Genomic DNA, 94,387 nt, shown 5'->3' on the forward strand with positions numbered 1-94,387 from the left:
TTGATGTCGTCGATGATGTGATAGCCGGCGTCGACTGCGCCGTACCAGCCGTCCGGCTCAGCCGAAGCGGCGCCAGCGGCGAACAGTCCGGCCGCAGCGACACTTGCTAGAAGTTTCAGCTTCATTGTGTCCTCACAATTTCAGTTTTCCCAAGGCCGACGCTTTCACGTGACGCTCGGAAGCCGAACGGCACAAGATTGCTCAGGTTCCGTCTTAATAGTCAGGATTGCGGCGGGTGTGGCGCCGCATCAACACAAATGCCCGTTTTTCCCCTCGATCAGGCCTGCTAGGACCATTTTGAAACACAACGGAGACGCGGGATGAGCATTCGGTTCGACGGCCAGGTGGCGATCGTGACGGGCGCGGGCGGCGGTCTGGGCCGCGAACACGCCCTGGCCCTGGCGGCGCGCGGCGCCAAGGTGGTGGTCAACGACCTGGGCGGCGCCCGCGACGGCTCGGGCGGATCGGCCACGGCAGCCGAGGCCGTGGTGGCTGAAATCGAGGCCGCCGGCGGCGAGGCCATGGCCAATGCGGCCTCCGTCACCGACGCCGAAGCGGTCGAGGCCATGGTGGCCGAGGTCATGGCGCGCTGGGGCCGGATCGACATTCTGGTGAACAACGCCGGCATCCTGCGCGACAAGACTTTCGCCAAGATGGACCTGGCCGATTTCCGCCTGGTCATGGACGTCCACCTGATGGGCGCAGTCCACTGCACCAAGGCGGTGTGGGACATCATGCGGGCCCAGAACTATGGCCGCATCGTCATGACCACCTCGTCGTCGGGCCTGTTCGGCAACTTCGGCCAGGCCAACTACGGCGCGGCCAAGATGGCCCTGGTCGGCCTGATGCAGACCCTGGCCATCGAGGGGGCCAAGAACGACATCCGCGTCAACGCCCTGGCCCCGACCGCCCACACCCGCATGACCGAGGATCTCGGCGCCGCCCTGCCCCTTGAGGCTTTGGGCCCGGAGCTGGTTTCGCCCGGCCTGCTCTATCTGGTCAGCCGCGACGCCCCGACCCGCGCCATCCTGGCCGCCGGCGCCGGCGGTTTCGAACGCGCCTATGTCACCCTGACCCAAGGCGACTTCGCCATCGGCCCCGACGCCGCCGAACAGGTCGCCGCCCGCTTCGACGCCATCTCGGACCGCGAGAACGAGATCGTGCCGGACATGGGCGCGGCTCAGGGCATGATCGAACTGACCAAGGCCCAGAAGCATCATGGGTCTTGAAAGGGGGCCTAACGCGCTTCGCGCTACTTGAGGCCAGGACGCACTCGTGACCCCCCATGTTCACTTCTTGCGAAGGCGCCTTGCGTTGACCTGACGTGAGGCGCCTATCCTCTCCTTGTTAGGCAGGAAATGCGCTCATGCAGCGAGCGACCGCGTCGCGAGCGATAGCGCCCTTAAAACAAAGAAGGAGCATCGCAGATGCGTGAAGCCGTCATCGTCTCCACCGCCCGCACCCCGATCGGCCGGGCCTATCGCGGGGCCTTCAACGACACCCAGGCCCAGCAGTTGGGCGCCCACGCGGTGCGCCACGCGGTCGCCCGCGCCGGCGTCGATCCCGCCGAGATTGAAGACGTCATCATGGGCGCGGCCCTGCAACAGGGCTCGACCGGGACGAACGTAGCGCGTCAGGTGGCCCTGGCGGCGGGTCTGCCCTCCTCCGTCCCCGGCATGAGCCTGGACCGCCAGTGCGCCTCGGGCCTGATGGGCATAGCCACGGCGGCCAAGCAGGTCATCTTCGACAGCCAGAAGATGGCGGTCGGCGGCGGGCTGGAGAGCATCTCCCTGGTCCAGAACCAGCACATGAACCTGTATCGAATGAAGGACGAGGCGCTGCTGAAGCTGTCGCCCCACATCTATATGTCGATGCTGGAAACCGCCGAGGTCGTCAGCCGCCGCTACAACATCAGCCGCGACGCCCAGGACGAATACGCCCTGCAATCGCAGCAGCGCACGGCGGCGGCCCAGGCCGCCGGTCATTTCGACGCCGAGATCGTGGCCATGACCACCTCGATGCTGGTGACGGACAAGGCCACCGGCGAGACCACGTCCAAGGAAGTGACCCTGGCCAAGGACGAGGGCAATCGCCCCGACACCACCCTGGAAGGCCTGAAGGCGCTCAAACCCGTCTTCGGCGGCGGCGAGGAAATCCAGCAAGGCGAGTTCATCACCGCCGGCAACGCCTCGCAGTTGTCGGACGGGGCCTCGGCCTGCGTCATCATGGAGGCGGGCGAGGCGGTGAAACGCAACCTTCAGCCGCTCGGCGCCTATCGCGGCATGGCCGTGGCCGGCTGCGAGCCCGACGAGATGGGCATCGGCCCGGTCTTCGCCGTGCCCAAGCTGCTGAAGCGTCACGGCCTGACCATCGACGACATCGGCATCTGGGAGCTGAACGAGGCCTTCGCGACCCAGGTCCTCTATTGCCGCGACACCCTGGGCATTCCCAACGACCGGCTGAACGTCTCGGGCGGCGCCGTGTCCATCGGCCACCCCTACGGCATGTCGGGCGCGCGGATGACCGGCCACGTCCTGATCGAAGGCAAGCGGCGCGGGGCCAAGTACGGCGTCGTCACCATGTGCATCGGCGGCGGCATGGGGGCCGCCGGCCTGTTCGAAATCTACTGAGGCCCGCACTCGGCGGCCCGTCGCGCCTCCATCGCTGCGAACCAGCGCTGGCGCAGGATGGCGGGCCGACCGGGATAGCGGTCGTCCAGAAACTCCGCATCGACCACCCGGTCGGCGCGGAAGCTGCGGAAGTCCTCGCGCGTCTCGCACCAGGCGATCAGCAGACGCGCCCTTTCATGATAGCCGATCAGGCAGGGCCAGATGATCCGCGTCGTCTCGCGCCCCTGCTCGTCGGCGTAATAGAGCCGCAACTTGCGCCCGGCGTGGATCCAGGCGCGCACCCGCGCCAGGTCCACGGTTTCCATCTTCGGCTCCCAGGGCGGGGGCGTGGCCACGGCGGGCTCCAGCACCACCGGCCGCAGGCGTTCCGGCACGATGGCGGCGATCTTGGCGGTCAGGTCGCGCGCGGCCCGCGCCAGGGCAGGATCGCCCCTCGCCGCCACCCACTGCGCCCCCAGCACCGCCGCCTCGATCTCGTCCGAGGTCAGCATCAGCGGCGGCAGGTCGAACCCGCCGTCCAGCACATAGCCCAGCCCCGCCTCGCCCCGGATCGGCACCCGCTGGCCCAGCAGGGCGGCGATGTCGCGATAGATGGTCCGTTTGGACGTCTCCAGCTCGGCCGCGATGGCGTCGGCCGTCACCGGACGCGAGGCCCGGCGCAGCACCTGGATGATCTGGAACAGTCGGTCGGCGCGTCTCATGTCCCCACCCTCGCCGAAGACTGCTGACAGCATGGTGGCAGCAGGGTGGCAGTAGTCAAGTCGGACCGCCGCCGACGCTCCGTCGCGGCGTATCTGGGAGGATTATCGATGTTGACCCTGTTCCACGCCCCCTGGTCCCGTTCCTCGCGCCTGGTCTGGCTGGTCGAGGAACTGGGGGCCGATTGCCGCATCGACTATTGCGACATCCGCCGCATGGACGGCACGGGCGCCGCCGATCCGAAGAACCCCCATCCCGACGGCAAGGTCCCGGCCCTGCTGCACGACGGCGCCCTGATCACGGAATCGGCGGCGGTCGCCCTCTACCTGACCGGGTTGCATCCCGAGGCGGGCCTGGGCTTTCCGCCCGGCGCGCCGGAACGTGGGCCGCTGCTGACCTGGCTATTCTGGGGAACCGGCGAGTTCGAGCCCTCCTTGTGGAACAAGGTCACGGGTGTTGTGGACGCCGACGCCCACGCCAAGGCCCGCTACGACGCCGCTGTCACCCGCCTGCTGGAGGCCTTGTGGGAAGGCCCGTGGCTGATGGGCGACCGCTTCACCGTGGCCGACGTCCTGATCGGCAGCACAGTGGCCTGGGCGCGTGAGCACCTACCCGAAAGCCCGGTGCTGGACGCCTATGTCGAGCGGCTGGCGGCGCGGCCCGCCCACGCGCGCGCCATCGCCCGCGACGGCGCCCCGCCGCAGTATGCCCAGGCCAGCTAGGCCCGATCAGACCGCGTCGGCGACCACCTCGTCGTCGGCGCGGATCGCGACCTTCCTGAGCGCGCCGACATAGCTGTCGCGCCAGACGCCCACGTCGGTGTCGCGCACCACCTGCATCAGAGCCTCCCACTTTCGGATGCGCTCCTTCAGCGGCATGGTCAGGGCCTTCTTGATCGCTTCCGACAACTCCTCGCGGCTAAAGGGATTGACCAGCAGGGCCTCGCCCATCTGCTCGGCGGCGCCGGCGAAGCGCGACAGGATCAGCACACCCGGATCCTCGGGGTTCTGGGCCGCGACATACTCCTTGGCCACCAGGTTCATGCCGTCGCGCAGGGGCGTGACCAGTCCGACCTTGGCCGCACGATAAAGGCCCGCCAACTGGTCCCGGCGGAAGGTGCGGTTCAAATAGCGGATCGGCTGCCAGTCCATGTCGGCATAGGCGCCGTTGATGCGCCCGGCCAGGGCGTCCAGCCGCCCGCGAATGTCCTGATAGGTATCCACGTCGTCGCGAGAGATGGGCGTCACCTGCAGCAAGAAAACCTCGCCGCGCATGGCGGGGTTGTCCTCAAGGAACTGCTCGAAGCCCAGCAGCCGCTGCTCCAGACCCTTGGAGTAGTCCAGCCGATCCACGCCGACGATCATCGAGCGGAACGCCGCCGAGGCCGCCATCCGGTCATAGGTCTTGCCGCCCAGCACCGAGTCGCGCGCGGCCAGAAAGCCCTCCACGTCGATGCCGATGGGGAAGACCCCGCCCTGGACCCGGCGGCCAAAGGCCTCGATCACATGGTCGGGCGACACCCGCCCCCGCGCCTCGACCTCGACGTAACGCTCGAACAGGCCGAGCCATTCCTGGGTGTGGAAGCCGATCAGGTCGAAATAGAACATCGACTCCACCAGCCGCCGATGATGCGGCAGGGTGACCAGCAACTGCCGCGCCGGCCAGGGCGTGTGCAGGAAGAAGCCGATCTTGTTCTTCACCCCCAGACGGCGCAGGTCCCGCGCCATCGGGATCATGTGATAGTCGTGGATCCAGATGATGTCGTCGGGCTGGATCAGCGGCTGCAGCACCTCGGCGAAACGGCGATTGGTGCGCTCATAGCCCTCGCCGTAGGACCGTTCATAGGCCGTCAGATCGACCCGGTGATGGAACAGGGGCCACAGGGTCTTGTTGGCGTAGCCGTTGTAATATTCGTCGACGTCCTGCGGCTCCAGATCGACGGTGGCGACGGTGACGCCGGCTCGGTCCTCGATGTTCAACTCGCCGGTGAACTGCTCGATCGTCTCGCCGGACCAGCCGAACCACAGGCCGTCGTATTTGCGCAGCGCCGCCGACAGGGCCATGGCCAGGCCGCCGACCGATCCCGAGGCCGGGTCCTTGGGCGCCGAGACGCGGTTGGAGACAACGATCAACCGGCTCATCGGGCGTCCGTCCACGAGCGACTGAGCAGAACCGCGCAGTTGATGATCCCGACCAGGGAATAGGTCTGCGGGTAGTTGCCCCACAGCTCGCCGTCCTGAAGCGCGATGTCCTCGCTGAGCAGGCCCGCATGGGTGCGCCGGCTCAGCATCTCGTCGAAAATGACCCGCGCCTCCTCGGTCCGGCCGTTCAGATGCAGGGCCTCGATGAACCAGAAGGTGCAGAAGTTGAAGGCCGTCTCCGGTTCGCCGAAGTCGTCGGGATGGATATAGCGGAACAGATAGGGGCCGCGCTTCAGGTCGCGCTCGACGGCCTCGAAGGTCCTGACCTGACGCGGATCGCGGGCGTCGAGGAAGCCCAGGTCGGTCATCTGCAACAGAGAGGCGTCCAGCTCGGTTCCGCCGAAGCTGGCGGCGAACCGGCCCTCGTCCGGCAGATAGGCCTCGGCCTCGATCCGCGCCCGGATCAGGCGCGCCCGCTCGTCCCACAGCTCGCCGCGTTCAGCGAGCCCCAGATGCCGCGCCGCCTTGGCCAACCGGTCACAGGCGGCCCAGCACATGACCGAGGAATAGGTGTGAACCCGCGCGATGGTGCGAAACTCCCACAAACCCGCATCTGTCTGATCGTGCATGGAGAAGGCGCGGTCGCCGACCTTTTCCAGGGCGTGGAAGTCGTCAATCGTGCCGGGCCGCAGCATCCGCTCGTCGAAGAAGGCCTGGACCAGGGGGAGGACGATCTGCCCATAGACGTCGTGCTGCAGATGCTCGTGCGCCTGATTGCCGACGCGGACCGGCTTCATGCCGCGATAGCCCTCGACGCTGTCGACCACCCGCTCGCCGATGTCCGCCTCCAGCCCCACGCCATAGACGGGTTGAACATGCCCGCCCTTGGCGTCATCCACCAGATTGCGCAGGTAGCCGAGGTAGTTCTCGAGGATGTCCACCGCGCCCAGCCGGTTCAGCGCCCGCACCGTATAATAGGCGTCACGCACCCAGCAGAAACGATAGTCCCAGTTGCGCCCGCTCTCGGGGAACTCGGGCACCGAGGTGGTCATGGCGGCCACGATGGCGCCCGTCTCTTCATAGACGCAGAGCTTCAGGGTGATGGCGGCGCGGATCACCGCCTCCTGCCAGTCGAGCGGCACATAGAGGGTCCGCGTCCACAGCTTCCAGTGCTGGATGGTCTGGTCCAGGGCCGCCGAGACGCCTGCCGCAACCGACTGATCATAGCCCTCGTCCGGGCCAAGGAAGAAGGCCAACTCGCCTTCCAGCCGGAAGGTGCGCTCGTTCTGGACATGGGTGACGGGGCAGTTGGTCGTCAGGCGCAGCGTCAGGTCGGTGCACAGATAGCGGATGTGGTTGGAGCCCGAGGTCTGCTGGGCCCGGCGCGCGCCCCAGTCCGCCGAGGGCCGCAGCCGCACGGTGATGCGCGGCGCCCCCGACAGCGGCCGCACCACCCGCGCGAAGGCGATCGGGCGATAGATGCGCGAGTGCTTCAGGTGGCGCGGCGCAAAGTCGAGAATCTCGACCGAGGCCCCACGTTCGTCGGTCATCACCGTGCGCAGGACGGCGGTGTTGCGCACATAGGCCTGCTCGATCGAGACCATGTCCGTCAGTTCGATGGCCCAGAAGCCGTGTTCGGGATCATCGCCGTCCATCAAGGCGGAAAAGACCGGGTCGCCGTCCACGCGGGGCGCGCAGGCCCAGACGAAGCGGCCCGACCGGTCGATCAGGGCGCTGACCGAGCAGTTGCCGATGGGGGCGAGGTCGAGGTTGGGGCGGCTCATGCGGCGCCTCCTTCAATCTGATCCAGCCAGTCGAGAACGGCGGCGACGTTTTCCAGCCGATAGCGGGCCGCCGTCGAACGCTCGGGACCGACCAAGACGCCGAACCCGCCCAGGGCCTCGGCCGCCTCGAAACCATGCTCGTCGGTCAGGTCGTCGCCGACCATGATGGGGACCGCGCCGATGAACGGCGCCTCGGCCATGAAGGCGCTCAGGGCCGCGCCCTTGTCCGTGCCGGGGGTCTTCAGCTCCAGCACCATGGAGCCCGGCTGAAGGGCCAGTCCGGTTTCCTGCGCCAGCGCCGCCGCCAAGGCCAGGGCCTCGGCAGACACGCCGGGCGCCTGGCGGTAGTGCAGGCCGGCCGCCAGGGTCTTGTCCTCGACGATCACCCCCGGCCGGTCAGCGGCGAAAGCGTCGAAGGCGGCGACTGCGCGCCGCACGGCGGGATCGGGGGCGCGGTTGGCGAAGGTGCCGTCGCCGCGTCGTCTTTGCAGGCCGTGCACGCCCGAGGCGGCACGCGCGGCGCCGTCGCTGATCCGGTCGATTTCGCCCAGGGTCCGCCCGCTGACGATGGCGACGCGCCCGTCCAGCCGATCCGTCAGCCGCCTCAGCACCTCGGTCCGGCGTGCATCCGGCCCTACCGCGTCCGGCGTCGGCGCCAAGGGCACCAGCACACCGTCCAGATCCAGGAACAGGGCGGGCTTTTGCAGGACGGCGGGCGGTTCGGGCAGGCGTGAGGCGATCGCCCCGGATGCAGACAGCATAAGGTCCGGACTCGTTTCTTGGCTGTTGTCGAGACTGGTCTCAACGCGCAACGACCGGGATGGTTGTCGCCGCAGGTGACAATTCCGCCGCACCCTCGCCATTGTGCGAACAATCCAGATGGGGCAATTCGCGGATGCGCCACGAAGAACCGCCGCAGCGGTCCGGTGTTTCAGGAGCCTGCCCATGCCCAACACGCTTCACTCGTCGCCCGAGCAGATCGCCACGATGACGGACCGAGCGCGCGAGGTCGTGCGTCTGAACATCGAGGCCCTGGAGGCGCTGGAGCGCTCCATCGACGTCTCAATCGCCCGCGCCTGCGACATCATCCTGTCGCGCCCCGGCTATCTGGTCGTGACCGGCATGGGCAAGTCGGGCCACATCGGCGGCAAGATCGCCGCCACCCTGGCCTCGACCGGCACCAACTCCTTCTTCGTCCACCCGGCGGAGATGAGCCACGGCGACCTGGGGATGCTGCGCCCCGACACCACGCTTCTGGCGATCTCCAACTCGGGCGAGAGCCGCGAACTGCGCGATCCCCTGCTCTACTGCCAGCGCAACGACATCCCGGTCATCGGCATCACCCAGCGCGCCGGCAGCTTCCTCGGTCGCCACTCGGCCGTCAGCCTGACCATGCCCAAGGTGGCCGAGGCCTGCCCCAACGGCCTGGCGCCGACCACTTCGACCCTGATGACCCTGGCCATCGGCGACGCCCTGGCCATGGTGCTGATGGACCGTCGCGGCTTCACGCGGGAGGACTTCGGTCTGCACCACCCTGGCGGCGCTCTGGGCATGAGCCTGCAGAGCGTGCGTGAATGGATGGGCGACAACGCCGCCACCCCCGCCAGCGTGCCGATGGACGCCAGCTTCAGCGACGTGGTTTCAGCCGTCAGCGCCGGTCGCAAGGGCGCGGTCGCCGTGCTGCATGCTGATGGGTCTCTCGCCGGCATGATCACCGACGGCGACATCCGTCGGGCCTTCTCCAGCGACTTCGCCGCCCTCCGCGCCGAAGACATCATGAGCCGAACCCCCATCACCGTAGACCCGGACGCGCGGATGAGCGACGTGGTCGACCTGCTGAGCGCCAACAAGATCGCCAACCTGTTCGTGGTCGAGAACGACCGCCCGGTCGCCATCATCCACATCGCCGAGCTGATGCAGGCCGGCTACGTCTCCTGATGACCCAGGACGTCCTCTTCGACGCCAGCCGTCTGCTGAGCCGCACCGACCGCAGCGCGCCGACGGGCGTGGACCGCGTCTGCCTGGCCTATGCGGAATGGCTGGTTGATCATCCCGACTATCGCATGGTGCCAGTCCGGTCACGGCACGATCAACTGGCCATGGTCGATGACGCCTGGTTCCGCGACTGCATCGTCGACCTGCGCCGACGCTGGTCCGGCCAGTCGACCAGCCGGGCGCTGAACGAAGCCGAGCGCCGTCTGTTCGCCGCTCTTCAAGCCGATCGGCCGACGGCCTCGGTCATGAGCGAGGCGCCCGACCCCGATCAGCCGAAACGCAAGAAGGCCCGCGCCTGGAAGCAGTATTTCCGCGCCAAGCGCGTCGCCGCGCCGCCGCCCGCCCGCCTCTATTTCAATGTCGGGCACACCAGCCTGAACACCCCCGAAATCCTCGCCGGACTGGGCGCGCAGGGAATTGATCGCGTGGTCATGCTGCATGACCTGATCCCCATCACTCATCCGGAATTCTGTCGCCCCGGAGACGGGGCCAAGCATCGCAGGCGCGTCATCACGGCCCTACGACATGCCTCCCGGATCGTCGTCAATTCCCGCTACACCGCCCATGAGCTGCAGGCCTTCGCCGAACGCGAGCACCTGCCGGCGCCGCCGGTCGAGGTCGCCCACCTCGGGCTGGAACCGATCTTCCTGACACCCGAACCAACCGCCATCCGCCACCCCTACTTCGTTCATGTCGGGACGATCGAAGCGCGCAAGAATCTGGCCTTCCTGCTCACCATCTGGCGCCGGCTTCAGGAGCGCATGGGTGAACAGGCCCCTCGTCTGGTGCTGATCGGTCGCTATGGGTGGGAGAACGAGGCGGTGCTGGACCACCTGCAACGCTCGCCCAACCTCCAAGGCCTGGTGCATCAGGCGGAAAATCTGCCGGACACGGCCCTCGCCGCCCTGATGCAAGGCGCCCAGGCCGTGCTGGCGCCATCCTCGGTTGAAGGATTCGATCTTCCCGCCGTAGAGGCCTGCGCCCTGGGCGTGCCGTTGATCGCTTCAGACATTCCGGCGCACCGCGAGTTGGTGCCCCAGGCCACCCTGATCGACCCTCTGGACGGCCTCGGCTGGCTGGAAGCTCTGGAGGCGGCGACCCGGCATCGTCCAGTCGCACCGGCCTACTCCGCGCCGACCTGGCAAGGTCATTTCCGGTCCATCGAGGATCATCTGATGCTTCCACTGGCGGCGAGCGCCGTAGCCGGGTAAGCATTCAGCGATAACTGAAGCAGAGCTGCAATGACCCGTACCGCCGCCAGTCTGATGATCGTCGCTCTTCTTGCCGGCTGCTCGACGCTACCGCGCGACGGGCCGTCCGGAGCCGCGGTCGTCAAGCACGCCAGCAACCCTGAACGTCAGGGCGACTACGCCATCGTGGACCTGGATTTCGCCACGAGCGAACGTCTGAAGGCCGCGCCCGCCCAGTCGTTCAGCACCCTGGCCCTGGCGTCCAGCGAAGCGCCGACCGACATCATCGGCGTCGGCGACACCCTGGTGGTCAGCATCTTCGAACCCAGCGGCTCCTTGTTCGGCGTCAGCGGGGGCAGCAGCATGCAGGGAGGAAACCAGTCTCTTCCTCCGCTGGTGGTGGACCGCAATGGCGCCATCCCCGTGCCGTTCGCCGGATCGGTCGCTGTCCAGGGCCTGACGCCGGCCCAGGCGTCCGCCGCCGTCCGTCGCGCACTGATCGGCAAGGTCGGCAACCCCCAGGTCATCGTCACCACGGCTGGCAACACCTCCAACGCCGTCACGGTGTTGGGCGAGGTGCGCAACCCCGGTCGCCAACCCCTTTCCGCCAATCACGATCGTATTCTTGACGTCATCGCAGCGGCCGGAGGCTCATCGCGGTCCGTCTATGACGTCAATGTCCGCATCCAGCGGGGCGGACAGACCTATACCGCCCCCATGTCGATCGTGACGACCGAGTTCAACGAGAACGTCCGTCTGCAGCGTGGTGATCAGATCAATCTGGTCTATCAACCCCGCCGCTTCAGTTCCTTCGGCGCCTTCAACGCTGTGCGACGTTCCGAACTGCCGGCCGGCCCCCTGACCTTGGCCGAGGCGCTCAGCGGCGTCGGCGGCCTGGATTCCAACCTGGCCGACGCCAAGTCGGTCCTGGTTTTCCGTTTTGAGCGTCCCGAAGTGGCCCAGGCTCTCGGCATCCAGCAGACCGCCACGCCGCGCGGCGTGCCGGTGGTCTATCGCCTGAACCTCCGCGAAGGCTCGGGCTTCTTCATCGCCAGCAATTTCCAGATCGCGCCCGACGACATCATCTATGCGCCGCGCTCCGGCGCCGCCGAGGCGCGCAAGTTCTTCGAGTTCGTACAGAGCGTCACGCGCGTGATCTATGATGTCTCGGTCACCAGCGCGATCAACGTCGATTAAACCATGTTTGGCCGCTTCGGACGTCGCCGCATCGAGCTTTCCGCAGAAGCCTCGACCAGCGAGCGGCCCGAGGCGGCCGATCCAACGGACGATCTGATCTCGCTGCTCCAAACCATCGAGGCGGCGGCGGCCCAGATCTATGAACGTCACGGCCTGCCCCAACGCCCCGGCCACTACCGGCGCCCCGCCGATGGCGGCGCCTGGCAGTTGCTGGGGGACGCCCTGACCCCGGCCGAGAAATGGACTCTGGTCGGCGCAGCCGATGGCGAACGCTGGCGCTACGCCGCCTATGAGGCCTTGGGCGCGCATTCCGACATCCCCGCCGTACGTCAGGCCTCAGCGCTTCTGGCGGCCTGCCAAGGCCTGCGCCAACGCCTGGCCGACCGTGTCGTCATTTCACCCCAGGATCTGGCCGATTCCATCCGTCTGGGCGAGGCCTGGCGCCGTCTGGCCGAGGATGTCAGCTACGACCACCTCGGCCCTCTTCACTTCCTTCCGCCCGGCGAAGGCGAGCCTCAGGCCTGACCGACCGCTTGAGCCAAAAGCTCAATTGAACGCACCCGCGCCGCCGGGTCCCAGATCTGGCTGGTGACCATCAGTTCGTCGGCGCCGGTCCGGGCGATGAAGGCCTCCGTCTGAGCGCGCACGGTCTCGGGCGAACCGACAGCGGAACAGGCCAGGGCGGCGTCGATCATGCCGCGCGCGGCGCCGTCCAGACGCTCGTAATAGCCCTCGACCGGCGCCGGCAGCTTGCCTGGGTGTCCGGTTCTCAGGTTGACGAAGGCCTGCTGGACCGAGGTGAACAGCAGGCGCGCCGCCTCGTCCGTCTCAGCGGCGAAGGCGTTGTAGCCCAGCATGGCGTAGGGCTTGTCCAGATGCTCGGAGGGCCGGAAGGTCCGGCGATAGACGTCCAACGCCCGCATCATCTCGCCGGGCGCGAAATGGCTGGCGAAGGCGTAGGGCAGGCCCAGATGGGCCGCCAGTTGCGCCCCATAGGTCGAGGACCCCAGAATCCAGATCGGCACGGCCTGGCCCTCGCCGGGATTGGCGATGATGCGCTGATCGGGGCCGGCCGGTGCGAACCACTGCATCAGTTCCATCACGTCCTGCGGGAAGGCGTCCACGTCGCCTTGCAGCGTGCGGCGCAGGGCCCGCGCCGTCGCCTGATCCGAGCCGGGCGCCCGGCCCAGGCCCAGGTCGATACGGCCGGGATGCAGGGCGTTCAAGGTGCCGAACTGCTCGGCGATCACCAGGGGGGCGTGGTTGGGCAGCATGACGCCGCCCGCGCCGACGCGGATGGTCTTGGTCGCCGCCGCCACCGCGCCGATGACGACCGAGGTCGCAGCGCTGGCGATGCCCGGCATGTTGTGATGCTCGGCCAGCCAGAAGCGCTTGTAGCCCAGCCGCTCGGCGTGGCGGGCCAGGTCGAGGGTGTTTGCCAGCGACTGCGAGACATCCGAGCCTTCCGGCACCGGGGCGAGGTCGAGAATTGAAAGCGGGATCATCCGACCGATATGGGGCCGCTTTTCAGCGGCGCCATACCGGCCGAAACGATAGCGGCGTTCTCAGGTCGCCGGGCAGTCGCCGATGCGCTCGGCCGTCATGGTCATCTTGGTCTGGGCCATCTGCGGCGTGGGCGGCGGGGTCAGCTTGGTGGTCACCTCGGTGACGTAGCGGCTGTTGAAGTCCCCGGTCACGCGAATGGTCGAGTCCATCTTCATATTGCCCGGCAGGGTGCATGTTGTGGCGGCGACCATGGCGTCGCCCTGACGAGCGAAGGCCTGGGTGGTGCAGTCGGCGCCCGCCTGCTGCGTGTTCGCCGGCGGCTCCAGCTTGGCCTCGGTGACGCAGACCTCCTGCGTGGGGATGGCGGCGCCGCCGGGTGCCCCTTCCATGGCGGTCGTGACCCGCCACAGGCCGGGCCGGGGCGCGTCCAGCGCGGCCTCGACCGAAGTGGGGACGTTCTTGGCCCCCTCGCCCCCGGCCGCTTCGGTCTTGCTGTTATTGTTTCCGCAGGCCGACAGACCCAGCAGGCAGGCGACGGCGACGCCGCCGATCATGACTGAACGCATGGAGCGCTCCCCTCTCGTTGAAACCGAGGGGTCAACGCCGCTCAAGCGTTGCGGTTCACCCGCGCGCGGCGTTTAGGCTAGGTCGACGCCCGTGGTGCGCATGATCTCGGCGCGCAGTTCAGGAATGCCGAAGCCCTTTTCCGATGAGGTGACCAGCACCGCCGGATAGGCGGCTGGACGCTTGGAGATGGCCTTCAGCGTCGCCGCCTGGACCTTCTCAGCCTCGCCCTTCTTCAGCTTGTCGGCCTTGGTCAGGACGATCTGATAGCTGACGGCGGCCAGGTCCAGGGCGTCCAGAGCCTCGTCGTCGACCTTCTTGAGGCCATGACGGGCGTCGATCAGCAGATAGACCCGTTTCAGCGTCACCCGGCCGCGCAGATAGTCGCGGCCCAGGTCCTGGAACTTCTTGACCGTGGTCTTGGACGCCTTGGCCCAACCGTAGCCGGGCAGGTCGACCAGGCGCAGCCGACCGTCAAGATCGAAGAAGTTGACCTCGCGCGTGCGGCCCGGCTCGTTCGAGGCCCGCGCCAGCTTGTGCATCCCAACCAGGGCGTTGATCAGGCTGGACTTGCCGACATTCGAGCGGCCCGCGAACGAGATTTCCGGCAGGTCGGGATCGGGCAACTGCTCGATCTTGGCGCAGCCCAGGACGAAGGTCGCCGGGCGCGAAAACAGCACACGCGCCGCCTCGATCTCGGCGTCCGAATATTCTCCAACCTTGGGCTCGTCCGACGGTTGATCCAAAGGGTCAGGCCTTTTTGAAGCGAGCGAAGAAGGTGTCGATCGGGTTCTCGGCCTTGAAGCGGTGCATGATGACATACTGCTGCGCGATCGAGAGGATGTTGTTCCAGGCCCAGTAGATCAGCAGGCCGGCCGCGAACGGGGCCATGATGAAGGTGAAGATGAAGGGCAGGAAGGCGAAGATCTGACGCTGCATCGGGTCCTGGGCCGGCGGGTTCATCGACTGCTGCAGCCACATGGTCAGACCATAGACGATCGGCAGGACGCCGAGGTGCAGCGGGCCGTTCAGCAGGCTGCCGACCAGCGGCAGGGTCGCCGGGTCCCACGGAATGGCGCCGAACAGGTTCCAGATCGTCGACGGATCGCGCGCCGACAGGTCGCGAATCCAGCCGAAGAAGGGCGCGTGGCGCATTTCGATGGTGACGAACAGCACCTTGTAGAGGGCGTAGAAGACCGGAATCTGCACGACGATGGGCAGGCAGCCCGCCAGCGGATTGATCTTCTCCCGCTGATACAGGGCCATCGTCTCCTGCTGCTGCTTCTGCGGGTCGTCCTTAAATTTCTTTTTGATCTCCTCCATCTTGGGCTGGAGGGTCCGCATCTTGGACAGGCTCTCGTAGGACTTGTTGGCCAGCGGGAACATGATCAGCTTGACCACGACGGTCAGGGCCAGGATGGCCAGGCCGAAGTTGCCCAGAACGCCATAGAAGAATTCCACGATCATGAAGATCGGGCGCGTCAGGAAGAAGAGGTGGCCCCAGTCGATGGCGTAGACGAAGCGCGGCAGGTCCAGGCTCTTTTCATAGCCGGCCAGGATTTCGTTGCGCTTGGCGCCGGCGAACAGACGCTGGGTCTCTTCGATCTGGCGACCCGGCTGGATGGTGCGGGTCGCGCCCAGCATGGCGGCTTCGTGCACGTTCAGACCGTCGGGATCGCGAACGGCGAAGCGGCCCTCGATGGCTTCCTTCTGGTCCGGGATGAGGGCGGCCATCCAGTATTTGTCGGTGATGCCCAGCCAGCCGCCGGTCGACTGATTTTCAATGCGCGGCTTCTTGGCCCAGTCCTTGTACTTGACCTGTTCCGTGGTGAACTTGCCGTTGGCGCCGAAGGTGCCGATGGCGCCTTCGTGCAGGATCATCTGCTTGCCCAGATCGGTCGGCACGCCCTGGCGCTCGACGCGGCCATAGGGGGCGATAGTGATCGGCTGGCCGCTCAGGTTGGCGACGGTGTCGGTGACGGTGAAGACATACTGGGCGTCGATGGCGATGACGCGCGTGAAGCGCAGGCCGGCGCCATTGTCCCAGGTCAGCTCGACCGGGGTGGTCGGGGTCAGGCTTGCGCCCTTGGTCAGGCTCCAGACCGTGTTCGGGCCGGGAACGCCGCCGGGGACATTGGGGCCGCTCCAGCCGAACTGGGCGAAGTAGGCGTGCTCCATGCCCTGCGGACGGAACAGCTCGACCGGCGGAGAATTCTTGTCGAGCGTCTCTTTGTAGTCGGTCAGGTAGAGGTCATCGATGCGCGCGCCCTGCAGCGACAGCGAGCCCTTCAGGGTGGCGGTCTGGATCGGCACGCGGGCCGCCGTGCCCAGGGCCTGAGCGCGGTCAGAGACAAAGGCGGCCGGAGCGGCGGAGCCCGAAGTCAGACCGGCGTCGGTCGCCGTGGCGGCTTTCGCCTCGGCCGCAGCGACCTGTTGCTGGCGGCGCATCTCGGCCTGCGGGCGCATCACCATGAAGTAGTACACGCCCATGATCAGGGCCGCGCACACGAAGAAGATGATGGTGTTGCGCGAATTCTCGTTCTGCATCGGGGTCAGCGGTCCTGGCCGGAGGGGCGCGAATCGTCAGAGGCGCGGGCGGGCGATTTCGCCGCATCTCCCATATCGGGAGCCGCACGCGGGGTTGCGAGCCTTGTAAGGGCCGATTTCACATCGTCAAGCAAACGGTCCCAGTCGCGGTCCGCCGTGCCCATGCGGGCGATGAACACATAGTCGCAGCCCGGACGCCCGTGCAGGGGCGCCAGCAGGCGTGCGGCCTCGCGCAGGCGGCGTTTGCAGCGGTTGCGCACCACGGCTCCGCCCACCTTGCGGGTGGCGGTGAATCCCAGGCGGATCGCGGTCTGTCCGTCCTGACGGTCCAGTTGCTGGACCACCACGGCGCCGCGGGCCTGAGAAACACCTTTGGCGGCCGCCAGAAACTGGGGCCGCCGTGTCAGGCGATCGATTTTCATCGGATCGGTCATGCGCCCGCCCTGAAGGGTAATGGGCGCGTGACGTTAGGCCGTCAGGCGCTTGCGGCCTTTTGCGCGGCGACGCGCAACAATCTTTTGACCGTTCTTGGTGGCCATCCGCGAACGGAAGCCGTGACGGCGCTTGCGCACGAGTCGCGACGGCTGATAGGTCCGCTTCACGTTCGGCTCCAGGGCTACAGGGTTGCACAACGGACAACAGTCATCCGCTGCAGGAGGCGGGCGTATAAGCGGCGACGACGGACGAGTCAACGCCGACAAGCAATCTGAAACCCGCAAGGCCCCTGAAACCGCTAGAGAAGCGGAGCCGCGTCGGTTACGGAGCAGGGATGAACCGGGTCAAACGATTTCTGCCCCTCGCCGTCCTGCTGGCGGCGATCGCCCTGATCTTCGGCATGGGCTGGAACCGCTACCTTTCGCTGGACACCCTGCGCGAGCATGGCGCGGCGTTTCAGACCCTGGCGGACGAGCACTATATCCTGACGCTGCTGGCCCTGATGCTGGTCTTCGCCCTGCTGACCGCCAGCGTCGTGCCGGGCGTGGTCTTCATCACTGTGACGGCGGGTTATCTGTTTGGTCCCTGGGTCGGTGGCGTGGCCACGGCCTTCGCCGCCACTATCGGCGCCCTGGCCGTCTATTATGTGGGGCGCACGGCGCTGGGCGAATCCCTGCGCCGCCGCGCGGCCCAGGATACGGGCCTGCTGAAGAAGGTCTGCGAGGGGGTGGACAAAAACACCTTCTGGTATGTGCTGGTGGCGCGCCTTGTCGTGTCTGTGCCCTTCCACCTGATCAATGTGGCGGCGGGGGTCATGGCGGCCCCCCTGCGGCCCTATATGATCGCCACCTTCATCGGCCTGCTGCCGGCTCACATCATCTATTGCTGGATCGGCGCCGGGCTGAACGACATCCTGGTCGATGATCCCAATCCGAATCTGCAGAGCCTGTTCGCCGAATTCATGTGGCCGCTGCTCGGCGTGGCCTTCCTGTCGATGCTGCTGCCCCTGACGCTCAAATTAGTGCAGAAATGGCGGGCTCGGCACGGCATGGACGCCGCATGACGGAACGGAACGCCATCGACACCAGACCGCCCACACGCCCCCGCGACGCGACGGGCCTGACCGCGCGCCTGGCGGCTGTTCGTCTCCCGGATGTCTGGCGTGAGCGCTTGACGCCGCGCGCCCCCGACGGCCTGTCCAGCCGCCTGTTGCTGCTGACCGTGGCCTTCACCCTGGCGGTCGCCGCCCTGATCATCGTGCCCAGCGCCGCCTCCTTCCAGGAGCGCTGGCTGATGGACCGGCTGCAGGGCGCCGAACTGGCCTCAGTCGGGGTCGAGGCCCTGCCCTATTCCGCCGTCGAGGATTCCACTGCGGAACAGTTGCTCAGTATCGGCGGCGTCCAGTCCGTCGTCGTCGGCGAACAAGGCGTGCGCCGCCTGCTGCTGCAGGCCCCCAACCTGCCGCGCGCGCCCGAACTGATCGACCTGCGCCAGCGCAACGTCGGCGCCCGGCTGCTTGACCCGTGGAAGACCCTGTTCGGCCACCCGGATCGTTCGCTGCGGGTTCAGGCCAAGCCGCGCTATCGCTCGGGCGACTTCATCGAGATCCTGGCCCCGGCCCAGCCGCTCAAGCTCGAACTGAAAAGCTTCCTGCTGAACAGCCTGACCATGTCGCTGCTGATCGCCGTGGTCGCGGGGGCCTTGCTCTACGCCTCCCTGTCCTTCCTAGTGCTGGCGCCGTTGCGCCGGGTGACCCGCGCCATCGAGCGCTTCGCCGCCGACCCGGAAAGCCCCGGCGAGCCCCCGTCCGACCGTCACGACGAGATCGGCCGGGTCGAGCGCGAACTGGCGCGGATGCAGGAGGAGGTGCGCCAGTCCCTGCGCTCGCGCGCCCGTCTGGTGGCCCTGGGCGAGGCCGTGGCCAAGATCAACCACGACCTGCGCAACATGCTGACCTCGGCCCAGATGGCGTCCGAGCGCCTGTCCAGTTCCTCCGACCCCCTGGTGGCCAAGGCCTTGCCCCGGCTGGAGCGCGCCCTAGGCCGCGCCGCCGCCCTGGCCCGCAACGTGCTGGAATACGGCAAGTCCGAAGAGGCCGCGCCGCAACTGCAGAAGATGCTGCTGGCCCGCGTCGTCGCCATCGCCGCCGAGGACGCCGGACTGGAAGACGATGGCGTGCGCCTGATCCGCGACCTGCCCGCCCGCTTCACCGTCAACGCCGACAGCGACCAACTTCACCGGATCCTGGTCAACCTGATGCGCAACGCCCGTCAGGCCATCGAGAGCGATCCCGCGCGCGAAAAGAAGGGCCGGATCACCGTCCGCGCCGAGACCCGCGACGGCGTCGTGGCGCTGTGCATCACCGACGACGGTCCGGGCATCCCCGAGCGCCTGGCCGGACGGCTGTTCGAGCCCTTCGTCAGCGGCCGCGCCTCCGAAGGCACCGGCCTGGGCCTGACCATTTCGCGCGAGCTGGCGGCCAATCACGGCGGCGAGTTGCGCCTGCTGGGCACCGGGCCGGAGGGCACCACTTTCGAGTTGCGCCTGCCGGCCTGAGCGCCGCAGCCATTTCCCCACCCGGACGTTGTTTCGGTCTAGGCTGGAAAGGCCAAGCTTCGATCCGGCCTCATTTGTTCGCCAAGGACAGACCCATGACCCATGCCCCGCACCGCACCGTCCTGCTCGCGGTCGCCCTTAGCACCGCCCTGAGCGCCCTCCTGACGGCGCCGAGCCTGGCCCAGACCCCGAAGCCCGCCAAGCCGGCACAGGCGGCCCCTAGCGACCCGGTGGCCGACCTGCTGCGCAGCCAGGGCGAGCGCTATCGCCGCGCCCCGGATTCGGCCCAGGACCCCGACGAACTACGCCGCACGCAGGCGCTGAACGACGAAATCACGGCTCAGAACGACCTGGCCGAGAACGAGGACCGCGCCAACGCCGCCATCCACGCCAAGGCGCAAGCCCAGTATCAGGCGGAACTGGAGGCGGCCGAGATCGAACGCCAGCGTCACGAGGCGGACGTGAAGACTGCGGCCCAGGCCCAGGTCGACTACGAACGGCAAATGGCGGACTGGCGCGCCACCGTCGCCGCCTGCGAGCGGGGCGACCGCGCACGTTGCGACGCCGGTCGCCAGAACCCGAACTGAACTAGAGAGCGACCTCGGCCCGGCGCTCGGCGCTAAGCAGGCCCGCCTCCAACACCTCCATCACCGCCACGGCTTCACCGGGCGGGACAGGATTGGGCGCGCCGCCCTGGATGGCGCGGGCGACAGCGGCGTAATAGGCGGGATAGTCGCCCGGCGGTCCCGCCACAGCATCTTGCGCCCCGGTCGCACCGTCGATGACGACGCCGGGGCGAGAATCGACGCCCCAGCCCGAAGCGCCCGGCGTCAGGCCCGACTTCAGCAGATCTTCCTGAACATCCAGCCCGATCTTCAGCCAACTGGCCCGCGCTCCGTGGACGGCAAAGCGCGCGTCGGGCGCTGGCGTCGTCATGTCAGCGTGCAGGATGACCCGCTTATCGGCGTAACGCAGCACGGCGTGGGCGTAGTCGGTCGCGCGACCGCCAGGCCGCAGGATCGCCAGATCGCAGGTCACGCCCAGCGGGCGCCCGAACAGGACCAGGGCCTGATCAATCAGATGCGGCCCCAGATCATACCAGATGCCGGCGCCCGGCCCGTCGCCCTCGCGCCAACGGTCGCGCACCTCGGGCCGCCAGCGGTTGAAGCTGCTCTCGAAGCGCAGCACCGGCCCCAGCCGATCCTCGGCGATCAGGGTCTGCAAGGTCAGGAAGTCAGCGTCCCAGCGACGATTGTGGAAGACGGACAACAGCAGGCCGCGCATCTCGGCCAGGGCCGCCAGATGGCGCGCCTCGGCGGCGGTCAGGGTGAAGGGCTTGTCGACCACCACCGCCTTGCCAGCCTTCAACGCCGCCTCGGCCTGCCCGGCGTGCAGGTCGTTGGGCGTGGCCAGGACGATCAGGTCGATAGCGGGATCGGTCAGGGCCTGATCGAGCGAGGCCAGGACGCGCGCGTCCGGCCAGGCGGCAGCCACCGCCTCGACCTGACGGCTGACCACCGCCTCCAGACTCATGGCCGGGCAAGCAGCGATCAGGGGCGCATGAAAGGTCCGCCCGGCGTAGCCGAACCCGACCAGCGCCGCGCGAACCGGAGGGGCCACGCCGATCAGCCCTCGGCGGTCTCGCGACGCTTCATCATGGCGTCGAAGCTGTCCCAGACGCCGTCGGCGCCGTGCCAGGACCCTTGGGTCGCGGCCTTGGAGTATTCGGTCGCGCGGGCCTCGAAGAAGTTGGCGTGCTCGACGCCCGACAGCAGCGACTGCAGCCAGGGCAGAGGGTTTTCCGTCACGCCATAGACTTCCGGCAGTTGCAGTTGGCGCAGGCGCCAGTCGGCGATGAAGCGGATGTATTGCTTGATGTCGTCCGGCGTCATGCCGTTCACCGGGCCCATTTCGAAGGCCAGGTCGATGAACTTGTCTTCCATCTCGACCACGGTCTTGCAGCAGTCGACGATGTCGTCGGCCACGGCCTTGGTGACGGCGCCCGTCTCCTTGTTGAAGGCGTGGTAGAGCTTAATGATGCCTTCGCAGTGCAGGCTCTCGTCGCGCACCGACCAGCTGACGATCTGGCCCATGCCCTTCATCTTCGACTGACGCGGGAAGTTCATCAGCATGGCGAAGCTGGCGAACAGCTGCAGGCCTTCGGAGAAGCCGCCGAACATGGCCAGGGTGCGACAGATGTCGGCGTCGGTCTCGACCCCGAACTGACCCATGAAGTCATGCTTGTCGCGCATGGCCTCGTATTCCATGAAGGCGCCGAACTCGCTCTCGGGCATGCCGATGGTTTCGAGCAGCAGGGCGTAGGCCGCAATATGGATGGTCTCCATATTGGCGAAGGACGCCAGCATCATCTTCACTTCGGTCGGTTTGAACACCCGACCGTAGCGCTCCATGTAGTTGTCCTGAACCTCGATGTCGGCCTGGGTGAAGAAGCGGAAGATCTGCGTCAGCAGGTTGCGCTCGCTGTCGGTCAGGTTGGCGGCCCAGTCCTTGACGTCCTCGCCCAGCGGCACCTCCTCGGGCATCCAGTGGACCTGCTGCTGCTTCTTCCACATGTCGAAGGCCCACGGATAGCGGAAGGGCTTGTAAGCCGCCGAAGGCGTCAGCAGTCCGGCCGTTCCGGGGCGGATGATCGAGGAGTGGGCGTTCATCAAAATGACCTGAAGCGAATCCGGGAGAAGCGAGTTTCACCATGCGTCCGGCGAGGCGCGGCGCCAAGTCGAAACCGGCCTATCTTGCGATCAAATTTATCTATGACGCTAGATATGGTGTGAAGGTCGCAATCATGTGGGGAGAAGCCTGGGGATGAGTTTCACGATTTACGGCGCCGCTGGCTCGGGATCGGTCCCGGTTGAGGCGGCCATGACCCTGATCGGACTGGACTATCGCGTCATTGAAGCCGTGACCTGGGAGGGCGAGGCCGAGCGCGACAAGGTCGCCGTCGTCAACCCGATGCGCCAGATCCCGGCCCTGGTTCTTCCCAGCGGCGAGACGATCACCGAAAGCGCCGCCATCCTGATCTGGCTGGCTGACGCCTATCCGCAGGCGCGGCTGGCTCCGAGCATCGACGATCCCCGCCGGGCGCAGTTCCTGCGCTGGATGAGCTTCATCCCCGCCTCCATCTATTCGATGTTCTGGGTGCGGGACGTGCCGTCGCGATTGGTCGGCGACGACGCGGCGGCGCAGGCGGAACTGAAGCAGCGCACGCTTGAGCGCATCGCCGACTGCTGGCGCGTGATGGACAGCCAGATCACGCCGGGCCGCTTCCTGCTGGGCGAAGAGCTGAGCGTGCTGGACCTCTACGTCGCCGTCGCCAGTCGCTGGACGCCGCGCCGGGCGCGCTTTGCCGCCGAGGCCCCGCGCATGGCCGAGGTCGTGCGCCGGGTCGACGCCCTGCCCGCGCTGCGAGATTTCTGGGCCGAACGCTTCCCGTTCGAGGACGAGCCCTAGGCCGCCGCCCGCTCCATGCGGGTCGCCGCCGCCTGCATGGCCTGATCAATGGCGGCGTAGAGCCGGACATGGGTGATCGGCTTGGCCAGGTGACCGTCCATGCCGGCGTTGCGGCAACGGGCGGCGTCCTCGGGCATGGCGTCGGCGGTCACGGCCAGGATCGGCGCCGCCGCGACAGGCGTGTCCAGGGCGCGGATCCGCTCGGTCGCCGCCAGACCGTCCAGACGCGGCATCCGCAGGTCCATCAGGATCAGGTCGAAGTCGCCCGACTGCGCCTGTTCGACCGCCTCGACCCCGTCCGCAGCCTCCACAGTCTCGCAGTCGGCGGCGGCCAGCATCAGCCGCATCATCTCGCGATTGACCGGGTGGTCATCGACAATCAAGACGCGCAGCGCCCGGTCAACCTCGGCGGCAGGGGCGGCTTCCTGCGTCACCGTCACCGGCGCCAGGGGAAGGCTGAGGGTAAAGGTCGAGCCGCGTCCCGGCGCGCTGTCGACCACGATCCGTCCGCCCATGCGGCGCATCTGGGCCAGGGCCAGGGGCAGACCGACACCCGCGCCGATATGTTCGCGGCGCAGCGAGTCGTCGCTCTGGGCGAAGGCTTCGAACAGGCGCGGCATGAAGACAGGATCAATGCCGCAACCCGTGTCGGCAACCTCGATCATCAAGGCGTTTCCGTCATGCCGCGCCGTCACGCGAACCTCGCCCTGATCGGTGAACTTGACGGCGTTGGCGATCAAATGGTGCAGGGCCTGACGCAGACGCCGGCGGTCGCCGCTGAAACCGCCCCTGGCGCTGGCCTCGACGATCAGGGTCAGGGGCAGACCCTTGGCTTCCGCGTTCAGCCGCGACGGCGCCGCCGCCTCGTCCAGCAGGCTCGCCACGCTCAGGGGCTCCTGGGCGACGTCTTCGCCGCCGCGCGAGAACTCCAGCACGTCTTCGACCAGCATCAGCATGGCCTCGCCCGAACGACTGATGGCCTCGATCTGCGGCCGCACGTCGGCGGGCAGGTCATCCCGGCGAGACAACAGGTCGGCATAGCCGGCGATGCCGTTGAGCGGCGTGCGCATCTCATGGCTCATCAAGGCCAGGAAACGGGACTTGGCGGCGTCAGAGCGTTCGGCCCGCGCCTGGGCCTCGACCGCTGCCCGGGTCCGCACCTGCAGACGCGCGATCAGACGGTGGCGCTCGCTCATGACGGCGCTCAGCGGCAGGGCGATCACCACCAGGGCCAGAAGGAAGGTATGGTAGAAGCCCATCAGGCGCATGCGCGGCGGAACGGCCGCCAGTTCGGGCACATCGGCGACGGGCGTCAGGAGAATGGGCCCATGCCCCGTCAAGGTGCTCACGCCGCTGATCACCATGACCATGATCAAGCCCAGCGCCGTCCACGGCGGCGACAGACGAAGGGCGATCAGCATCAGCGGCGGCACCACGGCAAGCGCCAGGGCGGCGGGTTGGCGGAAGACCCAGATCGAGATCGCCCCCAGCAGCAGGAAGAGGCCAATCGTCTCTAACGGCCCGGCCGAGCGTTCCTCGCGGAAGCGATGCGCCCGCGCCAGCAACAGCAGGCTGGGCGTGACGATCAGCAGGCCCAACAATTCCATGGTGAACATGTGCTGCCAGACGAAGGCGGCCATGGGCGGGCTGTAGCCGCGCAGTTCGATCCCCATGAGGACCGCAATGCTGGTGGTCAGGAAGACCGTCGGCGCCGCCGCGAACACGACGAAGGCGAACAGACGGCGCGGTCGCCGCATGTCCAGGGCCGCGCCGCCGAAACGACGGGCCAGAAGGCCAGCGATCAGGACCTGGCCCAGGTTCAACACCACATTGGTCCAGAGGAAGGGCAGGCTGTCGCCGCGCAGAACATTGCTGCCCAGGTTCAGCGCCACACAGGTCAGCAGGACAGCGATGGCCTTGCGTCGCCGAAGCTGCAGCAGGGCCGCCAGCATGACGCCGTTGGCGGGCCAGACGATCACGGCCTGGAAGGTTTCGGCGCTCCATTGACCAAGCAGAAGACAGGCGACGAACAGAAGGACATAGGCGACAGGCGGCGGCCCCGCCTCTCGCCCTGCATCATGGCGAAACAACCGCCAGCGTCCTTCCATGCTCGAACCTCGCCCCATCCCCGAGCAGATCGTGGGGTCCAAGTGTAAAAAAATCCTGTTCTTCGGAATGCGCGGAATCGCTTAGGACCAAGGTCGAAGACCTAGATCAGGCCCAGCGTCCGAGCCTCCGCCTCAAGTCCCTCGCGGAACTGCGGCGCGGCCAGGCCGATCAGGGCGCGAGCGCGCTGGTCGGCCGTCAGACCGCGTAGATTGACCCAGCCATGCTCGGTGACAACGATCTGGGTGTCGTTGCGCGGCGTGGTCACGGGACCGTCCAGACGGGCGACAATGCGCGAGGCCGTCCCTCTGGCTGCGGTCGAATGACAGGCGATGATCGACTTTCCGCCCTCGGAGGCCGAGGCGCCGCGCACGAAGTCCAGCTGGCCTCCCGAGGCCGTATATTGGCGCCCATTCAGATACTCCGAGCAGCAGGCGCCGAAGAGGTCGATCTGCAAGGTGGCGTTGACCGAAACCATCTTATCGTTGCGCGCGATCACCGCCGGGTCGTTCACATAATCGACCGGATGGGCCTCCAACGCCGGGTTCTCGTGCAGGAAGTCATAGGTGCCATGGTCGCCCATGGCGAAGGTGAAGACGGTCTTGCCGGGGTGCAGGGTCTTTCGGGCGTTGGTCACGACCCCCGCCTGCATCAGCGCGACCAGACCCGGCGTCAGCAGCTCGGTGTGGATGCCCAGGTCGGCATGGTCGTGCAGGGCAGCGCAGACCGAATCCGGCAAGGCGCCTATGCCCATCTGCAAGGTCGAGCCGTCCTCGATCAGGCCGGCGATGAGGCCGCCGATGACCAGATCCTGCGGCTGCTGCGGGGCCTTGCCCGCCTCCAGCAGGGGCGCGGCGTGCTCGACCAGGGCCGTGACCTGGGAGACATGGATCCGGCAGTCGCCAAATACACGCGGCATATGCGGATTGACCTCCAGGATCACCCGCTGGGCCGTCTTCGAGGCCGCAAGCGCATAGTCGGTATTGGTCCCGAAGCTGAAATAACCGTCGGCGTCCATCGGCGAGACCGTGGCCAGCAGGGTGTCGACGCCGATTTCCCGCGTCAGGACCTTGGGCGTCTGCTGGAAACCGGTCGGCACGAACCAGACGGCCTGCCGCCCTTCCTCAATCCCGCGCGCCTCCAGCTTCCGTTCGATGGCCCCGTGGAACAGGCTGTGAGGGCGTAGGCGGTCGGTCAGGTCGAAACGCAGCACCGTGTCGCCGGCGATGGCCGTGGACAGCAGGTAGTAGATGTTGATGTCGCCGACCTCACGCGCCTCAGCCCGGTCGGCCAGGGCCTTGAGCAGGGCAGGCGGCTGGCCGACCCCCAAGGCCATGGCCACCTTGGCGCCCGACGGGATCAGGGCGGCGGCGGCGGCCGGCGACATTAGTCGTTCTGCATACTGGGCAGCGAAATCGGTCATGGCGCTTCCTCGAACGGCCGTTGGGCTCTGTTCGCTCCGTTATCCGGCGCCCGCCGTCTTCCAACCGCTAGACATTGGTCGAAGGTGCGTCCTGCAAGGGTGCGCCATGCAGTCGTTGGCGACGCCCCACGGCATAGGCGATCAGCCACAACAGCATGGCCCAGGCCGCGCCCACGCTCCATCCGGCGAAAACGTCCGAGGCCCAGTGCGCCCCCAGATAGATGCGGGTCAGGCCGATCAGCAGGGCGATCAGGATGGCGCAACCCAGGACATAGGCCTTCAACCGCTTGGTCGGCACGGCGCGCGTCAGCATGACCCCCAGCGTCAGATAGAAGACGGTCGACAGCAGGGCATGGCCTGAGGGGAAGCTCGCGTTCAGGGTCTCGACCGCCTGAAACTCCAGCGGCGGGCGGTCGCGCTCGAACAGGGCCTTCAAGCCTTCGCTCAGCGCCACCCCGCCGGCCAGACCAATGACCAGCAGCAGGGCCGACAGCCGCTTGCCCTGGATCAGCAGGAAGCCCAGGGCGATCAAGGCGAACAGGGTCAGGACCGAAATCCCGCCCAGGGACGTCAGGTCGGCCGCCGCCTCATGCAGCCACCACGGCCCCCAGGGCCGGCCTGGATCATCGGCGAAGGGCCGCACGGCGTGCAGCACCGCCTGGTCAAAGGCCTGACCATCGGCCTCGCGCATGTCGTCGGCCACCTCGATAAAGGTCAGGGTGCCCAGGGCCACGACCAGCAGGGCGGCGACGGCGGCGATTTCGGTGCGGGCCACGCGCAGGGCGCGGGTCAGGAAGGCGGTCGGATGCGGAGCCATGGGCCGCTAACGGCCAAGCTGAAGCTGCGTTCCCTCGCCCCCGAGATCACGCGCTTGTGATCGTGCATATCCGTCGGCTTGGCGGTTGTCTTTTCCGACTTTTCCACAGCCCCCGGCCGGTGAATCTGTGGACCCCACATCGCCCCGGCAAGATCAAGTCTTTACCTGGCATTAGCGATATGCGCCCATACATCTAGCCGAGCACGGGAACAGAGACACCATATCTAGTGTTTCAAACCGGCACGGTCTTCTTACGATTTTGATCGGGGCAAGGATCAACATGGCTGGCGGCGAAGCTCTGCAGACGACGGAATTCACGACGGTTTCTTCGCCGCCGCCTGAAGGCAAACCGCATCTGAAAGTGGTCTCCGGCCTGACCCTGGATCGCTCGCGCGACGCCGTGCTGACCGACTTCGGCAAGAAGACCCTGGAAGACCGCTACCTGCTGCCGGGCGAGAGCTATCAGGACATGTTCGCCCGCGTCTCGACGGCCTATGCCGACGACGCTGAGCACGCCCAGCGCATCTACGACTACATGTCCAAGCTGTGGTTCATGCCCGCCACGCCGGTCCTGTCGAACGGGGGCGCCGATCGCGGCCTGCCGATCAGCTGCTTCCTGAACGCCGTGGGCGACAGCCTGGACGGCATCCAGAACGTCTGGAACGAGAACGTCGCCCTGGCCTCGAACGGCGGCGGCATCGGCACCTACTGGGGCGGCGTCCGCTCCATCGGCGAGAAGGTCAAGGGCGCGGGCCAGACCAGCGGCATCATCCCCTTCATCCGCGTGATGGATTCGATGACCCTGGCGATCTCGCAAGGGTCGCTGCGTCGCGGCTCGGCCGCCGTCTATCTGGACATCCACCACCCCGAGATCGAGGAGTTCCTCGAGATCCGCAAACCCTCCGGCGACTTCAACCGCAAGTCGCTGAACCTGCACCATGGCCTCAACATCACCGACGAGTTCATGGAGGCGGTGAAGACTGGCTCCAGCTTCGACCTGAAGTCGCCCAAGGACGGCGCGGTCATGAAGACCGTCGACGCCCGCGCCCTGTGGACCAAGATCCTCGACATCCGCATGCAGACGGGCGAGCCCTATCTGATCTTCTCGGACACGGTGAACCGCCAGATGGCGCCGCACCAGCGCGACCTGGGCCTGAAGGTCAAGCAATCGAACCTGTGCGCCGAGATCATGCTGCACACCGGCCGCGACCACCTGGGCGTGGACCGCACCGCCGTCTGCTGCCTGTCGTCGGTCAACGCCGAGACCTTCTTGGAATGGCGCGAAGAGCCCAAGTTCATCGAAGACATCATGCGCTTCTTGGACAATGTCCTGGAGGACTTCATCCAGCGCGCCCCATCCTCCATGGCCGCCGCCGTCTATTCAGCCAAGCGCGAGCGCTCGGTCGGCCTGGGCCTGATGGGCTTCCACTCCTTCCTGCAGGGTCAGGGCGTGGCCTTTGAATCGGCCATGGCCAAGTCGTGGAACATGCGCCTGTTCAAGCACCTGCGCCGCGAAGCCGACAAGGCCAGCCGCACGCTGGCCGAAGAAAAGGGCGCCTGCCTGGACGCCGCCGACCAGGGCGTGATGGAGCGCTTCAGCCACAAGCTGGCCATCGCCCCGACCGCATCGATCTCGATCATCTGCGGCGGCACCTCGGCGGGCATCGAGCCGATCCCGGCCAACATCTATACGCACAAGACCCTGTCGGGCTCGTTCGCGGTCAAGAACCCCTACCTGCAGAAACTGCTGGGCGAGAAGGGCATCGACACCGAGGCTGTGTGGAACTCGATCCTCGAACACGAGGGCTCGGTCCAGCACCTGGATGCGCTGTCCGACGACGAGAAAGGGATCTTCAAGACCGCCTTCGAGCTGGACCAGCGCTGGGTGGTCGAACTGGCCGCCGACCGCGCGCCGGAAATCTGCCAAGCCCAGTCGCTGAACCTCTTCATCCCCGGCGACGTCAACAAGTGGGACCTGCACATGCTGCACTGGTCCGCCTGGGAACGCGGCGTGAAGTCGCTCTATTATCTGCGCTCCAAGTCGGTGCAGCGCGCCGCCTTCGCCGGCGCCGAGGACAAGGCCGAGGCCGAGGTCGATCCGAACCAGCCGGACCTCTTCTCCGCTGCCCCCACCGACTACGATGAGTGCCTGGCCTGCCAGTAGGACCGCTCCACCATCACAATCTGATGATCTCGCCGCCCGGAGGAACCGTCCTCCGGGCGGTTTCGTTTGAGCGGGACAGGATTGTGGCTTGAAAGAGGCCGTTGCAGTTCCCCCGCGTTAGTGCAGAGTGTGACTGTTAACGGCTTTGGGAGGGACCGTTGTGCGCGTAGAGGCTTGCCTCATTGGTGTTCTGATCGTCGTGGGCCTGCCCATGACGGCAAGCGCGCAGGCGATCGCTCCGTTCACCGGCTCCGTGGCCGCCAGGGGCGGCGAGGCGGTTCAGTTCGAGGACGCGGCCGCCCGACTGGACGCCGACATCGCCATGACCGCCGCGGACACGCCCTTCGGCGCGCCGCTCGCCTTGTCAGGATCGCCAGCCAGCCGCGAAGCCTTCGTCACCACCCGCAGCGAAGCCTGGTTCGCCGGCGACGGCTTCACCGACCGCCTGCGCGTCACCGCCAGGGGCGAGCCCCGCCGCGCCGACGGGGCGCCCGTGCCGCCGCGCGCGCTCGACGCCCGCACCTATGACGACGAAAGCTACGACGTCACCTATACGCGCGGCTGGGTCGCGGCTCAGGGCCGCACGGCCTCGGGCCTGGAAGTCTCGCTGACGCCCCACGCAGGCGTCGGCTTCGGCAGCGACGGCACGACGGCAGAGGCCGGCGCCACACTGAAGATCGGCGAGGGTCTGGATCGCCTGGCGCCCGACGGCAACGAGGCCTTTGGCGAACGGGCGCGCTGGTATGTTTACGCCGCGGGGTCCAAGCGCGCCGTCGGCTATAACTTCGCCCGCACCCGCGACGGCGACTTCGCCCGTTCCGGGATGAGCCACGACGAGGGCGCCTTCCTGGGCGACGCCTCAATCGGCGTGGCTTATCGCCGGGGCGCGCTGCAGGGATCGGTCGGCGTCGTCTATCGCGAGATCGAGGCCAATGGCATCAAGGCCTATGGCGGAATCAACACCGACGTGTCGGAAGGCCTGGTGGCCTTCCAACTGACGATCCGCCCCCGCGAATAGATCCTACTGAGATCGGGCCACGCCCTCGCGGCGGCTGTCGGCTCCGCCGTCCCAACGGCCGTTGCGCCACAGGGCGCCATGCAGGCCCGAGTTCTCCGACGTATTGGGCCGCAGCACGATGCCCCGCGCCGCCATGCCTTCCTGCAGGGCCTCGCTGAAGCCCTCGGTGTCGGCGCCGAAGCCATCGCCCTTGGCCACGATATTGGGCAGGTCGAACGCTTCCTGCACCGGCAGCCCCCACCCCAGGGCCGCGATCAAGGCCTTGGCGTTATAGGCCAGGATGGACGAGCCGCCCGGCGAGCCCATGGCTCCAACCAGATGGCCCTCGCGATCCAGGACGATGACCGGCGACATCGACGAGCGCGGACGCTTGCCCGCCGCCACGGCGTTGGCCGCCGGCGTGCCGTCGGTCGCCGTCGGGACCAGCGAGAAGTCGGTCAGTTGGTTGTTGAGGAAGAAACCGCCCGCCATCCGGCCCGAACCGAACAGGCTCTCGACCGTGGTGGTCATGCTGACCGCATCGCCCTTGGCGTCCACCACGACGAAGTGCGAGGTGCCGGCCGGTTCGCGCGTGGCGTCGGCGCCGACGCGCGCCGCCCCCGGCGGCGTCCCGAACGGGGCGGCCCCGCGCAGGGCCGGAGCCAGCTCAGCACGCTCTGCCACATAGGCCGGGTCCAGCAGACCGGCGACCGGCACGGAGACAAAGGCCGGATCGCCGAAATAGCGGTCGCGGTCGGCGTACATCAGCCGCTGCAACTGGGCGAAGGCGGCCCAGGCGGCAGGGCTCTGCGCGCCCTTGTCCAGATCCTGCGTCTGCTCGCCCATGGCCAGCAGTTGCAGGATCGACGCCCCGCTGGACGGCGGCGGCGGCACGCAGACGACATAGATCTTGTACGGCCCGCAGACGGCCTCGCGCACGATGGGCTGGTAGGCGGCGATGTCGGCGGTGGTCAGCCCGCCCGGACGCGGGCCCTCGGCCACGGCGGCGGCGATGGCCTCGGCCAGACGCCCGGTCTGCAGGCCCGCCGCGCCTTCGCGCGCCAGGGTTCGCACTGTCTCGGCATAGGCCGGGTTCTTCAGCACGTCTCCGGCGACATAGCGCGTGCCGTCCGTCTTGGTGAAATATTCGGTGGCCCAGCGGGTCTTGGCCTGGGGCGCATTGCCGTTGATCATCCCGGCCAGACGCGGGCTGACGACAAAGCCGTCCTGCGCCAGCTTCTCGGCGTCGCCGAACAGCTCGGACCAAGGCAGCGCCCCGTGCTGCTTCTGCGCCAGGGCCAGCATGGGCACGGCGCCGGGCGCGCCGGTCGAATGGCCGCTCAGCACCGCATCCACAAAGGCCAGCGGCCGCCCGTTCTCGTAAAACAGCTCCGGCGTGGCCGAGGCCGGCGCCGTCTCGCGCCCGTCATAGACGGTGATGGCTTCGCTCTCGGCGTCGTAGACCATCATGAAGGCGCCGCCGCCCAGGCCCGAGGACTGCGGCTCGACCAGACCCAGGACCGCCTGGATGGCGACGGCGGCGTCCACCGCCGACCCGCCGCGCGCCAGAACCTTCATCCCCGCCTCGACTGCCAGCGGATTGGCCGCCGACACGAAGGGGCCGCGCGCAGGCGCTTCAGCCGTCGTCGCGACCGATTCCACCGCCGTCGTCCCGGCGCTCCGCGTCGTGGCGCATCCCGCCAACATAAATGCGCCGACGGCCGCACTCGTCAGAATGAGCGAAATCTTGCGCCGACGGTTCGACGTGAGGTTGGAATAGGCGCGCACGAACAGACTCCTGCGGGGTTCGGAGAGAGGTTCATGCCTAGTGAACCAGGCCCTCGACGCCAAGCCTGCATTTTCTATCGGCATTTTCAGAAAAGCCGCTTGCCAGCCCCGGCCCCGCCCGCTAGATAGCCGCCCTGCCCGCAAGGCAGTGCGCACCCGTAGCTCAGCTGGATAGAGCACCAGACTACGAATCTGGGGGTCAGGAGTTCGAATCTCTTCGGGTGCGCCATCTTGCTTCCTCGACATTCATAGCCCGTTAGCGCCGTTTCGGACTGGCGTCTTGCGTCGACTGTCGCGACACGTCCCAGTTCCGTCTCTTGCGACTTGAGCGCGCGCTAAGCCTTGGTGTCCATTTAAGCATGAGCGTTCAGCACCGCTTAACGGAGATCAACCTATAGTTGTCACCTCAAAGAGGTGAGGCCGAACCATGAGGCGCTGCTTTTCTCTTCTGCCGTCAGGCCGCGACCGACGTGGCGTCGCCGCCATCGAGTTCGCCATGGTGGCCCCATTCCTGCTTCTCATGATGTTCGGCCTGGTGGTCTACGGCGGCTGGTTCTGGATGGCGCACTCCGTCCAGTCCCTGGCTTCGGAAGGCGCCAGGGCAGCCATCGCCGGACTGGACCCCGCCGAACGCGAAACCCTGGCGCGCGGCTTCATCGACGCCCAGGTCGGCGATCTCGGCCTGCAGGCGAAACGCGCCTCGGTCCAGGTCGAAAGCACGGCAGGGGTCATCCGTGTCAACGTCGCCTACGACGTCAGCGACCACCCCCTGATGGCGCTGTCGGCCCTGGTGCCCTCGCCGCCGCGCGTGATCCGCCGAACCGCCGTCGTCCGCCTCGGGGGCTACTAGGATGACGCCCCACCCCCGGCTAGAGGACGAACGAGGCGGGGTCGCCGTGATGGCCGCCCTCTTTGGCGGCGTACTCTGCGTTCTGGCGGCCCTGGCCATAGACCTGGGCTCCATTTCGCTGAAGGCGCGCCAGGTTCAAGGTGCAGCCGACCTGTCCGCCATGGCCGCCGCCCGCGACCTGAGCCACGCCCAGGCCGCCGCTCAGGCTACAGCCTCAGCCAACCTGCCCGAGCTCCAGACGGTGAGCGTGACCAAAGGCGGCTATGTCGCTGATCCCCGCCTGGCTCCAAAAGACCGTTTCAGCGCCGCCGCCCCGGAGCCCAATGCCGCACGGGTCGAGATCGCGGCGACGGCGCCGCTCTTCTTCGGCCGCTGGATTCTGCAGCGCGATAGCCTGGTCGTTCGCAAGAGCGCGACCGCCGCCATTCCAGGGGGCCAGCCCCAGGCCATGTTCTCGATCGGCTCTCGCCTGGCCAGCCTGGACGGAGGCCTGGCCAACGCCCTGCTGTCAGGACTGCTGGGCGGTAAGGTCTCGCTGACCATCATGGACTACCGCGCCCTGGCCGGAGCCCAGGTCAATCTGCTGCAGTTCTCGGACGCGTTGGCGACCGAGCTCGGCGTGACGGCGGGCGACTATGACGCCCTGTTGCAGCAGGAGGTGACGGCGGGACGGGCCCTCAAGGTGCTGGAAACCATCGCCGGCGCCGACTCGAAAAGCGCCCTTGGCAAGCTGACCCGTGTCCCGGTCGACGCCAAGCTGAAGCTGCAGGACCTGATCGGGGTCGAGGCGGATGCGAAACAGGGCCTGCGCGAGGCGCTGAACGCCGATGTCTCGGCTCTGGACCTGATCATGGCCTCGCTGGAGACCGCCAGCGGCGACCGCCAGGTGGCCTTGGACCTGGGCGCCCGCGCCGGCCTGGCCGACCTCGACGTCATGCTGGCCATCGGCGAGCGACCGAACCAGTCCCCGTGGCTGACCATTACCAGCAAGGGCGAGCCGATCATTCGCACCGCCCAGGCCCGCATCTACCTGAAGGCGACCACCGCCCAGACCCTGGCCGGTCTGGCCCAGGTCAAGCTGCCCATCCTGATCGAAGCGGCGTCGTCCGAGGCGAAGCTGAGCCGCATCGACTGCGCCGGCGCCCCCGTCACGACCCTGTCCGTGCGCCCCGGCCTGGCCCGCGCGCGGATCGGGACTATCGACGAATCCAGACTGAAGAATTTCAAAGCGCCCCTGACGACATCCCAGGCCACGCTCGTCTCCGCCCTGGCCGGGCTGGTGACGGTCAAGGCCAGGGCCGATGTCGACATCGCCGACACAGGTTGGAGCACCGTCGCCTTCAACGCCCAGGACATCGCCGGTCAGAAGATCAAATCCGTCCAGTCGCGCGGCTTTGTGAACGGCCTGATCGTCAGCCTGATCCAGAACCTGGAGCCGGACGTCGAGATCGCCACGCTGGGCCTGGGCCTGGGCGACCTGGTCAAGTCACTGGGACTCTTGCTGACCCCGCTGGGGCCGGTTCTGGACAGCGTGATTCAGCCCCTGCTCGACCTGCTGGGCCTAAAACTGGGCGAGGCCGACGTGCGCGTACACGGCGTCCAGTGCCCGACCCAGGGCCGAACGCCGGTGCTGGTGGGATAGAGGCAGGGGCCAAGGCCCCATCCGTCAGTCTTGGGCCATCAGCCTTCGACGGAACGCAGACCCGAGGCCGAAGCCTGTTGCACCACCGGGCGACGCTGGCCGCCGGCGGCGATGATGCGGTCGATACGGCTCTTTTCGGCACGGAAGGCGGCCAGATCGGCCCCGGCCAGAACCGTGCCTTCCTGCGTCTTGATGCCGGACGGATTGATCCGTTGGCCGTTGCGCCAGATTTCATAGTGCAGGTGCGGACCGGTCGAGGCGCCGGTCGAGCCGACATAGGCCACGACCTGTCCCTGAGACACGCGTTGACCGGCGCGAATGCCCGAACCGTAACGCGACAGATGGCCGTAGCCGCTTTCCAGACCGTTGGCGTGACGGATGCGCAGCCAGTTGCCATAGCCGCCCCAGCGACGGGCCTCGACCACCACGCCGTCGGCGGGCGCCACGACGGGCGTGCCGGTGGTGGCGGCGAAGTCCATGCCCTGGTGCATCTTGCGATAGCCCGAGATGGGGTGGGTGCGGACGCCGAAGTTCGAGCTGACGCGGCGGAAGCTGGTCAGCGGCGTGCGCATCATGGCGGTGCGCGTGTTCTTGCCGGTAGCGTCGAAATATTCCGCCGTCTTCGCGCCGGGGCGCTGATAACGGTAGAAGGCGTGCCCTTTGAGCTCGGCGTAGAGAAGGTCGCCGGTCTCTACGGTGCGGCCAGCCTCGGTCACCGAGCGGTCGAAGACCAGGGTGAACTCGTCCGAGGCGCGCACGTCGCGCTGCATGTCGAACTTGTGCGCAAACAGCTGGCTGGCGCGGCGGACGACTGCCGAGGTGGCGCCCAGTTCGCGAGCACTGGCCGAGAGCGAGCGCTGGACCTTGTCGTTGGCGACGACGGTTTCGTGCGTGACCTTTTCGTCAAGCGCACGCAGGCGCAGGGCGCCGTCGAAGCTGCGCGACACGGTCAATTGGCTGGCCGGGCCCGTGCGCATGGTCAGGCCGATCAGACGGGCGTCGCCCCGGCCGCCACGCGGCTTGGAGACGGCGGTCTCGAACTTCAGACCGGCGCGCATGTCCTTGAGGTCAAAGGCGCTGGCGATGGTCGCGGCGACGGCGCTGGCTTCTTCGGCGCCGATGCCCGTGCGACGCACGGCCTGCTCGAAGGTTTCACCGCGACGAATCTGGACCGGGATGGCCTCGGGGGCCGTCAGACCGGCCGGCGCGCCGGCGGCGGCGTAGGCCTGGGTCTCGAGATAGGCGATCTGTTCCGACGTCAGCGCCGGAACTTCCTCGGCGCGCACGGGTTCATAGGCTTGGCCCGCCACAAGGGCGATAGCCACAGCGGCAGCGGTCGTCAGGAGATGCGGCGCAAGCCGCATAGGCTGGCGGCGCGGATCGAACTGAGCCATCGGTCCCCGGCAATCGACGACGCCGTACTGGCGCCAAACCATTCGAATCATGGATCGCGCCCCGGCAGCCCCGAAAACGCGAAGCGAGCGATATAGCCCGTCCGTCTCATCTTGGGAAGCGCGCAGGTTACAATTGGTTAACTTGGCCGGATGAACGTCAAGTATTCCACCGTTTTTCCTGAATCATCGGCGGACAACCGCCCTTTTCTGGCCTTGCTTGACTGAACAGTGACCGCCGCGCCACGCATCAGTGTTCAAACAGCAACGCCTGTCTTTGCAGCACGATCTGTGGCGTTGTTACGCCTCCTTTCGCCGACGGACCGCCGAGCGCCTTGACCGACGAGACCCCCGCCCCAAAGCCCCGCCGCGCCGAGCGGTCTGTCGCCCGGACAGCGCTGATTGTGCTGCTGATCGGCCTGCTGTTGCTGGTCGTGCTGGCCGCCGCCCTCTATCTGAATCGACGCGCCGCCGCCCGCGAGCTTCTGGTCGGCTGGCTGGACCGCAAGGGCATCGACGCCAAGGTCGAGGTCGAACAACTGGAGATCGACGGCTTCGTCGGCACGATCAGCATCGGCGATCCGCGCAATCCCGATTTCAAGGTCGAGCGGGTCGAAGTCGACTATGCCCTGGGCATGCCCTGGTCGAAGGCCGGTCTGGGCGTAACGCCCAGCCGCATCCGTCTGGTCCGTCCGCTGGCGCGCGCCAGTTGGAAGGACGGCAAGCTGTCGCTCGGCTCGCTGGACCCTCTGGTGGAAGAGTTCACGGCCAAGCCGCCTCGGCCTGACAGTCGCGCGCCCCTGATCATCGTCGAGGGCGGCCGCGCCCGCATCGACACCGAATATGGCCCGGTGCAGCTCCTGGCCGACGCCCGCATCGACGACAGCAAGCTGATGCGGCTGAACGCCCGCCTGCCCGCAGCCTCCTTGAAGAGCGGCGACACGCAAGCGCGCGGCCTGAGCGCCGTCGTCGACCTGACCACCACCGGCGATCGCGTGGCGCTGAAGGTCGAGGCCGCCGCCGACAGCTTCAACGCAACGGGCGCAGGCGGGACCGCCGCCAAACTGACTCTGACCGGCGACCTGCCCTATCCCGACCTGAAGAAGCGTCGCGGCGACGGCCGGGCCGTCATCGCCGCCCACCTGACCGCCGACGCCTTGAACGCCGGCGGGATCGAAGGGCGCAAGGCCGAGGCGGCTCTGGATTTCGACGGTCAGACCCAGGGCTGGATCGAAGCCTTCCAGATCATGGGCAAGGGCCAGACGCGGATCAGGGCGCACAGCCTGGCGGGCGAAGGCATGGACGTGCGCGGCGCCGACCTCGCCTTGAACCGGGCCGAGGTCATGGTGAAACGCGGCGAGCGCGGGCTGGAGTGGCGCGTCGCCTCGCCCGCCGCCCTCCGGGTGGACAACGGCTCGGCGGCGGGAACCCGACTGACCCAGGCCGTTCTGTCGTCCAACGGCCTGACCGCAGGAGGACGGGACGCGGCCTTTGAAGTGCAGGGGCCGCTGGCCCTGAGCGCGGAACGACTGGTCTCGGGCGATCTCAGCCTGACCCAGACCCGCGGGCGGCTGGATCTGGACCTGGTGCGTGACGGCGTCACCCAAATGACAGCGACCGGCGCGCTTTCATCCGGTCGCGCCTCATGGCCCGGCCTGGGCGCACCGGCCAGGGATGATCTGCCCGAGATGGCTGAGCTGAAGCGGGCGCTGGGCGCCTTCGCCCTCGACGCTCCCGGCGTAAGACTGGCCGCCGGCAGCGCCGGCACCGAGCTGACCCTGACCCGCCCGATCACCGCTCGGCCGACGAATGGCGGGCTGCTGACGCTCACCCCCGCCCGGACGCCCCTGTTCGCCGCCGAAGCGGGCCAGTCGGGCGGCGGGGCCCTCAACATCACCGCGCAGCGGGGCGGCGGCCTGCCCGAGGCGTCGATCGCCGTGCCGTCGTGGAGTCTGACGCCCGGCGGCTTCCGCGCCGTGCTGGACGGTCGGGCGGCGCTGGACTTCGGCCCGGCGCGCAACATCGCCCTGTCGACCAAGGGCGAGCTGGCGTCCAGCGGCGGACGGCTGACCTATACGTCGAGCGACTGCATCCCTCTCAGCGTCGAAAGGCTTGAACTGGGCGAGAACGACGTGACCGACATCAACGGTCGCTTCTGTTCCGCCGATGGTCCGCTGATCACGGTGGCGAACGGAGCGTGGCGGGCGCAGGGGACGCTGGCCGATGTCAGCGCCACCGCCCCCTTCCTGGCCATGCGCTTCTCGGACGCCCAGGGTCGCCTCGTCGTGGACGGCAAGCCGGCCGGTCTGTCGATGACGGCCAGCGTGACGCGCGCCCAGGTCGCCGACACCACCGCCCCGCTGCGCTTCCTGCCGTTGACGGCGGTGGGCGAGGCCCGGCTGGCCAATGATGTGTGGAGCGGCGGCTTCGACCTCGCCCGCCTGGAATACGCCATCGGCCGCATCGACCTGCGCCATGACGGCAAGGCCGAAGCGGGCGGCGTAACCATCAGCGCGCCCAACCTGGCCTTCAGCCAGTACGGCCTGCAGCCGGACGACCTCAGCCCCCTGGCCGCCGACTACCTGAAGTCGCCGGTCGAGGGCTCGGCCGGGTTCGAGGGGCGCATCGACTGGTCGCCGACGACCGCGACCAGTTCGGGCGTCGTGACCATCCCCGAACTCGACTTCACCAGTCCCGCGGGCAAGGTGCAGGGCCTGAAGGGCCGGGTGGAGTTCACCAGCCTGACGCCCCTGATCACCGCCCCCGATCAGGTGCTGACGGTGGATCGCCTGGAAGCGGTGACGCCGCTGACCGATCTGGAACTGCGCTTCGCTCTGGACGAGAAATTCCTCAACCTGGCGGGCGGTCAGATTCAGGCGGCGGGCGGTCGCATCAGCATCGAGCCCTTCAATGTGCCGCTAACGCCGGGCGAGGCCTGGGGCGGGGTCATCGTGGTCGATCAGGTTCAACTGAACGAACTGATGAAGAGCGCCAACCTGCAGGACAAGGCGCAACTGGACTCCGTGGTGTCGGGCCGCCTGCCCTTCACCTACGCCCCCGACCTGGGCTGGCGCATCAGCGGCGGCGTCCTGAACGCAGTGCGGCCCGGTCGCCTGTCGATCCAGCCCGAAGTTTTCGATGAACTGGCCGCCGGCGAGGCCGCCGTTGACGGTCAGGCCCCGCTCCCGCCCAACACCATGCAGGACCTTGCCTATCAGGCCATGCAGGACCTGGCGATCAGCGACCTGAGCGCCGAGGTCAACAGCCTGGACAACGGGCGCCTGGGGGTTCGCTTCCATATCCACGGGCGTCACGATCCGCCTGAGCGCCAGCAACTGCGCCTGAGCTGGATCGAGGTGATCCGCCGCGACTTCCTCAAGAAGAAGCTGCCCCTGCCGTCCGACACGCCGATCGACCTGACGCTGGACACGACCTGGAACGCCAATCAGATCGTCTCGGACCTGATGGAATATGCGCGGCGCGGCGAAACGCCCAAAATCGAGCCTTGAGATACGGTCCCGCTTTGTTCAGAACCCATTCACCCGCGACGGCGTTAGATCGTCTCGACCTTAACCGCCGCCTTCGGAGACCGGCCCCATGATCAGCAAGCGTCAGATCGGCCTGCTCGGCCTCGCCGCTATCAGCGTCGCCGCGTGCACGCCGACGGTGAACATCAAATTCAGCGAGCCGCTGCAGATCAACGCCAAGCTGGACGCCGACATCCGCATCAAGCTCGACCAGGAGCTGCAAAACCTCCTGCGCGAAAATCCCAACCTGTTCTGACCGTTCAAGAAAGGGGCTGAACATGAACCATCGTAAACTCTTCATCGCTGTCGCCGCTGTCGCCGCCCTGGGCGTGGCCGCCGGCGCCGCCGTGGCCCAGACCGCCTCGCAAAAGGCCCTGGTTGATCAGGCCAAGGCCGCCGGCGCGGTCGGCGAGCAGGCCGACGGCTTCCTCGGCGTGCGCACTTCGGTTGCGCCCGACACCCAAGCCGCCGTCAGCGCCACCAATGCCGGCCGCCGTCAGGCCTATGCCCGCAGCGCCGCCGACGCCGGCACCACGGCCGAAGTGGCCGGCGCCCGGATGTTCGAAACCCAACTGATGCCGCGCATCAGTTCGGGCCAGTGGTACAAGAACGCCTCGGGCCAGTGGGTCCAACGCTGATCTGAAACGATGAAAACACCCCGGGCCGAGGGTCGTGCAGGACGCTTCCTGCTCGCGCTCGGCCTGGCGGTCGTCATCGCCGCCGTCGCCACGCTTGGCCTGGCCGGATACTGGCGACTGATCGGCGGCGGCCCCATGTCCATCCACGGCTGGATCGCCATGGGGCTGGGCGTGCTGGGAACGGTCGGTCTGGCCTGGTTGCTGATGAGCCTGGCCTTCCGTTCGGATCGCGAAGGCTGGGACGACCAGGTCGACAACCGACTGGACCCCGGCCGGGAAGAAGCCGACAACGACGATCTCGATTATTGACCTTCCCGGAGCCCGCCATGCGTCTCGCCCTGCTGCTGTCCGCCGCCTCGGCCATGGCCGCCCTGACGGCCTGCTCGCAACCGGCGGCTGAAAAGACGCCCGCCGCCCCGGCTGAGGCCCGCACCCTGGCTGGCGTCGATCTGGATCAACCGCTGCGCGTGCTGGGCACGGAGCCCTTCTGGGCTGTCGAGATCACGCCTGCCGGCCTGACCTATTCCGGTGTCGACCGCCCCGAGCAGAAGGCCGCCAACCCCGGCCCGGCGCTGCAAGGCACCGTCGCCGTCTGGACCGCCGAGACCGAGGCCAAGACGCCGCTGGTCGTCACCCTGACGGCGACCGACTGCTCTGACGGCATGAGCGACCGCACCTATCCCCTGACCGCCAAGGTCGAGATCGGAGCCGAGAGCCTGACCGGCTGCGCCGCCGCCGTCGCGGCGATCGAGAAGGCCGGTGAAAGCGGCCGGGTCGAGTAGGCCGCCCCCGTCCACCCGGCTGGCGCCGGACTTGCTGCTGAACCGACTGGCCGGTTAACGCTTCCCAAAGCGGTGCTATTTCATGGTGGCCGCATGACCCCGGTTCAGACGCCTGTCGATCTTCGTCCACTGACCGCCCTGCGGTTCATGGCGGCCCTGTGGGTCGCCTTCTACACCTTCTGGCCCAATCTGGACGTCGGCTTCCTGCCGAACCTGGCGGCCAAGGGCTATCTGGGCGTCGAGCTCTTCTTCGTCCTGTCGGGCTTCATTCTCAGCCACGTCTATCTGCACGCCTTCGCCGAGAAGCGGTTCTCCTATCGCGGCTTCCTGTGGGCGCGGATCGCGCGGGTCTATCCGCTGCACCTCTTCACCCTGCTGGGCGTCATGGCCCTGGGCCTGGCGGCGGTCGTCGTCGGCATGAGCATCGACGACAGCGTCCTGAGCTGGAAAACCCTGCCCGCCCACCTGCTGATGGTTCACGCCTGGGGTTTCGCCAGCGAAGCAGGCTGGAACCACCCCTCCTGGTCGATCTCGGCGGAATGGTTCGCCTATCTGGCCTTCCCCCTGTTCGCCCTGGCGGCCTGGCCGCTGAGGAAACGGCCGTGGATCGCTGCCGCAGGGGCGGCGGTCTTCCTGATGGGTCTCTATGCGGCCTTCGAGCGTCTGGCAGGCTTCCCCCTGACAGAAGCCACCTTCCGCTGGGGGGCGCTCAGGATCGTGCCCTGCTTCGCCTATGGCTGCGCCCTCTATCTGGTCTATCGCCGCGCGCCTCTGCCCCGCGCCGGGCTGCTGGCCCTGCTGGCCGCCGTCGTCATGATCGCCTCGGCCTCGGTCCTGGCCTGGGACGCCGTTACCGTTCTGGCCGCCGGTCTGCTGATCCTGGCCCTGGCCTCCATCCCCCACGGCAAGGCGGGCTGGCTCGGCTCCAAGCCCGCCGTCTACCTCGGCGAGATCAGCTACTCGGTCTATATGGTCTGCGCCCCGTGGCAGATTCTGGCGGTCAATCTCGCCGCCCGGGCGACCGGGGCTGAGGACAAGCGACTTCACGTTCTCGTGTGGTTGGGGATCGTTCTGGGCCTGATCGTTGCTGCCGCCGCCACCTATCACCTGATCGAACGCCCGGCCCGAAAGGCCCTGCGCGGGATGGCCCAGCGACGACGGGCGCCTGTGGATCAGACGGCGAAACAGTCGGAAACGGTTCTTCAACCTTCGGACACTATCGTCTAAGGCTTGGTCCGCGTTTTAGTCGGGAGCACGCCAGATGATGAAACGGCTCACAGCCGCCGCGGTTGCGGCGACCCTTGGGTTCTTTGCAATCGGTCCTGCGCCGGCCAAGGCTGACGACCCCTACTGGCAATGCGTGACCTTCGCCCGCATGTTCTCGGGCATCAACATCTTCGGCGACGCCTGGACCTGGTGGCGTCAGGCGGTCGATAAGTTCCGCACCGGCCGCGCCCCGGAAACGGGCTCGGTTCTGGTCTTCCAGCCCAACGGCCGCATGGACAAGGGTCACGTCGCCGTCGTTTCCGACATCCTGACCGACCGCGTCATCCGCGTCACCCACGCCAACTGGGGCGGCAGCCGCGGCAAGGTCGAGGAGAACGTCACCGTGGTCGACGTCTCGTCCGCCGGAGATTGGAGCCGGGTCAAGGTCTGGTACAACCCGATCAACGCCCTGGGCACCACCGTCTATCCGACCTACGGCTTTGTCTACAAAGGGGCGCGCGACGCCTTCGACAACGGTCGCCAGATGGCCGCCAGCGCCGCCGCCGAGCCGCGCGCCGCCAACTGATTTTTCCGTCGCCTCCGGGCTGGCCCTTGCGGCCTGATCCGGCGATAGGTGGCGGATGACCGACGCAAAGAATGACATTCGCGGCCACTCGATCGAGACCGCCAAGCACGAGCCGGCCGGCATCACCTATGCCGGCTATCTGTCGCTCGACGACCTGCTGAGCGCCCAGCACCCGCGCTCGGACCAGCATGACGAGATGCTGTTCGTCATCATCCACCAGACCAAGGAACTGTGGCTCAAGCAGATCCTGCACGAGATGGCCCTGGCCCAGAGCCTAATCCGCGCCGGCGACCTGGTCCCCGCCTACAAGAGCCTGGCCCGCGTCAGCCGCATCCAGGCCGTGATGACCCAGAGCTGGGACATCCTGGCCACCATGACCCCGTCCGACTATCTGAAGTTCCGCGGCGACCTGGGCGCCAGCTCGGGCTTCCAGAGCGACCAGTTCCGCCGCCTGGAAACCATGCTGGGCCTCAAGGACCCGCGCTTCCTGCGCTTCCACGTCGAACGGCCCGAGGCCCATGCGGCCCTGGTCGCGGCCATGGAGGCCCCCAGCCTCTATGACGACGCCCTGCGCCAACTGTCGCTGGCCGGCCTGCCCGTCCCCGCCGAGGTGCTGAACCGCGACGTCAGCCAGACCTATGAGCCGTCCGAGGGCGTCGAGGCCGCCTGGCTGGAGGTCTACCGCGACACAGAGCGCTGGTGGCCCCTGTATCAACTGGCTGAGAAGCTGGTCGATCTGGACGACGCCCTGCTGACCTGGCGCCACAAGCACGTGGTGACGGTCGAGCGCATCATCGGCCGCCGTCAGGGCACCGGCGGCACCGACGGCGTCGGCTATCTGGTCGAGACACTGAAACGCCGCTGCTTCCCCGAACTGTGGTCGCTGCGCACCAAGCTGTAGTCGGGCAACCTTCGCCGCTGGCGCGGGTTTCACCTGCGTCAGCCAAGGAGGTTTCTGGTGAGCAGCCCCAACAGTCATGACATCAAGGTTCTGAACGGTCTGGCCGAGGGCCTGATCGACAGCGCCGACGGCTATGCCGAGGCGGCGGCCGAGACATCGGACCCGCGCTATCGCGACCTGTTCGTGCGCCGCAGCGAGGAACGACGCCGCGTCGGGGCTGACCTGCAGGCAGCGGTGCGCGGCATGGGCGGCCATCCCGAGGACGAGGGCTCTATCCTGGCCAAGGCCCAGCGCGCCTTCATGGACATCAAGCACGCCCTGATGCGGGACGAGGCCTCGGTCGTCGGCTCGATCGAGAGCGGCGAAGCCCACCTGCAGGCCCGCTTCGACCGCGCCCTGTCCGACGAAGCCCTGTCAGCCACCACCCGCGAAACCATCCGCCGCGCCCACGCCGCTGTCAGAGCCGGCCACGAAGAGATGCACGTCCTGCGCCGCAGCCTTGAAGGCCAGCACGACGCAGATAATCCGCTGTATCCGCAGTAGGGCGCAGCAATCTCCCTCCCCTTCATGGGGAGGGTGGTCGCGTAGCGACCGGGTGGGGAGGGCGTGGCGATGCGGAACTCGGCGCTTGAATAGCCTGGCCGCCCCCACCCGTCTGACGCTGCGCGTCAGCCACCCTCCCCCAAGTGGGAGGGAGAAGGTCGCGCTCAAGCAGCGTGCCGCCGCGCGGCGCGCGATAGCGCCAAGAAGAATACCGCTCAAGCAGCGCGCCGCCGCTGCGGCGCGCGTTAGCGCCCTAAAATGACAAAGGCCCCGGCGTTTCCGCCGGGGCCTCGATCTTTTCAGCGCAGAGCCGAAGCTGGATTAAGCTTCGTCGCCCTTGTCGGCCGAACCGGTGACCGGAACGCTTGCGCCCTTGGCCGGACGAACCGTCTGGCGCTCGGCGATACGGGCCGACTTACCGCGGCGGTCGCGCAGGTAGTAGAGCTTGGCGCGACGGACGACGCCGCGACGCTTCACTTCGATGGAGTCGACGTTCGGCGACAGGATCGGGAAGCGACGCTCCACGCCTTCACCGAAGGAAATCTTGCGGACCGTGAAGGTCTCGTTGATGCCGCCGCTGTCGCGGGCGATGCAGACGCCTTCGAACGCCTGGATACGTTCGCGCTCGCCTTCCTTGATGCGCACGTTGACGCGCAGGGTGTCGCCCGGTTGGAAGTCGGGGATGGTCTTGCCTTCGAGCAGGCGGGCTTTTTCTTCTGCAGCGAGCTGCTGAACGATGTTCATATCTATTCTCCTCGGGCTTTAGCGCCCTTTGCCTTTGATTTGGCGGAGCCAGGCTCCGCAGTCGTCTTTGCAAGATGCGCCGCCCAGAGGTCCGGGCGCCGTTCCCGCGTCGTCTCTTCCCGCTGCGCCTCTCGCCATTGCGCGATCTTCTTGTGATCGCCCGACAGCAGCACCTCAGGAATGTCGTGCCCCTCGAACGTCCGCGGTCGCGTGTACTGCGGATGCTCCAGAAGACCGTTCTCAAAGCTTTCGGACGACAGGCTTTCAGCCGCGCCGAGAACACCGGGAACCAGTCGTACGCACGCCTCGATCGCCACCATGGCCGCCGCCTCGCCACCGGCGAGGACTGCGTTTCCGACGGAGATCTCCTCGAACCCGCGGGCGTCGAGCACCCGCTGGTCCACCCCCTCGAAACGACCGCAAAGCACGACGATTCCGTCGGCCTTGGCCCATTCCTTCACTCGCGCCTGCGTCAGGGGTCGACCGCGTGCGCTCATGTACAAAAGCGGCCGAGGCGGGCCTTCCAGACTATCTAAAGCCCGGGCCACCACGTCCGCTTTCAGCACCTGCCCAGGACCACCACCGGCAGGGGTGTCGTCCAGGAAGCCGCGCTTATCTTCGGAAAACGCCCGAATGTCCAGCGTCTGCAGATCCCACAGCCCCTTCTCGCGCCAGGCGGTGCCGATCAGCGACACGCCGAGCGGCCCAGGAAAGGCCTCGGGGAACATGGTCAGGACGGTGGCGGTAAAGGGCATGGCGGCCCTTTACCGCTCTCAGGCCCCGAAGGCGAGCCTCAGGCGACCGGCTTGCCGCCGCCCGCTGCGATCCAGGCGTTGACCTGGTCGGCCAGCACGTCCAGCGGCACCGAGCCGGAGCCCAGAACGACGGCGTGGAAGTCCTTGATGTCGAACCTGTCGCCCAGGGTCGCCTCTGCCTTGTGGCGCAGTTCCTCGATCTTCAGCTCGCCGATCTTGTAGCTGGTCGCCTGGCCGGGGTTGGTGATGTAGCGCTCGACCTCCTTGCCGATGTCGCGCTCCGACAGCAGGGAGTTCTGGCGGAAGTAGTCCATCGCCTGTTCGCGGCTCCAGCGCTTGGCGTGCAGGCCGGTGTCGGTCACCAGACGCACGGCGCGCCACAGCTCGGTCGAGAGGCGGCCGAAGTCGGAATAGGGATCCTGATAGAAGCCCATCTCCTTGCCCAGTTGCTCGGCGTACAGCCCCCAGCCCTCGGCATAGGCGCCGTAGCCGCCAAAGCGACGGAAGCGCGGCAGACCCTCGATCTCCTGGGCATAGGCGATCTGGAAGTGATGCCCCGGCGCGCCCTCGTGATAGCTGATGCCCTCGATCTGGGGCTTCAGCACCTGGGTCATGTCCGACAGGTTGACGTAGTAGATGCCCGGGCGCGAGCCGTCGGGCGCCGGCGAGTTGTAGAAGGCGATCGAGGCCGTCGCCTCGCGGAAGGGCTCGACCGCGCGCACCTCCAGCGCCGCCTTGGGCAGGGTCGAGAACCACTGGGGCGCCACCGCCATGACCTGGGCGATGAAGCCGCGGGCGTCGGTCAGATACTGCTCCTTGCCCTCCGGCGTGTTCGGATACTGGAAGCGCGGATCGGTCTTCAGGAAGACGAAGAAGTCCCGCAGCGAGCCGTCAAAGCCGACCTGGGTCTTGATGACCTCCATCTCGCGCTGGATGCGGGCCACCTCGTCCAGACCAATCTGATGGATCTGGTCGGCGGTCAGGTCCGTCGTGGTCGAGAGCTGCAGGCGGGCGTTGTAATAGGCCTCGCCGTTCGGCAGCCGCCAGACACCGGCGTCGCTGTCGGCCATCGGTTGGACCTCGGCCAAGGCTGTCAGGACCGTTTCGAAGCCCTGCTTGTAGGGGCCGGTCAGGGCGGCGCGGGCCGAGGCCAGCAGCCGGTCCTTGGTCGCCTGATCGGCCTCGAGCGCGGCGACCTTCTTCTGGAAATCGGCCCAGACCGGGTTGTCCGCGCCAGTATCGAAGGGGGCGCCGGTGATGACCGCGCGGGTGTTCTCGATCGAAGGCGCAAACACGAAGCGCGGCGAGACCACGCCCTCGGCGGCGCGCGCCTTCAGCGTCGTCGCGACCTGCCCCATGTAGCGCTCGGCCTCGGTGATGCGCGAGACATAGGCCTCGGCGTCCGAGACGCTGCTGATGCGATGGTTGTTGATGAGGAAGACCGGCAGGCTGGTGGTCGGGTTGCCGTTGGCGGCGAACTGGAAGTTCCAGTCGCGCCATTGGTTCGACAGGCGCGCCTGCTGCACGCCGTATTCGAACAGACGCCAGGACATCCTGCTCTGAGCGCTGAGCTTGGCCGGATCGAACTCGGCCTTCATCTGCGCCAGTTGCGCCTCTTGCAGGGCCAGCGAGCGCGCGGCGGCGGCGTCAGAAACGTCGTCCAGCTTGTCGTAGTCGGTCTTGATCCCCAGCGACGTCATCTGCTGCGGGCTCAGCGCGATACGCGCCTGGAAGGCCTGCTCGAAGAAGGCGTCGAGGCGGGCGTCCTCGCTTTGCGCCTGCGGCGAGATGGTGGCGGGCGCCGCAGTCTGGGCCATGGCGACAGGCGCGGCGGCACAAAGCGCCAGAACGGCGACGGACGAGATCAGAAAACGGCGCATGAAACCCCCTCGGAACTGCGAGGCGGCACTGTTCCCCCTGTCGGCGTCGGGCGCAAGCCGCCAGACGCCGCAGGGAGAGAGGCGTCAGGCCCCGCGCAGGTCGGTGATCGTGCGGCCCGGTGCGATCTGCTCGGCGTCGGTGATTAGGTGGATCAGCGCCGGACGACCGCCCGCCGCAGCGGCGCGCGCCGCCGTCAGGGCCGCCGGGAAGTCCTCGGTCGTCTCGCAACGCACGGCGAAGGCGTCAAAGGCCTCGGCGTATTTGACGAAATCGGGGTTCTTCAGCTCGGTGGCGATGACGCGGGCGGGGTATTCCCGCTCCTGGTGCATGCGGATGGTGCCGAAGGTGCCGTTGTCCACGACCACCACGATGACGCCCAGGCCGTACTGGGCGGCGGTGGCCATTTCATTGGCGCTCATCATGAAGTCGCCGTCGCCGGCGATGCAAACCACTTCGCGCGACGGATCAACCACCTTGGCCCCCAGCGCCGCCGGATAGCCATAGCCCATGGCGCCGGAGGTCGGAGCCAGTTGGGTCCGCCGGGCCTGATGGCGGTGGAAGCGGTGCAGCCAGGCGGCGAAATTGCCCGCGCCATTGGTCAGGATGGCGTCTTCCGGCAAGGCCTCAGCCAGATGGGCGATGACCTCGCTCATGTTGACCGCGCTCTTCACTTCGATCGGCGAAGAGAAGGCGACGAAGTCGGCGTGAGCGGCGGCGCCCTGATCGCTCCAGACGCGGCCCGGATCGATGGCCGACAGGGCCAGGGCGGCCAGAGAATTGTCAGAGGCCGCCGCCAGGGCGGGCGCCCAGACGCGGCCCAGTTCCTCAGCCCCCGGATGGATGTGGATCAGGGTCTCGGCGGTCTTGCTGCGGTCCAGCAGGGTGTAGCCTTGGGTCGGGTTCTCGCCCATGCGGGCGCCGATCACCAGCAACAGGTCAGCGGCCTTGACCCGCGCCACCAGCTTGGGGTTCGGGCCAAGGCCGAGGTCGCCCGCATAGCCGGGATGGTCGTTGCGGATCAGGTCCTTGCGGCGGAACGACAGGGCCAACGGCAGGCCAAGGCGTTCGGCCCAGGCGGAAATCGCGTCGGTGGCGGCGTCGCTCCAGCCCGAACCGCCGAGGATCAGCATCGGGCGTTCAGCGCGCGACAGGCGTTCGCGCACCTGCTCGACAAAGGCCGGGTCCAGCGCGGCCTTGGCGGCGACCACCGGGCGCACCGGGGCGGGGCCGCCGGCGTCATGCAGGATGTTCTCGGGCAGGGCCACGACCACCGGGCCCACGCGGCCTTGCAGGGCGGTGGCGAAGGCGCGTTCGACCACCTCGACGGTGCGTTCAGGGCTTTCGATCTCGGTCGCCCACTTGGCCAGACCGCCAAAGACCTCGCGGTAGTCGACCTCCTGGAAGGCGCCGCGGCCCCGGTCGGTCAGGGCGATCTGGCCAACGAACAGGATCATCGGCGTGGAGTCCTGATGCGCCGTATGCACGCCGATCGAGGCGTGGGTCGCGCCCGGTCCGCGCGTGACCATGCAGACGCCGGGCTTGCCCGTCAGCTTGCCATAGGCCTCGGCCATGTTGGCGGCGCCGGCCTCATGGCGGCAGACGATGACCTCGATCCGGTCGCGCACATCGGCCAGGGCGTCGAGCACGGCGAGATAGCTCTCGCCCGGCACACAGAAGACCTTGTCGACCCCGTTCATCACGAGGGTGTCGACCAGACGGCGGGCGGCGGTGTCGGGAGCTTGCGTCATGGTTTCGCCGTTAGCAGATTGAAGGATGAATTGGCCATGCAACCTTGTGGCCAAGCTTCACGTTGAAGCGCTCAATCGCCTTTTCTCGGGGAAATCTCCATGCGCAAGCTCATCGTCCTCGGCGTCATCGCCGCCGCCCTGACCACCGCCGCCTGCAACACCGTCGCCGGCGTCGGCCGCGATCTGGAAGCCGCCGGCCAGGCCGTGACGTCCAGCTCCAACTCGGCCCGCAACTAAGGGCCGCGCCGTCGGCGGGTTTGCGATCGTTTGCGATCCCGCCACAAAAGCGTAGCCTCGTTCCCTCAGACTGCCGGCTTCAACTCGGAGAACGACCATGGGACTTCTGGATAATGTGCTCGGCGGCCTCGGCGACGACGCTGCGGGCGGCCTGTCTGACCTGCTGAAGGGTCAGGGCGGCGTCGGCGGTCTGGTCGAGAAATTCGGCCAGAACGGCCTGGGCGACGTGGCGGCCTCGTGGATCGGCAAGGGCGGCAACACCGGCATCTCGGCCGAGCAGATCGCCTCGGTGCTCGGCTCCGGCCCCATCGCCGACTTCGCCGCCAAACTGGGCATTTCGCCGGAACAGGCCAGCGAGACCCTGGCCGGCCTGCTGCCGGAAGCCGTCGATCGCCTGACGCCGAACGGTTCGGCCGAGGGCGCCGACGACCTGCTCGGCGGTCTGCTGAACAACCTGCCGGGCGGCATCGGCGGCGCCCTGGGCGGCCTCTTCAAGCGCTGAGGTCAGGCCTCGGCCTCATAGGTGACGCCCGTCAAATAAAGACCGTCTGACGGCGCCACCGCGCCGCAGCGCGCGCGATCCTTGGCGGCCAGGGCGTCGGCTAGGTCGGACTCGGCCCAGCGGCCCAGCCCGACCTCGGCCAGACTGCCGGCCATCGAGCGCACCTGACGGTGCAGGAAGCTGCGCGCCTCGAACACCAGATGCACTTCCTCTCCGACGCGGCTGACGCGGGCCACGTCCAGCGTCTTGACCGGACTCGCCGACTGGCACTGGGCGTCGCGGAAGGTGGTGAAGTCGTGCAGGCCGATCAGGCTCTGCGCCGCCGCCTGCATGGCCTCGGCGTCCAGCGGCTTCTTGACGTGCCAGACCCGGCCTCGATCCAGAGCCGGGCGGCCCGGCCGGTTGAGGATGCGATACAGATACTTTCGCCCATTGGCGGTGAAGCGGGCGTGCCAGTCGTCGCTGACGGGGGCGCAGTCCAGCACCGCCACCGCCTCGTGCATCAGATGGGCGTTCAGGGCGTTCATCACCGTCCGCGCCGGCCAATCCTTGTCCAGATCGACGTGGCAGGTCTGGCCCGTGGCGTGGACGCCGGTGTCGGTGCGCCCGGCGGCGGCGATGCGCACGGTCTGGCCGGAAAAGGCCGTCACCGCCGTCTCGATGGCGCCCTGCACCGTCGGTTGGCCCCTCTGGGCCTGAAAGCCGTTGTAGGCCGAGCCGTCGTATTCGACGGTGAAGCGGTAGCGGGGCATCAGCCGAGCTGGGTTCCGGCCGGAACCGGGAAGCCCCGCAGCATCTCTTCGGCGGATTGCGCCGCCTTGCCGGGACGCTGCACGCGGCTCAGACGCACCGCGCCGGTTCCGCAGGCCACGGTCAGGGCATCGTCCAGCACCTGACCGGGCGCGCCCTGACCGTCTGCCAACGCCGACATCAGGGCCTTGATGCGCACCGGCTCGCCGTCGGCCTGAACCTCGAACCAGGCGCCGGGGAAGGGCGACAGGCCGCGAATATGGGCGTCCACCTCGGCGGCCGGGCGCGTCCAGTCGATGCGGGCCTCGGCGGGGGTGATCTTCTTGGCGTAGGTCGCTTCGCCCGTCTGCTCGGTCTCGGTGAAGCCGCCGCGCTCGATGGCCGCCAGGGCGCGGGGCCAAAGGGCGGCGCCCAAATGGGCCATGCGTTCGGTAAGCGAGGCTGCGGTGTCGTCGGCGTAGATGTCCATGACCTCGGACAGGATGATCGCGCCTTCGTCCAGGCCCTCGCTCATTCGCATGATCTGGGCGCCGGTCTGGCGGTCGCCGGCCATGATGGCGCGCTGGATCGGGGCGGCCCCGCGCCAACGCGGCAGCAGCGAACCGTGCAGGTTGAAGCAGCCCAGACGGGGCGCCTCCAGCACGTCAGGTTTCAGGATCTGGCCGTAGGCGACGACGCAGGCGGCGTCGAGTTCCAGGCTGCGGAAGGTGTCGATGGCCTCAGGGGCCTTCATGCTCTCGGGCGTGAAGACCGGCAGGCCCATGGCCTCGGCGAAGGCGTGAACCGGCGACGGCGTCAGCTTCTGCCCCCGGCCCTTGGGGCGCGGCGGTTGCGAATAGACGGCGACGATCTCGTGTCCCGAGGCGATCAGCTCGGCCAGTGACGGCACGGCGAAGTCGGGAGTTCCCATGAAGGCTAGGCGCATGGTCCCGCCTTTAGACCGTGGGGCGGATTACATCCAGCGCGTATAGACGCCGCCGCCCTCGTCCCACTCGCCGCCCGCATCCAGGGCGTCGTCGAAATCGAGCAGACGATCCAGCAGCAAGCCCGCCACCACGCCGACAGCGGCGACGGCGACGATGGTGGCCAGACTGGCGGCGCCGACCTTCTGGTTGCGGGTCAGGCGGCGACGACCGCGCGGGTCGATGATCGTGGTCTTGCGGGCCATCAGGCGGCGAGCCTTGCGTTCTTCTTGACCTTGGCCACGGCGCGTTCACGGCGCAGGCGCGACAGGTGGTCGATGAAGAGGACGCCGTTCAGGTGGTCCAGTTCGTGTTGGAAACAGACGGCGTAGAGACCCTCGATCTCTTCTTCGATCTGCTGGCCCGTGTAGTCCATATAGCGGACGCGGACGCGGGCAGGGCGCTCGACGGCGTCGAAATATTCCGGCACCGACAGGCAGCCCTCCTCATAGGAGAACATCTCGTCCGAGGCCCAGACGACCTCCGGGTTGACGAAGTAGCGTGGGTTGCGGCGCGCCAGGGCGTCTTCCTCGGTTTCCGGCTCGTCCGGCTGGCCCTCGACGACCTTGTCGCCCAGGTCCATGACCACGACGCGCTTCAGCTCGCCTATCTGGGCGGCGGCCAGGCCGATGCCCGGCGCAGCGTACATGGTCTCCAGCATGTCGTCCATGAGGGCGCGCAGCGCGTCGGTCACGCCGCCTTCGACGGGCGGGGAGACGGCCTTGAGGATCGCCAGGTCGGCGGCGTTATCGATGGTCAGGATGCGACGAATAGCCATGGCCCGCAGGTAGGGTGCAAGCGGTCAAACGTCAAGAATTACCGAGTGCGGCGCTTGGTCTTGTCCCGGCGCCGCACCCGTATGCGAAGAGGCTCAGATCGCCGGCAAGGCGCGCGGCTTGCGGTCGGAATCGATAGCCACATAGGTGAAGACGCCCTCGGTCACGCGCACCGACTGGGCCTCGGGCTGGCCGCGCGAACGCTTCCAGGCCTCGACATGAACCCGGATCGAGGTGCGGCCGGTGTGGACGACGCGAGCGTAGATCGAGACCTCGTCGCCAACCGAAACCGGCTGGTGGAAAACCATGCCGTCCAGGGCCACGGTGGCGCAGCGACCATTGGCGCGCTCAAAGGCCGGGGTCGCGCCCGCAAGGTCCATCTGGGCCAGCAGCCAGCCGCCGAAGATGTCGCCCTCGGGGTTGGTGTCGGCGGGCATGGCGATGACGCGGCCGACAGGCTGGCCTTCGGGAAGCTGAGCAGGAATCTTTTCGGCGTCGGTCATCGGGGCCTTGGAAGTCTTGGGGAGGAGAACCTTTTCCATGCGCCTGGCGAAGCGCCGCATCAAGGCTATCCGCGCGGCCGCAGCCGATCCATCAGGCCCTGAAGCCCCTGCCGCTCGGCCACCGGCGAGCGCCACAGCTCGCCCGCCCGCGCCCGTTCGCGCGCGGCGTCGAACAGGCGCTGCATCGTGGCGGTGTCAAAGCTCAGCATCCCGCCCTGATCCGGGGCGTCGGGGATGGAGGCGACGCTGATCGGCAGGCCCTGCGCCGCGCAGAAGGTCGTCGCCGTCCCCAGGGCCTGGCGATAGGAAAACCGCAACATGGCGTCGAAGCTGCGGGTGAGCACCGCCGCCACATTCGGCGCCGTGGTGCGCGGTTCCGGCTCCAGCACCGTATTGACCAGGACATGGACCCGGCCGCGATGCAGTCGTCGTCCCAGCCGGTTCCAGCGCAGCAGGCCCTCGGGCATCAGGAACAGAGGCGCAGCGACCCCGCCGTCCACGTGCATCTCCTCGAACTTGTCGCCATCAACCTCGCAGGGGATGCGACGCGGCGGGAACAGGCCCGGCAGGCTGGCGGAGGCGGCCAGAACCTCGCGAAACAGGCCCACGGCCGGCTCGCCGCCGTGCGAGGCGATAGCTCCCATGTCCCAGATGCAGGACCGCTGGCTGTCCAGATCGGTCGTCGCCACCAGAAGCCGCCGCCCCCGCGCGTGCTCGGCCCCCACGGCGTCGATCAGGGCCTCATCGACAAAGGGATGGATCAGGCCGTCCAGGGCCTCACCCTGGAACAGGCCGCCGGTAAAGGTCGAGGCCAGGCGGCGCAGGCTCAACAGGTCAGCGGCGTGTCCGCCGACATAAGCGTCGGCCAGACGCTCGTCCCAGGTCGCTCCCAGAAAGGCGAAGGGCGCGATCAGAGCGCCGGTGCTGACCCCGGTCACCAGGGCGAACTCCGGCCGCGCCCCGGCCTCGGTCAGACCGACCAGAGCACCGGCGCCGTAAGCCCCGCCCGCCGCCCCGCCGGAAATGGCCAGCATGTCGAACCGTCCCGACGACCAGCCCGAACGCGGCAGCGACAACCGATCCGCCGCGGCCTCCAACGAAGCCTCGGCCTGTTCAACGCTCAAGCGGATGTCAGAGAAGCCTTCGATGCGCCCCCGCCCGGGCGGCGGCGCGGGCAGACGGCCTTTTGGCAGGCGCCGGACGGGAAGGACTGGCTGGCTCACACGGCCTTCATCGGGCGCCGCGCCAGGGACGTCAAATGAGGTCGTCGATAATTTGTAATGTTATTTCATATCATTTACGCACAGCCGAATGACACCACCAGCCGCCCCCTCGACCGCCGCGCCCTCCATCCGCATTCAGTCCATCGACGCCCTGCGCGGCCTGGTCATGCTGCTGATGCTGGTCGATCATGCGCGTGAGTTCTTCTTCATCCACGCCCAGGTCTCGGACCCGATGGATGTCACGGCGACCGCTCCGGTCCTCTTCTTCACCCGGATGACAGCGCATCTTTGCGCGCCCATTTTCGTGGCCCTGACCGGGCTCAGCGCCTGGCTCTACGCGTCGAAAAAGGGCGGCGCCCCGGCGGCCTCGGCCTTTCTGTTCAAGCGAGGCCTGTTCCTGATCGGGCTGGAGCTGACTCTGGTCACATTCGCCTGGACCTTCTCCCTGACGCCCACCACCGTCTTTCTGCAAGTCATCTGGGTCATCGGCCTGTCGATGATCGCCTTGGCGGCCCTGGTCCATCTGCCACGCGGCGCGCTGATCACGCTCGGCCTGGTCATCATGCTGGGACACAATTTTCTCGATCCGATCACGGTAGCCGAAGGTGCCCCCGGCCACGCCGTCTGGGCCGTGCTGCATGATCGCGGCTACATTGACCTGCCATGGGGCGGGCAGGCGCGGACCTCCTATCCCCTGCTGCCATGGATCGGCGTCATCGCCCTGGGGTATGGCATCGGCCCCTGGTTTGTCGCCGACGGCGCCACGCGACGCCGCCGCCTGGTCGTTCTCGGCGTCGCCATGCTGGGACTGTTCGCCGTCCTGAGGACCATCAACCTCTATGGCGATCACCCATGGAGCGTGCAGCCCGATCTGCTGCGCACGGCCATGAGCGTGCTCAACCTGACCAAGTATCCGCCCTCAGCGGACTTCCTTCTGGTGACGCTAGGCGTCGGCGCCCTGCTGCTGGCAGGACTGGAGAGAGCCCCGCGTCGACTGGTCGGCCTTCTCGCCGTCTTCGGCGGCGCGCCTTTGTTCTTTTACCTGATCCACCTCTACGGCCTGCACCTGCTCAATCTGGGCGCGCTTGCGGTGTTCGGCCCCAACCAGGGCGAAGTCTTCAGCCTGCCAAGCGTCGGCTGGATCTGGCTGCTGGCGCTGATCGTCGCTGTCCCCAGTGCGTTCGCCTGCCGCTGGTTCGGCGAGGTCAAGCGCCGCAGTTCGCAATGGTGGATGAAGTATCTCTGAGCCCGCGCATCAACGGGCCGCGAGATGACCGGACCGGCAAGGAAGATGGCGCACCCGACAGGATTCGAACCTGTGACCTCTGCCTTCGGAGGGCAGCACTCTATCCAGCTGAGCTACGGGTGCGTCTGCGGCTCTAGAGCCGGACGGCGGTGCTTACAGCATGGGCCGGGCGGCCTCAATCCCTGAATCTCGACGGGACGCCTTCTTGGGCGCGGCTTGGCTCAAGAGCTGCAAAGGCCTAGCCTCGCGGTCGGAGAGAGGGAGTTTCCATGCGCGTTTCCAACATCGCGGCCCTGACGGCCGGCGCCCTTCTGGCCGCCTGCGCCGCCACGCCGAAACCGGCGGCGGACAGCCTGGACGCTGTGGCGCGCGACTATGTCGCCCTGACGCTGGAAATCGGCGAGCGCGAGCCGGGCTATGTCGACGCCTATTACGGCCCAGCCGAATGGGCCGAGACGGCCAAGGCCCATCCGCGCGCCCTGCCCCAGTTGGCCGAGGGCGCGACCGCCCTGACCCGGCGACTGGACGCCCTGCCGACCGCCGGTCTGGACGCCGAAAGTCGGCAACGCCGCGCCTATCTGTCGGCCCATGTTTCGGCGGCCTCGGCGCGTCTGCGGATGCTGGGCGGCGAGAAGATGAGCTTCGCCGACGAGGCCGAGGCCCTGTTCGGGGTGCGTCCGGAACTGCGTCCGCTGTCGTCCTATGATCCTGTGCTGGCGCGCATCGACGCCCTGATCCCCGGCGAGGGGCCGCTGGCCGACCGGGTCGCGGCGTTCCGCGCCCGCTACGTCATTCCCAAGGATAAGCTGGAGCCGGTGATGCGGGCCGCGATTGCCGAGTGCAAGGCGCGCACCGAGCGGCACATGACCCTGCCCGCCAACGAGACCTTCACGCTGGAGTTCGTCAACAACAAGCCGTGGTCGGGCTACAACTGGTACAAGGGCAATGCCTTCAGCCTGATCCAGGTCAACACCGACCTGCCCATCTATATCGATCGCGCCGTCGATCTGGGCTGCCATGAGGGCTATCCCGGCCACCACGTCTATAACGCCTTGCTGGAACAGACCTTTGTGGAACAAAAGGGCTGGGTCGAGATGAGCGTCTATCCCCTGTTCAGCCCCATGTCCTTTATCGCCGAGGGCAGCGCCAACTACGGCATCGACCTGGCCTTCCCCGGCCATGAGCGCACCGATTTTGAAAAACGCGTCCTCTATCCGCTGGCCGGGCTCGACCCGGCGACGGCCGAAGCCCAGACGCAGCTTCTGGCCCTGACGCGCGAACTGGGGCGGGCGGAATACACCGTGGCCGACGCCTATCTGACGGGGCGCATCGACCGCGAAACGGCGCTGGACCAGTTGCAGAAATATAGTCTGGTGGCGCGCGACCGGGCGAACCAGCGGCTGAGCTTCATCGAGACTTACCGCAGCTATGTGATCAACTACGGTCTGGGCCGCGACATGGTGCAGGCCTGGGTCGAGGGTCAGGGGCCGGATCACTGGGCCACCACCGAGCGGCTGCTGGCCAGCCAGACCCTGCCGGTGGATCTGGACTAGGACCGCGAGGCAACCCCCATCGCGCAATTGCGTTTACCGCCAAGGTTCAACGCAAGAAGGGGGACATCCCATGCGCATCCGCATCCTGACGATCGCCGCCGCCTCGGTCCTGGCGCTCGGCGCCGCCGCCTGCACCCAGGCCGAACAACAGAAGGCCGAGGCCAATGCCGAAGTCGCCGGCGACAAGGCCGCCGACGTCGCCGCCCAGACCGGCGAAGTGGTCGAGTCCGGCGCCATGAAGGCGGCCCAGGCCGTCGAGGACGGCGCCGGCAAGGTCGCCGACAAGCTGGAAGACAATCAGGCCCAGGCCGCCGCCGAAGGCCGGCCCGGCGCTGTCGATCCGACCACGGACACTCGGGTCCCCGCCAAGAACTGATGGGGCAGAGGCCCTTCTCCCGCCAGAGAAGGGCCGACCGTCAGGTCAGCTTGTTCGCCTTCCTCAGGCCGGGGAAAACCTTGGCCCAGATGCCGGTGGCGGCCAGGGCGCCGACGCCGCCGAACACCGCCGCGCCGACAGGGCCGAGCAGACGCACCATGACCCCCGAATAGGCCTCGCCCAGCTCGTTCGAGGCGCCGATGAACAGCATGGACACCGACGACACCCGCCCGCGCATATGATCGGGCGTGGCCAGCTGGATCAGGGTCTGGCGAATATTGACGCTGATCATGTCCGCCCCGCCGCCGATGAAGAGGGCCAGGGCGCTGAGCCAGACCCAGTGCGACAGGCCGAACGTCAGGGTGGACAGGCCGAACACCGCCACGGCCGCGAACATCCAGCGCCCGCCATGTTTCACGATGGGGAAGCGGCTCAGATAGAGGGCCACCAGCAGGGCCCCCACCCCGAACGAGGCGCGCAGCAGGCCGAACCCCTGCGGACCCACATGCAGGATGTCGCGCGCGAAAATCGGCGTCAGCAGGGCCACGCCCGCGAGCAGCACCACCACCAGATCCAGCGAGATGGCGCCCAGCACGATCTTGGTCTTCCAGACATAGGACAGACCCTCCTTGACCAGCTCCAGCGGGCCCACGCCCGTCTCGACGAACTGCGGCTTGCCCTTGGTGCGGATCAGCAGGAAGCAGGCGATGGCCACAAAGAACAGCGCCATGGCCGAGGCGTAGGCCCAGGGCACGGCAAAGCCGACGATGACCCCGCCTAGCGCCGGCCCGGCGATGGCTCCGGTCTGGAAGGCGATGGACTGGGCCGCGATGGCGGGCGGCAGGGCCTTGCGCCCCACCACCATGGGCAGGAAGGCCTGACTGGCCGGGGCGAGGAAGGCCCGCGCCGCGCCGAAGACGGCGGCCACCGCCAGCAACCCCCACAAGGGCGGCGAGCCGTGCAGGGCCATGGCGAGGAAGGCCAGGGCGCACAGGCTCTCCACCACGATGGACAGGGTCACGGTGTGCTTGCGGTCACGCCGGTCGGCCATGGCCCCTGCGGGCAGTGTAAAGGCCAGCAGCGGCAGGAACTGACACAGGCCCACCAGACCCAGATAGAGGCTGGCCTCGGCGATCGGATGGTCGCGCCGGGCGATCTCATAGACCTGCCACAACAGGGCCGAAGACTGGATCTGGATGCCCAGAACCGCCGCCACGCGTCCGACCCACAACAGGCGGAAATCGCGAATGGCCCAGGGACTGGACGGGCCGTCGTCATGAGACTCGGGCGGCAAGGGCGGCTGGGGCGGGACCGTCGGGGCGGTGTCGATGCTGTCTGTGGTCACGTTCTTCTGGGCGTCTTCGGATAGGGGGTTCCGTCGCGATGGAAGTAGCGGTCGGCGCCCTTGGGGAGGATCATGTCGATATCGGGATAGTCGCAGGCGTCCTCGGTCGGACGGCGCGAACCGACCTCCAGCAGGACAGCGTCATGCTCTGAACGGTTCTCGATCTTGTGGCCGTTCGGCACGCCCGCCTTGAAACCGGCGCAGTCGCCCGCGACCAGCCGCGTCTCGCCATCGTCCTCAATCAGGACCACCTCGCCCTCGACCACCCAGACGAACTCGTCCTCGGCGCTGTGCCAGTGACGCTGGCTGGACCAGGCCCCGGCGGGCAGGCGCAGCAGGTTGACCCCGAACTGGTCCAGACCGACCGCGTCGCCCAACCGCCAGCGCCGTCGCGGCTTGCACGGAGCAGCGAACTCCTGGGGGTATCCGGTCCCGTGGCCGGTCGGTGCATTGTCGATGTCGATCTTCGGCACGGTTTCGGGCCTTCTCGCGGGTGCGGGATATGCCTAAAGCATAGAGCCCATGAGCGCCGCATCACATTCCGTCATCGATCCTGTCGAACTGACCCGCGACCTGATCCGCATTCCCTCCGTCACCCCCGCCGACGAAGGGGCGATGGACGTGCTGGAACGCACCCTGACCGGGCTCGGCTTCACCTGCCGCCGCATGGTGTTCGAGGGGCCCAGCGGGGTCGGCCACGACGCCCGGATCGAGAACCTCTACGCCCGCCGCGGGACGGCCTCGCCCAACCTCTGCTTTGCGGGCCACACCGACGTGGTGCCGACCGGCGACCTGACCGCCTGGACCGCCGCCCCGTTCGAGGGCGAGACCCGCGACGGCATCCTCTATGGCCGCGGCGCCGTGGACATGAAGGGCGGCATCGCCGCCTGGGTCGCCGCCGTCTCGCGCATTCTGGCTGAGGGCGACGTGCCCGGCTCCCTCTCCTTCCTCATCACCGGCGACGAGGAAGGCCCGGCCCTGCACGGCACCAAGCGGGTGGTCGAGGCTCTGGCCGCCGAGGGCGAGGTCATCGACGCCTGCGTGGTCGGCGAGCCATCCTCGGCCCACCACCTCGGCGACATGATCAAGGTCGGACGGCGCGGCTCGCTGAACACCTGGATCACCGTCCACGGCAAACAGGGCCATGTCGCCTATCCCGACCGCGCCGCCAATCCTGCGCCGGTCGTGGCCAAGCTTCTGGCGCGTCTCGACGCCCACATTCTGGATGAGGGCTACCCGGAGTTCCCGCCGTCCAACCTCGAGATCACCACCATCGACGTGGGCAATCCGGCGACCAACATCATCCCGGCCGAGGCGAAGGCGCGGCTCAACATCCGCTTCAACCCGACCCATACCGGCGACGGCCTGATCGACTGGCTGAACCGCGAGGCGGGTCTGGTCCAGGCCGAGACCGGGCTGCGGATCGAGTTGGAGCATATGTGCTCGGGTGAAGCCTTCCTGACCGAGCCCGGCGTCTTCGTCACGGCGGTGCAGGACGCGGTCGAGGCGACCTTGGGCCGCCGCCCCGAGGCCTCGACCACCGGCGGCACCTCCGACGCCCGCTTTATCCGCTCGCTCTGCCCGGTGCTGGAGCTGGGCCTGGTCGGCCAGACCATGCACCAGATCGACGAGCGCGTGCCCGAGGCCGAACTGCGCGCCCTGACCGACGCCTATCAGGCCGTCATCGCCACAGTGTTCGAGCGGCTGGAAACTTAATTCGACGGGTCATGTCACAGGCGGGCGGCCTGTCTCGTCATGGAGGCGACGCGCAATCAGGCGCCGAGGAGAGATGACATGACCCCGCGTATCGCCAACAGCCCCTTCAAGGCCGCCCCCGACGCCTATCAGGCCATGATCAAGCTGGAGCAGACCATCGGCGCCAGCGGTCTGGAGCACAGCCTGCTGGAGCTGCTGAAGACCCGCGTCTCGCAGATCAACGGCTGCGCCTACTGCCTGCACATGCACACCAATGACGCCCGCAAGGCCGGCGAGAGCGAGGTGCGGCTGCATCTGCTGGCCGCCTGGCGCGAGTCCTCGCTCTACACCCCGCGCGAGCGCGCCGCCCTGACCTGGGCCGAGAGCCTGACCCGGATCGAACAGACCCAGGCCCCGGACGCCGACTATGAAGCCCTGAAGGCCGAGTTCAGCGAGAGCGAACAGGTCAACCTGACCTTCGCCATCGGGGCGATCAATGTGTGGAACCGGCTGGCGGTCGGCTTCCGGCTGGCCCACCCGGCGGAACCGGCGCGTGTCGCGGCCTGACCCCGCCACCGACGTCTTCGAGGCGCACCGGCCCCGGCTGGCGCGCCTCGCCTACCGTATGCTGGGCTCCCTGGCCGAGGCCGAGGACGTGGTGCAGGAGGCCTGGCTCCGGTGGAGCCGGGTCGATCCCGCCGAGATCCGCGAGCCCGCCGCCTGGCTGACGCGGACCACGACGCGGCTGGCGCTGGACCTGCTGAAATCGGCCCGCGTCCGACGCGAGACCTATGTCGGATCATGGCTGCCCGAGCCCCTGATCACTGGCCCCGAGGCGGACGCGGAGTCTTTCGCCGACGACCTGACCCTGTCGCTGATGACGGCCATGGAGCGGCTGTCGCCGCTGGAACGCGCCGCCTTCCTGCTGCACGACGTGTTCGAGGTCGGCTTCGACGAGGTGGCGGCGACGCTGGAGCGTGATCCCGCCTCGGTGCGCCAGCTGGCCAGCCGCGCCCGCCGCCATGTGCAGGAAGCGCGTCCCCGCTACGCCGTCGCGCCCGAGGAGGGCGAACGGATCGCCCGCGCCTTCTTCGACGCCTCGCGATCCGGCGACCTGGCGGCCCTGGGCGCGTTGCTGGCGGAAGGGGCGACCCTGAGAGCCGACGGCGGCGGCAAGGTGATCGCCTTCCACAACCCGATCCACGGCGCCCGCAAACTGCTGCGCCTCTTCGCCGGGCTGAACCGCAAATACGGCGCCGAGGCCTATGAGATGATCCGGCCCATGTGGATCGACGGCCTGCCCGGCTATGTCAGCCTGGAGCGCGGTCGGGTGTTGCAGACGACGGCCCTGGCCATCGAGGACGGGCGCATCCTCGACATCTTCATCACCCGCAACCCGGACAAGCTGGCGCGCATCGCCGCCCTTCTGGACCTGCCCGGCCGCGAGGCGGCGAACTAGGCCTCGCCCGCCGCTTCCAGACGGGCGATGCGGCGGTCCATGTCGGCGACCTGATCCTTGAGCCGCTGGGCTTCCGACTTCATATCGACGGGCGTGCCGTCTTCATAGGTGATCTGCGCGCCCTTCTCGATCAGGTCGAGGCGGTAGAGGGCGGTGACGCGGGTCGCCTTGAACCGCTCCAGTTCGCTGTCCTTGTCTAGCGCCATCAGAGCGCCGCCACGACGATGATCTCGACCAGGTATTCGGGCGAGGCCAGCTTGCCTTCGCTGGTGGCGCGGGCGGGCGGATTGGCCTGATCGACCCAGGCGTCCCAGACGGCGTTCATGGCCTCGAAATCGGCGATGTCGGCCAGCCAGATGGTGGCCATCAGGATCTTGGACTTGTCGGTGCCGGCCTGGGCCAGCAGGGCGTCGATCTCGGCCAGGGTGGTCCTGGTCTGGGTCGTGACGTCGTCGCCCGGCTCGCCGACCTGACCGGCCAGATAGACGGTATTGCCGTGGATGACGGCCTCGCTCATGCGGGCGCCGGGCTGGATGCGGGTGATCATGGGGAGGCCTCCTGAAATCGGACCTCCGGCTTACCCCAGCAGCAGGTCCATCGCCAGCAGGGCGGCAAGGAAGACCGCCGCAAAGGAGATGCAGAAGAAGACCGCGTCACGCAGACGACTGCGCGCAGGACGCAGCGGCGCGGCGGACGGCAGATTGATCGGCAGGCGCGACATCGGCGGACCTCTCGTCAGGAATGGCGAGGATGCGCCCGCATGCTTACCCCTTGATAAACAGAAACAATCAGTTTTCAGGCCGTTCCAGGAAGCGCAGGGCGCTGAAGACGTGAGCCTTCACGCCCAGCGGCAGAACCTTCTCGTTCACGTCGAACTGCGGCGAGTGATTGGGGGCCGCGGTCGCCGGATCGACGCCGTCCGGACTGCCGCCCAGGTGATAGAAGACGCCGGGAACCGCGCGCTGGAAATAGCTGAAGTCCTCGGCCACCGTCGTCGGGGGCGTGGCCGGGTTGACCTTGCCCGACCCCGCCGCCTCTTCCAGCACCGGCGCCAGCCAGGCGGACAGGGCCTCGTCGTTGAAAACCAGGGCCGCGTTTTGCTTCACGGCGAAGTCAGCGGTGGCGCCATAGGCCTCAGCCACGTTGTCGATGGCGGCTTCGGCCCGCGCCACCAAGGCATCGCGCTGGGCCACGTCGAAGGTGCGCAGGGTGCCGCTGAGGCGCGCCTCGTCGGGGATGATGTTGTAGCGCACGCCCGCATCCATCGTGGCGATGGTGAAGACGGTCGGCGTCGTCGTCGGGTCGATGGTGCGCGCTGTCAGGGTGTTGACCGTCTGGACGACATTGGCGGCGGCGGCGATCACGTCGATCCCCTTCCACGGCCAGGCCCCGTGCGTCTGCTTGCCATGCAGGACGATGTCGACCCGGTCCGAGGCCGCCATGAAACCCTGCGGTCGATAGAAGATGGTTCCGGGAACGCCGGGCACGACGTGCAGACCGAAGATGGCCTCGGGCGCCGGGTCCTTTAATGCCCCCTCCTCGATCATCAGGGCGGCCCCGCCCAGACGTTCGCCCGGAGGCGCGCCCTCCTCGGCCGGCTGGAAGATGAAGACGACGGTTCCGCTGATCTGATCCTTCATGCCCGCCAGCACCTCGGCGGCGCCCATCAGCATGGCGACGTGGGCGTCGTGGCCGCAGGCGTGGGCCACAGGCACGGTCTCGCCCATATAGGTTCCCGTCGCGGTCGAGGCGAAGGCCAGCCCCGTCGCCTCCTTGACCGGCAGGGCGTCCATGTCGGCGCGCAGAGCGACCGTGCGACCCGGCCTCGCCCCGCGCAGCACCCCGACCACGCCGGTCTTGCCCACCTCGGTGCGAACCTCCAGACCCAGCCCGCGCAGATGGTCGGCGACCACGCCCGCCGTGCGTGTCTCGGCGAAACCCAGTTCGGGGTGCTGGTGCAGGTCGCGGCGCCAGGCGACGACCTCGGGCATGACCCGCTCCACCGCCGTCTCGACGCGAGCGGCGGGGACCTGGGCGGCGGCGGCGCTCGCCCCCGACAGGACCGCAGCGACGACGGCTGCGACGGTCAGGCGACAACGAATGGTCATGACGGACTCCCCTTTGTGAAGATCATGTTGCGCGAGCGAACGCCGCTTGTGCAAGCCGTCGCGAACGCCGATCTTCGGGCCATGAGCAAGACGCCCAAACCCTTCAAGGTGTCGAAGACCCGCTGGAACGAGGTGGTTCTGGTGTGCCGCAAATGCTCCAAGAAGCTGGACGGCGGCTTCGGCCCCGATGGCGACAAGACCCTGAAGAAGGCGCTGCGCCGCTATCTGCATGCGGGCAAGGGCCGCAAGGCCGACCTGGCCGTGGTCGGCGCCGACTGTTTCGACGTCTGCCCGAAAAATGCGGTCGTGGCGGTCAATGCCCGACGCCCTGAGGAACTGCTGGTCGTGCCCGCCGGCGCCGACCTGTTCGAGGTCAAGGCGCGCCTGGGCCTGGACGACGGCCGGCGTCTCAAACCGTCCCTGCCGAACGCAGCTCCGATCGAGACGACTTCCTAAAGTCGAAAAGCCGTGTCAGAGGCAGATCATGGACACGACCCGTATCGAGAAGCGTATCGGCGTGCATGCGCCGTCGGACCGCATCTGGGAGATCCTTTCGGATCTCGAGAACTGGCACACCTGGAACCCCTATGAGACCGGGGTGACGGGCGCCCTGGCCTTCGGCGCGGGCATCAGCCTGACCGAGGCCCTGCCCGGCATGGCCGAGCGTCAGGTCCAGGCCCGCCTGGGCGACTGGCAGCCCTATTCCCAACTGGTCTGGGCCGAAAAGCGCGGCTTCATGTTCAACGCCATCCGCTACTACGAGATCGAAGAGCTGGAGCGCGGCAACTGCATCGTCTCCAACGGCGTCATCTTCTCGGGCCTGCGCGGCGAACTGTTCCACGACAAGCACCGCAAGAGCATCCGCAGCGCCTATGAAGACATCGCCGAGGCCCTGAGGCGCGCCGCCGAGGGCTGATCAGCCCATGCCCGCGCCGCCCTTCATCATATCCATGATGTTGATGATGGCCGGGCCCAGGATGACCACGAACAGCACCGGCAGGAAGAAGATGATCATCGGCACGGTCAGCTTGGCCGGCAGCGCGGCCGCCTTCTTCTCAGCCGCAGACAGACGCAGGTCGCGGTTTTCCTTGGCCATGATACGCAGGGCCGAACCCAGCGGCGTGCCGTAGGTCTCGGCCTGGGTCATGGCCGTGGCCACGGACTTGATGCCGGGGTGATTGGTGCGTTTGGCCATGCCCTCATAGGCCATGCGGCGTTCGGGCAGATAGCTGAGCTCAGCGGACAGCAGGCTGAGTTCCTCGGCCAGTTCGATCGACTGGCTGCCGACCTCCTGGCTGACCTTCTGGATCGCCGCCTCGATCGACATGCCGGATTCAACGCAGATCAGCAGCAGGTCCAGCGAGTCGGGAAAGGCCGCCACGATCGACTGGCGACGTGAAGCAATGCGGTTCGAAAGATAGACGTTGGGCGCGTAGAAGCCGGCCGCCGCCGCGAACACCAGGGCGCACAGCTTCAGCGTCAGGTTCATGCCCAGGTCGTTGACCAGGAACAGATAGAGCGCCGTCAGCACCATGAAGAGGAAGGGCGTGGCGAAGCGGAAGAAGTAGAAGGTGGTCAGGGGCTTGGGCCCGCGGAACCCGGCCTGGGCCATGTTCTCGACGACCTTGGGGTCTTCCAGCAGCTTGATCAGGTTCAGGCGGTCGACAACGCGCTTCTTGAAGCCTTCGTCCGAGTGACGCAGCGTGGTCGTTGTCGATCCGACGCCGCCCTTCATCGCCTGGCGCGAACGACGCTTCAACTCGTCGCGCCGCTCGGCGACGGCCTTCATCCGCTTGTCCAGCCGCTCGCCGCCCATGAAGGAGTTGAGCAGGGTCAGGACGCTGGCGAAGACGGCCACGCCTACGCCGATGCTCAGCAGGTTCTGCGGGTCGGTGATGAAATGCATGAAGCCGTTCACGACGCTCTCCTCAGAACTTGAACGAAATCATGCGCTTCATCGCGAAGATGCCGCAGGCCATCCAGACCGCGCACCCCAGAAGCATGACCTGACCGCGGATGTCGGTGAACAGCAGCAGCATGTAGGCTGGCGCGGCGATCATCACGAGGACCATCACCACCGGCGGCAGCGAGCCGATGATGCCCGCCGAGGCGATGGCTTCGGACGACATGGCCTTGATCTTCTCGCTCATCATCCGCCGGGCGCGCAGGACAGCGGTCAGGTTGCCGAGGGCCTCGGCCAGATTGCCGCCGCTCTTCTGCTGAATGGCGATGACGATGGCGAAGAATTTGAGCTCGGGGACGGGCATCCGCTCGAACATCTTGTCCAGAGCCTGGGACAGGGTCAGGCCGACCCCCAGGCCTTCGACCAGCCGCTGGAACTCGGGACCCAAGGGCTCGGGGCTTTCGCGTGCGATGATCTTGAAGCAGTCGTGGACCGGCAGCCCCGTCTTGATGCCGCGCACCAGGATGTCGACGGCGTCAGGAAAGGCCAGCGAGAACTTCTTCATCCGCTTCTTGCCCTTCATGCTCACAATCCAGCGCGGCAGGCCCAGCCCCATGGCCACGCCGACGCCCAGGGCCAGGATCGGATTGAGGCCGACGACGAAGGCGACGAGCGTGCTGATCAGCCCCAGAATCACGCTGATGATGATGAAGGTCCGCAGACTCATCGACAGATTGGCCTGCTTGAGCTTGGCGCTCATGGTCATGCGGGCCTTGCGGTCGCGGCGGTCGACTTCCTGCAGTTGCTGCAGGATCTGCTTGCGTCGCGTCTCAGGCGTATTGGCTGCGGCGGCGCGCTTGCTGGCCGTATCGACCCGCGCGGCGCCGATGGTCTTGGCGCGCTTCACCGCCTGGCTCGAACCGTCGTCGCCGCTGACCAGAACCCAGCCCACGCCGCCGATCATGATGAAGGCCAGGAAGGCCGCGAGAATGGGAAGCATCAGGCCCTACTCCGCCGCGTCCAGGGCTTCGGCCAGTTCACGCTCGAGGCCGTAGTAGCGGGCGCGGTCCCAGAAGCGGGGACGGGCGATGCCGGTCGAGCGATGACGGCCGGTGATCTTGCCGTGGGCGTCCTCGCCCGTGATCTCATAGACGAAGAGGTCCTGGGTCACGATCACGTCGCCTTCCAGACCCACGACCTCGGTGATGTGGGTGATGCGGCGCGAGCCGTCGCGCAGGCGGGCGGCCTGGATGATGACGTCGACCGAGCCGACGATCATCTCGCGGATGGTCTTGGACGGCAGGCCGTAGCCGCCCATGGTGATCATCGATTCCATCCGGCTGATGGCCTCGCGCGGGGAGTTGGCGTGCAGCGTCCCCATCGAGCCGTCGTGGCCGGTGTTCATGGCCTGCAACAGGTCAAAGGCCTCAGGCCCCCGGACCTCGCCGACAATGATGCGTTCAGGGCGCATCCGCAGACAGTTCTTGACCAGATCGCGCATGGTGATCTGGCCCTGGCCTTCGAGGTTCGGCGGACGGGTTTCCAGACGCACCACGTGGGGCTGCTGCAACTGCAGTTCGGCGGCGTCTTCGCAGGTGATGACGCGTTCGGTCGGGTCGATGAAGGCCGTCAGGGTGTTCAGCAGGGTCGTCTTGCCCGAGCCCGTCCCGCCCGAGATGACCAGATTGCATCGCGCCGCGCCGATGACGCCCAGGACGCGCGCGCCCTCGGGACTGATGGAGGCGTACTCCACCAGATTCTTCATCGTCAGCTTGTCTTTCTTGAACTTACGAATGGTCAGCGTCGGACCATCGATCGCCAGGGGCGGGGCGATGACGTTAACACGCGACCCGTCGGGCAGGCGGGCGTCGCAGATGGGGCTGGATTCATCGACGCGGCGGCCGACCTGCGACACGATCCGCTGACAGATGTTCATCAACTGGGTGTTGTCGCGGAAGCGGACGTTGGTCAGTTGGACCTTGCCCGCGACTTCGATGAAGACGCGTCCGGCGCCATTGACCATGATGTCGGCGATGTCGTCCCGCCCCAGCAGCGGCTCCAGCGGACCGTAGCCAAGGACGTCGTTGACGATGTCCTGAACCAGGTGCTCCTGCTCGGCCACCGACATGGAGACGTTCTTGATCGCCACCAGCTCGGCGACGATGTCGCGGATTTCCTCGGACGCCGCCTTCTGATCCAACTGGGCCAGCTGGGACAGGTCGATGGTGTTCATCAGCGCGTTGAAGATGGTCGTCTTCGTCGCGTGATAATAGTCGGACTGCTCGCGAACGATCTCAGCGACCGCCTGAGCCTTCTTCAGTTGTTCGAGACCCGCCGTGGCGCGCGGTCCCTTGACCGGCCCGCCGGGTGTCGGTGCGGCGGCCTTGGGCTGCGGGCGAGCGGCCAGAGCGTCCAGCCGATCCACGCCCTCGGCGATCGGGGCGGCCGTCCCTTCCAATTCCTCAAGAGAGAAGGCGTCGACGGGTTCAAGCACACGCGCCTCGACCGCCGGGGCCGGCGCCGGAGCGGGTCGCGGAGCAACCGCGACGCCAGGCTGAGCTGTGCGCTTGCCGAACATGAACTCAGCGCTTCTTGCTGAACAGGGACGCCAGGATCGAGCCGCCCTTCTTGGCCGACGCGCCCGTCGGCGCCGCCGGCTTGCCCTTCATGGGCGCGGTCGGCAGTTCGCGACGCGACACGATCTGGGCCAGGGTCTCGAAGGCTTCCGCCGCCTTGGTCTTGGCGCCCGCGTCCACGATCATCTGACCATTGTTGGCGGCCGAGCCAAACACCTTGGCGTCAAAAGGAATGATCAGGCTGGGGTGGACGCCCAGGGCGGCGCCGAAATCCTTGGCCGGGATCTCAGGACGGCCCGGCACCCCGACCTGGTTCAGGACCAGACGCGGCGGGGCGTCATTGGGACGGCCCTGCTTGATCAGATCGATCATGTTCTTGGCGTTGCGAAGGCTGGCCAGATCCGGCGTCGCCACGATCACCACCTCGTCGGCGGAGATCAAGGTCTTGCGCATCCAGCCCGACCACAGGTGCGGCAGGTCCAGGACCACGAAGGGCGCGGTTGACCGGATGCGGCTGGTGACTTCCTCGAAGGCGTCCGGCTGGATGTCCCAGTCGCCGTCCAGGGTGGCGGGCGCGGCGAACAGGCTCAGCTTGTCGGTGCAGCGGACCATCATCCGGTCCAGCAGGGTGGCGTCCAGTCGGTCCGGCTGGCTCAGAGCGTCGGCGACGCCGCCCAGCGGGTCCTGATTGAAGTCCAGACCGGCGGTGCCGAACGGCAGGTCATAGTCGACGATGACGGTGTTGACGCCGATCCGCTCGCTCATGGCGTAGGCGGTGTTGTGGGCCACGGCCGAGGCCCCGGCCCCGCCGCGCGCCCCGACAAAGGCGATGGAGCGACCAACGAAGGGCTGGGCCGGGTCGGCGAACAGGCCGCCAATGGCTGAGATCAACTGCAGGGGCTGAACCGGCGCGACCAGATACTCGCTGACGCCGCGTCGCATCAACTCGCGGAACAGCAGGATGTCGTTGGCGGCCCCGATGATGACCACCTTGGTTCCCGCGTCACAGACCTCGGCCAGTTGGTCGATCTCGGCCAGCAGGGTCTGAGCGTCCTTCATGCTCTCGACGACGATCAGGGGCGGCGTCGGCTCCGACTGGTAGGCCTCGATGGCGGCGGCGACCCCGCCGATTCGGATCTGAGTCGTGGCCCGCGCCATGCGCCGATCCTGACCGGCCCGCTCGGCGGACGCCAAGGTGTCCTGACGTTCAGCGAAGACATGCACGGCGATGCGCGGAATCGACACCTCGACCGCCCCGCTCGACGCCACAGGCAGACCGGCAGGCTCATAGGACGCCAGGCCGGCCGACACCACGGCGGTTTCCTCGGTGGGATAGGCCGGAAGGATCTCATCCGGAACCATGGGCGAAACAGCCGGCGACATGACGGCGGCAGCCACCGCCGTTTCGGTCTCCGCCACCAGCTTGCCCACCGGGTTGTAGGCCTCGCCGATCGCGGTCTCCGGCGCGGCCGCCGCCCCCGGCATGGGGGCGAAGGGCGAGGGCGGGCGCGAGGGCGTGGCGGGATCGATGAACTCGTCGTCCATGTCAAACGCGTCCAGAGCGTCGAAATCCTGTGTGGCGAAAGGCTTGCTCATGTCAATCAATCCACCGCGTCAGAGATACGCGTCCCCGCGACGAGGGCTTCGCGGGCGGAGGACGTCGTCTCGCCCTTGCCGTAGCGGTCGAACACCACGGCGCGGCGTTGGGCGTCCGGCGGCGTCATGGCGCGCGGCGTGACGATGTCGCGCGGGTTGGCGATCTGGGCCGCCAGATTGGCGTTGACGGCGCAGCCGAAATTCGAGGCCGACTGATTGTCGCCTGTCCGGGTCAGGCTGCCCCACTGGGTTCCGCACTGCGGCACGACGGCGCGAACGGTTTCAAACCCGGCCAGGATCGGCGCACGCGGATCGGGGCCGTTGTAGCCGACCACGCGGATCAGATGGTCCGGCGCGCCGGCGGCCACCAGGCCTGCCTTGACGTTCCACGCCGCCTGGTTGGAAACCGGATCGCCGCCGGCCGGCGCCTCGACCACCAGGGTCGGCGCGCCCTCGATGGCGAAGCGCTGCACCAGGTCAGCCAGGGCCGCCTGCTGGTTAGCGGACAATCCCGTTTCGTGCACGGCCAGGGCGATGCGATCCATGCCCGGCTCGACCTGCAGACTGTAGCGCGACAGGGGCGTCAGCGGCGGCTCGCCGCCCAGGCTGGCCGGGCCGCCCGCGCAGCCGGTCAGCAGCAGGCCGCCAAGCGCCAGGGTCGAGGACAGGGTGAGGAAGGATTTGGCGATCATCGCGCTCACTCGATCACATAGCCGACCGGCCCCTGCCATCCTGCCTGAGCAGAGGGGGCGGGCGAGCCGTAGGCCTGGTTCAGTTGGCCGAAGAAGATGGTCTGGGCGTCCTGGGCGATGCGCAGGCCGTCAGCAGGCGTCTGCATCCGCCCCGGCGAGGTCGGGCTGACGATATAGGGCTCGACGATGACGACCAGTTCGGTCTCGCCCATCAGATAGTCCCGCGAACGGAACAACTGGCCCAGCACCGGCAGGTTGGTCATGCCCGGCAGGGAATCCACCGACTGACGTGTGGTTTCCTGCAACAGACCAGCGATCATCATCGAGCCGCCCGAAGGGATTTCGATGGTGTTTTCGCTGCGGCGAACCGTTAGGCCCGGCAAGGTAATGGAGGACGCCGTGCCCGCGCCGATGGTCAGGCCGCCGCTGGGCGTCAGCTCGGACACTTCGACCTTGACCTGCAGGCTGATGCGGCCTCCGCTGAGTACGACGGGACGGAACGACAAGCCCACGCCATAGGGCTTGTATTCGACCGAGATCTGACCTTCGCGGTCCCGCCCGGTTGGAATGGGAAACTCGCCGCCCGCCAGGAAGCTGGCGGCCTCGCCATTGACCGACGTCAGGTTTGGTTCGGCTAGGGTTCGAACAAGGCCAACGCGCTCGAAAGCCTTGATCGTCGCCTCACCCTTGTTCAGGCCATCCGATCCAGGACCGGTGCCCGGCTGAGCCGTGTCCCAATTCGAGGGGTCCCCCGGGGCGCCGCCATGAACCGTGTGGGGGCACATGGCGCCTTCGGGGAAGGCGCCGCCGCAGGGCGCCATCATCTGATAGTTCTTAGTCGTGTCGCGCGCCACACCGCCAATGATCCCACCCAACAGCGACCCGTTGACGCCCCAGGTGGCGGCATTGCCCAGCAACCACTGAGTGTCGCCGATCCGACCGATCACCGCCTGTGTGTCAAAGCCCAGTTGCTTGATCGCCGAGCGCTGCACCTCGACCACGCGGACCTTCAGAGTCACCTGGTCCGAACCGGCGACGCTGATCATGTTGACCAGCTTTTCCGGCGCCGAGACGAAGGCGCGGGCCACCTGGGCGGCGCGCTGGGCCTCAGCCGGGCTGGCGGCCGTGCCGGTCAGGATGATGCTGTCATTGACGGCCTCGGCGCGGATGTTCGCACCTGGGGCGACGCGGCTCAGCGTGTCTTGAAGCGCGCTTGTTCCGGCGTCCACGCGCACGCGCAGCGCCAGGATGGTGCGGCCCGTCGCATCCAGGAAGACCGCGTCGGTTTCACCGGCGGCGATCCCGATCACGGTGATACGTCGCGGGGAGTGCAGCATGGCCTCGGCCACCTGCGGATTGGACACGATCACGTCGCGCGCGTCGGCCGGCAGATCGACCGCGAACGAGGTGCCGCGCGGCAGGTTGACCATCTGCGGCCCCGCGCCGGTGGAGACGGCGGCGCGAGTCTGGGCCTGGGAGGCGGACACAGCCCCGCCAAGAGCGATCAGAGCGGCGCAGGCCGCCACGACCAAACGATTCATGCCCGGTTTCCTCATGGGACGGCGACCGCTTCGGCCTGGCCCTCGCGATAGACATGCACGACGCGGCCGGCGGCGGCCGCGTCGCCGCGACGCGCCGCGCCGGGAACCTGACCGGACGGCCCAGATGTGTCGGCGTAGGAACGCAGCACCAGCGACAGTTCGCCTTCGGACTTGGCCAGAGCCAGGGCCTCGGCGTCGCGGCCGCTGACCTCAAGGGTGGCGGTGGCGCCGACGACCGCCTGGGCGTCCTCGGCGGCGCGGGTGGCTTGGTCGATGGCCAGAACCTTGACGTTCTGCATCACGGTGGCGGCGACGAACTTGGTGGTTTCACCGCCCGACTGCCCGGTGTTCGGCAGCTTGACCTCGCGGGTCAGCAGGACATCGGCCCGGTCGCCTGGCAGGATGAAGCCGCCGGCGGCGGTCTCGACCGTGACGCGGATAGCCATGGCCCGCATGCCGGGCTCCAGATAGGCGGCCATATAGCCGCTGTCGCCGGCGCGGACGATCTTGCGGGCGACGATGGGCTCGCCGGCCAGAATGGGCTCACGAACGACCGAACCGATGTAGTCGGCCTTGGCGCCCCCGGAGTTCATATTCTCTGCGGCGCGGACCACGCGGGCGGCGGCGTCCTCGGCCTTCTTGACGGTGTCAGCCTTGCCTTCGCCTTCCTTGGCCGGGGCGGCGGGAACGGGCACGCTGCCGTCCGTGATGAAGACGGGATTGACCTCGTCGGCGGCCCAGTCCTTCCAGGCCAGGTCGGCGTCGGTCAGGCGACGGCCTGGCTCCAGGTCCTTGGCCGCGACCAGGACCTTGGCCATAGGGCGAGTCTCGACGGCGGCGACCGCGGTCGCGGTCGGCTCGCCCGAAGGGGAGCCCATGGCGCGAACGACCAGGGCCAGGCCGATGGCGGCAACGGCGGCGATACAGATGACAGCGATCTTGGCGGGCTTCATCGACGGTCTCCGGCAGGCGCGGCGACGTGGATTCGGTTCTTCGCCCCTTGCCGTTAACGATAGTGAGGCTTGTCGGTTAACGCGTCCCTAAGCCCGCCGAACGTCGTCAGCCGCCTGTAAAGGCCCGAACCACGGCGCTGGAGGGAAAGGCCAGAACGGCGCCGATGGCGATGGCCACGCCATAGGGAATGTCGCCTTTGGGCTGCAGCAGCCGCGCCACCCAGCCTGGGGCGTTCAGGGCGTAGACCTGCAGCCAGGTCCGCGCGGACAAGAGCACCAGACAAAAGGCGCCGCCCGCCAGACCCACGAACAGGACGAAGGGCAGGAGACCCTCCGGCCCCAGCCACAGGGCGGCGGCGGCCATCAGCTTGGCGTCGCCCCCACCGATCCAGCGCAGAGCGAACAGCCCCATGCCGACGATCAGCACCGCCAGTCCAACAGCGAAATGCAGGGCGAAGGTCGTCCAGGACAGGCCCGCCAGCAGGGCCGCCGGCACAAAGGCGCCCATCAGGGCCAGCGACACCCAGTTGGGAATCTTCATCGTCGTCAGGTCATTCAGACCGCCGACGATCATCAAGGCCGGCAGAAAGGCGAGCGAGAGCAAGATCAGCATGTCCATGCGACAACTCTAGCGCCGCGTCCGTTAAATCGAGGTTGCCGTGCGCCAGCCCCGGATCAACCGGCTGTCACGTCCTGCGGCGATGACATGTCCGTGCCGATCTTGGAGAGCCCGGCCTTCATCTGCGGACCGAAGGCGGTCAGGCAGGCGATGATGGCGACAGCCATCAGGGCGGCGATCAGGCCGTATTCAATCGAGGTCGCTCCACTCTGATCACACTCAAAGCGCTTGAGATATCGGCTCACCATCGCTCGATCATCCTTGACTGCACGACGCTCAATCAAGCGCCCCAATTTCGCAAAAAAGGGCCGGAACGTAAACGCCCCGACCCCCTTTCGACAGTTACGGTAGGCGATTAGCCTTCCGTGATGTCCTTACCGCTCGAACCTTCCATGGTTTCACCGATGCCGGTGAAGGCGGCCTTCATCTGCGGACCAAAGGCGGTCAGGCAGGCGATGATGGCGACAGCCATCAGAGCAGCGATCAGGCCATATTCAATGGCGGTAGCGCCGGATTCGTCGTTGGCGAAGTTCTTGATGAAGTTACGCATGAATATCTTCCTTCTTTGTCTAAGCGAGCAACAGTTCCATTACCAGGGTCACCGGTTTTGCCCGCTTGACCCCCGTTTGCATGGCGACCATGCGACGCCGATCATTAAGGGCGAGTAAAATGACCTCGATCGCTTCAAATTATTGATGGTTACTTTTGCGTTTACTATAGAAACATCAGATACAGCAGGCTTCAGCCTCGCCTTCAGGAATTCTTGATCTTTCAGCGCCAGGTTTCACGCCTAGCGCACGCGCGCGCTCGTTCATTCCCTCGGAGCCGCCGCCCATGCCCCGGACCTTCAAGACACTCAGCCTCGGCCTGACCGCCGCCCTGCTCGCATGCGGCCTCGCCGCCTCGGCCCAGGCCCAGTCACGCCCGCTGAATGTCGAGATCGACCACGCCACGCGGGTTCAACTGAGAGGCCCGGCGGGCTCGGTCATCGTCGCCAATCCTCGCATCGCCGATGTCACCGTGGTGGACGCCAACACCCTGTTCATCACCGGCAAGGGCTATGGCGTGACCGAGGTCATCGCCGTCGACGCCCTGGGGCGCCCCCTGTTCCAGAGCCAGGTCGTGGTCAGCGCCGGCTCGAACGGCTCGGTCCGCGTCTGGCGCGGCGGCCAGGCGACGGAAATGGCCTGCGGCTCCAGCTGCTCGCCCAGCGTGCGGGCCGTTCCGGCCTCCTGATCTCCATGGCCCGGCCGCTCCTCCGCCTTTCAGATTGGTCGTCGCCCAGGCGGCGGCGCGCGCGGGACGGCTCGGCGGCCGTCGAGTTCGGCATGATCGCCCTGCCCTTCTTCATCCTGCTGTTCGGCATTTTGGAGATCGGACTGCTGCTTCTGGTCGACGCCGTAGTCGAGACGGCGGTATCCGACATGGGCCGTCTGGTGCGCACCGGTCAGGCGCAACAGGGGGCGCTGACGCCCGCCGCACTGAAGCAAAAACTGTGCAACCAGATGAGCGTCTTCGCCGGCGACTGCCCGAAGCGCGCCTTCATTGATGTGCGCGTGGTTGAAAACTATAGCGACCCCATTGCGGACGACCCGCTGAAGTCCGGTGTCTTCGATCCTTCCGTACTCGAATATTCGCCCGGCAACCCTGGCGACCGCGTTCTGGTGCGCGTCTGGTACGAGCAGCCGATCATCACCCCCTTCATCGCCCAGGCTGTGTCGCACACCAAGGACCACAAGGTGATGTTGACCACCTCCATGGCCTTCCGCAACGAGCCCTATCAATGAGGTCGCGCCTGTTCGCGCCCCTGATCCGCTTCTGGCGAGATCGACGCGGCGTCTCGGCCATCGAGTTCGCCCTGATCGCGCCGGTTGTGATGCTGATCTACTTTGGCATGGCCGAGTTCTGCCAGGCCTACATGGCCCAGCGCCGCGCCGGCCACACCGCCTCCACGGTGGCGGACCTGATGGCTCAATCGGACCAGACCTCGACCCAGGACGTGGCCGCGGTGTTCGCCATCGGCGACATGATCATGCGCCCCTTTTCCGCCGACAAGCTGTCGATCCGCGTCTCCAGCGTCACCATGGACAACAAGGGCGTGGCGCGCGTGGACTGGAGCCAGGCCAACGACAAGGCGCTAGATCCTCGCGCGAAAGCGGAAATCATCAGCGATCTGCCGCCGGGACTGATCGAAAGCGAACAGAGCCTGATCCTGGGAGAAACCGAGTTCGAATACAATTCGGCCTTCGGTCAGGTGATCAAGAAGCCGATCAAGTTCACCCGCAGCTACTACCTGCGGCCGCGAACGGTCGAAAAAGTCACCTGCTCCAACTGCTAGACCCCGGTCAGCGCCTCCTTCAGCGCCCGGATCTTGGCCTCGGTCTCCTCGCGCTCGACGTGAGGATTGCTGTCGGCGACGATGCCGGCGCCCGCAAGGGCGCGCCAGGACCAGCCCCCCTCGCCACGCTCAAACGACGCCGTGCGGATCAGCACTGAGGCCGTCAGGCTATGGCCGCCCGCCAGCCCCAGGCCGAACAGCGAACCACACCAGGGGCCGCGCGGCGGCTCGTGGCCAGCGATCACCTTCATGGCCTGGTGCTTGGGCGCCCCGGTGATCGAGCCCGGCGGGAAGGTCGCCTCCAGCACCTCGGCCGCACGGACGCCGGGCCGCGCCCTGGCCGTCACCGTCGAAACCAGATGGTGCACGGTGGGGTGGCTCTCGACCTCGAACAAGCGCTCGACCCGCACCGAGCCGGGGACCGCCGCCCGCGCCAGGTCATTGCGCATCAGGTCGACAATCATCAGGTTTTCGGCCCGGTCCTTGGCGCTGGCGACCAGATCGGCGGCCAGGTCGGCGTCGCGGGCGGGGTCGGCGTGGCGCGGCCGCGTGCCCTTGATCGGCCGGGTCTCGATCCGGCCCGAAGCGGGATCAAAGGTCAGGAACAGCTCCGGCGAGTTGGACACCAGGACCCGCTCGCCCAGCCGCCAGAAGGCTCCATAGGCCGCGCCGCGTTCCGCTGACAGGCGCGTAAAGACCTCGAAGGGATCGCGCCCTACCTGCAAACGCCCGCTCCAGGCGCGGGCGATATTGGCCTGAAACAGCTCGCCCGCCGCGATGCGCGCCACCACATCGGCCACGGCGGCCTCATAGGCTTCAGGGACAGCCTCGCCGGTGAAGTCCTTAGCGGGCGCGGACGGGATGGACGGTTCAGCCACTTCGGCCAACCAGCCCGCTGCGCGTCGGACCTGCCCTTCCGCTTCGACCGCATCCGCGCCCCGCCCCACGGCGAAGACCTCCGCCGCCGCATGATCAAAGGCCAGCAGGCACGGATAGCGGGCCAGCATCAGGTCGGGCCAGACCTCGGCCCGGCGGCCCGTCGCCGGTCGCGCCCCGGCGTCATAGCTCATCAAGCCGACCACGCCGCCGGCGACGAAAGCCGGGTCGCGCAAGGCGTCGAAGGGCGCCGCGTCATCGACCGGCCCGACGAAGACCTGATCCGGCTCGCAGGCGACGAAGGACCAGCGCCCGCCGTGGGCCTTGGGATCGCCCGCCCCGGCCAGCAGGGCCAACGCCCCCTCGCGCCGGTTCAACCCCGCAGCCACGGCCAGTGGCTCGCGCCAGCCCAATCGCTCGGTATGGACGACCGGCAGGCTCATGCCGTCAGTCGCGCCCGGATGCGCGCGGCCAGGGCCGCGTCCACGCCCAGAGCCTGCTCCAGATAACCCGCGATCGACCCATGCCGCGCCGCGATCTCCTTGAAGGCCCCGTCCAGATAGTCGGCTTCGACGCCGAGGAAGGCGACCACCGCGCCGTGCGAAGCCGGGCGCCCCGTCATCTCGGTCAGCTTCTTCGCGATGCCTTCAGCGCGGCCCTCCAGATCGACGGCGACATTGGTCAGCAGATAGTCGTTGATGAGGTCATCGCGCGACACGCCCAGAAGGCTGTGGGTCAGGGCCGCCAGAAGGCCGGTGCGGTCCTTGCCTGCCGCACAGTGGATCAAGACCGGCCCGTCGCTTTCGGCCAGGGCGCGGAAATATCGGCTGAACAGGTCCACATGCGCCGCCTCGAACGGCAGGCGGCGATAGGTCTCGGTCATGAAGGCGCGACCGGAATCCTCGGTCAGGTCGGCGGTCTTCAGGAAGGTGATGTGCGGGGCCTCGCCGCCGTCGTCGTGATCGCTCTCTATCACCTGACCGGCCCAGCCAACGGGTCGGCGCGACGGCTGGTCGCGGCGCTCGCTGGGACGGCGCAGATCGACCACGGTGGCGAGGTTCAGCGCCGCTAGTTGGACCAGATCGGCCTCGGTCGCCTTGGCCTGATGGGCCGCGCGATACAGGCGCTCGCGCGCGATCCGGCCTTCGCCGACGGCGTAGTCGCCATAGTCGCGAAAGTTGTCGAGGGCCTGAAACGGCAGAAGGCGGTCGCTCATGACCGCCTTCCTAGGACTATTCACGCGCCAAGGCTAACGGGCGCCGACCAGACCGGACATGGCGTCCAGATAGGCGACGAAGGCGTCTCGCCCGGCCTCGGTCATCGTCGCCCGCGTCAGGGGCTTGCGGCCCTGAAAGCTCTTGGCGACCTCGACGAAACCCGCCTCTTCCAGCTTTCTCAGGTGGACCGACAGATTGCCGTCGGTGGCCTGCAATCGGGTCTTCAGTTCGTTGAAGTCCGCCGTCCCGACGCCCGCCAGATAGGCCATGATCCCCAGACGCACCCGCCCGTGGATCACCTCGTCGATGCGGCCGATATCGAAGTCTTCAGCCGTATCCGAGCCCATCAGATCACCTCCGACGGTTCCTGACGCACCAGCAGGACGCCGGGCAGCAGGGCGAACAGGAACAGCCCCGCCGCATAGCCCAGCCACATCAGGGGGCTGCCGGTCAGGAAGGCGATCAGCGGCGCGGCGATCCAGCAGGCGATGGCCAGTTTCCACTGCCATTTCTGATCGCTCATGGTCGCCGACACCGCCCAGCCCGAGCCGTAGAGGGCGAAGATCAGCGAGGGGAAGATCAGCGAGGGGATCGTGCTCTGGGTCTTCCAGCCGATCACCGCCATCGACAGCGACATGACGAAAATTCCGAGGCCGACGCCCATCCAGCCGGCGCCCGAAGCGCGATTGGCCGCCGACTGCGCGCCCGGTTTTCTATCGGTTTTGCGAATCTGCCAGATCAGGACCGCAAAGAAGGCCAGCATGGCGCCGCCCCACAAGATCGCATAGGCGACGGGCGGCACATCAAGGATGCCGCTGTCGATGCCATAGGCGACAATCGATGCGAGGCCGAAAATCACACCGGCGGAAATCAGGATCGAACCGCCCAGCAGCGGAGCCTGACGCCCCTCCTGGGCCAGGGCCTTCATATAGGCGATGTCGTCGTGGACGGACTGCACTTGGTCGCGGGTCATGGCGTCTCTCCCTGCCTGTTGATCGGACAGTGCGCCAAGAACTTTATGTTGTAAAGTTCTTTTTCTGAGACGGGAAGCGCGACGCATTCTAGGCCTTGGTCATGCGCGTCGCCTTTCATCACATCGCCTATCAGCCCCTGACCGTTTGCAACGCCCTGTCGATCGACCGGCTGGAGGCGACCGTGCGGCAAGCGGGCCTGGCCCCCGGCGCCGCCGCCATGGACATCGGCTGCGCCTATGGCGAGGTATCGATCCATCTGGCGCGAACCTTCGGCGCACAGGTGACGGCGGTCGAACTGGACCCGGTCATGGCCGAAGGCGCCGAGGCGCGCATCCAGGCGGCCAGCCTGTCGGATCGGATCAACGTGCGGCGCGAGACCTCGGCGGCGGCGCTGGCGGCCCTGCCCACCTTCGACCTGATCGTGGCCATCGGTTCGACCGAACCAGCGGGTAAGGGATTGCGCGAACCCGCCGAGGTCTTCGCCGCCCTGGCCGAGCATCTGACGCCCGGCGGCGCCCTCCTGTGGGGCGACCTGTTCTGGAAGGAAGAGCCGCCCGCGCCCCTGCGCCAGCTGGTCGAGACCGGCGGTTATTACGTCAGTCACGAGGAATGGCAGGCGGCGGCCCGCGCGGCGCGGCTGAGCGTCGTCTCGGCCGAGATCAGCAACGAGGCCGAATGGGCCGCCTATCGTACGACGATGGAGGCGGCCATCGCCGACTGGCTGGACGCCCATCCCGACCACGCCGACGCGCCCAGCGTCGCGGCCACCGCCCACCGCATCAAGATGATGCTGGACTTCGGCGCCGACTACCTCGGCTTCGGCCTCTATCTGTTCAGCAAGGGCTGAGGCGCAAAAGAAAAGACGCCCGGAGAAATCCCCGGACGCCCCTTCCATTAGAACATCGCCTCTGCGCTCAAGCAGCGAGCCGCCGCGCGGCGAGCGATAGCGCCCTTCTCTACTTATCTGAAAGGCGGCTCGTCGAAGGCGCGCAGCTTGCGCGAATGCAGCTTGCTGCCCTCGGCGCGCAGCAGGTCGACGGCCTGGATGCCGATCTGCAGGTGTTCCGAGATGGAGCCTTCGTAGAAGCGGTTGGCCTGACCCGGCAGCTTGATCTCGCCGTGCAGCGGCTTGTCCGAGACGCACAGCAGGGTCCCGTAGGGCACGCGGAAACGATAGCCCTGAGCGGCGATGGTGGCCGATTCCATGTCGATGGCGACGGCGCGGCTCTGGTTGAAGCGCAGGGCCGACTTGGAATAGCGCAGCTCCCAGTTGCGGTCGTCGGTGGTGACTACAGTGCCGGTGCGCAGCCGCTTCTTGACCTCTTCGCCCGGCGCGCCGGACACCAGCTTGGTCGCGTCATAGAGGGCGCGCTGGACCTCGGCGATCGAGGGGATCGGGATATCGGCGGGCAGGACCGCGTCCAGCACATGGTCGTCGCGCAGATAGGCGTGGGCCAGGACATAGTCGCCGATGGTCTGGCTGGCGCGCAGGCCGCCGCAGTGACCAATCATCATCCAGGCGTGCGGACGGGTGACGGCCAGGTGGTCGCAAATGGTCTTGGCGTTGGACGGCCCGACCCCGATGTTGACCAGGGTGATGCCCTGACCGTCGGCCCGCGTCAGGTGATAGGCGGGCATCTGATGGCGGCGCCAGGCCGCGTCCATGATGGCGCGTTCCGGATCGGGGGTCTCGCGGTCGATGATCACGCCGCCGGCGCACGACAGGGTCTGATAGACGCTGTTCGGATCGGCCAGCTGGGCGCAGGCCCAGCGCACGAACTCATCGACGTAGCGATGATAGTTGGTGAACAGGACATAGGACTGCACGTCCTCGACCGGGGTGCCGGTGTAGTGGCGCAGGCGGGCCAGCGAGAAGTCGGTGCGCAGGCCGTCGAACTGGGCCAGGGGGAAGTCCTCGCCCGGCGCGAACAGGCCGTCCGAGATCTCGTCGCCGATATGAGCCAGATCCGTGGTCGGGAACCAGCGCGCGATGGCGGCCGTCATGGTGCTGTCCAGCGCCACGCCGGAACCGTCCAGCACATAGGGGAAGGGGATTTCCTGATCCGACGGCTCGACCGAAATGGACGCGCCATATTCGTCGGCCAGCAGGGTCAACTGTTCCAGCAGATAGTCGCGGTACAGGTCGGGGCGGGTGACGGTGGTCGTATAGACGCCGGTGCGCGACAGGCGGGCGAAAGCTCGCGTCTCCAGGTCCTGCGGACGGTCGCCGAACCAGCTGACGGTCAGTCGGGGATAGGCGAACAGGCCGGCGGCCCGGGCCTCGACGTCGGCGCGTTCGCCGGTCTCGAGGAAGCGCTTCACTGCGGCTCGCAGATTGGCGACGGATTGATTGTAGAGGGTTTCGAGGCGGTCCAGCGCCGCCTGGGGGGTCATCTTGTCTGTCATGACTTCCTCTAGCGGAAAACCGTGACCATGGCGAGACGGGGAAACACAAGGACACGACTGTTGACCAGCGGCCTCGGACAGGGTTCCGCTGCGCCCAGGAGGATCGCCCATGTCCAGACGCTCGATTTTCGCCGCCGCCCTGCTGGCCCTGACCGCCGCGCCCGCCCTGGCCGAGGTGAAGTCCGCCGCGCCCGGCGGCTTCGAGGTCGGCGGAACCGTGAGCATCGACGCCTCGCCCGCCCGCGTCTGGACCGTGTTGACCGCGCCCGACGCCTGGTGGAGTCGCGACCACCGCTGGTTCAAGGACTCGACCCTGTCGCTGGATCTCGCGCCCGGCGGCTGCTGGTGCGAACGGGCGGCGGACGGTCGCGTCTCGCGCCATCTGGAAACGGCCCTGGTCGAGCCGCAATCGAAACTGGTGCTGCGCGGCGGGCTGGGCCCGCTGCAAGGTCAAGGCGCGAGCGGCGGTCTGACCTTCACCATCAAGGCCGTCGGCGAGAGCAGCACCCTGACTTGGTCCTACATCGTCGGCGGCTATACGCCGGGCGGGCTGGAAGCCTGGGCGGCGCCCGTCGACGGCGTCCTGTCAGCGCAGATCGCCAGCCTCAAGACCCGCGCCGAGATCCCCGATTAGGCCAGCTCCCGACCAAAGAAGACCGCCGCGTCCGCGACCAGACCCGCCTCGTCAGCGAGGACAAGGCTCTGGACCCATCCGCCGACCGCCTCGATCCGGGCCGCCAGCATGGTCGCGGCCTGATCCCGGCCGCCCAGCCAGACCGGCGCGGCGCCGGCCCGGACATAGGCCTCAGGGTGCGTCGCCGTCAGGTCACGCCTCGTCTCTGGCGGCCGCTCCAGCGCCCCCGCCGCCCGGATCAGATCGGGCCGCCCCCTAGCGGCCATGTAGCGCCGGTCCAAGGCGATCATCAGGGCGGCGTCCGCGCTTCTCCCCAAGCCCAGGACGCCCAGCCGTGCGGCATCACCGCCGTATTCTGACGCCCGATCCGCGACCCAGGCCGTGGCGACGGCGGCGTCCGCGACCATCGCCGCGCCCGAGCCGCGCACCATCCGCAGATCCGCCAGGGCGACGACAAAGCCGCGCCGCGCCATCTGACGGGCGATCCGACGCCCCTCGCCTCGCCGGTCGTCGAACACCACCAGGACCGGCAGGCCCGCCGCGCCGCGCGGGACATGCATCTCAACCGTCTGACGCGGATCAGGACCATAGCGCAGCCCCGGCCGGTCTCGCCTCGCCGCCCAAGCGTCGCCGAGCGGCGCGGCCGCAAGGCCGCCGATCAGGGAGAGGAACAGGCCTCGACGGGTCATGACGCTCCGGCGACTGAGGAAGCCTCTTATCGCCACGCAGCGCGTCCGGCTCAACCGCCCCGCTTCATCGTCAGGCCTTGCGCGCCGCTGGCCGTCGCCGCTTCGGCAGGCCGCTGGGGTTGCCCCAGAAGGTGAAAACCGCCAGCGAACCCAGCAGGGTCAAGGCCACGCCCGAAGCGGCGACAACGAGGCGATACGGCAAGCCGCCGACCTTGGCCGCGTGGATTGGATACTGGGCGTTGGCCACCCGCAGGCCCAGCGGCAGGGTCAGGGCGTCGCGCACGCCGACGATGCGACCGTCGGCCGGGTCGAACCAGACCTGGGTGCGGCCGTTGGGCAGCCACTCCGCCGCCCGCTGCATCCGCAGGTTGATGAGGCCGCCGGACTTGGTCGGCAGGGACATGATGCGCGGCGCCGCATCGGGGAAGCGGCCTTGCGCTTCAATCATCATGGCGGACCAGTCCAGGTCGGGCGACAGGGCGCCGCCCTCATGCTTGGGCGCGGCCATAATGGCCTTCAGGTCCTTGCCCGGCGACAGGGCCATGGCCAGGCCTTCGTAGAGCGGCAGGGCCAGGATGGCCCCGGTCGTCAGCACCACCGCCAGCACCGGCGCGCTCCACACCCCCAGGTCGCGGTGATGCTTGACGATGCCGGGGCGTTTCCATGTCTTCGGCAGGACGGCGAAGACGAAGGTCCGCCGCGTCGGCCACCACAGGATCACCCCGGTGATGACAAAGCCCAGACCCGCCAGACCCGCGATCCCGGCGATGGTCTTTCCGACATCGCCAATCAGCAGATAGTGGTGCAGGTCGAACAGCCACAGTTCCGGCCGCGCCCACAGGCTGCCCCAGCGCGCCACCACCTGCCCCGACTGGGTCGCATAGGCGCCGCGCGTCTTCTCTTCATAGTTCAGGCGATGGATGCCCAGACGATCGTCGGCCAGGATGACCGAACGCGGCCGGTCGGACGCCGAAAACGCCTGGTCCAGCGCCGCCCCGATCAGCCGGGGGTCCGAAACCCGCGCCTCGGTCGCGTGGGGCACGACGGCGCGCAACCAGTCGTCCTTGAACACCAGAACGGTTCCGGTCAGCCCCAGGACGAACAGCAGCAGGCCGATCAGCCCCCCGGTCCAGCGATGCGCCAGTCGGACCAGACGCATCAGAAGCGACGGTCCCATCCGAGGGTGAAGGACCGGCCCCGGCCGGCGAAATAGCGCAGGTTGTCGGTCGGATTGCTGGTGTCCGAGCTATAGGTCACATAGTCCTCGTTGAAGAGGTTCTGCACCGCCAGCGACACCCCGCCGAAGGCGAAGTCATAGCGCAGATAGGCGTCAGCCACGGTGTAGCCTTCGAAATTGTTGCGCGCGTCGCCGCCTTCGAAGTCCCGCGCCAGATAGGCCTGGACCTGCAGACGCGCCGACAGCGGGCCGTTGGCGTAGACAGCCGCCGCATTGATCCGGTCCGGCGAGATATTGGCCCCGTCCAGATCCTGATCCACCCGCCCGTCGTCATTGGTGTCGGTCTGGCCGCGCAGGCGGGCATATCCGGTCGAGACCGTCAGCCCCTCGATCGGAGTGCGGGCGCGCAGGTTCAGCTCCAGCCCCTCGATCTCGACCGCCTGACGCTGGACGTCATAGACGCCGTCAGGGTTGCGAACGAGGAACTGCCCCAGGTCCGACGAGGACCAGAAATAGGTCGCCCCGGCCTCGAACGGTCCGCGCTTCACCTCCAGGCCGATCTCCTGATTGTCCGAGACCACCGGACTGATGTCGAGGAAGCTGTCGACCTGGACGCCGTCCACATTGATCGAGCGCAGGATGCGGCCGACGTCCGGCACGGTATAGCCCTCTGCGTAGCTGGCGTAGGCGCGCACGCCGTCCATCGGCTCATAGACCACGCCGCCGTTGACCAGGGTCGCCTCGAACTTGGGCGTGCCGCCCTTCACACGACGCGAGCCGTAGGAGGCCAGGGTGGTGAAGTCGTTGACCGACAGCTCGACGTTTTCCTGACGCACGCCGCCGGCCAGACGCACCTTGCCGTCGAACAGGCGCATATTGGCCTGGACGAAGGGGGCGACGCTCTGGAACTCGGTCGGCGGCACCCAGGCGCGGTTGGTGGCGATCAGCAGTTGTTCGGTACGGTCCTTCATCGCGTCCAGACCGAGGGTCGCGGTCAGGCCCGGAACGCCCGGCACGGCCCGCTCATAGCTGGCGCGCGCGCCCAGCTTGCGCGAACGGTTCGACGACTGGTCGAACAGGGTGCCGATCGGGGCGATGCTGGCGTCCTGCATGGTGGCGGAACGGTCGCCGCCGAAGGTGTCGCGCGTGCGGTTGAAGAAGACCTGGGCGCTGAAGTCGCCGCCCCACAGGTCGCTGTCGGTCAGCGAAGCCGAAACCGTCTCGACCCGGTTTCCGGCGGGCTCGCCCTCGATCTGGCCGCGCACGCTGCTGGCCGGACGGCCGATGTTGCGATCGCCAGGGACACGGACATAGTCGCCGTCGCCTTTCAGCTCGAACCGGTTGGCCAGAAGGTCCAGGCGCACCGTGTCGGTCAGGTCCCAGCCGAAACGGCCGAAGAAGGACAGGGCCTTGGAATCCTGCACCTCCCCCTGGGTGTTGTCGACGCCGACCCGGCGGCCGTTGGCGTCATAGAAGGCGCCGCGCTGGTCATAGGCGACGCCGAAAACGCCGTCGAAGTCGCCGTGGCGATAGGCCGCCAGACCGCCCAGCTTGGCCCCGATGCCGTCGCCTTCCGGCCCGCCCGAACTGGACACCTGGGCCAGCATCCGGCCCGTCAGCCCATCCTGGGTCGGCGCGCCCACCGTCACCTGATTGACCACCCCGCCGGTGGCGCCGATGCCCTGCAGGGCGTTGGAGCCGTAGATCAGCTCGACCCGGTCCACGAAGAAGGGATCGATCGTATAGCCGTCGCGCGAGCCGTCGCGGATCGGCGTCGACTGCGGAATCCCATTGATGGCGTAGAGCGGCGAGCGGCCACGCAGGCTCTCGCCCGAGCCGGTCAGCTTCTGCCGCGTCGGCGAGAAGGAGGGCGACAGGGTCGCGACCGCGTCGATCACCGAGCCGCTGATGGCCACCTGCTCCGACAGGGTCTTGCGGTCGATGACGTCCACCGTCATCGGCAGGGCGCTGGCCGGCAGGATGGTCCGCGCCGCCGTCACCACCACTTCTCCGACCGTGCTGACTTCGGGCTCCTGCCGCGCCGTCTGGGCGGCGGCGGTCGAGCTCAAGGCCGTCCCCGCGAGCAGGACCGAAACGGCGATGAGGCGCGAGGATCGGTGCGAGGCCGGGGCGGTTGAAGTGAACATGGGGGGCTCCTGAAGAAGGCCCCGCGCTTAAATGCAATTGCGAGCGACTTGCAACACAAAACCCGTGTCGCCCAGGAGAGAATGCGCTCTCGTCGTCACGTTTCACTCATCGATTTGTCGTAAAATATTTACATTGAGAAAAATGAGCGCATAATTCGCTCTGAGTCCGGAGCGAATTCCGGCCAAGGGAGGATATCGCATGCGCCTGATCGCCGTCGCCGTCTCGACCCTGCTGCTCGCTGGAGCCGCGCCTGCCCTGGCTCAAAGCCCGGAACAGAGTCCGCAGAGCCAGAGGCCGCAGCCGACGCGCGTCTCGACCGCCCAGCCGCAGCGCGTGGTGCTGATCTGCGAAACCGACGCCGCCACCCGCAGCGCCTTCACCCGCCAGTACGGCTCCGAGCCAGTTTTCCTGACCGCGCGCGAAGCCGCCGAGGCCAAGACCGCTGGCCAGACCTGGGCCACGCCGCGCTGCATGACCGAGCGCGAGCACGGCCGCTACGTTCAGCTGACCCAGGCCTACGCCGCGCACTAAAGCCCGGTTCCAGAACGACAAAGGGCGCGGCCATCGCTGACCGCGCCCTTCTTTCTGGTCGGATGACCGGCCCTACTTGGCCAGATACTTGTCCAGCCAGCCGAAGACCTCGTTGTGCCATTGCAGGCTGTTGGCCGGCTTCAGCACCCAGTGGTTCTCGTTGGGGAAGAAGACCAGACGGCTGTCGATGCCGCGCCGTTGCAGGGCGGTATAGGTCGACAGGCCCTGGGCCGTCGGGATGCGGTAGTCGAGGTCGCCCTGGATCACCATCATCGGCGTCTTCCAGTTCTGGACGTGGTTGGCCGGGTTGAACTTCTGATAGCCCTCCGGGTTTTCCCACGGCGTGCCGCCGTATTCCCACTCGGTGAACCACAGCTCCTCGGTCGAATAGCCCATGCCGAAGGTGTCGAAGACGCCGTCATGGTTGACCAGGCACTTGAAGGCGTCGGACCAATTGCCGGCGATCCAGTTGATCATGTAGCCGCCGTAGGAGGCGCCCAGGGCGCAGGCGTTGTTGCCGTCAAGGAAGCTGTACTTCTCCTGGGCGGCGGCCCAGCCCTTCTGCAGGTCTTCCAGCGGGCGGTCGCCCCAGTGCTGGCTGATGGCGTCGGTGAACTCCTGGCCGTAACCGGTCGAGCCGTGGAAATCGATCATCACCACCGCATAGCCGGCGCCCGCATAGGTCTCGGGGTTCCAGCGGTAGGACCAGCCGTTGCCGAACGAGCCCTGCGGCCCGCCGTGGATCAGGAAGGCGACCGGGTATTTCTGACCTTCGACATAGTTGGCGGGCTTGATGACGAAGCCGTGCACCGTCTCGTCGTTCCAGCCGGGGAAGCTGAACTGCTCGAACTGCCCGAAGGCCTTATTGGCCAGCTGCGGGTTCACATTGGTCAGGCGACGCGGCATCTCGCGACCGCGCCAGGTCTTGAAGTAGAGATCGGCCGGCGAGGTCAGGGTATCGACCGACATGACGAAGCCCGAGGGCGTCTGGGCGAAGGCGCCGACATGGCCTTCGCCGGTCAGCGGCAGGACCGAGCCGTTGCGGGCGTCGATGGCGAACAGGCGGGTCTGACCGACGTCGCCGGCCGTGGTGTAAAGGGTCTTGCCGTCCGCCGACCATTGCAGGCCGTCCGCCGAACGATCCCAGTTGGCCGCGATCTGGCGCGTCTGGCCGGTGGCCACGTCCCGCAGGAAGATCGCATACTTGTCGGCCTCAAAGCCCGGACGGGCCATGGCGCGATAGGCCAGGGTCTGGCCGTCCGGCGAGAAGACCGGGCCGGTGTCCCAGGCCAGATTGGCCTCGGTCAGATTGGTCAGTTGGCCGGGCGCCGAAACCGCGACGCTGTAGAGGTCGAAGTTGGTGCTCCACGGCTCGCTCTTGCCCGCGTGACGCGCCGAAAAGACCAGCGAGCGGCCGTCGGGGGCGAAGACGAACTCGCTCTCGTCGCCGAACGGCTTGGAGGGGGTGTCGCCGTCAAAGCCCTTGGTGACCCAGACCGGATCGCCGCCCGCCTTGCCGTCCGCGCCAATGGTCTGGACGAAGAGGTGGTTCTGGGTGTGGTCGCTCCAGGTGTCCCAGTGGCGCACGAACATGCGGTCATAGACCTGCCCCGTCGACTTCACTTCGGCGGCGGCCTTGGCGCGCTCGACCGAGGCGTTCAGGTCGGGCGCTTCCGGATAGACGGCCAGCGATACCGCCACGGCGTCGCCCGCGCCGTTGATGCGATAGGCGTTGACGTCGGTCGGCAGGCTGGTGACCTGCGTCGCCGTCGCGCCCTTGTCGCCCGAGACCCAGACCTGGCTCGACCCCGAACGGCCCGACAGGAAATAGAGCTTGCCGTCGGCGCCCCAGCGCGCTGTGTTGGCGCCGCCTTCGGAAATGGCCAGCTTCTGCGCCTCGCCCTCGCCCTTCAGGCTCAGGATGTAGAGGGCGCTGGAGCGGCGGTTGGCCGCCACGTCGGTCTGGGTCAGCGCATAGACCACCCACTCGCCGTCCGGCGACACCTGCGGATCGCCCAGGCGGTTGGCTGAGATCATGTCCTGATAGGTGAAGGCGTTGGACGCAGCCGGAGCCGAAACCGCCGCCGGAACCGGCGCCTCGGCCAAGGCCGGCAGGGCCGAAGCCGTCAGCAGGGCGACGGCGCTGAGGCCGCTCAGAAGATGGGGCAGGTGACGCATGGGCGATGATCCTCTCGGGCTTCGCGGAATTCTTGGCCGCAGGCGTAGCACCAGCCGCGACCGCGTCAAACCCGACATTGGACGCCCGGGCATGGTCACGACCGCTTGCCGCCATCGCCGGGAGCGGCGACAAGCAGGGCATGAGTCCCACTGCCCCTCATATCGTCGATGTCCTGATCGCCGAGCGCGCGCCGCGTCTGACCCGCTCGGCCGCCTGGCCGGTCGTGCGCCCCCTACTGTATCGCCTGCTCGACTACGCCAAGGCCCGACGCATGGCCGACGCCATCGGCCCGATGGGCGGGCGTCAGGCGCTGGACCATGTGTCCGACCTGCTGGAACTGACAGTCGAGACGCAGAACCTGAACCGCCTGCCCGCGACCGGCCGCTGCCTGGTCATCTGCAACCACCCGACCGGCATCGCCGACGGCCTGGCCGTGCACGACGCCCTGCGGACCGTGCGCGACGACCTGATCTATTTCGCCAACGCCGATGCCCTGCGCGTCTCCCCGCGCCTGTCGGAAACCGTTGTCCCGGTCGAGTGGGTCACGGCCAAGCGCACCCGCGAGAAGACCCGCGCCACGCTTCAATCCGCCAAGGACGCCTTCGAGGCCGAACGCTGCGTCGTCATGTTCCCCGCCGGGCGACTGGCCCGCGTGGATGAGCAGGGCCGCTTGACCGATCCCGAATGGGCCACCACGGCGGCCTCTCTGGCCCGCAAGTACGCGGCCCCGGTCATCCCCATCCACGTCGCCGGACCGACCAGCCGCCTGTTCCACCTGTTCGACCGCTTCTCGCAGGAACTGCGCGACATCACCCTCTTCCACGAACTGCTGAACAAGCAGGGGCGTGAGTTCGACCTCAGCGTCGGCCTGCCTATCCCGTCCGCGCGGCTGGACGTGGACGCCGCCCGCGCCACCGAGGCGCTGAAGACCTTTGTCGAGCGCACCCTGCCCGCCGACCCCGACGCGGTGTTCGCATGACGACCTTCATTCTCGACGACGCCGAGGCCACGACCCGTCTGGGCCAGGCCATCGCCCCCCTGCTGGAAGCCAGCGAAGCCGTCCTGCTCTACGGTCCGCTCGGCATGGGCAAGTCGACACTGGCGCGCGGCCTGATCCGCGCCCTGACCTCGCCCGACGAGGACGTGCCCAGCCCGACCTTCACCCTGGTCCAGTTCTACGAGAGCGACCCGCCCGTCGCCCACTTCGACCTCTATCGCCTCAGCCGCCCCGAAGAGGCCTTCGAGATCGGTCTGGACGAGGCCCTGGACGAGGGTTGCGCCCTGATCGAATGGCCCGAACGACTGGGCGAGGACCCCGGCCGCATGCTCGGCCCCGACCGGCTGATCATCACCATCGCCGAAGACGGCGAGGGCCGCCTTGCGACCGTATCTGGCGCAGGCGCGTGGGAAGCGAAACTGAAGGAAGTCCATGTCTGACCGCGAAGCCCTCCGTCTCGATTTTCTGCGCTCGGCTGGTCTGGCCGAGGCCGCCCGCGCGCCCCTGCCCGGCGACGCCTCGACGCGCCGTTACGAGCGCCTGACCACGGCCTCGGGCGCCAGCCTGATGCTGATGGATCAGGCCCCCGCCGCCGAGAGCCAGCCCTGCGATCCGTCGTGGACGCCGGAACAGCGCCACGCCCACGGCTGGAACGCCGTCGCCCGCCTGTCGGCCGGACGCATCGAGGCCTTCGCCGCCGTCGCCGCCCATCTGAAATCGCTGGGCCTGTCCGCGCCCGACATCGTCGCCGTTGATGCGCCCAATGGCCTGGCCGTGATCGAGGACTTCGGCGACGCCCTGTTCGCCAAAGTCATCGAGGCAGGCGAGCCCGAGGAGCGGATGTACGCCGCCGCCATCCAGTCGCTTGTCATACTGCACGAAGCCCCGACGCCCGAGGTGCTTCACGGTCTTGCTGGCGACTGGCCCCTACTGACCTACGACCAGACGGCGCTGCAAGGCGGAGCCGACCTGTTTGTCGAGTGGCTGCCGAAGCTTATCCCATCCCTAACTTTCGATGACGCCGCTATCGAAGAATGGCGCTCCGTCTGGGCGCCGATCACGGCGATGGGTGAGGCGGGGGCCACCGTCATGGCTCACCGTGACTTCCATGCAGAAAATCTCATCTGGCTCCCGCAACGGAGCGGTTTCGCCAGAGCGGGCATGATTGATTTTCAGGATGCGGTGCGCGCTCACCCCTGCTGGGATCTTCACTCCCTGCTTCAGGATGCGAGGCGAGACCTTGGGCGTGGAACGGAAGGGTGGGCGCTTGACCGCTACTTCTATCAACGTCCTTCCGTGGACCGCGAGGCCTTCATGGCGGCCTACGCCGGACTGGCGGCGCTGAACGAGGCCCGCATCCTCGGCATCTTCGCCCGCCTGATCGCCCGCGACGCCAAGCCCAGATACGCCGTCTTCATGCCCCGCATGTGGGCCCACCTGAACGCCAACCTGAAGGCGCCGGGTCTCGAGGCCATCGCCGCCTGGATGGACCGCCACGTGCCGGAGGATGTGCGTCGATGACCGCCCCCCAGAACACCCCCACCACCGCCATGGTCCTCGCCGCCGGGCTCGGCACGCGGATGCGCCCCCTGACCAACGACCGGCCCAAGGCCCTGGTCGAAGTCGGCGGCCGCGCCCTGATCGACCACGTGCTCGACCGGCTGGCCGACGCGGGCGTCACCGAGGCCGTGGTCAACGCCCACTGGTTCGCCGACCGGCTGGAGCGCCACCTCGCCGCCCGCAGCCGTCCCGCCATCGTCATCTCGGACGAGCGCGCCGAACTGCTGGAAACCGGCGGCGGGCTTAAGAAGGCCCGCCCCCTGCTGGGCGATGATCCCGTCTTCGTCGCCAATATCGACAGCGTCTGGATCGACCGGGGCAATGCGCTCGGCGACCTCATACGCCTGTGGGACCCCGAGCGCATGGACGCCGCCCTGCTGCTGGCCCGGCGCGAAGGCTCGATCGGCTTCGAGGGCGGCGGCGACTTCTTCCTGTCCGACGACGGCGCCCTGACCTTCCGGGGCGAGGCGACATCCGCGCCCTTCGCCTACATGGGCGTCCACATCACCCGGCCCGGCTACGCCGATGCTGGCCCCGACGGCCCCTTCTCGCTCAGCCCCCTGTGGCGCCAATCCGCCGCCGCAGGTCGCCTCTACGGCTGCGTGCTGGACGGCGACTGGATGCACGTCGGCGACCCGCAGGCGCGCGACGAGGCCGAAGCGCGACTGAAGGCGCAAGCCTGATGTCCACGGGGGGCCGTTTCGATCCGTTCGCCGGAACCGGGCCGCGCTGGCGCGCCGTGCCCGCCTGGCGGCCCTTCCTCGAAGACCTCGCGGCGGGGGTGCTCGACTGGCTGGGCGATCAGACGCCCGAGACCCTGACCGACGCCACCATCCTGCTGCCCAACCGCCGCGCCGCCCGCGCCTTCTCCTCGGCCCTGGGCAAGCTGGCCGGCGACCGCCCCGTCCTGCTGCCCCAGGTGCGACCGCTCGGCGATCTGGAGGAGGATGAACCGCCCTTCGCCCCCGGCGAACTGGGTCTGGACCTGCCCCCCGCCATCCCCGCCCTGACCCGCCGCTTCGAGATGGCGCGGATGATCGCCGAGGAGTTCGAGCCGGGCCTGAAACCCCTGCGCGCCCTCGAAATGGCGGACGCCCTGGGCGGCTTCCTCGATTCCTGTCAGCTCGAAGAAGTCCCCGACCTGTCGCGCATAGCCGGGCTGGCCGAACAGGATCTGGCCGCCCACTGGCAGGACAGCGCCCGCTTCCTCGGCCTCGCCGTCGAGGCCTGGCCCAAGCGGCTGGCGGCGCTGGGTCTGGTCGATCCGGCCTGGCGCCGCGCCACCCTGCTGCGTCGCCTGGCGGAGGCCTGGGACGCGCGCCCGCCGCAACAGCCCGTCATCGCCGCCGGTTCGACCGGCACCGTCCCCGCCGCCGCCGATGTTCTGGCCGCCGTGGCGCGGGCGCCGCAGGGCGTGGTCGTCCTGCCCGGCCTCGACCTCGATCTGGCCGACGGCGTCTGGGACCGCATCGACGACCAGCACCCCCAGGCCGCGCTGAAGGCCCTGCTGGCCCGCGCCGAGGTGTCGCGCGATCAGGTCCGCCCCTGGTTCAAGCCCGCCGTCGAACCGCGTCTGGAAGCGCGCGGTCTGGCCCGTCAGCGCCTGATCAACGAGGCCCTGCGCCCCGCCGAGGCCACCGACGACTGGCGCGCCGAGATCGCCCGCCTGCGCGCCGACGCCGCCGAAGTCGGGCAGGCCGCCGATCCCATCGACGAGGGCCTGAAGGGCCTGTCCGCCCTCAGCGTCCGCGCCGAGGAAGAGGCCGCGACCGCCATCGCCCTGCTGATGCGCGAGACCCTGGAACGGCCCGGCGAGACCTGCGCCCTCGTCACCCCAGACCTGGACCTGTCGCGCCGCGTCGAAGCCCGGCTGGCGCGCTGGGGCATCATCCCCGACGCCTCGACCGGCACCCCGCTGTCGCGCATGAGCGCCGGGGTTCTGGTCGACCTGTGCGCCCGCTTCATCGAGACGCCGCTCAAGCCCCAGACCCTGCTGGGCCTGATCAAGCATCCGCTGACCCGCCTCGACCTCGACGACACATCCTTGCCCGACGCCGCCTCGGCGCTGGAGGAGCACGCCCTGCGCGGCCCGCGTCCGCGCGACTGGGCCGAGGTGCAGAAACGCCTGCTGAAGGCCGCTGAACCCGGTCGCGGCGGCCAGCCCCTGCCCGAGTGGAAGGCCGCCCGCCTGTCCGGCGCCCGCGCTCTGGCCGCGCGTCTGGAAGCCCTCGCCGCCGAGGCCCTGTCCACATTTACGCCGACCGCCGCTCCCGACGCCGCCGCGCGCGCCCTGACCGCCCTGATCGAGACCCTGGCCGGTCAGAACGCCTGGGCCGGTCCTGACGGCGAGGCCGCCGCCTCCCTGCTGTCGGCGCTGATCGACGGCGGCGGTTCGCTGGGCGACGTCAGCCGCGCCGACTTCGCCGCCCTGGTCGCCGGTCTGCTCGGCGAGGAGACGGTGCGCACCGGCGGCGCCACCCACCCGCGCCTGCGCATTCTCGGCGCCATCGAGGCCCGCCTGACCCGCGCCGACCGCATGATCCTGGCCGGGCTGGAGGAAGGTGTCTGGCCCCGCCCCGCCCCCGTCGATCCCTTCCTGTCGCGCCCGATGAGGCAGACTCTGGGCCTGCCCACGCCCGAGCGGCGTCTGGGCCAGACGGCGCAGGACTTCGTCCAGGCCGCCTGCGCCGACGAGGCCATCCTGATCCACTGCGAGCGGCGCGGCGGTCAGCCCGCCGTGCGCTCGCGCTGGCTGTGGCGCCTGGAGATGCTGACGCGCGGCGCCGACGCCCCCGCCACCCCGGTCGCCATTCCCCAGCCCGGGGGACTAGCCGACTGGACCCGC

The 94,387-nt window shown here is 67.8% G+C and carries 97 protein-coding genes and 2 tRNA genes; 46 read left to right on the forward strand and 53 right to left on the reverse strand.

Annotated features, from left to right (window positions below; all coding sequences use genetic code 11):
* Positions 1 to 320: 320 nt before the first annotated feature.
* Together CQ039_RS13975 and CQ039_RS13980 are read left to right on the forward strand one after the other, a co-directional pair.
* The gene (locus CQ039_RS13975; protein WP_105563787.1) at positions 321 to 1,229 is read left to right on the forward strand and encodes an SDR family NAD(P)-dependent oxidoreductase; all 909 of its coding nucleotides are present in this window, start codon (positions 321 to 323) and stop codon (positions 1,227 to 1,229) included.
* A 198-nt stretch (positions 1,230 to 1,427) separates the two neighbouring features.
* The gene (locus CQ039_RS13980) at positions 1,428 to 2,630 is read left to right on the forward strand and encodes an acetyl-CoA C-acyltransferase (protein ID WP_105563786.1); all 1,203 of its coding nucleotides are present in this window, start codon (positions 1,428 to 1,430) and stop codon (positions 2,628 to 2,630) included.
* Here the strand turns inward: CQ039_RS13980 and CQ039_RS13985 are convergent.
* Positions 2,624 to 3,331, reverse strand: a complete 708-nt coding sequence (locus CQ039_RS13985; RefSeq protein ID WP_105563785.1) for a YafY family protein — start codon at positions 3,329 to 3,331, stop codon at positions 2,624 to 2,626. The genes CQ039_RS13980 and CQ039_RS13985 overlap by 7 nt on opposite strands.
* Positions 3,332 to 3,439: 108 nt before the next feature.
* Between CQ039_RS13985 and CQ039_RS13990 the strand changes: the two genes are divergently transcribed.
* Entirely contained in the window at positions 3,440 to 4,051 is a 612-nt protein-coding gene (locus tag CQ039_RS13990; RefSeq protein ID WP_105563784.1) for a glutathione S-transferase family protein, read from the forward strand.
* A 6-nt stretch (positions 4,052 to 4,057) separates the two neighbouring features.
* On the opposite strand, the gene CQ039_RS13995 is transcribed toward CQ039_RS13990, so the two are convergent.
* Genes CQ039_RS13995 through otsB form a run of 3 tightly spaced genes read right to left on the reverse strand, consistent with a single transcriptional unit; the run spans position 4,058 to position 8,015 of the window.
* On the reverse strand, positions 4,058 to 5,470 hold the full coding sequence (locus CQ039_RS13995; RefSeq protein ID WP_105563783.1) for a trehalose-6-phosphate synthase: 1,413 nt from the start codon (positions 5,468 to 5,470) through the stop codon (positions 4,058 to 4,060).
* A complete protein-coding gene (locus tag CQ039_RS14000; protein ID WP_105563782.1) occupies positions 5,467 to 7,254 on the reverse strand; it encodes a glycoside hydrolase family 15 protein in 1,788 nt (595 codons plus the stop codon). Before CQ039_RS14000 ends, CQ039_RS13995 begins: the two co-directional genes overlap by 4 nt.
* The gene (gene otsB / locus CQ039_RS14005) at positions 7,251 to 8,015 is read right to left on the reverse strand and encodes a trehalose-phosphatase (RefSeq protein ID WP_105563781.1); all 765 of its coding nucleotides are present in this window, start codon (positions 8,013 to 8,015) and stop codon (positions 7,251 to 7,253) included. The genes CQ039_RS14000 and otsB overlap by 4 nt, the downstream gene beginning before the upstream one ends.
* Before the next feature lie 184 nt (positions 8,016 to 8,199).
* Here otsB and CQ039_RS14010 point away from each other — a divergent pair, with 184 nt between their 5' ends.
* Genes CQ039_RS14010 through CQ039_RS14025 form a run of 4 tightly spaced genes read left to right on the forward strand, consistent with a single transcriptional unit; the run spans position 8,200 to position 12,161 of the window.
* On the forward strand, positions 8,200 to 9,192 hold the full coding sequence (locus CQ039_RS14010) for an SIS domain-containing protein (protein WP_105563780.1): 993 nt from the start codon (positions 8,200 to 8,202) through the stop codon (positions 9,190 to 9,192).
* A complete protein-coding gene (locus CQ039_RS14015) occupies positions 9,192 to 10,460 on the forward strand; it encodes a glycosyltransferase family 1 protein (protein WP_105563778.1) in 1,269 nt (422 codons plus the stop codon). The genes CQ039_RS14010 and CQ039_RS14015 overlap by 1 nt, the downstream gene beginning before the upstream one ends.
* Positions 10,461 to 10,490: 30 nt before the next feature.
* Positions 10,491 to 11,636, forward strand: coding sequence for a polysaccharide biosynthesis/export family protein (locus CQ039_RS14020; protein WP_105563776.1), 1,146 nt, complete (start codon positions 10,491 to 10,493; stop codon positions 11,634 to 11,636).
* 3 nt (positions 11,637 to 11,639) lie between these two features.
* Complete coding sequence (locus CQ039_RS14025) at positions 11,640 to 12,161, forward strand: hypothetical protein (protein ID WP_105563774.1); 522 nt, start codon at positions 11,640 to 11,642, stop codon at positions 12,159 to 12,161.
* Here CQ039_RS14025 and CQ039_RS14030 read toward each other — a convergent pair.
* The 6 genes from CQ039_RS14030 to rpmH form a co-directional block, all read right to left on the reverse strand.
* Positions 12,152 to 13,141: an LLM class flavin-dependent oxidoreductase gene (locus tag CQ039_RS14030; RefSeq protein ID WP_105563772.1), complete on the reverse strand. Its 990-nt coding sequence runs from the start codon at positions 13,139 to 13,141 to the stop codon at positions 12,152 to 12,154. The genes CQ039_RS14025 and CQ039_RS14030 overlap by 10 nt on opposite strands.
* Before the next feature lie 60 nt (positions 13,142 to 13,201).
* The gene (locus CQ039_RS14035) at positions 13,202 to 13,708 is read right to left on the reverse strand and encodes a DUF3617 family protein (RefSeq protein ID WP_105563770.1); all 507 of its coding nucleotides are present in this window, start codon (positions 13,706 to 13,708) and stop codon (positions 13,202 to 13,204) included.
* Between the two features lie 72 nt (positions 13,709 to 13,780).
* Positions 13,781 to 14,452, reverse strand: coding sequence for a ribosome biogenesis GTP-binding protein YihA/YsxC (yihA, locus tag CQ039_RS14040; protein WP_105563768.1), 672 nt, complete (start codon positions 14,450 to 14,452; stop codon positions 13,781 to 13,783).
* A 4-nt stretch (positions 14,453 to 14,456) separates the two neighbouring features.
* Positions 14,457 to 16,253 (reverse strand): membrane protein insertase YidC, encoded by a 1,797-nt coding sequence (gene yidC / locus CQ039_RS14045; protein ID WP_105563766.1) that lies wholly within the window; start codon positions 16,251 to 16,253, stop codon positions 14,457 to 14,459.
* A 5-nt stretch (positions 16,254 to 16,258) separates the two neighbouring features.
* Positions 16,259 to 16,687, reverse strand: coding sequence for a ribonuclease P protein component (gene rnpA / locus CQ039_RS14050; protein ID WP_105563764.1), 429 nt, complete (start codon positions 16,685 to 16,687; stop codon positions 16,259 to 16,261).
* Positions 16,688 to 16,720: 33 nt separating this feature from the next.
* The gene (rpmH, locus tag CQ039_RS14055) at positions 16,721 to 16,855 is read right to left on the reverse strand and encodes a 50S ribosomal protein L34 (protein ID WP_003164000.1); all 135 of its coding nucleotides are present in this window, start codon (positions 16,853 to 16,855) and stop codon (positions 16,721 to 16,723) included.
* A gap of 167 nt (positions 16,856 to 17,022) precedes the next feature.
* On the opposite strand from rpmH, the gene CQ039_RS14060 reads away from it, so the two are divergent.
* The 3 genes from CQ039_RS14060 to CQ039_RS14070 all read left to right on the forward strand — a co-directional run bounded on the left by CQ039_RS14060 (position 17,023) and on the right by CQ039_RS14070 (position 19,831).
* Positions 17,023 to 17,751: a TVP38/TMEM64 family protein gene (locus CQ039_RS14060; protein ID WP_105563762.1), complete on the forward strand. Its 729-nt coding sequence runs from the start codon at positions 17,023 to 17,025 to the stop codon at positions 17,749 to 17,751.
* The gene (locus CQ039_RS14065) at positions 17,748 to 19,244 is read left to right on the forward strand and encodes a sensor histidine kinase (protein ID WP_105563761.1); all 1,497 of its coding nucleotides are present in this window, start codon (positions 17,748 to 17,750) and stop codon (positions 19,242 to 19,244) included. Before CQ039_RS14060 ends, CQ039_RS14065 begins: the two co-directional genes overlap by 4 nt.
* Positions 19,245 to 19,339: 95 nt before the next feature.
* On the forward strand, positions 19,340 to 19,831 hold the full coding sequence (locus CQ039_RS14070; protein ID WP_105563759.1) for a cell wall hydrolase: 492 nt from the start codon (positions 19,340 to 19,342) through the stop codon (positions 19,829 to 19,831).
* Position 19,832: 1 nt separating this feature from the next.
* Here CQ039_RS14070 and CQ039_RS14075 read toward each other — a convergent pair whose 3' ends face one another.
* Together CQ039_RS14075 and CQ039_RS14080 are read right to left on the reverse strand one after the other, a co-directional pair.
* Positions 19,833 to 20,864, reverse strand: coding sequence for an oxidoreductase (locus tag CQ039_RS14075; protein ID WP_105563758.1), 1,032 nt, complete (start codon positions 20,862 to 20,864; stop codon positions 19,833 to 19,835).
* 5 nt (positions 20,865 to 20,869) lie between these two features.
* Entirely contained in the window at positions 20,870 to 21,913 is a 1,044-nt protein-coding gene (locus CQ039_RS14080; RefSeq protein WP_105563756.1) for a ribonucleotide-diphosphate reductase subunit beta, read from the reverse strand.
* Positions 21,914 to 22,067: 154 nt separating this feature from the next.
* Between CQ039_RS14080 and CQ039_RS14085 the strand changes: the two genes are divergently transcribed.
* Positions 22,068 to 22,712 (forward strand): glutathione S-transferase family protein, encoded by a 645-nt coding sequence (locus CQ039_RS14085; protein ID WP_369831562.1) that lies wholly within the window; start codon positions 22,068 to 22,070, stop codon positions 22,710 to 22,712.
* Here CQ039_RS14085 and CQ039_RS14090 read toward each other — a convergent pair.
* The 3 genes from CQ039_RS14090 to CQ039_RS14100 all read right to left on the reverse strand — a co-directional run bounded on the left by CQ039_RS14090 (position 22,709) and on the right by CQ039_RS14100 (position 27,058).
* Complete coding sequence (locus CQ039_RS14090) at positions 22,709 to 24,802, reverse strand: response regulator (RefSeq protein WP_233190245.1); 2,094 nt, start codon at positions 24,800 to 24,802, stop codon at positions 22,709 to 22,711. The genes CQ039_RS14085 and CQ039_RS14090 overlap by 4 nt on opposite strands.
* 119 nt (positions 24,803 to 24,921) lie before the next feature.
* Entirely contained in the window at positions 24,922 to 26,241 is a 1,320-nt protein-coding gene (locus tag CQ039_RS14095; protein ID WP_105563752.1) for an acetyl-CoA hydrolase/transferase family protein, read from the reverse strand.
* Positions 26,242 to 26,308: 67 nt separating this feature from the next.
* The gene (locus CQ039_RS14100) at positions 26,309 to 27,058 is read right to left on the reverse strand and encodes a phosphatase PAP2 family protein (RefSeq protein ID WP_105563750.1); all 750 of its coding nucleotides are present in this window, start codon (positions 27,056 to 27,058) and stop codon (positions 26,309 to 26,311) included.
* Between the two features lie 280 nt (positions 27,059 to 27,338).
* Between CQ039_RS14100 and CQ039_RS14105 the strand changes: the two genes are divergently transcribed.
* Together CQ039_RS14105 and CQ039_RS14110 are read left to right on the forward strand one after the other, a co-directional pair.
* Positions 27,339 to 29,222: a ribonucleoside-diphosphate reductase subunit alpha gene (locus CQ039_RS14105; protein WP_369831563.1), complete on the forward strand. Its 1,884-nt coding sequence runs from the start codon at positions 27,339 to 27,341 to the stop codon at positions 29,220 to 29,222.
* Positions 29,223 to 29,433: 211 nt separating this feature from the next.
* Positions 29,434 to 30,240, forward strand: coding sequence for a lipid A-modifier LpxR family protein (locus CQ039_RS14110; RefSeq protein WP_105563796.1), 807 nt, complete (start codon positions 29,434 to 29,436; stop codon positions 30,238 to 30,240).
* 3 nt (positions 30,241 to 30,243) lie between these two features.
* Here CQ039_RS14110 and CQ039_RS14115 read toward each other — a convergent pair whose 3' ends face one another.
* Positions 30,244 to 31,881, reverse strand: a complete 1,638-nt coding sequence (locus CQ039_RS14115) for a gamma-glutamyltransferase family protein (RefSeq protein ID WP_158256035.1) — start codon at positions 31,879 to 31,881, stop codon at positions 30,244 to 30,246.
* Positions 31,882 to 32,159: 278 nt separating this feature from the next.
* Between CQ039_RS14115 and CQ039_RS14120 the strand changes: the two genes are divergently transcribed.
* From CQ039_RS14120 to CQ039_RS14130, 3 genes are all read left to right on the forward strand, one after another.
* Positions 32,160 to 32,236, forward strand: a tRNA-Arg gene (locus CQ039_RS14120).
* Positions 32,237 to 32,434: 198 nt separating this feature from the next.
* Positions 32,435 to 32,857, forward strand: coding sequence for a TadE/TadG family type IV pilus assembly protein (locus CQ039_RS14125; RefSeq protein WP_105563747.1), 423 nt, complete (start codon positions 32,435 to 32,437; stop codon positions 32,855 to 32,857).
* A gap of 1 nt (position 32,858) precedes the next feature.
* The gene (locus CQ039_RS14130) at positions 32,859 to 34,499 is read left to right on the forward strand and encodes a TadG family pilus assembly protein (RefSeq protein WP_105563746.1); all 1,641 of its coding nucleotides are present in this window, start codon (positions 32,859 to 32,861) and stop codon (positions 34,497 to 34,499) included.
* A 38-nt stretch (positions 34,500 to 34,537) separates the two neighbouring features.
* On the opposite strand, the gene CQ039_RS14135 is transcribed toward CQ039_RS14130, so the two are convergent.
* Positions 34,538 to 35,944 carry a M23 family metallopeptidase gene (locus tag CQ039_RS14135; RefSeq protein WP_233190243.1) on the reverse strand — a complete coding sequence of 469 codons (1,407 nt, stop codon included), beginning with the start codon at positions 35,942 to 35,944 and terminating at the stop codon, positions 34,538 to 34,540.
* Positions 35,945 to 36,225: 281 nt separating this feature from the next.
* Here CQ039_RS14135 and CQ039_RS14140 point away from each other — a divergent pair, with 281 nt between their 5' ends.
* From CQ039_RS14140 to CQ039_RS14180, 9 genes are all read left to right on the forward strand, one after another.
* A complete protein-coding gene (locus CQ039_RS14140; protein WP_233190242.1) occupies positions 36,226 to 39,399 on the forward strand; it encodes a YdbH domain-containing protein in 3,174 nt (1,057 codons plus the stop codon).
* An 88-nt stretch (positions 39,400 to 39,487) separates the two neighbouring features.
* Entirely contained in the window at positions 39,488 to 39,673 is a 186-nt protein-coding gene (locus CQ039_RS14145; RefSeq protein WP_105563744.1) for a YnbE family lipoprotein, read from the forward strand.
* A 22-nt stretch (positions 39,674 to 39,695) separates the two neighbouring features.
* Entirely contained in the window at positions 39,696 to 40,055 is a 360-nt protein-coding gene (locus CQ039_RS14150; RefSeq protein WP_105563743.1) for a YdbL family protein, read from the forward strand.
* Positions 40,056 to 40,064: 9 nt separating this feature from the next.
* On the forward strand, positions 40,065 to 40,364 hold the full coding sequence (locus CQ039_RS14155; RefSeq protein ID WP_105563742.1) for a hypothetical protein: 300 nt from the start codon (positions 40,065 to 40,067) through the stop codon (positions 40,362 to 40,364).
* Between the two features lie 17 nt (positions 40,365 to 40,381).
* Positions 40,382 to 40,837 (forward strand): COG3650 family protein, encoded by a 456-nt coding sequence (locus CQ039_RS14160; RefSeq protein WP_105563794.1) that lies wholly within the window; start codon positions 40,382 to 40,384, stop codon positions 40,835 to 40,837.
* 93 nt (positions 40,838 to 40,930) lie between these two features.
* Positions 40,931 to 42,064 carry an acyltransferase gene (locus CQ039_RS14165; RefSeq protein WP_105563741.1) on the forward strand — a complete coding sequence of 378 codons (1,134 nt, stop codon included), beginning with the start codon at positions 40,931 to 40,933 and terminating at the stop codon, positions 42,062 to 42,064.
* Positions 42,065 to 42,101: 37 nt separating this feature from the next.
* Positions 42,102 to 42,629, forward strand: a complete 528-nt coding sequence (locus CQ039_RS14170; protein ID WP_233194710.1) for a CHAP domain-containing protein — start codon at positions 42,102 to 42,104, stop codon at positions 42,627 to 42,629.
* A gap of 55 nt (positions 42,630 to 42,684) precedes the next feature.
* The gene (locus CQ039_RS14175) at positions 42,685 to 43,530 is read left to right on the forward strand and encodes a tryptophan 2,3-dioxygenase (protein ID WP_233190241.1); all 846 of its coding nucleotides are present in this window, start codon (positions 42,685 to 42,687) and stop codon (positions 43,528 to 43,530) included.
* Positions 43,531 to 43,587: 57 nt separating this feature from the next.
* Complete coding sequence (locus CQ039_RS14180) at positions 43,588 to 44,073, forward strand: PA2169 family four-helix-bundle protein (RefSeq protein ID WP_105563739.1); 486 nt, start codon at positions 43,588 to 43,590, stop codon at positions 44,071 to 44,073.
* Between the two features lie 321 nt (positions 44,074 to 44,394).
* Here the strand turns inward: CQ039_RS14180 and rplS are convergent, their stop codons facing one another.
* The 4 genes from rplS to CQ039_RS14200 form a co-directional block, all read right to left on the reverse strand.
* On the reverse strand, positions 44,395 to 44,817 hold the full coding sequence (gene rplS / locus CQ039_RS14185; protein ID WP_105563738.1) for a 50S ribosomal protein L19: 423 nt from the start codon (positions 44,815 to 44,817) through the stop codon (positions 44,395 to 44,397).
* 2 nt (positions 44,818 to 44,819) lie between these two features.
* Positions 44,820 to 45,572: a tRNA (guanosine(37)-N1)-methyltransferase TrmD gene (gene trmD / locus CQ039_RS14190; protein ID WP_105563737.1), complete on the reverse strand. Its 753-nt coding sequence runs from the start codon at positions 45,570 to 45,572 to the stop codon at positions 44,820 to 44,822.
* Positions 45,573 to 45,610: 38 nt separating this feature from the next.
* Entirely contained in the window at positions 45,611 to 47,452 is a 1,842-nt protein-coding gene (locus tag CQ039_RS14195; protein WP_105563736.1) for a DUF885 family protein, read from the reverse strand.
* 84 nt (positions 47,453 to 47,536) lie between these two features.
* Positions 47,537 to 49,201 carry a thiamine pyrophosphate-binding protein gene (locus CQ039_RS14200; RefSeq protein WP_105563735.1) on the reverse strand — a complete coding sequence of 555 codons (1,665 nt, stop codon included), beginning with the start codon at positions 49,199 to 49,201 and terminating at the stop codon, positions 47,537 to 47,539.
* A 99-nt stretch (positions 49,202 to 49,300) separates the two neighbouring features.
* On the opposite strand from CQ039_RS14200, the gene CQ039_RS14205 reads away from it, so the two are divergent.
* Both CQ039_RS14205 and CQ039_RS14210 read left to right on the forward strand, forming a co-directional pair.
* The gene (locus tag CQ039_RS14205) at positions 49,301 to 49,438 is read left to right on the forward strand and encodes an entericidin A/B family lipoprotein (protein ID WP_105563734.1); all 138 of its coding nucleotides are present in this window, start codon (positions 49,301 to 49,303) and stop codon (positions 49,436 to 49,438) included.
* A gap of 97 nt (positions 49,439 to 49,535) precedes the next feature.
* Positions 49,536 to 49,940, forward strand: a complete 405-nt coding sequence (locus CQ039_RS14210) for a YidB family protein (protein WP_105563733.1) — start codon at positions 49,536 to 49,538, stop codon at positions 49,938 to 49,940.
* Between the two features lie 2 nt (positions 49,941 to 49,942).
* Here CQ039_RS14210 and truA read toward each other — a convergent pair whose 3' ends face one another.
* The 6 genes from truA to CQ039_RS14240 form a co-directional block, all read right to left on the reverse strand.
* Positions 49,943 to 50,692, reverse strand: a complete 750-nt coding sequence (truA, locus tag CQ039_RS14215; protein ID WP_105563732.1) for a tRNA pseudouridine(38-40) synthase TruA — start codon at positions 50,690 to 50,692, stop codon at positions 49,943 to 49,945.
* A complete protein-coding gene (fmt, locus tag CQ039_RS14220; RefSeq protein ID WP_105563731.1) occupies positions 50,692 to 51,615 on the reverse strand; it encodes a methionyl-tRNA formyltransferase in 924 nt (307 codons plus the stop codon). Before fmt ends, truA begins: the two co-directional genes overlap by 1 nt.
* A 27-nt stretch (positions 51,616 to 51,642) precedes the next feature.
* The gene (locus CQ039_RS14225) at positions 51,643 to 51,858 is read right to left on the reverse strand and encodes a hypothetical protein (RefSeq protein WP_105563730.1); all 216 of its coding nucleotides are present in this window, start codon (positions 51,856 to 51,858) and stop codon (positions 51,643 to 51,645) included.
* A complete protein-coding gene (gene def / locus CQ039_RS14230; RefSeq protein ID WP_105563729.1) occupies positions 51,858 to 52,430 on the reverse strand; it encodes a peptide deformylase in 573 nt (190 codons plus the stop codon). Before def ends, CQ039_RS14225 begins: the two co-directional genes overlap by 1 nt.
* 93 nt (positions 52,431 to 52,523) lie before the next feature.
* Positions 52,524 to 52,931, reverse strand: coding sequence for an acyl-CoA thioesterase (locus tag CQ039_RS14235; RefSeq protein WP_105563792.1), 408 nt, complete (start codon positions 52,929 to 52,931; stop codon positions 52,524 to 52,526).
* A 65-nt stretch (positions 52,932 to 52,996) separates the two neighbouring features.
* The gene (locus CQ039_RS14240; RefSeq protein ID WP_233190240.1) at positions 52,997 to 54,055 is read right to left on the reverse strand and encodes a patatin-like phospholipase family protein; all 1,059 of its coding nucleotides are present in this window, start codon (positions 54,053 to 54,055) and stop codon (positions 52,997 to 52,999) included.
* 187 nt (positions 54,056 to 54,242) lie between these two features.
* On the opposite strand from CQ039_RS14240, the gene CQ039_RS14245 reads away from it, so the two are divergent.
* Positions 54,243 to 55,400 carry a DUF1624 domain-containing protein gene (locus CQ039_RS14245; RefSeq protein WP_105563727.1) on the forward strand — a complete coding sequence of 386 codons (1,158 nt, stop codon included), beginning with the start codon at positions 54,243 to 54,245 and terminating at the stop codon, positions 55,398 to 55,400.
* 46 nt (positions 55,401 to 55,446) lie between these two features.
* Here the strand turns inward: CQ039_RS14245 and CQ039_RS14250 are convergent.
* Positions 55,447 to 55,523 (reverse strand) — tRNA-Arg (locus CQ039_RS14250).
* A gap of 146 nt (positions 55,524 to 55,669) precedes the next feature.
* Here CQ039_RS14250 and CQ039_RS14255 point away from each other — a divergent pair.
* Positions 55,670 to 56,953, forward strand: a complete 1,284-nt coding sequence (locus tag CQ039_RS14255) for a hypothetical protein (protein WP_105563726.1) — start codon at positions 55,670 to 55,672, stop codon at positions 56,951 to 56,953.
* Between the two features lie 70 nt (positions 56,954 to 57,023).
* Positions 57,024 to 57,329: a hypothetical protein gene (locus tag CQ039_RS14260; protein WP_105563725.1), complete on the forward strand. Its 306-nt coding sequence runs from the start codon at positions 57,024 to 57,026 to the stop codon at positions 57,327 to 57,329.
* A gap of 40 nt (positions 57,330 to 57,369) precedes the next feature.
* On the opposite strand, the gene CQ039_RS14265 is transcribed toward CQ039_RS14260, so the two are convergent.
* Positions 57,370 to 58,623: an MFS transporter gene (locus CQ039_RS14265; RefSeq protein WP_105563791.1), complete on the reverse strand. Its 1,254-nt coding sequence runs from the start codon at positions 58,621 to 58,623 to the stop codon at positions 57,370 to 57,372.
* A gap of 47 nt (positions 58,624 to 58,670) precedes the next feature.
* Entirely contained in the window at positions 58,671 to 59,147 is a 477-nt protein-coding gene (locus CQ039_RS14270; RefSeq protein WP_105563724.1) for a cupin domain-containing protein, read from the reverse strand.
* Between the two features lie 49 nt (positions 59,148 to 59,196).
* Here CQ039_RS14270 and dapE point away from each other — a divergent pair, with 49 nt between their 5' ends.
* The 3 genes from dapE to CQ039_RS14285 all read left to right on the forward strand — a co-directional run bounded on the left by dapE (position 59,197) and on the right by CQ039_RS14285 (position 61,828).
* Entirely contained in the window at positions 59,197 to 60,390 is a 1,194-nt protein-coding gene (gene dapE / locus CQ039_RS14275) for a succinyl-diaminopimelate desuccinylase (protein WP_105563723.1), read from the forward strand.
* A gap of 78 nt (positions 60,391 to 60,468) precedes the next feature.
* Positions 60,469 to 60,936: a carboxymuconolactone decarboxylase family protein gene (locus tag CQ039_RS14280; RefSeq protein WP_105563722.1), complete on the forward strand. Its 468-nt coding sequence runs from the start codon at positions 60,469 to 60,471 to the stop codon at positions 60,934 to 60,936.
* The gene (locus CQ039_RS14285) at positions 60,923 to 61,828 is read left to right on the forward strand and encodes a sigma-70 family RNA polymerase sigma factor (RefSeq protein ID WP_233190239.1); all 906 of its coding nucleotides are present in this window, start codon (positions 60,923 to 60,925) and stop codon (positions 61,826 to 61,828) included. Before CQ039_RS14280 ends, CQ039_RS14285 begins: the two co-directional genes overlap by 14 nt.
* Here CQ039_RS14285 and CQ039_RS14290 read toward each other — a convergent pair.
* The 4 genes from CQ039_RS14290 to CQ039_RS14300 form a co-directional block, all read right to left on the reverse strand.
* Complete coding sequence (locus CQ039_RS14290; RefSeq protein ID WP_105563720.1) at positions 61,825 to 62,034, reverse strand: hypothetical protein; 210 nt, start codon at positions 62,032 to 62,034, stop codon at positions 61,825 to 61,827. The genes CQ039_RS14285 and CQ039_RS14290 overlap by 4 nt on opposite strands.
* Positions 62,034 to 62,375, reverse strand: coding sequence for a RidA family protein (locus CQ039_RS14295; RefSeq protein ID WP_105563719.1), 342 nt, complete (start codon positions 62,373 to 62,375; stop codon positions 62,034 to 62,036). The genes CQ039_RS14290 and CQ039_RS14295 overlap by 1 nt, the downstream gene beginning before the upstream one ends.
* A 30-nt stretch (positions 62,376 to 62,405) precedes the next feature.
* Positions 62,406 to 62,549: a hypothetical protein gene (locus CQ039_RS16655; protein WP_158256001.1), complete on the reverse strand. Its 144-nt coding sequence runs from the start codon at positions 62,547 to 62,549 to the stop codon at positions 62,406 to 62,408.
* 67 nt (positions 62,550 to 62,616) lie between these two features.
* Complete coding sequence (locus CQ039_RS14300; protein WP_105563718.1) at positions 62,617 to 63,936, reverse strand: amidohydrolase; 1,320 nt, start codon at positions 63,934 to 63,936, stop codon at positions 62,617 to 62,619.
* An 81-nt stretch (positions 63,937 to 64,017) separates the two neighbouring features.
* Here CQ039_RS14300 and CQ039_RS14305 point away from each other — a divergent pair, with 81 nt between their 5' ends.
* Positions 64,018 to 64,392: a hypothetical protein gene (locus tag CQ039_RS14305; protein ID WP_105563790.1), complete on the forward strand. Its 375-nt coding sequence runs from the start codon at positions 64,018 to 64,020 to the stop codon at positions 64,390 to 64,392.
* Positions 64,393 to 64,420: 28 nt separating this feature from the next.
* Positions 64,421 to 64,852 carry an SRPBCC domain-containing protein gene (locus CQ039_RS14310; protein ID WP_105563717.1) on the forward strand — a complete coding sequence of 144 codons (432 nt, stop codon included), beginning with the start codon at positions 64,421 to 64,423 and terminating at the stop codon, positions 64,850 to 64,852.
* Here the strand turns inward: CQ039_RS14310 and CQ039_RS14315 are convergent, their stop codons facing one another.
* The 10 genes from CQ039_RS14315 to CQ039_RS14360 all read right to left on the reverse strand — a co-directional run bounded on the left by CQ039_RS14315 (position 64,853) and on the right by CQ039_RS14360 (position 74,366).
* A complete protein-coding gene (locus CQ039_RS14315; RefSeq protein ID WP_199183662.1) occupies positions 64,853 to 65,842 on the reverse strand; it encodes a type II secretion system F family protein in 990 nt (329 codons plus the stop codon).
* Between the two features lie 22 nt (positions 65,843 to 65,864).
* Entirely contained in the window at positions 65,865 to 66,839 is a 975-nt protein-coding gene (locus CQ039_RS14320) for a type II secretion system F family protein (RefSeq protein ID WP_105563715.1), read from the reverse strand.
* Positions 66,840 to 66,845: 6 nt separating this feature from the next.
* Positions 66,846 to 68,417, reverse strand: a complete 1,572-nt coding sequence (locus CQ039_RS14325; RefSeq protein ID WP_105563714.1) for a CpaF family protein — start codon at positions 68,415 to 68,417, stop codon at positions 66,846 to 66,848.
* A 4-nt stretch (positions 68,418 to 68,421) separates the two neighbouring features.
* Entirely contained in the window at positions 68,422 to 70,011 is a 1,590-nt protein-coding gene (locus tag CQ039_RS14330) for a pilus assembly protein CpaE (RefSeq protein WP_105563713.1), read from the reverse strand.
* 5 nt (positions 70,012 to 70,016) lie between these two features.
* Positions 70,017 to 70,703 carry a CpaD family pilus assembly protein gene (locus CQ039_RS14335; protein WP_105563712.1) on the reverse strand — a complete coding sequence of 229 codons (687 nt, stop codon included), beginning with the start codon at positions 70,701 to 70,703 and terminating at the stop codon, positions 70,017 to 70,019.
* A gap of 5 nt (positions 70,704 to 70,708) precedes the next feature.
* Positions 70,709 to 72,244, reverse strand: a complete 1,536-nt coding sequence (locus CQ039_RS14340) for a type II and III secretion system protein family protein (protein ID WP_369831564.1) — start codon at positions 72,242 to 72,244, stop codon at positions 70,709 to 70,711.
* Between the two features lie 11 nt (positions 72,245 to 72,255).
* Positions 72,256 to 73,197 carry a Flp pilus assembly protein CpaB gene (cpaB, locus tag CQ039_RS14345; RefSeq protein WP_105563710.1) on the reverse strand — a complete coding sequence of 314 codons (942 nt, stop codon included), beginning with the start codon at positions 73,195 to 73,197 and terminating at the stop codon, positions 72,256 to 72,258.
* A gap of 106 nt (positions 73,198 to 73,303) precedes the next feature.
* Positions 73,304 to 73,816, reverse strand: coding sequence for a prepilin peptidase (locus CQ039_RS14350; protein WP_105563709.1), 513 nt, complete (start codon positions 73,814 to 73,816; stop codon positions 73,304 to 73,306).
* Between the two features lie 56 nt (positions 73,817 to 73,872).
* Positions 73,873 to 74,061, reverse strand: coding sequence for a Flp family type IVb pilin (locus CQ039_RS14355; RefSeq protein WP_105563789.1), 189 nt, complete (start codon positions 74,059 to 74,061; stop codon positions 73,873 to 73,875).
* Positions 74,062 to 74,171: 110 nt separating this feature from the next.
* On the reverse strand, positions 74,172 to 74,366 hold the full coding sequence (locus CQ039_RS14360) for a Flp family type IVb pilin (RefSeq protein ID WP_105563708.1): 195 nt from the start codon (positions 74,364 to 74,366) through the stop codon (positions 74,172 to 74,174).
* Positions 74,367 to 74,650: 284 nt separating this feature from the next.
* On the opposite strand from CQ039_RS14360, the gene CQ039_RS14365 reads away from it, so the two are divergent.
* The 3 genes from CQ039_RS14365 to CQ039_RS14375 are packed head-to-tail and all read left to right on the forward strand — an operon-like array spanning position 74,651 to position 76,154.
* Positions 74,651 to 75,052 carry a pilus assembly protein N-terminal domain-containing protein gene (locus CQ039_RS14365; protein ID WP_105563707.1) on the forward strand — a complete coding sequence of 134 codons (402 nt, stop codon included), beginning with the start codon at positions 74,651 to 74,653 and terminating at the stop codon, positions 75,050 to 75,052.
* Positions 75,053 to 75,057: 5 nt separating this feature from the next.
* On the forward strand, positions 75,058 to 75,603 hold the full coding sequence (locus CQ039_RS14370) for a TadE/TadG family type IV pilus assembly protein (protein ID WP_105563706.1): 546 nt from the start codon (positions 75,058 to 75,060) through the stop codon (positions 75,601 to 75,603).
* Complete coding sequence (locus CQ039_RS14375) at positions 75,600 to 76,154, forward strand: TadE/TadG family type IV pilus assembly protein (protein ID WP_105563705.1); 555 nt, start codon at positions 75,600 to 75,602, stop codon at positions 76,152 to 76,154. Before CQ039_RS14370 ends, CQ039_RS14375 begins: the two co-directional genes overlap by 4 nt.
* On the opposite strand, the gene CQ039_RS14380 is transcribed toward CQ039_RS14375, so the two are convergent.
* The 4 genes from CQ039_RS14380 to CQ039_RS14395 are packed head-to-tail and all read right to left on the reverse strand — an operon-like array spanning position 76,151 to position 79,220.
* Positions 76,151 to 77,473, reverse strand: coding sequence for an anthranilate synthase component I family protein (locus CQ039_RS14380; RefSeq protein WP_105563704.1), 1,323 nt, complete (start codon positions 77,471 to 77,473; stop codon positions 76,151 to 76,153). The genes CQ039_RS14375 and CQ039_RS14380 overlap by 4 nt on opposite strands.
* Positions 77,470 to 78,246 (reverse strand): tyrosine-protein phosphatase, encoded by a 777-nt coding sequence (locus tag CQ039_RS14385; RefSeq protein ID WP_105563703.1) that lies wholly within the window; start codon positions 78,244 to 78,246, stop codon positions 77,470 to 77,472. The genes CQ039_RS14380 and CQ039_RS14385 overlap by 4 nt, the downstream gene beginning before the upstream one ends.
* Positions 78,247 to 78,279: 33 nt before the next feature.
* Positions 78,280 to 78,594: a transcriptional regulator gene (locus CQ039_RS14390; protein ID WP_105563702.1), complete on the reverse strand. Its 315-nt coding sequence runs from the start codon at positions 78,592 to 78,594 to the stop codon at positions 78,280 to 78,282.
* Complete coding sequence (locus tag CQ039_RS14395; RefSeq protein ID WP_105563701.1) at positions 78,594 to 79,220, reverse strand: hypothetical protein; 627 nt, start codon at positions 79,218 to 79,220, stop codon at positions 78,594 to 78,596. The genes CQ039_RS14390 and CQ039_RS14395 overlap by 1 nt, the downstream gene beginning before the upstream one ends.
* 101 nt (positions 79,221 to 79,321) lie before the next feature.
* On the opposite strand from CQ039_RS14395, the gene CQ039_RS14400 reads away from it, so the two are divergent.
* A complete protein-coding gene (locus tag CQ039_RS14400) occupies positions 79,322 to 80,068 on the forward strand; it encodes a cyclopropane-fatty-acyl-phospholipid synthase family protein (protein WP_105563700.1) in 747 nt (248 codons plus the stop codon).
* Between the two features lie 113 nt (positions 80,069 to 80,181).
* On the opposite strand, the gene CQ039_RS14405 is transcribed toward CQ039_RS14400, so the two are convergent.
* Positions 80,182 to 81,627, reverse strand: coding sequence for an AMP nucleosidase (locus CQ039_RS14405; protein WP_105563699.1), 1,446 nt, complete (start codon positions 81,625 to 81,627; stop codon positions 80,182 to 80,184).
* Positions 81,628 to 81,736: 109 nt separating this feature from the next.
* On the opposite strand from CQ039_RS14405, the gene CQ039_RS14410 reads away from it, so the two are divergent.
* Positions 81,737 to 82,261, forward strand: a complete 525-nt coding sequence (locus CQ039_RS14410; protein ID WP_105563698.1) for an SRPBCC family protein — start codon at positions 81,737 to 81,739, stop codon at positions 82,259 to 82,261.
* Here CQ039_RS14410 and CQ039_RS14415 read toward each other — a convergent pair.
* The 3 genes from CQ039_RS14415 to CQ039_RS14425 form a co-directional block, all read right to left on the reverse strand.
* Positions 82,258 to 82,950 (reverse strand): hypothetical protein, encoded by a 693-nt coding sequence (locus CQ039_RS14415; RefSeq protein WP_105563697.1) that lies wholly within the window; start codon positions 82,948 to 82,950, stop codon positions 82,258 to 82,260. The genes CQ039_RS14410 and CQ039_RS14415 overlap by 4 nt on opposite strands.
* 70 nt (positions 82,951 to 83,020) lie before the next feature.
* Positions 83,021 to 84,109 (reverse strand): PepSY domain-containing protein, encoded by a 1,089-nt coding sequence (locus CQ039_RS14420; RefSeq protein WP_105563696.1) that lies wholly within the window; start codon positions 84,107 to 84,109, stop codon positions 83,021 to 83,023.
* Positions 84,109 to 86,274 carry a TonB-dependent receptor gene (locus CQ039_RS14425; protein ID WP_105563695.1) on the reverse strand — a complete coding sequence of 722 codons (2,166 nt, stop codon included), beginning with the start codon at positions 86,272 to 86,274 and terminating at the stop codon, positions 84,109 to 84,111. The genes CQ039_RS14420 and CQ039_RS14425 overlap by 1 nt, the downstream gene beginning before the upstream one ends.
* A gap of 199 nt (positions 86,275 to 86,473) precedes the next feature.
* Here CQ039_RS14425 and CQ039_RS14430 point away from each other — a divergent pair, with 199 nt between their 5' ends.
* Positions 86,474 to 86,806: a hypothetical protein gene (locus CQ039_RS14430; protein ID WP_105563694.1), complete on the forward strand. Its 333-nt coding sequence runs from the start codon at positions 86,474 to 86,476 to the stop codon at positions 86,804 to 86,806.
* 72 nt (positions 86,807 to 86,878) lie between these two features.
* On the opposite strand, the gene CQ039_RS14435 is transcribed toward CQ039_RS14430, so the two are convergent.
* Positions 86,879 to 88,984, reverse strand: coding sequence for a S9 family peptidase (locus tag CQ039_RS14435; protein WP_105563693.1), 2,106 nt, complete (start codon positions 88,982 to 88,984; stop codon positions 86,879 to 86,881).
* Between the two features lie 140 nt (positions 88,985 to 89,124).
* Here CQ039_RS14435 and CQ039_RS14440 point away from each other — a divergent pair, with 140 nt between their 5' ends.
* From CQ039_RS14440 to addB, 5 genes are all read left to right on the forward strand, one after another.
* Entirely contained in the window at positions 89,125 to 89,964 is an 840-nt protein-coding gene (locus CQ039_RS14440; protein ID WP_105563692.1) for a GNAT family N-acetyltransferase, read from the forward strand.
* Positions 89,961 to 90,422, forward strand: coding sequence for a tRNA (adenosine(37)-N6)-threonylcarbamoyltransferase complex ATPase subunit type 1 TsaE (gene tsaE, locus CQ039_RS14445; protein WP_105563691.1), 462 nt, complete (start codon positions 89,961 to 89,963; stop codon positions 90,420 to 90,422). The genes CQ039_RS14440 and tsaE overlap by 4 nt, the downstream gene beginning before the upstream one ends.
* The gene (gene amgK / locus CQ039_RS14450) at positions 90,415 to 91,503 is read left to right on the forward strand and encodes an N-acetylmuramate/N-acetylglucosamine kinase AmgK (RefSeq protein ID WP_105563690.1); all 1,089 of its coding nucleotides are present in this window, start codon (positions 90,415 to 90,417) and stop codon (positions 91,501 to 91,503) included. Before tsaE ends, amgK begins: the two co-directional genes overlap by 8 nt.
* Positions 91,504 to 91,532: 29 nt before the next feature.
* Positions 91,533 to 92,225 carry an N-acetylmuramate alpha-1-phosphate uridylyltransferase MurU gene (gene murU / locus CQ039_RS14455; RefSeq protein ID WP_105563788.1) on the forward strand — a complete coding sequence of 231 codons (693 nt, stop codon included), beginning with the start codon at positions 91,533 to 91,535 and terminating at the stop codon, positions 92,223 to 92,225.
* On the forward strand, positions 92,225 to 94,387 hold a 2,163-nt coding region (gene addB, locus CQ039_RS14460; protein WP_105746548.1), incomplete at its 3' end, for a double-strand break repair protein AddB. The genes murU and addB, both read left to right, overlap by 1 nt.

Origin of the sequence: Brevundimonas sp. MYb52, assembly GCF_002979535.1 — a bacterium.
Taxonomy (GTDB): domain Bacteria; phylum Pseudomonadota; class Alphaproteobacteria; order Caulobacterales; family Caulobacteraceae; genus Brevundimonas.

Bases quoted from the DNA above. Each gene is read 5' to 3' on its own strand.
- CQ039_RS13975 (WP_105563787.1), top strand. From the start codon at position 321: ATGAGCATTCGGTTCGACGGCCAGGTGGCGATCGTGACGGGCGCGGGC.
- CQ039_RS13980 (WP_105563786.1), top strand. From the start codon at position 1,428: ATGCGTGAAGCCGTCATCGTCTCCACCGCCCGCACCCCGATCGGCCGG.
- CQ039_RS13985 (WP_105563785.1), bottom strand. From the start codon at position 3,331: ATGAGACGCGCCGACCGACTGTTCCAGATCATCCAGGTGCTGCGCCGG.
- CQ039_RS13990 (WP_105563784.1), top strand. From the start codon at position 3,440: ATGTTGACCCTGTTCCACGCCCCCTGGTCCCGTTCCTCGCGCCTGGTC.
- CQ039_RS13995 (WP_105563783.1), bottom strand. From the start codon at position 5,470: ATGAGCCGGTTGATCGTTGTCTCCAACCGCGTCTCGGCGCCCAAGGAC.
- CQ039_RS14000 (WP_105563782.1), bottom strand. From the start codon at position 7,254: ATGAGCCGCCCCAACCTCGACCTCGCCCCCATCGGCAACTGCTCGGTC.
- otsB (WP_105563781.1), bottom strand. From the start codon at position 8,015: ATGCTGTCTGCATCCGGGGCGATCGCCTCACGCCTGCCCGAACCGCCC.
- CQ039_RS14010 (WP_105563780.1), top strand. From the start codon at position 8,200: ATGCCCAACACGCTTCACTCGTCGCCCGAGCAGATCGCCACGATGACG.
- CQ039_RS14015 (WP_105563778.1), top strand. From the start codon at position 9,192: ATGACCCAGGACGTCCTCTTCGACGCCAGCCGTCTGCTGAGCCGCACC.
- CQ039_RS14020 (WP_105563776.1), top strand. From the start codon at position 10,491: ATGACCCGTACCGCCGCCAGTCTGATGATCGTCGCTCTTCTTGCCGGC.
- CQ039_RS14025 (WP_105563774.1), top strand. From the start codon at position 11,640: ATGTTTGGCCGCTTCGGACGTCGCCGCATCGAGCTTTCCGCAGAAGCC.
- CQ039_RS14030 (WP_105563772.1), bottom strand. From the start codon at position 13,141: ATGATCCCGCTTTCAATTCTCGACCTCGCCCCGGTGCCGGAAGGCTCG.
- CQ039_RS14035 (WP_105563770.1), bottom strand. From the start codon at position 13,708: ATGCGTTCAGTCATGATCGGCGGCGTCGCCGTCGCCTGCCTGCTGGGT.
- yidC (WP_105563766.1), bottom strand. From the start codon at position 16,253: ATGCAGAACGAGAATTCGCGCAACACCATCATCTTCTTCGTGTGCGCG.
- rnpA (WP_105563764.1), bottom strand. From the start codon at position 16,687: ATGACCGATCCGATGAAAATCGATCGCCTGACACGGCGGCCCCAGTTT.
- CQ039_RS14060 (WP_105563762.1), top strand. From the start codon at position 17,023: ATGAACCGGGTCAAACGATTTCTGCCCCTCGCCGTCCTGCTGGCGGCG.
- CQ039_RS14065 (WP_105563761.1), top strand. From the start codon at position 17,748: ATGACGGAACGGAACGCCATCGACACCAGACCGCCCACACGCCCCCGC.
- CQ039_RS14070 (WP_105563759.1), top strand. From the start codon at position 19,340: ATGACCCATGCCCCGCACCGCACCGTCCTGCTCGCGGTCGCCCTTAGC.
- CQ039_RS14080 (WP_105563756.1), bottom strand. From the start codon at position 21,913: ATGAACGCCCACTCCTCGATCATCCGCCCCGGAACGGCCGGACTGCTG.
- CQ039_RS14085 (WP_369831562.1), top strand. From the start codon at position 22,068: ATGAGTTTCACGATTTACGGCGCCGCTGGCTCGGGATCGGTCCCGGTT.
- CQ039_RS14095 (WP_105563752.1), bottom strand. From the start codon at position 26,241: ATGACCGATTTCGCTGCCCAGTATGCAGAACGACTAATGTCGCCGGCC.
- CQ039_RS14100 (WP_105563750.1), bottom strand. From the start codon at position 27,058: ATGGCTCCGCATCCGACCGCCTTCCTGACCCGCGCCCTGCGCGTGGCC.
- CQ039_RS14105 (WP_369831563.1), top strand. From the start codon at position 27,339: ATGGCTGGCGGCGAAGCTCTGCAGACGACGGAATTCACGACGGTTTCT.
- CQ039_RS14110 (WP_105563796.1), top strand. From the start codon at position 29,434: ATGACGGCAAGCGCGCAGGCGATCGCTCCGTTCACCGGCTCCGTGGCC.
- CQ039_RS14125 (WP_105563747.1), top strand. From the start codon at position 32,435: ATGAGGCGCTGCTTTTCTCTTCTGCCGTCAGGCCGCGACCGACGTGGC.
- CQ039_RS14130 (WP_105563746.1), top strand. From the start codon at position 32,859: ATGACGCCCCACCCCCGGCTAGAGGACGAACGAGGCGGGGTCGCCGTG.
- CQ039_RS14135 (WP_233190243.1), bottom strand. From the start codon at position 35,944: ATGATTCGAATGGTTTGGCGCCAGTACGGCGTCGTCGATTGCCGGGGA.
- CQ039_RS14145 (WP_105563744.1), top strand. From the start codon at position 39,488: ATGATCAGCAAGCGTCAGATCGGCCTGCTCGGCCTCGCCGCTATCAGC.
- CQ039_RS14150 (WP_105563743.1), top strand. From the start codon at position 39,696: ATGAACCATCGTAAACTCTTCATCGCTGTCGCCGCTGTCGCCGCCCTG.
- CQ039_RS14155 (WP_105563742.1), top strand. From the start codon at position 40,065: ATGAAAACACCCCGGGCCGAGGGTCGTGCAGGACGCTTCCTGCTCGCG.
- CQ039_RS14160 (WP_105563794.1), top strand. From the start codon at position 40,382: ATGCGTCTCGCCCTGCTGCTGTCCGCCGCCTCGGCCATGGCCGCCCTG.
- CQ039_RS14165 (WP_105563741.1), top strand. From the start codon at position 40,931: ATGACCCCGGTTCAGACGCCTGTCGATCTTCGTCCACTGACCGCCCTG.
- CQ039_RS14170 (WP_233194710.1), top strand. From the start codon at position 42,102: ATGAAACGGCTCACAGCCGCCGCGGTTGCGGCGACCCTTGGGTTCTTT.
- CQ039_RS14175 (WP_233190241.1), top strand. From the start codon at position 42,685: ATGACCGACGCAAAGAATGACATTCGCGGCCACTCGATCGAGACCGCC.
- rplS (WP_105563738.1), bottom strand. From the start codon at position 44,817: ATGAACATCGTTCAGCAGCTCGCTGCAGAAGAAAAAGCCCGCCTGCTC.
- trmD (WP_105563737.1), bottom strand. From the start codon at position 45,572: ATGCCCTTTACCGCCACCGTCCTGACCATGTTCCCCGAGGCCTTTCCT.
- CQ039_RS14195 (WP_105563736.1), bottom strand. From the start codon at position 47,452: ATGCGCCGTTTTCTGATCTCGTCCGTCGCCGTTCTGGCGCTTTGTGCC.
- CQ039_RS14200 (WP_105563735.1), bottom strand. From the start codon at position 49,201: ATGACGCAAGCTCCCGACACCGCCGCCCGCCGTCTGGTCGACACCCTC.
- CQ039_RS14205 (WP_105563734.1), top strand. From the start codon at position 49,301: ATGCGCAAGCTCATCGTCCTCGGCGTCATCGCCGCCGCCCTGACCACC.
- CQ039_RS14210 (WP_105563733.1), top strand. From the start codon at position 49,536: ATGGGACTTCTGGATAATGTGCTCGGCGGCCTCGGCGACGACGCTGCG.
- truA (WP_105563732.1), bottom strand. From the start codon at position 50,692: ATGCCCCGCTACCGCTTCACCGTCGAATACGACGGCTCGGCCTACAAC.
- fmt (WP_105563731.1), bottom strand. From the start codon at position 51,615: ATGCGCCTAGCCTTCATGGGAACTCCCGACTTCGCCGTGCCGTCACTG.
- CQ039_RS14225 (WP_105563730.1), bottom strand. From the start codon at position 51,858: ATGGCCCGCAAGACCACGATCATCGACCCGCGCGGTCGTCGCCGCCTG.
- def (WP_105563729.1), bottom strand. From the start codon at position 52,430: ATGGCTATTCGTCGCATCCTGACCATCGATAACGCCGCCGACCTGGCG.
- CQ039_RS14235 (WP_105563792.1), bottom strand. From the start codon at position 52,931: ATGACCGACGCCGAAAAGATTCCTGCTCAGCTTCCCGAAGGCCAGCCT.
- CQ039_RS14245 (WP_105563727.1), top strand. From the start codon at position 54,243: ATGACACCACCAGCCGCCCCCTCGACCGCCGCGCCCTCCATCCGCATT.
- CQ039_RS14255 (WP_105563726.1), top strand. From the start codon at position 55,670: ATGCGCGTTTCCAACATCGCGGCCCTGACGGCCGGCGCCCTTCTGGCC.
- CQ039_RS14260 (WP_105563725.1), top strand. From the start codon at position 57,024: ATGCGCATCCGCATCCTGACGATCGCCGCCGCCTCGGTCCTGGCGCTC.
- dapE (WP_105563723.1), top strand. From the start codon at position 59,197: ATGAGCGCCGCATCACATTCCGTCATCGATCCTGTCGAACTGACCCGC.
- CQ039_RS14280 (WP_105563722.1), top strand. From the start codon at position 60,469: ATGACCCCGCGTATCGCCAACAGCCCCTTCAAGGCCGCCCCCGACGCC.
- CQ039_RS14290 (WP_105563720.1), bottom strand. From the start codon at position 62,034: ATGGCGCTAGACAAGGACAGCGAACTGGAGCGGTTCAAGGCGACCCGC.
- CQ039_RS14295 (WP_105563719.1), bottom strand. From the start codon at position 62,375: ATGATCACCCGCATCCAGCCCGGCGCCCGCATGAGCGAGGCCGTCATC.
- CQ039_RS16655 (WP_158256001.1), bottom strand. From the start codon at position 62,549: ATGTCGCGCCTGCCGATCAATCTGCCGTCCGCCGCGCCGCTGCGTCCT.
- CQ039_RS14300 (WP_105563718.1), bottom strand. From the start codon at position 63,936: ATGACCATTCGTTGTCGCCTGACCGTCGCAGCCGTCGTCGCTGCGGTC.
- CQ039_RS14305 (WP_105563790.1), top strand. From the start codon at position 64,018: ATGAGCAAGACGCCCAAACCCTTCAAGGTGTCGAAGACCCGCTGGAAC.
- CQ039_RS14310 (WP_105563717.1), top strand. From the start codon at position 64,421: ATGGACACGACCCGTATCGAGAAGCGTATCGGCGTGCATGCGCCGTCG.
- CQ039_RS14315 (WP_199183662.1), bottom strand. From the start codon at position 65,842: ATGCATTTCATCACCGACCCGCAGAACCTGCTGAGCATCGGCGTAGGC.
- CQ039_RS14320 (WP_105563715.1), bottom strand. From the start codon at position 66,839: ATGCTTCCCATTCTCGCGGCCTTCCTGGCCTTCATCATGATCGGCGGC.
- CQ039_RS14325 (WP_105563714.1), bottom strand. From the start codon at position 68,417: ATGTTCGGCAAGCGCACAGCTCAGCCTGGCGTCGCGGTTGCTCCGCGA.
- CQ039_RS14330 (WP_105563713.1), bottom strand. From the start codon at position 70,011: ATGAGCAAGCCTTTCGCCACACAGGATTTCGACGCTCTGGACGCGTTT.
- CQ039_RS14335 (WP_105563712.1), bottom strand. From the start codon at position 70,703: ATGATCGCCAAATCCTTCCTCACCCTGTCCTCGACCCTGGCGCTTGGC.
- CQ039_RS14340 (WP_369831564.1), bottom strand. From the start codon at position 72,244: ATGAATCGTTTGGTCGTGGCGGCCTGCGCCGCTCTGATCGCTCTTGGC.
- cpaB (WP_105563710.1), bottom strand. From the start codon at position 73,197: ATGAAGCCCGCCAAGATCGCTGTCATCTGTATCGCCGCCGTTGCCGCC.
- CQ039_RS14350 (WP_105563709.1), bottom strand. From the start codon at position 73,816: ATGGACATGCTGATCTTGCTCTCGCTCGCCTTTCTGCCGGCCTTGATG.
- CQ039_RS14360 (WP_105563708.1), bottom strand. From the start codon at position 74,366: ATGCGTAACTTCATCAAGAACTTCGCCAACGACGAATCCGGCGCTACC.
- CQ039_RS14365 (WP_105563707.1), top strand. From the start codon at position 74,651: ATGCCCCGGACCTTCAAGACACTCAGCCTCGGCCTGACCGCCGCCCTG.
- CQ039_RS14370 (WP_105563706.1), top strand. From the start codon at position 75,058: ATGGCCCGGCCGCTCCTCCGCCTTTCAGATTGGTCGTCGCCCAGGCGG.
- CQ039_RS14375 (WP_105563705.1), top strand. From the start codon at position 75,600: ATGAGGTCGCGCCTGTTCGCGCCCCTGATCCGCTTCTGGCGAGATCGA.
- CQ039_RS14380 (WP_105563704.1), bottom strand. From the start codon at position 77,473: ATGAGCCTGCCGGTCGTCCATACCGAGCGATTGGGCTGGCGCGAGCCA.
- CQ039_RS14385 (WP_105563703.1), bottom strand. From the start codon at position 78,246: ATGAGCGACCGCCTTCTGCCGTTTCAGGCCCTCGACAACTTTCGCGAC.
- CQ039_RS14390 (WP_105563702.1), bottom strand. From the start codon at position 78,594: ATGGGCTCGGATACGGCTGAAGACTTCGATATCGGCCGCATCGACGAG.
- CQ039_RS14395 (WP_105563701.1), bottom strand. From the start codon at position 79,220: ATGACCCGCGACCAAGTGCAGTCCGTCCACGACGACATCGCCTATATG.
- CQ039_RS14400 (WP_105563700.1), top strand. From the start codon at position 79,322: ATGCGCGTCGCCTTTCATCACATCGCCTATCAGCCCCTGACCGTTTGC.
- CQ039_RS14405 (WP_105563699.1), bottom strand. From the start codon at position 81,627: ATGACAGACAAGATGACCCCCCAGGCGGCGCTGGACCGCCTCGAAACC.
- CQ039_RS14410 (WP_105563698.1), top strand. From the start codon at position 81,737: ATGTCCAGACGCTCGATTTTCGCCGCCGCCCTGCTGGCCCTGACCGCC.
- CQ039_RS14415 (WP_105563697.1), bottom strand. From the start codon at position 82,950: ATGACCCGTCGAGGCCTGTTCCTCTCCCTGATCGGCGGCCTTGCGGCC.
- CQ039_RS14420 (WP_105563696.1), bottom strand. From the start codon at position 84,109: ATGCGTCTGGTCCGACTGGCGCATCGCTGGACCGGGGGGCTGATCGGC.
- CQ039_RS14425 (WP_105563695.1), bottom strand. From the start codon at position 86,274: ATGTTCACTTCAACCGCCCCGGCCTCGCACCGATCCTCGCGCCTCATC.
- CQ039_RS14430 (WP_105563694.1), top strand. From the start codon at position 86,474: ATGCGCCTGATCGCCGTCGCCGTCTCGACCCTGCTGCTCGCTGGAGCC.
- CQ039_RS14435 (WP_105563693.1), bottom strand. From the start codon at position 88,984: ATGCGTCACCTGCCCCATCTTCTGAGCGGCCTCAGCGCCGTCGCCCTG.
- CQ039_RS14440 (WP_105563692.1), top strand. From the start codon at position 89,125: ATGAGTCCCACTGCCCCTCATATCGTCGATGTCCTGATCGCCGAGCGC.
- tsaE (WP_105563691.1), top strand. From the start codon at position 89,961: ATGACGACCTTCATTCTCGACGACGCCGAGGCCACGACCCGTCTGGGC.
- amgK (WP_105563690.1), top strand. From the start codon at position 90,415: ATGTCTGACCGCGAAGCCCTCCGTCTCGATTTTCTGCGCTCGGCTGGT.
- murU (WP_105563788.1), top strand. From the start codon at position 91,533: ATGGTCCTCGCCGCCGGGCTCGGCACGCGGATGCGCCCCCTGACCAAC.